The sequence below is a fragment of the Paenibacillus phocaeensis genome (assembly GCF_900021165.1).
Taxonomy (GTDB): Bacteria; Bacillota; Bacilli; order Paenibacillales; family Paenibacillaceae; genus Fontibacillus; species Fontibacillus phocaensis.
Map to the genome: position 1 here is coordinate 346,029 of NZ_FCOQ01000018.1, position 112,159 is coordinate 458,187.

Annotated in this window: 91 protein-coding genes, 1 tRNA gene and 1 other annotated feature (2 of these 93 only partly in view); of the genes, 70 read left to right on the top strand and 22 right to left on the bottom strand. The window is 54.5% G+C overall.

Annotated elements, in window-relative coordinates; translation table 11 throughout:
- From rsfS to BN3795_RS11660, 4 genes are all read left to right on the top strand, one after another.
- On the top strand, window positions 1-227 hold the 3' portion of the coding sequence (gene rsfS, locus BN3795_RS11645) for a ribosome silencing factor (protein ID WP_068784830.1). It extends 121 nt beyond the left edge of the window; the window shows 227 of its 348 coding nt (coding positions 122-348); the start codon falls outside the window, past its left edge; it ends in the stop codon at window positions 225-227.
- Complete coding sequence (locus BN3795_RS11650) at window positions 224-1,141, top strand: CvfB family protein (RefSeq protein WP_068784831.1); 918 nt, start codon at window positions 224-226, stop codon at window positions 1,139-1,141. The genes rsfS and BN3795_RS11650 overlap by 4 nt, the downstream gene beginning before the upstream one ends.
- A 50-nt stretch (window positions 1,142-1,191) precedes the next feature.
- Window positions 1,192-1,965, top strand: a complete 774-nt coding sequence (locus BN3795_RS11655) for a class I SAM-dependent DNA methyltransferase (RefSeq protein ID WP_068784832.1) — start codon at window positions 1,192-1,194, stop codon at window positions 1,963-1,965.
- A 307-nt stretch (window positions 1,966-2,272) separates the two neighbouring features.
- Window positions 2,273-2,923: an SGNH/GDSL hydrolase family protein gene (locus BN3795_RS11660; RefSeq protein ID WP_068784833.1), complete on the top strand. Its 651-nt coding sequence runs from the start codon at window positions 2,273-2,275 to the stop codon at window positions 2,921-2,923.
- 60 nt (window positions 2,924-2,983) lie between these two features.
- On the opposite strand, the gene BN3795_RS11665 is transcribed toward BN3795_RS11660, so the two are convergent.
- Complete coding sequence (locus BN3795_RS11665; RefSeq protein WP_068784834.1) at window positions 2,984-3,313, bottom strand: helix-turn-helix domain-containing protein; 330 nt, start codon at window positions 3,311-3,313, stop codon at window positions 2,984-2,986.
- Between the two features lie 238 nt (window positions 3,314-3,551).
- Here BN3795_RS11665 and BN3795_RS11670 point away from each other — a divergent pair, with 238 nt between their 5' ends.
- Entirely contained in the window at window positions 3,552-4,943 is a 1,392-nt protein-coding gene (locus BN3795_RS11670) for a DNA-binding protein (RefSeq protein ID WP_068784835.1), read from the top strand.
- A gap of 257 nt (window positions 4,944-5,200) precedes the next feature.
- Complete coding sequence (locus BN3795_RS11675; RefSeq protein ID WP_232729914.1) at window positions 5,201-6,565, top strand: helix-turn-helix domain-containing protein; 1,365 nt, start codon at window positions 5,201-5,203, stop codon at window positions 6,563-6,565.
- Window positions 6,566-6,583: 18 nt separating this feature from the next.
- Here the strand turns inward: BN3795_RS11675 and BN3795_RS11680 are convergent, their stop codons facing one another.
- Entirely contained in the window at window positions 6,584-7,594 is a 1,011-nt protein-coding gene (locus tag BN3795_RS11680) for an ATP-binding protein (RefSeq protein ID WP_198524700.1), read from the bottom strand.
- A gap of 271 nt (window positions 7,595-7,865) precedes the next feature.
- Window positions 7,866-8,603, bottom strand: a complete 738-nt coding sequence (locus BN3795_RS11685; protein WP_068784837.1) for a LytR/AlgR family response regulator transcription factor — start codon at window positions 8,601-8,603, stop codon at window positions 7,866-7,868.
- 156 nt (window positions 8,604-8,759) lie between these two features.
- Between BN3795_RS11685 and BN3795_RS11690 the strand changes: the two genes are divergently transcribed.
- From BN3795_RS11690 to BN3795_RS11710, 5 genes are all read left to right on the top strand, one after another.
- On the top strand, window positions 8,760-9,683 hold the full coding sequence (locus BN3795_RS11690) for an ABC transporter ATP-binding protein (RefSeq protein WP_068784838.1): 924 nt from the start codon (window positions 8,760-8,762) through the stop codon (window positions 9,681-9,683).
- A gap of 53 nt (window positions 9,684-9,736) precedes the next feature.
- Window positions 9,737-10,477, top strand: coding sequence for an ABC transporter permease subunit (locus BN3795_RS11695; RefSeq protein ID WP_198524701.1), 741 nt, complete (start codon window positions 9,737-9,739; stop codon window positions 10,475-10,477).
- Between the two features lie 539 nt (window positions 10,478-11,016).
- Entirely contained in the window at window positions 11,017-12,726 is a 1,710-nt protein-coding gene (gene rnjA / locus BN3795_RS11700; RefSeq protein ID WP_068784840.1) for a ribonuclease J1, read from the top strand.
- Between the two features lie 112 nt (window positions 12,727-12,838).
- A complete protein-coding gene (locus BN3795_RS11705) occupies window positions 12,839-14,236 on the top strand; it encodes a helix-turn-helix domain-containing protein (RefSeq protein ID WP_068784841.1) in 1,398 nt (465 codons plus the stop codon).
- A 477-nt stretch (window positions 14,237-14,713) separates the two neighbouring features.
- The gene (locus BN3795_RS11710) at window positions 14,714-15,688 is read left to right on the top strand and encodes a sugar kinase (protein WP_068785375.1); all 975 of its coding nucleotides are present in this window, start codon (window positions 14,714-14,716) and stop codon (window positions 15,686-15,688) included.
- Window positions 15,689-15,884: 196 nt separating this feature from the next.
- Here the strand turns inward: BN3795_RS11710 and BN3795_RS11715 are convergent, their stop codons facing one another.
- Entirely contained in the window at window positions 15,885-16,424 is a 540-nt protein-coding gene (locus BN3795_RS11715; RefSeq protein ID WP_068784842.1) for a methylated-DNA--[protein]-cysteine S-methyltransferase, read from the bottom strand.
- A 49-nt stretch (window positions 16,425-16,473) separates the two neighbouring features.
- Window positions 16,474-17,052, bottom strand: coding sequence for a bifunctional transcriptional activator/DNA repair enzyme AdaA (locus tag BN3795_RS11720; protein ID WP_068784843.1), 579 nt, complete (start codon window positions 17,050-17,052; stop codon window positions 16,474-16,476).
- A gap of 206 nt (window positions 17,053-17,258) precedes the next feature.
- Between BN3795_RS11720 and BN3795_RS11725 the strand changes: the two genes are divergently transcribed.
- The 8 genes from BN3795_RS11725 to BN3795_RS11760 all read left to right on the top strand — a co-directional run bounded on the left by BN3795_RS11725 (window position 17,259) and on the right by BN3795_RS11760 (window position 28,478).
- Window positions 17,259-18,380 carry a glycoside hydrolase family 88 protein gene (locus BN3795_RS11725; RefSeq protein ID WP_068784844.1) on the top strand — a complete coding sequence of 374 codons (1,122 nt, stop codon included), beginning with the start codon at window positions 17,259-17,261 and terminating at the stop codon, window positions 18,378-18,380.
- A gap of 101 nt (window positions 18,381-18,481) precedes the next feature.
- The gene (locus BN3795_RS11730; protein ID WP_068784845.1) at window positions 18,482-20,218 is read left to right on the top strand and encodes a sensor histidine kinase; all 1,737 of its coding nucleotides are present in this window, start codon (window positions 18,482-18,484) and stop codon (window positions 20,216-20,218) included.
- Window positions 20,206-21,792, top strand: coding sequence for a response regulator (locus tag BN3795_RS11735; protein WP_068784846.1), 1,587 nt, complete (start codon window positions 20,206-20,208; stop codon window positions 21,790-21,792). The genes BN3795_RS11730 and BN3795_RS11735 overlap by 13 nt, the downstream gene beginning before the upstream one ends.
- Window positions 21,793-21,959: 167 nt before the next feature.
- Window positions 21,960-22,889, top strand: coding sequence for a carbohydrate ABC transporter permease (locus BN3795_RS11740; RefSeq protein ID WP_068784847.1), 930 nt, complete (start codon window positions 21,960-21,962; stop codon window positions 22,887-22,889).
- Between the two features lie 7 nt (window positions 22,890-22,896).
- Complete coding sequence (locus tag BN3795_RS11745) at window positions 22,897-23,739, top strand: carbohydrate ABC transporter permease (protein WP_110945141.1); 843 nt, start codon at window positions 22,897-22,899, stop codon at window positions 23,737-23,739.
- A 136-nt stretch (window positions 23,740-23,875) separates the two neighbouring features.
- Window positions 23,876-25,273, top strand: coding sequence for an ABC transporter substrate-binding protein (locus BN3795_RS11750; protein ID WP_068784849.1), 1,398 nt, complete (start codon window positions 23,876-23,878; stop codon window positions 25,271-25,273).
- Window positions 25,274-25,455: 182 nt separating this feature from the next.
- The gene (locus tag BN3795_RS11755) at window positions 25,456-26,649 is read left to right on the top strand and encodes an alpha-L-fucosidase (protein ID WP_232729931.1); all 1,194 of its coding nucleotides are present in this window, start codon (window positions 25,456-25,458) and stop codon (window positions 26,647-26,649) included.
- Complete coding sequence (locus BN3795_RS11760; protein ID WP_068784851.1) at window positions 26,646-28,478, top strand: glycoside hydrolase family 35 protein; 1,833 nt, start codon at window positions 26,646-26,648, stop codon at window positions 28,476-28,478. The genes BN3795_RS11755 and BN3795_RS11760 overlap by 4 nt, the downstream gene beginning before the upstream one ends.
- A 91-nt stretch (window positions 28,479-28,569) precedes the next feature.
- Here the strand turns inward: BN3795_RS11760 and kduD are convergent, their stop codons facing one another.
- From kduD to kduI, 3 genes are read right to left on the bottom strand one after another with little or no spacing between them, the layout of a single operon-like run.
- The gene (kduD, locus tag BN3795_RS11765) at window positions 28,570-29,322 is read right to left on the bottom strand and encodes a 2-dehydro-3-deoxy-D-gluconate 5-dehydrogenase KduD (protein ID WP_068784852.1); all 753 of its coding nucleotides are present in this window, start codon (window positions 29,320-29,322) and stop codon (window positions 28,570-28,572) included.
- A 37-nt stretch (window positions 29,323-29,359) separates the two neighbouring features.
- Entirely contained in the window at window positions 29,360-30,121 is a 762-nt protein-coding gene (locus BN3795_RS11770) for a DeoR/GlpR family DNA-binding transcription regulator (protein ID WP_068784853.1), read from the bottom strand.
- 19 nt (window positions 30,122-30,140) lie between these two features.
- On the bottom strand, window positions 30,141-30,974 hold the full coding sequence (kduI, locus tag BN3795_RS11775) for a 5-dehydro-4-deoxy-D-glucuronate isomerase (RefSeq protein ID WP_068784854.1): 834 nt from the start codon (window positions 30,972-30,974) through the stop codon (window positions 30,141-30,143).
- Between the two features lie 204 nt (window positions 30,975-31,178).
- Here kduI and BN3795_RS11780 point away from each other — a divergent pair, with 204 nt between their 5' ends.
- From BN3795_RS11780 to BN3795_RS11790, 3 genes are read left to right on the top strand one after another with little or no spacing between them, the layout of a single operon-like run.
- Complete coding sequence (locus BN3795_RS11780; protein ID WP_068784855.1) at window positions 31,179-32,840, top strand: hypothetical protein; 1,662 nt, start codon at window positions 31,179-31,181, stop codon at window positions 32,838-32,840.
- Window positions 32,841-32,881: 41 nt separating this feature from the next.
- Window positions 32,882-33,544: a bifunctional 2-keto-4-hydroxyglutarate aldolase/2-keto-3-deoxy-6-phosphogluconate aldolase gene (locus BN3795_RS11785; RefSeq protein ID WP_068784856.1), complete on the top strand. Its 663-nt coding sequence runs from the start codon at window positions 32,882-32,884 to the stop codon at window positions 33,542-33,544.
- 45 nt (window positions 33,545-33,589) lie between these two features.
- Window positions 33,590-34,372, top strand: a complete 783-nt coding sequence (locus tag BN3795_RS11790) for an SDR family NAD(P)-dependent oxidoreductase (RefSeq protein WP_068784857.1) — start codon at window positions 33,590-33,592, stop codon at window positions 34,370-34,372.
- Between the two features lie 56 nt (window positions 34,373-34,428).
- Here the strand turns inward: BN3795_RS11790 and BN3795_RS11795 are convergent, their stop codons facing one another.
- Window positions 34,429-34,668 (bottom strand): hypothetical protein, encoded by a 240-nt coding sequence (locus tag BN3795_RS11795; RefSeq protein WP_068784858.1) that lies wholly within the window; start codon window positions 34,666-34,668, stop codon window positions 34,429-34,431.
- Window positions 34,669-35,043: 375 nt separating this feature from the next.
- Here BN3795_RS11795 and BN3795_RS11800 point away from each other — a divergent pair, with 375 nt between their 5' ends.
- The 8 genes from BN3795_RS11800 (at window position 35,044) to BN3795_RS11835 (ending at window position 43,308) form a co-directional block, all read left to right on the top strand.
- Complete coding sequence (locus BN3795_RS11800; protein WP_408635033.1) at window positions 35,044-36,447, top strand: spore germination protein; 1,404 nt, start codon at window positions 35,044-35,046, stop codon at window positions 36,445-36,447.
- Window positions 36,444-37,652 (top strand): Ger(x)C family spore germination protein, encoded by a 1,209-nt coding sequence (locus BN3795_RS11805; RefSeq protein ID WP_232729915.1) that lies wholly within the window; start codon window positions 36,444-36,446, stop codon window positions 37,650-37,652. The genes BN3795_RS11800 and BN3795_RS11805 overlap by 4 nt, the downstream gene beginning before the upstream one ends.
- A complete protein-coding gene (locus BN3795_RS11810) occupies window positions 37,649-37,870 on the top strand; it encodes a hypothetical protein (RefSeq protein WP_068784860.1) in 222 nt (73 codons plus the stop codon). The genes BN3795_RS11805 and BN3795_RS11810 overlap by 4 nt, the downstream gene beginning before the upstream one ends.
- 27 nt (window positions 37,871-37,897) lie before the next feature.
- Complete coding sequence (locus tag BN3795_RS11815) at window positions 37,898-38,989, top strand: GerAB/ArcD/ProY family transporter (RefSeq protein ID WP_068784861.1); 1,092 nt, start codon at window positions 37,898-37,900, stop codon at window positions 38,987-38,989.
- A gap of 144 nt (window positions 38,990-39,133) precedes the next feature.
- Entirely contained in the window at window positions 39,134-40,720 is a 1,587-nt protein-coding gene (locus tag BN3795_RS11820) for a spore germination protein (protein WP_068784862.1), read from the top strand.
- 35 nt (window positions 40,721-40,755) lie between these two features.
- A complete protein-coding gene (locus BN3795_RS11825; RefSeq protein ID WP_068784863.1) occupies window positions 40,756-41,961 on the top strand; it encodes a Ger(x)C family spore germination protein in 1,206 nt (401 codons plus the stop codon).
- Complete coding sequence (locus tag BN3795_RS11830) at window positions 41,958-42,179, top strand: hypothetical protein (RefSeq protein ID WP_068784864.1); 222 nt, start codon at window positions 41,958-41,960, stop codon at window positions 42,177-42,179. Before BN3795_RS11825 ends, BN3795_RS11830 begins: the two co-directional genes overlap by 4 nt.
- Before the next feature lie 43 nt (window positions 42,180-42,222).
- Window positions 42,223-43,308 (top strand): GerAB/ArcD/ProY family transporter, encoded by a 1,086-nt coding sequence (locus BN3795_RS11835; RefSeq protein ID WP_068784865.1) that lies wholly within the window; start codon window positions 42,223-42,225, stop codon window positions 43,306-43,308.
- 48 nt (window positions 43,309-43,356) lie between these two features.
- On the opposite strand, the gene BN3795_RS11840 is transcribed toward BN3795_RS11835, so the two are convergent.
- The 4 genes from BN3795_RS11840 to BN3795_RS11855 form a co-directional block, all read right to left on the bottom strand.
- The gene (locus BN3795_RS11840) at window positions 43,357-44,460 is read right to left on the bottom strand and encodes a Gfo/Idh/MocA family protein (RefSeq protein WP_068784866.1); all 1,104 of its coding nucleotides are present in this window, start codon (window positions 44,458-44,460) and stop codon (window positions 43,357-43,359) included.
- The gene (locus BN3795_RS11845) at window positions 44,460-45,191 is read right to left on the bottom strand and encodes a ThuA domain-containing protein (protein ID WP_068784867.1); all 732 of its coding nucleotides are present in this window, start codon (window positions 45,189-45,191) and stop codon (window positions 44,460-44,462) included. Before BN3795_RS11845 ends, BN3795_RS11840 begins: the two co-directional genes overlap by 1 nt.
- 294 nt (window positions 45,192-45,485) lie before the next feature.
- Window positions 45,486-46,646, bottom strand: coding sequence for a Gfo/Idh/MocA family protein (locus BN3795_RS11850; protein WP_068784868.1), 1,161 nt, complete (start codon window positions 46,644-46,646; stop codon window positions 45,486-45,488).
- A 137-nt stretch (window positions 46,647-46,783) separates the two neighbouring features.
- Entirely contained in the window at window positions 46,784-47,611 is an 828-nt protein-coding gene (locus BN3795_RS11855; protein ID WP_068784869.1) for an AraC family transcriptional regulator, read from the bottom strand.
- 151 nt (window positions 47,612-47,762) lie between these two features.
- Between BN3795_RS11855 and BN3795_RS11860 the strand changes: the two genes are divergently transcribed.
- Entirely contained in the window at window positions 47,763-48,806 is a 1,044-nt protein-coding gene (locus BN3795_RS11860) for a YkvI family membrane protein (RefSeq protein ID WP_068784870.1), read from the top strand.
- A gap of 73 nt (window positions 48,807-48,879) precedes the next feature.
- Here the strand turns inward: BN3795_RS11860 and BN3795_RS11865 are convergent, their stop codons facing one another.
- Window positions 48,880-49,365, bottom strand: a complete 486-nt coding sequence (locus BN3795_RS11865; RefSeq protein ID WP_068784871.1) for a CBO0543 family protein — start codon at window positions 49,363-49,365, stop codon at window positions 48,880-48,882.
- 120 nt (window positions 49,366-49,485) lie between these two features.
- Here BN3795_RS11865 and BN3795_RS11870 point away from each other — a divergent pair, with 120 nt between their 5' ends.
- The 3 genes from BN3795_RS11870 to BN3795_RS11880 all read left to right on the top strand — a co-directional run bounded on the left by BN3795_RS11870 (window position 49,486) and on the right by BN3795_RS11880 (window position 53,869).
- Window positions 49,486-50,118, top strand: coding sequence for a copper amine oxidase N-terminal domain-containing protein (locus BN3795_RS11870; RefSeq protein ID WP_068784872.1), 633 nt, complete (start codon window positions 49,486-49,488; stop codon window positions 50,116-50,118).
- 144 nt (window positions 50,119-50,262) lie between these two features.
- Window positions 50,263-51,225, top strand: a complete 963-nt coding sequence (locus BN3795_RS11875) for an FUSC family protein (RefSeq protein ID WP_068784873.1) — start codon at window positions 50,263-50,265, stop codon at window positions 51,223-51,225.
- 199 nt (window positions 51,226-51,424) lie between these two features.
- Window positions 51,425-53,869: a vWA domain-containing protein gene (locus tag BN3795_RS11880; RefSeq protein ID WP_068784874.1), complete on the top strand. Its 2,445-nt coding sequence runs from the start codon at window positions 51,425-51,427 to the stop codon at window positions 53,867-53,869.
- Window positions 53,870-53,965: 96 nt separating this feature from the next.
- Here the strand turns inward: BN3795_RS11880 and BN3795_RS11885 are convergent, their stop codons facing one another.
- Both BN3795_RS11885 and BN3795_RS11890 read right to left on the bottom strand, forming a co-directional pair.
- The gene (locus BN3795_RS11885) at window positions 53,966-54,793 is read right to left on the bottom strand and encodes a methyltransferase domain-containing protein (RefSeq protein ID WP_068784875.1); all 828 of its coding nucleotides are present in this window, start codon (window positions 54,791-54,793) and stop codon (window positions 53,966-53,968) included.
- A gap of 464 nt (window positions 54,794-55,257) precedes the next feature.
- Window positions 55,258-55,331: transfer RNA gene (locus tag BN3795_RS11890), tRNA-Pro, on the bottom strand.
- A 270-nt stretch (window positions 55,332-55,601) separates the two neighbouring features.
- Here BN3795_RS11890 and BN3795_RS11895 point away from each other — a divergent pair.
- Window positions 55,602-56,486, top strand: a complete 885-nt coding sequence (locus tag BN3795_RS11895; protein ID WP_068784876.1) for an ROK family protein — start codon at window positions 55,602-55,604, stop codon at window positions 56,484-56,486.
- A 96-nt stretch (window positions 56,487-56,582) separates the two neighbouring features.
- On the opposite strand, the gene BN3795_RS11900 is transcribed toward BN3795_RS11895, so the two are convergent.
- Window positions 56,583-57,575, bottom strand: a complete 993-nt coding sequence (locus BN3795_RS11900; RefSeq protein ID WP_068784877.1) for a LacI family DNA-binding transcriptional regulator — start codon at window positions 57,573-57,575, stop codon at window positions 56,583-56,585.
- 256 nt (window positions 57,576-57,831) lie between these two features.
- On the opposite strand from BN3795_RS11900, the gene BN3795_RS11905 reads away from it, so the two are divergent.
- The 7 genes from BN3795_RS11905 to leuS all read left to right on the top strand — a co-directional run bounded on the left by BN3795_RS11905 (window position 57,832) and on the right by leuS (window position 69,287).
- Entirely contained in the window at window positions 57,832-59,145 is a 1,314-nt protein-coding gene (locus BN3795_RS11905) for an ABC transporter substrate-binding protein (RefSeq protein ID WP_068784878.1), read from the top strand.
- A gap of 84 nt (window positions 59,146-59,229) precedes the next feature.
- Complete coding sequence (locus BN3795_RS11910) at window positions 59,230-60,111, top strand: carbohydrate ABC transporter permease (protein WP_068784879.1); 882 nt, start codon at window positions 59,230-59,232, stop codon at window positions 60,109-60,111.
- On the top strand, window positions 60,111-60,935 hold the full coding sequence (locus BN3795_RS11915; protein ID WP_068784880.1) for a carbohydrate ABC transporter permease: 825 nt from the start codon (window positions 60,111-60,113) through the stop codon (window positions 60,933-60,935). Before BN3795_RS11910 ends, BN3795_RS11915 begins: the two co-directional genes overlap by 1 nt.
- The gene (locus tag BN3795_RS11920) at window positions 60,935-62,431 is read left to right on the top strand and encodes a glycoside hydrolase family 32 protein (protein ID WP_068784881.1); all 1,497 of its coding nucleotides are present in this window, start codon (window positions 60,935-60,937) and stop codon (window positions 62,429-62,431) included. The genes BN3795_RS11915 and BN3795_RS11920 overlap by 1 nt, the downstream gene beginning before the upstream one ends.
- A 48-nt stretch (window positions 62,432-62,479) precedes the next feature.
- Window positions 62,480-64,174 (top strand): alpha-glucosidase, encoded by a 1,695-nt coding sequence (locus BN3795_RS11925; RefSeq protein WP_068784882.1) that lies wholly within the window; start codon window positions 62,480-62,482, stop codon window positions 64,172-64,174.
- Window positions 64,175-66,442 (top strand): glycoside hydrolase family 3 C-terminal domain-containing protein, encoded by a 2,268-nt coding sequence (locus BN3795_RS11930; protein WP_068784883.1) that lies wholly within the window; start codon window positions 64,175-64,177, stop codon window positions 66,440-66,442. It begins immediately after the preceding gene.
- Window positions 66,443-66,536: 94 nt separating this feature from the next.
- Window positions 66,537-66,754 (top strand) — a binding site (T-box leader).
- 91 nt (window positions 66,755-66,845) lie between these two features.
- Window positions 66,846-69,287 (top strand): leucine--tRNA ligase, encoded by a 2,442-nt coding sequence (gene leuS, locus BN3795_RS11935; protein WP_068784884.1) that lies wholly within the window; start codon window positions 66,846-66,848, stop codon window positions 69,285-69,287.
- Window positions 69,288-69,318: 31 nt separating this feature from the next.
- Here leuS and comER read toward each other — a convergent pair whose 3' ends face one another.
- Window positions 69,319-70,254: a late competence protein ComER gene (gene comER / locus BN3795_RS11940; RefSeq protein ID WP_068784885.1), complete on the bottom strand. Its 936-nt coding sequence runs from the start codon at window positions 70,252-70,254 to the stop codon at window positions 69,319-69,321.
- Between the two features lie 214 nt (window positions 70,255-70,468).
- On the opposite strand from comER, the gene BN3795_RS11945 reads away from it, so the two are divergent.
- The 6 genes from BN3795_RS11945 to holA all read left to right on the top strand — a co-directional run bounded on the left by BN3795_RS11945 (window position 70,469) and on the right by holA (window position 79,729).
- Entirely contained in the window at window positions 70,469-71,062 is a 594-nt protein-coding gene (locus tag BN3795_RS11945; protein WP_068784886.1) for a ComEA family DNA-binding protein, read from the top strand.
- A gap of 42 nt (window positions 71,063-71,104) precedes the next feature.
- Window positions 71,105-71,623: a deoxycytidylate deaminase gene (locus BN3795_RS11950; RefSeq protein WP_068784887.1), complete on the top strand. Its 519-nt coding sequence runs from the start codon at window positions 71,105-71,107 to the stop codon at window positions 71,621-71,623.
- Between the two features lie 110 nt (window positions 71,624-71,733).
- Complete coding sequence (locus BN3795_RS11955; RefSeq protein WP_068784888.1) at window positions 71,734-74,544, top strand: ComEC/Rec2 family competence protein; 2,811 nt, start codon at window positions 71,734-71,736, stop codon at window positions 74,542-74,544.
- A 183-nt stretch (window positions 74,545-74,727) separates the two neighbouring features.
- Entirely contained in the window at window positions 74,728-75,276 is a 549-nt protein-coding gene (locus BN3795_RS11960) for an RNA polymerase sigma factor (protein ID WP_068784889.1), read from the top strand.
- The gene (locus BN3795_RS11965; RefSeq protein WP_068784890.1) at window positions 75,273-76,490 is read left to right on the top strand and encodes an anti-sigma factor family protein; all 1,218 of its coding nucleotides are present in this window, start codon (window positions 75,273-75,275) and stop codon (window positions 76,488-76,490) included. The genes BN3795_RS11960 and BN3795_RS11965 overlap by 4 nt, the downstream gene beginning before the upstream one ends.
- Before the next feature lie 2,216 nt (window positions 76,491-78,706).
- The gene (holA, locus tag BN3795_RS11970; RefSeq protein WP_068785377.1) at window positions 78,707-79,729 is read left to right on the top strand and encodes a DNA polymerase III subunit delta; all 1,023 of its coding nucleotides are present in this window, start codon (window positions 78,707-78,709) and stop codon (window positions 79,727-79,729) included.
- Between the two features lie 155 nt (window positions 79,730-79,884).
- Here the strand turns inward: holA and rpsT are convergent, their stop codons facing one another.
- Window positions 79,885-80,157 carry a 30S ribosomal protein S20 gene (gene rpsT / locus BN3795_RS11975; protein ID WP_068784891.1) on the bottom strand — a complete coding sequence of 91 codons (273 nt, stop codon included), beginning with the start codon at window positions 80,155-80,157 and terminating at the stop codon, window positions 79,885-79,887.
- A gap of 206 nt (window positions 80,158-80,363) precedes the next feature.
- On the opposite strand from rpsT, the gene gpr reads away from it, so the two are divergent.
- From gpr to dnaJ, 10 genes are all read left to right on the top strand, one after another.
- The gene (gpr, locus tag BN3795_RS11980) at window positions 80,364-81,377 is read left to right on the top strand and encodes a GPR endopeptidase (RefSeq protein ID WP_068784892.1); all 1,014 of its coding nucleotides are present in this window, start codon (window positions 80,364-80,366) and stop codon (window positions 81,375-81,377) included.
- Between the two features lie 147 nt (window positions 81,378-81,524).
- A complete protein-coding gene (locus tag BN3795_RS11985) occupies window positions 81,525-82,895 on the top strand; it encodes a stage II sporulation protein P (protein ID WP_068784893.1) in 1,371 nt (456 codons plus the stop codon).
- Window positions 82,896-82,925: 30 nt separating this feature from the next.
- Complete coding sequence (locus BN3795_RS11990; protein WP_068784894.1) at window positions 82,926-83,435, top strand: hypothetical protein; 510 nt, start codon at window positions 82,926-82,928, stop codon at window positions 83,433-83,435.
- A 188-nt stretch (window positions 83,436-83,623) separates the two neighbouring features.
- Window positions 83,624-85,441: a translation elongation factor 4 gene (gene lepA / locus BN3795_RS11995; RefSeq protein WP_068784895.1), complete on the top strand. Its 1,818-nt coding sequence runs from the start codon at window positions 83,624-83,626 to the stop codon at window positions 85,439-85,441.
- Window positions 85,442-85,551: 110 nt separating this feature from the next.
- Entirely contained in the window at window positions 85,552-86,760 is a 1,209-nt protein-coding gene (gene hemW, locus BN3795_RS12000; protein WP_068785378.1) for a radical SAM family heme chaperone HemW, read from the top strand.
- 173 nt (window positions 86,761-86,933) lie between these two features.
- Window positions 86,934-87,401 (top strand): N-acetyltransferase, encoded by a 468-nt coding sequence (locus BN3795_RS12005; protein WP_068784896.1) that lies wholly within the window; start codon window positions 86,934-86,936, stop codon window positions 87,399-87,401.
- Between the two features lie 106 nt (window positions 87,402-87,507).
- Window positions 87,508-88,533: a heat-inducible transcriptional repressor HrcA gene (gene hrcA, locus BN3795_RS12010; protein ID WP_068784897.1), complete on the top strand. Its 1,026-nt coding sequence runs from the start codon at window positions 87,508-87,510 to the stop codon at window positions 88,531-88,533.
- 49 nt (window positions 88,534-88,582) lie between these two features.
- Complete coding sequence (grpE, locus tag BN3795_RS12015; protein WP_232729916.1) at window positions 88,583-89,218, top strand: nucleotide exchange factor GrpE; 636 nt, start codon at window positions 88,583-88,585, stop codon at window positions 89,216-89,218.
- 61 nt (window positions 89,219-89,279) lie between these two features.
- The gene (gene dnaK, locus BN3795_RS12020) at window positions 89,280-91,121 is read left to right on the top strand and encodes a molecular chaperone DnaK (RefSeq protein WP_068784898.1); all 1,842 of its coding nucleotides are present in this window, start codon (window positions 89,280-89,282) and stop codon (window positions 91,119-91,121) included.
- A 156-nt stretch (window positions 91,122-91,277) separates the two neighbouring features.
- Window positions 91,278-92,402, top strand: coding sequence for a molecular chaperone DnaJ (gene dnaJ / locus BN3795_RS12025; RefSeq protein WP_068784899.1), 1,125 nt, complete (start codon window positions 91,278-91,280; stop codon window positions 92,400-92,402).
- Between the two features lie 83 nt (window positions 92,403-92,485).
- On the opposite strand, the gene BN3795_RS12030 is transcribed toward dnaJ, so the two are convergent.
- The gene (locus tag BN3795_RS12030; protein ID WP_068784900.1) at window positions 92,486-92,770 is read right to left on the bottom strand and encodes a YxcD family protein; all 285 of its coding nucleotides are present in this window, start codon (window positions 92,768-92,770) and stop codon (window positions 92,486-92,488) included.
- Window positions 92,771-92,773: 3 nt separating this feature from the next.
- A complete protein-coding gene (locus tag BN3795_RS12035) occupies window positions 92,774-93,205 on the bottom strand; it encodes a hypothetical protein (protein WP_068784901.1) in 432 nt (143 codons plus the stop codon).
- Between the two features lie 216 nt (window positions 93,206-93,421).
- On the opposite strand from BN3795_RS12035, the gene BN3795_RS12040 reads away from it, so the two are divergent.
- The 7 genes from BN3795_RS12040 to BN3795_RS12070 all read left to right on the top strand — a co-directional run bounded on the left by BN3795_RS12040 (window position 93,422) and on the right by BN3795_RS12070 (window position 98,719).
- Window positions 93,422-93,790, top strand: a complete 369-nt coding sequence (locus BN3795_RS12040) for a hypothetical protein (protein ID WP_068784902.1) — start codon at window positions 93,422-93,424, stop codon at window positions 93,788-93,790.
- 26 nt (window positions 93,791-93,816) lie between these two features.
- Window positions 93,817-93,996: a YfhD family protein gene (locus BN3795_RS12045; protein WP_068784903.1), complete on the top strand. Its 180-nt coding sequence runs from the start codon at window positions 93,817-93,819 to the stop codon at window positions 93,994-93,996.
- 113 nt (window positions 93,997-94,109) lie between these two features.
- On the top strand, window positions 94,110-95,078 hold the full coding sequence (gene prmA, locus BN3795_RS12050) for a 50S ribosomal protein L11 methyltransferase (RefSeq protein WP_068784904.1): 969 nt from the start codon (window positions 94,110-94,112) through the stop codon (window positions 95,076-95,078).
- A gap of 6 nt (window positions 95,079-95,084) precedes the next feature.
- Window positions 95,085-95,768 (top strand): site-2 protease family protein, encoded by a 684-nt coding sequence (locus BN3795_RS12055; RefSeq protein WP_068784905.1) that lies wholly within the window; start codon window positions 95,085-95,087, stop codon window positions 95,766-95,768.
- Window positions 95,769-95,859: 91 nt separating this feature from the next.
- A complete protein-coding gene (locus BN3795_RS12060; RefSeq protein ID WP_068784906.1) occupies window positions 95,860-96,624 on the top strand; it encodes a 16S rRNA (uracil(1498)-N(3))-methyltransferase in 765 nt (254 codons plus the stop codon).
- A 3-nt stretch (window positions 96,625-96,627) separates the two neighbouring features.
- A complete protein-coding gene (mtaB, locus tag BN3795_RS12065) occupies window positions 96,628-97,971 on the top strand; it encodes a tRNA (N(6)-L-threonylcarbamoyladenosine(37)-C(2))-methylthiotransferase MtaB (RefSeq protein WP_068784907.1) in 1,344 nt (447 codons plus the stop codon).
- Window positions 97,972-98,281: 310 nt separating this feature from the next.
- Complete coding sequence (locus tag BN3795_RS12070) at window positions 98,282-98,719, top strand: NUDIX hydrolase (RefSeq protein ID WP_068784908.1); 438 nt, start codon at window positions 98,282-98,284, stop codon at window positions 98,717-98,719.
- 207 nt (window positions 98,720-98,926) lie between these two features.
- Here the strand turns inward: BN3795_RS12070 and BN3795_RS12075 are convergent, their stop codons facing one another.
- A complete protein-coding gene (locus BN3795_RS12075; RefSeq protein ID WP_068784909.1) occupies window positions 98,927-99,946 on the bottom strand; it encodes a Na/Pi cotransporter family protein in 1,020 nt (339 codons plus the stop codon).
- A 169-nt stretch (window positions 99,947-100,115) separates the two neighbouring features.
- On the opposite strand from BN3795_RS12075, the gene BN3795_RS12080 reads away from it, so the two are divergent.
- The 5 genes from BN3795_RS12080 to BN3795_RS12100 all read left to right on the top strand — a co-directional run.
- On the top strand, window positions 100,116-101,489 hold the full coding sequence (locus tag BN3795_RS12080; RefSeq protein ID WP_068784910.1) for a class I SAM-dependent rRNA methyltransferase: 1,374 nt from the start codon (window positions 100,116-100,118) through the stop codon (window positions 101,487-101,489).
- A gap of 288 nt (window positions 101,490-101,777) precedes the next feature.
- Entirely contained in the window at window positions 101,778-105,329 is a 3,552-nt protein-coding gene (addB, locus tag BN3795_RS12085; RefSeq protein ID WP_068784911.1) for a helicase-exonuclease AddAB subunit AddB, read from the top strand.
- Entirely contained in the window at window positions 105,326-109,423 is a 4,098-nt protein-coding gene (gene addA / locus BN3795_RS12090) for a helicase-exonuclease AddAB subunit AddA (RefSeq protein ID WP_068784912.1), read from the top strand. The genes addB and addA overlap by 4 nt, the downstream gene beginning before the upstream one ends.
- Before the next feature lie 808 nt (window positions 109,424-110,231).
- On the top strand, window positions 110,232-111,431 hold the full coding sequence (locus tag BN3795_RS12095) for an exonuclease SbcCD subunit D (protein WP_068784913.1): 1,200 nt from the start codon (window positions 110,232-110,234) through the stop codon (window positions 111,429-111,431).
- Window positions 111,428-112,159, top strand: partial view of an AAA family ATPase gene (locus BN3795_RS12100; RefSeq protein ID WP_068784914.1) — the 5' portion only. Its footprint extends 1,428 nt past the window's final position; the window shows 732 of its 2,160 coding nt (coding positions 1-732); the start codon lies at window positions 111,428-111,430; the stop codon falls past the right edge of the window. Before BN3795_RS12095 ends, BN3795_RS12100 begins: the two co-directional genes overlap by 4 nt.

Genomic DNA, 112,159 nt, shown 5'->3' on the forward strand with positions numbered 1-112,159 from the left:
TCTGCCACGGCAACTCGGATACGCAGGTGCAGGCGATCGCCACCGAGGTCCGGAAGAGAGCGCATGAAGCCGGCGCGCAAATCCGCGGCATCGAAGGGATGGATTCCGCTCGTTGGGTGCTGATGGATCTGGGCGATGTGGTTGTTCATGTGTTCCATCGCGATGAGCGCGAGTATTACAACATTGAACGGCTTTGGTCGGATGCCAAAGTCGTGGAGACGGTATGAGCCTGGTAGCAGGGACCCTCATCTCTTTGCCGATCGATCGCGAGGTGTCGCCGTACGGATATTTTCTTAGTGCAGGCGGGCAAGACGTTCTGCTGCATTACTCCGAGCTGACCCGCCAGGTCAAGCCGGGGGAAACGGTTGAGGTATTCCTGTTCTACGATACGGAGGACCGTCTGGCGGCCACGATGAAGAAGCCGTATTTGACGCTGGGCGAGCTGGCTTTGCTGGAGGTGGCGGACGTCCATCCGCGGCTGGGCTGCTTCCTGGAGATGGGGCTGGGCCGTCAGCTGTTGCTGCCGATCCGGGAGCTGCCCGAGCTAAGAGAGCTGCATCCCCAGGTTGGCGATCAGGTGTACGTCATCATGGAACACGACAAGCAAGGGCGGCTCAAAGCCAAGTTGGCCGGCGAGCAGGAGCTGGCTCCTCATGCCTTCCACGCCCCGGAATCCTGGAAAAATCAATGGCTGGACGCGATCGTCTACAAGCCGCTGCAAATGGGGACGTTTGTGGTTGTTCAGGGCGGCGTGCTGGGATTTGGCGCGATCGGCATGATCCATGCAACCGAGCGCAATCGACTGCTGCGTCTGGGCGAGCGGGTGCAGGTACGGGTGGCGCATATCCGCGAGGACGGGCGCGTGAACCTGGCGATGGCGCCGCGCAAGGAAATCGGCATGGGCCAGGACGCGGAACGGATCCTCGCGTATCTGGAGAGCCGTCCGGGCGGCGGGATGCCGTATTCGGACGCGACGCCGCCGGACTTGATCAAGCAGCGGTTCGCCATCAGCAAATCCGCATTCAAGCGGGCGATCGGCAAGCTGATGAAAGAAGGCAAAGTCGTCCAGAAGGAAAATTGGACGTATTTGGTCGAGAAGCCGGACGCCAGTGAGGACGTCCCCAACCAGCCGGAAGCCTAAAGAGCAGTGAAACAAGCAGCATCCAGACAGAAAGCGGGGACAAGCAAGCCATGGCATCATATCGGAAATTTGCTTATGTGTACGATGAATTGATGGAGGACATGCCTTACCCGGACTGGATCCGGTTTGCCCGCACCGCTTGGGAGCGGCACGGGATGCCTAGAACGGTGGTCGATCTCGGCTGCGGAACCGGCAGCATCACGATCCCGCTGGTCAATGCCGGGTTCGAGGTGACGGGCATCGACTTGTCCGCCGACATGCTGGCGGTCGCCCGCCGCAAAATGGAAGCAACCCCTCAAGGGGCGCGGCTGTTCCGCGAAGGCAGCGTGCGTTGGGTGCAGCAGGATATGACGGAATGGTCCGTGCCGGAGCCGGTGGATGCCGTCATTTCTTTTTGCGACTGCCTGAACTATTTGCTGGAAGAGGAGGATATCCTCCGAACCTTCCGTCGTACATACGAAGGGCTGAAGCCCGGAGGGACGTTCCTCTTCGACGTGCACCATCCGAACACCTTGATTCGGTACGAGGAGGAGCAGCCGTTTATTTGGGACGAGCCCAGCGTGTCCTATATCTGGACGTGTGAGCGGGATGCCTATCGCAACGAAATCGAGCATCATCTGTCGATCTTCGCCCGCGAAGAGGAGCAGGGCCCCGGGCTGTACCGCCGGTTCGAGGAGACTCATATCCAGCGGGCCTATGACCCGGCCTGGATGAGAAGCGAACTGCTGCGCTGCGGCTTCCGCGATGTAACCATCTACGCCGATTTCGAGTGGGTGGAAGCGGTGGATGAGGCGGCCCGGCTCTTTTTTGTGGCGGTAAAATAGACGGTGATTCCGATCTGAAGCCGCTGCGGCGGTGTCACGTCCGAGTCCGAGTCCGAATAGTTGCGTGAGTGCAGGTAATTTGGGGGATTTTAAGGTTAAAGGTGAAATAGTTGCGTGAGTGCAGGTATTTTTGGCGATGAGCGGGTTTGGGCCCTATTCTCTCAAAAATAACTGCAGCCTAGCAGCTAATCGGGAATTATAGCTCAAACTTGCAAATTTAACTGCATTTCTGCACGAATTTCTTCATGGAGGTTCGCGGTCTTCCATAGTTATAATGGGAAACAAACCAATGGAAAGAGGGGAACGCATGAAGAAGCCATGCACGGTGTTATTCCAAGGGGATTCTATCACGGACGGGAATCGGGACCGCGGTACGGATTTGAATCGTGTGTTGGGGTACAGCTATGCCAACATTATCGCGGCGAAGTTAGGCCACGAATTCGCACAATTGCAGCCAGTCTTTATGAACCGGGGGGTCAGCGGCGATCGGGTCTCGGATTTGTACGCCAGATGGAACGAGGATGCGATCAGCCTGAAGCCGGACGTAATCAGCCTGCTGGTTGGCGTGAACGATGCCTGGCGGCAAATGAGCGGTGAACCTAGCGGGGTGACGGACCGTTTCGAGCGGGCGTACCGTCATTTGTTGGAGGAGACGAAGGAAGTTTTGCCGAACACCAAGCTGGTGTTATGCGAACCGTTTATCTTGAACACCGGGGTTACGGCGGAAAAATGGACCGAATGGAAGCATCTGGTGGGTAGATACCAGGATATCGTACGCCAATTGGCTGAGGAGTTTGGTGCGGTGCATGTGCCTTTGCAGGACGCTTTTGATGCGGCGACCGAAAAGGCGGGGGCCGCCTATTGGCTCTGGGACGGCGTCCATCCGACGGCGGCGGGCCACGATTTGATCGCCACACGCTGGCTGGAGGTCGTGGAGCGCAGCGGATTGTGGGACTAAGGCGCTAGTACGCACATAAATAAAGGGTTTAAAAGCGGAGGTTTCCGTTTTAAACCCTTTTTATATGGAACGAAACATTTCTTTCAGCACACGGTAGGCACGCGCTTGTTCCTCCGCCGGCTGCTCCTGCAGCAGCTGTACGATTTGCCAAATCCAGGTCTGATCCTGAAGCTCATCGTATCCCGGATTCCGGAATAAGGCATACACGCTGACTTGCAATGCATCCGCGATTTTATGCAGCGTTTCGAGCTGCACGTTCTGCTCCCCGCGTTCCAACCGTCCGATGTAAGAACCATACGTTTCCGTCGATTCGGCCAGTTGTTCCTGAGTCAGCCCTTTAAGCTTACGATAGTATCTGACGTTCTTCCCGACTTGCTTAGCTACTTCCATGTAAGCCACCTCTCGTATTAAGTTTAGTCCAAGCCGAGGGGCGAACTGGAGAGTGTTATAAGTTTTATATTTGTTAGAAAAGAATTCACAAGTTCTATATTGCATATTATTGACAAGAATAGATTGGTATATTAGATTTGAAATAGAAATATTACCCATTAACTGGCGAAGATTCCTATACCATGAGGATGTTACGGGTAACGTGAGGAAATGAAGGGTTGTTAGGAGTGGTTGTCGGATGAATCAAACCACCACGATTTTAGCGGAAATAAGCGACTTCATGCACCGGGAATGCTTAAATATTAGCCAATTGAGCAGACTGGCGGGTTTGAATTCCGGTACGGTAAGTTCAATGATCAACGGAAGGAAGGTGATGAGTGTTGAGCAATTGGATCGGTTGACGGCGTTGATGGGATTGGCGGAAGGGTGCCTTTATGAAGAGTATTTTAAAGAGTATTTGTCCGAGGCATCACCCAACTGGCGGCGAATCAAACCTTTCCTTTACCGGTGCGCCGAAGTCGGCAAACTGAGTTGCATTCAACAAACCGTAGATTTCTTGATGGACAATTTAATGTATTCCAGCCCGTTGTTTGAGGTGGCGGAGGACTTTTTTAGGAGCAATAAGCGCGAGGCAGCCGCACTCCTATATGAAGTGATCGCTGAGAGCGAGCAGAAGCAACATTCGGAACGTTTGGCGGTTTGCCAGTACCGGTTGTTTATGATTCGACAAGGAACGGATCAAGAGCAGAATTATCAGGCGGCCATTCAGTTCGAGCCTTTTGTGGAGCGGTTGGATGAAGTGGAGCAGTTGGATGCGCTGAAGGATTTGGCGAGTACTTATCGTTCCTTACGCCGATGGGATAAGGTAGAAAAAACAATTAAAATTCTAGAACATAAGGCCAAGATTTACTATTTCTCTGAGCATCAACAGCGAGCAGAAACTCCCAAAAATACGAATAAGCCGTTATTTTATTATTTAGCCTATACTTATTTGCTACATGCAAATATATACGGATTACGAGGAGATTATGAACAAGCATTACGATATATTCACTTTTGTGCAGATTTGAGCTGGGTGAAGGAAGATGATCAGGAAACACAACATTGGAAGACCCTTTTTCTAGATTGGGCACAAGCGAATACTCTGATGTTCAGGCTTTTTTCGGGAGATATAGGTGTACTTCCGGAGTATGTAGACTATGTCGCACCAAGAAAAGATGAGATTATACTCTCGCTAATAAATATCATGGAAGTAGCAAACCGATATGATATAAATGTTGATGATATAATTCAGCGCTTTGAAGAGGACATTAAATCTATATCTATACAACCAACAGCTATCGGAGTGTACTCTCAACAGATGATATTAGATCGTACTTCCCGGCTTTTAAATGAATTCGCTAGTTATTATCTACATAAGAGAGAGTATGAGGAAGGATTTAAATATTTGATAGATAGTTTGGAAATATGTGCAAAAATAAACAATAAAACGTGTATAATTAAGTGCGTAGGTTTATATGAGCTTTATAGGGCTTATGCTTCCCCTGAAACGATCTTAACCTACAAAAATTTAATTAATGAGGTGTACGAAGATGAAAAGAAAATGGACAACATTCCTCTTGCTAAGTAGCTTTCTACTAATCTTGCTCAGCCCAATACAAATCTCCCAAAGTGAGACGTCAAATGGAGCAGTGTTCCATCTCTTTATGGACGTACATGGGGGTTAATTTAACTATCGGAACAGCGTTTTTCAAAGACTAGCTCCTACGAGCTGGTCTTTTTTTGTCATGTCAGATTTTTGCTTTTTAATTTTTGTTTTTCCAAATCTAGACATAATCCCCTAAAGTAATATGTATAGTCTCATTTGTATGGTTGAGGGGGATTCACTTGAATCACTTGAAATATCGGACCACGATTATTGAAGCAGTCCATAATTATATGGAGCAAAACGGGCTAAGTCTTACGCAATTGGCCAAGCAGTGGAAATTGAACCCCGGGACAGTCAGTTCGATCCTGAACGGCAACCGTCCGCTTGCGGTAGAACAGTTGGAGAGGATCACAGCGGTAATGGAACTTCCCCGGGGTTATTTCTACAGGACTTATATTGGCGAGTACTTGCATGAAGCCAACCCCGATTGGCGCAGGGTGAAACCGATGCTGCAAAATTGCGCCGAAATGGATATGCCGGACCTTATTCGGGAGATCGTTGGCTTATTGCTGGATAATCCGCTATATGCGCATCTCTTGTTTGATTTGGCCGAGGAATTTTATGAAGCAGGTCAATTGGAGGCGGCGGGGATTTTGTACGAGAATGTGGCCCTGACCGAGCGCAGGCAGCATTCCGAACGGTTGGCCTTATGCCAGTACCGGTTGTTTCTGATCGGACAGGGTCATGACCAGGATCAGAATTTTCAGGCCGCGATACAGTTCGAGCCTTTTGTCGAGCGGCTGGATGAAGCCAGTCAACTTGATGCGTTAAAGGATTTAGCCAACGCATACCGTGCCCTAAACCGCTGGGATAAAGTAGAGAAAATCGTTCTAAGGATGGAGCAGAAGGCCAAAATCTATTACTTCTCGGAAAGGAAGAGAACCCAACTTCTTAAAAAGACGAACAGACCTTTGTTTTTTTACCTGGCTTATTCTTATCTTTTTCTAGGAAATATTTATGATATCCAGGGAGAGTATGAAGAGGCGCTGCGATATATTGGGCTTTACGCTGATTTAAGCTGGGTGAAGGAAAACGATCCGGAAACTCTGCATTGGAAGGAGCTGTTTCAAGAGTGGGCCCAGGCAAATGCTCTTCTGACCAGACTATCTTCTGGAGATGTGAGTGTCTTTCCCGATTATGTGGCTAGTATCGTCTCTAAAAAAGATGACGCTGTTCTTGCCCTATTAAATATAATGGAAGCTGCCAATCGGTTTGATATAGATGTCGATGACATCATCCAGTGCTTTGAAGTGGAGATTGTTTCTTTAACAAAACAACCCACTGCAAGGGGCTTATACACCGAGCAAACGATTACGAATTGCATTTCCCAACTTCTCAACGAACTGGCAATTTACTATTTGCGCAAAGGCAAATACTCGGAGGGCTTTAACTATTTTATAGAGAGCCTGGAACAATACTGTTATCTGAACATTCATAATCGATCCTTGATCATCAAATATGTGGAGTTATTCGAACGTTATAAAAACTATGCTTCACCGCAAGTTATAGATGCCTATCAGCAATTGATCGGCAATTTAAAATAGCGTTGGATTTGATAGGCTTCATCCCTGCGGCTCCTGGCGGCGGATCTTAAACAGCGCAATTTCGATTTGAAAAAGCTGGCCGTTGTAAGAAATCTCGATGATGCCGCCGCAGTCGGTAACGATTTTTTTGATGTTCTTTAAGCCGAGACCATGGGGGCCACGGTTTCCGGATTTGGCGGAAACGATATCTCCTTTCCGGTTTGTATGAATTTCATGGACGTACGGATTTTGGATGCTTATAAACAAACTTTGGTTAAGGTAATGCATATGAATGTTGATTTGCCGACCTACATTGGCTTCCGCCTTGCAGGCTTCGATGGCATTATCCAATGCGTTTCCCAGAATTACGCTCATTGCCACGGTATCAAGCTCCAGATGTGGAGGGATATTCAAATCCAAATGGAAGGGAATTTGATTGACCCGGGCGACCTGCTGCTTGTAATTGATGATCGAGTCAATGATCAGGTTGCCGGTATAGCAGCCTCCCGAGCCATCTTCGAGACCTCCCAGGAGCTTGTTTATTTCCTGCAGGCCGGCTTTTTCCTCACCGGATTGCAGCTTTGCTCTTAACCCCAGCAGAATATTTTGAAAATCATGCCGGAACTTCGAGATTTCCTCCTGTCTTTCTTTGGTTTGCAGATATTGATTTAAATAATACTTATTTTGCTGCTCCAACAGTCGATTTCTCGTCTGAGCTGTTTGAAAGCTTAATACGCGGTCATATAGAATAAAAATCAAAAAATTGATGATCAGCAGCCCGCTGGAGATGACCGGAAATAAAATAGGGGAAGCCCGATAAGCCAAGTTGCTTGAAAGCGAGAGGATACCGGTTACACTTAAAAACGGACATAAAAATAAAAGCATTCCATATCGTCCGGATAGATTCCCTGCTCCATAGGATCGGATGAGTCGAACCAATAGGAAGACCAACAAAACCATTAGCAGTTTGGAAAGAAAAAGTGTTAGAATGTATCCGTTGCTCGAATACACGGGTTGCATCGCCGCATCGCTTAGAATGATAAGGGCCACGATAAACAGAGCTGCGCTGATTCTCCACTTCAAATTTCCCCTATACAGAAAAGACATCCCTACTATTAACCCCATGTTCAGGGCGAGTTGAACGGCGCCGGGGAATGGGCTGAAACGCAAAGCGACGGTCCCGATGAAGTACAGAACGTAAAATAAACCAAGCTTCAATTTGCTTTCCACTCGGCAAACGAAGCAATGGCTGAAAAAATAGTGAACGATAAACGATAAAATCGGAAGGGTCACCAAATAAAACAGTTCTTCCGTAAAGGCGTTATCCAATAAAATCCCCTCTGAATTTCAAGTAGTTTTTTCGGACGGAGGAGCTTCTCTTTTCACTGATCGGCAATGTTTTGCCTGTAACAAGCACCAGTTTGCTGTAAGCTATTTCCCTTACGAAGTAGAAATTCACGATGTATGACTGGTGGATTCGTATAAAATCCCCGCCCGTCAGTTTCTTTTCTTCTTCATTTAACGTGCCGTAATATTCGATAGGACCGGTTCCGGTGTAGAGCGAAATTTTTCTCAAGTTGCTTTCCAGGTACATAATTTCCCGGAAGGGTACCAGTTGCTCGCTTCCCTTTTGACGTACCGGCAGGAAGCTACGATAGGCTTGCCGCCGCTTGCGAATCGCTTTTTGAATGGCTGACGTCAGTTTGGCTTTGAAAGCTTCGGGGTCGAGGGGTTTCTTGATAAATCCGGACGGATAAACATCGAACAGCTGAATATGGTATTGGTCATGACTGGAAATATAAATCAACTGGACGTTGTCATTCTCCTCGCTCGCTCGAAGCGCATGCCCCGCTTCAATGCCGTTAACGCCTTCCATCTCAATGTCCATGATAATAATATCGTACGGGCAACCTTGCTGAATGGTTTTTGAGAAACTTTCTCCGGAATAGAAAAGAGACACCTCTATTTTCTCAGGAATCATGCATTGAAGATCCGATAAAAGTTCTTCGACCCGTTCGGTTGTTGGCAGGTCGTCATCACACACGGAGATTCGAATCACGTGAACCTTCCTTTCTACCGTCCTCTCTTTGATTATACAATTTTTGAACCCCTGAATAGTTACACGAAAGCTCTTAATTCTGACAATCCATGGTTTGAAGGACTGACAAGCATGTTATCATGACCTCGATCACAGCAGGTAGAGGAGTGTTGGGACATGGAGACACCGATTTTTGAGGCAAAAGGATTAACGAAGAGATTCGGCTCCTCCTTCGCGCTTCAGGATATTCATATGACGATCCACGCCGGGGATATTTATGGGTTTGTCGGGGAGAACGGCGCCGGCAAAACCACACTGATGCGAATCATTGGAGGTTTGGTATATCCGACGCAGGGCAGCTTTTCTCTATTTGGAAAAACGGCAAAAAGCGAATGGGATGCGGCTAGGCGGCAGATCGGGTTTCTCATCGAATGGCCGGCGCTGTATCCGCATTTGAACGCAGAGGAGAACCTGACCTTTTATTGCCGGATTTACGGAATTAGGGATCCTGGCCGAATTGCCGAGGTGTTGGATACGGTATCTTTGACGGACAGCGGCAGAAATAAGAAGGTTTCGGAATACTCGTTAGGCATGCGGCAACGGCTTGGACTGGCCATCGCCTTGCTCAACCGGCCGAAGTTTCTAGTGCTGGACGAACCAATCAACGGACTTGATCCCTCTGGGATCGTTGAGATGCGCAGAATCCTGGAGCATCTGGCCAAAGATCATGAAGTCACCATTTTGATCTCCAGCCATATTTTAAGCGAGTTGCAGTTATTGGCCACTAAATTTGGATTCATTCATCGAGGAAGGTTAATCAAGGAGATCTCCGCCCAAGCGTTATTAAAATCTGCGGAAACCAGCCTATGCATTCGAACGCCGGATCTGTCGGCGGCTGTCGAGGTTTTAAGAGGGCAGCTTAACCTCGAGCGAATGACGATCACGGATAATGGAGAGATCCATATTCCCAAGGAGGACACGAATCTGGAACAACTTATGGCAGTTCTGTTGAAGCATGGAGTTCCGGTCGAGGGAATTCATCTGTCTTCTCCCAATCTGGAGAACTACTATATGGACCTGATCGGAGGCAACGCTTCATGAAAAATTTCCTTACAAGTGAAATCTATTATTTGCGGAAAGAATTCGCTTTTCGAATGACGACTATTATTTTTACGCTCGTCGGTATTGCGTTACCCGTATGGATCGGTTTGAAGACCGGATTTGCGTTAAGCCATCCGGCAGAACCCTTGCGAGTCTCCACCCAGCTTTCTTTGTTTATGTACTTTATTATTCCGGTGCATGCTTGTTATTTTACGACGGAGGGTTATGAATACGGCTCTATTAAAAATATCATTTCCTCAGGTCAGAGCAGACAGTCTTACTTTATCGGGAAATATGTAACGGAGCTTCTGGCGATTTTGGGGTGGGTCGTTCAATTTTTTGGAGTGTTTTATATTTTATATCTGGCATTGGCGCTGCTTGTGGGTTCTCCTATTGGAAACAACGATTCGGCGGGGAATCTGATGTCCGCAATGTTAGCGGTTGTGTTCAACTTTCTCTACCTGGCCGCTTACGCTTCTATTGTGATGATGGCGGGGATCCTGATCAAAAGAACGGCTTCGGCGATCATTTTCACTTTTCTCACCGTGTTCGGCGATTTTCTGCTTAGCGGATATCTCAAAGACTCCGCCTATGCTTTGTTACGCGCGGTCTCAGAACATACTCTCATGACTCAGATTTTCAAATTTTCCGGACAATACGTAGTAAATTCAAAACTCGTCGTCCCGTCGGGACCCGAAGAGTATCTCCGCATGACGCTGATTCCTTTGATCATCATCGCTGTTTGTTTAACGCTGGCCCTCCTCGCTTTTAGAAAAAGCGACATTGTGACTTAGCACGAAACGCTAATGATCTCATTTGCGACTTTAATCGTTCTGATACTTTCTTTTCGTAATAAAAAATAGACTGCCCTCTGACAAAGGTTTGCAGTCTATTTTTTATGGATAGCACCTTGTAAATGCCTTCCGCCCTTAAAAGCGGCTACTGCTTGTTTCAATTCCTCGCTTCAAAACTCGTCGTCCCGTCGGGGCCCCGCGTGACGACGATTCCTTTGGTCCTCACGCTGATCAGCGAGCTTATGGGGGCGAAAACGCCGTTTTTTGGAGGAGAAACCGGGAAATAAGCTCTCCTGCAAGCGTTACAACCTGCGCATCCTCATTTTGGGCCTAATAGCGTTGCTCCTAAGCGTTAGAATTAAGCCTTGTTCCTGTTGTCGTGCCTCAAGCCTCGATTTGAATGCGGAGCTAAAATCTTTGGGCAAATTCCCCCGGCTTTACCGAACATCCGTAAAAATTAAATAGTTATTGTGCCGATAATTCAGTATAATTCTCTTATAGCCTAGTGAACGAACCCTTCAGAGAGGATTATCGACCTAATGAATGTAGCAGCAACTAAACCAGTAAAGACGAATCGACGTTCCAAGTCGTCTCCGCCGCCTGTACGAATTTTCTCGCTTGGCGGGATCGGGGAGATCGGCAAAAATATGTACGGCATCGAATTCAGAGATGAGATTATTCTGATTGACGCAGGACTTAAATTCCCGGATTCCCGCTTGACGGGGATTGATTGCATTATCCCGGATATCCGATATTTGATTGAAAACAAGCATAAAATGAAAGGCCTGTTCCTTACCCATGGTCACGAGGATCATATTGGCGCGATTCCTTACGTGCTGCGCCAGCTTCAGCTGCCGATCTACGGCGGTCCGCTGACCATTGGGCTGGTCAAAGCCAAATTGGAGGAGCATCGCCTGCTTGGACAAGCGGAGCTCCATGTGTTCCATGAGAACGACCGGTATGCGTTCAAACATTTGGCCGTGCATTTCTTCCGCACGACCCACAGTATTCCCGATGCCTTCGGCATCGTGGTTGATACTCCTTACGGATCAATCGTTCATACGGGCGATTTCAAATTCGATTTCACGCCGGAGGATCGTCCGGCCGACCTGTTCAAAATGGCCAGCGTCGGCGGTGAAGGCGTGTTGGCGCTGCTCGCGGACAGTACGAACAGTGAGAAGGAGGGCTTTACGCCTTCCGAGCGCCGGGTTGGCGATGCGATCCTGGAGTCGTTCCGCGGCTGTCAGGGGCGGATCTTGTTCGCCACCTTCGCTTCCAATGTGCATCGGCTGCAGCAGGTGGTTGAAGCGGCGACCCTGGTTAATCGCAAAATCGCCGTCATCGGCCGCAGTATGGAGAAAGTATTCGCCATTGGTCAAGATCTGGGATATATCCGCGTACCGGAAGGGATGCTGATTGATGTGAAGCACATCGATCGTTACCCCGAAGAGCAGGTACTCATCGTTTGTACCGGCAGCCAGGGGGAACCCAATGCTGCGCTCAGCCGCATTGCATCGGGGGCGCATCGGAGTGTGCAGGTGTATCCGGGCGATACGGTCATTTACTCCTCATCGCCGATTCCGGGCAATGCACAGAACATTAACCGCAGTATTGACTTGTTGCTGCGGGCTGGCGCGAACGTCATCTATGGCTCGATTTTTGATATTCATACCTCCGGGCATGGCTGCCGCGAAGACTTGAAGCTGATGCTCAGCTTCATTCGTCCCAAGTACTTCATCCCGATCCACGGCGAGTACCGGATGCTGCTCAGCCACCGCAATCTGGCGCTGCAAACGGGCATTCCCGAAAATCATGTATTCGTCATGAACATCGGGGATACGTTGTCGGTATATCGGAACCGGGCGAAGCGGGGACGTACGATTCCTTCCGGGCAAGTGCTCATCAGTAACGGGGAGATGCGCCCAACTCACGAAGACGCATTGCTGGTAGAACGGATGGAACTGGCCCAGGAAGGCATTGTCATCGTCGTGATGACGGTGGATCGTAAAACGCGGCAAATCCTGGCTGGACCGGATATCGTCTCGCGCGGCTTCGTCTACATGCAGGATGCCCGGCCGCTGCTACGCAGGGCGGAAGCGATGTTGAAACGGAGCTTGAACCGGCTTGGCGAGAAGGAGTCTTACGATCAAAACGCTTGGCTGCGGGCGACACAACAGCAGCTGCGGCGGTATTTTGCCAAAGAAGTGGGCCGAACTCCGCATATCATGCCGTCCATTCTCGAAGTCTAGCATTCCTAAGGGAACCTTCCGTGCAAGGGGGTTCCCTTTTTTTATTTGACCGCCTGTTCACATTTCTATATAATGTGTAAAAATATAGGAGATTCCGAAGGAGGGAGATCGAATGAGGAAGGAACCCGCGATTCGTTCCGTGATCAGCCGCCAGTTGGAAAAGAAAGGATATTCCTTGCACCGCTTTTCCCACCTCTCGGGAATCAATCGGGGGACGCTCAGCGCTATTTTAAATGGAAATCCCCCCAAACCGATCTCCATCGGGCAGCTGGATCTGATGACCAAAGCGCTCGAACAGCCGATCGGGCTATATTATCGCTTATATATCGATGAATGTCTCGATGCTGAACATCCCAACCGGCGGAGGTTGAAGTCGTTTCTGCTCCGTTGTGCGGAAATTGGCGAATGGGACTGTATCGAGGAGGTGTTGTCCCGACTGGCAGAGGACCTGTCCTATCTTCCGATGGTTTTTGCCATTGGTGAGGAACTTTACGAGGAAGGAAAAGGCGAAGCGGCGAGGTTATTCTACCAGTCCGTATGCGAATACGAGAAATACCAGCATTCGGAACGGTTGGCGATGAGTCAATACCGTCTGTTCCGGATGCGGCTGGGGGACCATGCGGAGACGAACTTGCGTGCGGCAACCTGGTTCGAGCCCTACCGCAACCGGCTCCCCGAGGATCTTCAGCTCGATGGGCTGCTGCATCTGGCTAACGCTTACTACTCCCTGCAAAAGTGGACGTATGTGGAGCGATTTGCCGAGGAGCTGCAGGTACTAGCCCGACTTATGTATGAAAGGTGTCGTAAATCGGCAAGCCCTCATCCGTATCAGGAGCTGCGCTGCGAACGCCATTTGGTGGTCTATTACGGACAGGGCTATTTGTTAAAAAGCTCGGCATTGGAGCATCAAGGCAAGTATGAGGAAGCGTTGGCCTGTGTGGCGGGCTACGAGGATTTGAGCTGGTTTGAAGGCCTGGATGAGACCGGCTTCAAAGAAGTAGAGAAGTTTAAAGTTTGGGCGAGAGCGAATCGCTACAACCTGGAGATTTTAAATGGAAATGCGGCGATTCTTCCGGAGTATATCAAGCTGCTTAAAGAGCATCCCTATGAAGTACTTCCCAGCTTGAGAATTATTGTTGAAGCGGCCAATCTTAACGGTTTTCCAATCGACGACGTATTAAAAGAGTTTCCTGTGAATACGGATTTATATAGCCAATTTCCGAATCATTATGTATCTGTAGTGAATAAGGACCGGTATCTGGATCTCAACTATCAACTGGCCATTTATCTGCTGCGCAAACAGAATATCGAGGAAGGCTTGGGGAGATTGGTCTACGCGCTCAAATACGCCGTTTCGCTCCGGAACAAAGAGTTCTTCATGAGAATGGTCCCGCTATTTGAGCAGCATCGAATGGAGGCTACGCCGCAGCAACTGCAGGAGTATGTAACCTTGATGGGGGAGGTGTTGGAAAGTGCGGAAGTGGATAGTGGCGGTCGCCCTGGTCATTAGTTTAGGCACGGGGGTATTGGGCAGCATCGGTCATGGGAGCCAGTTGACAGCTTATGAGAACGGGGTAGGGGGTTAAGAAGGCGCCGGCTATGCCGGACCGGATAACCTCCTGTCCGAAACTCGCAGCCGATCGTACGGGGAAAGCCCCTGTGCACATCGGCTTTTTGTATGTAATAAAAAGTTAATTGTTCAAAAGGACGCTTTGCACGATTATCCCCTTCGATCAGGGAGCCGAGTCAAGAGCCGCCTTACTCCATGCCCCTTACTCCATACTCCATGCCCCTCACTCCGTGCCCCTGCCCCCCCTGAATGAAAGGGATAATCGTGTAAAGGTAGCAATGAGGGACACCCAGGCGCGACAGCCTCCCATTTATACATAGTCTTCTTCGCCGGAACATGAGATAATAAAAGCTGGCATGTGCAGGAATACCGATCCTGATGACTTATACCGATTATGTGAAAAAGGTGGAAAGACAGATGAATATTCCCGATTCAACCCGGCAAGGAAGTCCCGAAGTCGTAACCTTCGGCGAAAGTATGGCCCTGCTGATTGCAGAAGGAGGCAAAGGGCTGGAGTATGCAAACGCTCTCTCCCCTTCGTTCGGAGGGGCGGAATCCAACGTAGCGATCGGATTGGCCCGGCTGGGGCAAACCTCCGGATGGTGCGGCCGACTGGGCGATGATCCGTTTGGACGCCGGATCTTGAAGGCCATCCGCGGCGAAGGCGTGGACGTGTCTCGCGCGAAGCTGACGGACGAAGCGCCTACGGGCATGATGGTGCGGGAGAACGTGGCGGGCAAAAGCTCGGTCTACTATTACCGCAAGCTGTCCGCGGCCAGCATGATGCGTCCGGAGCATCTGGACGAAGCCTACATCGCCGGAGCCCGGGTGCTGCATCTCACGGGCATTACGCCGGCGCTCAGCGCTTCTTGCGTGGAAACGGCCCATGCGGCGGTGGACATCGCCAAGCGGCACGGGGTGAAGGTCAGCTTCGATCCCAACTTGCGCTTGAAATTATGGAGTGTCGAGGACGCGCGCAAGGTATTGCTGCCGCTGGCGATGAAGGCGGATTATTTCCTGCCGGGACTCGATGAGTTGAAGTTGTTATACGAGACCGAATCGGTGGATGCGATCCTCGGCAAGCTGCAGGAGTTATCCGCCGTCAGCATTATCAAAGGCGGGGAGGACTGCACCTACGTGCTGGAGCAAGGCCAACTGACATCAGTCCCGTATTATAAAGTGGAGCATGTGATCGATACGGTGGGAGCGGGCGACGGATTTTGCGCCGGATTTCTGGCGGGGGTTGTGCGTGGATACAGCATGGTTGAGGCGGTGCGCCTTGGCAATCTGGTTGGCGCACAAGTGATCCAGGCCGTAGGCGATTGGGAAGGCCTGCCTAGCGCAGCGGAGATCGAACGGTTGTTGTCCGGCAAAGGGCATGTCGAGCGGTAGAGAGGCGGCTGCGTTTCTGCGGAGGCTTGATGTGCAGAAATGTTAACGTGATCAAACTGGTGAGATTCAAACCCCAAACAACCGCGGGAGCGCAGGCTCCGGCGGTTGTTTGGGGTTTAGGGAATAGAAACACTTGCAGCAGTGCAGTGACTTGGGCGAGTGAAGCGGGCCGTCACGCGCGGCTGATCCTGCGGATTCAACGTCTGCCTTCGCTGCCTATCGCCGCCTGTTCCAGCTCAAGCAGCCGGGTTTTCATCTCCAGCCCGCCGCGGTAGCCGGTGAGCGTCCCATTCTTGCCGATCACCCGGTGGCATGGAACGGTAATGAGCAATGGATTAGCCCCGATCGCCGTACCCACGGCACGGACGGCAGCCGGCTTGCCGATGGACTGGGCGATGTCCGTATAAGACCGGGTCTGCCCGAACGGAATCGAGCCGAGTGCCTTCCATACGTCTTGTTGAAACGGAGTTCCCTGCAGGTCAAAAGCGAGGGTAAAGTTCTGGCGCTCCCCGCGAAAATACTCCGACAATTCCGCCGCATAAGGAGCCATCCGGCGGTCATCCTGCGTAAGCGAACTGCCGGGATATCGGCGGTTCGCCCAGGCGGTCAGTTCATCCAACGGGCCGCCGGAGGAGCCGACAAACGCCAGCCCCCGCTCGGTAGCGGCGAGATACAGGCCCCAGGAAGCCTCTTGAAGCCGGGACCAATATATCGGCAGGTATTGAGGGGTTGTCATGGTGCATATACCTCCAGAGAAAGAATCGAGCAGCCTGAAGCGAGCAAGATCAGATCCGCCCGCCTGTCTGCATTTTGCGATATTCGTTCGGCGTGATGCCGGTCGTTTTCTTGAATAAGGTGATCATATAGGCGGAACTGCCGATCCCCACGTCCCGGGCGATCTCCGCAACGGTCCGCTGCGATTCGGCCAAAGCCCGCTGCGCCTCCTCGATTCGCCGCCGCCCCAGGTATTCCGTCGGCGTCATCCGCATGACCCGTTTAAACGTTCGCTGCAGATGGTACGGGCTGCCGTGGCACCACTCCGCCAGCGTCTCCAGCGTGAGCTTGTCCCGGTAGTGCCGGTCGATATATTCGACGATCTGATCGACCCATTCCCGATCCGGCAGCCGCTGTCCCTCCGGTTTGCAGCGTTTGCAGGGGCGGAAACGGGCGGCTTTGGCCTGCTCCGCGTTGGCGAAGACTAGAACATTCTCCCGCTTGGGCGGCCTCGATTTGCAGGAAGGCCGGCAGAAGATGCCTGTGCTGGCTACCGCATAGTAAAAATGTCCGTCCTGCGAAGGATCATTGGTGAGAATCGCTTGCCACTGTGCCTCGCTGGGGGGTTGATACTTCGCGCCGTGGGTCATGGGTTTCACCTCCAGCCTTAGTATACCTTGGTCGGGGGAACGGCGCCACGGGGAGCGAAAGGAAAAGCAAGATAACGAAATGTGGAGGAACCGCCCCGAAAGTCAAAATTTTGCACAGCAAAGCCCAAAATCTCCCCTTTTAGAACGGGTTCACTCTACTTATGATGGGCATAAGCAACGATCGGTTCGAAAGGGGCAGACAAACGATGTGGAGATATGCGATTGAGGACGCCGTTGAGAAAATTCGGGTGAATCTGGATCGATACGGGACGCGATTCCCCCACGTAAGCAAGAAGGGGACTTACCTTCTAAACGACAACGACGATTGGACGAACGGATTTTGGAGCGGCCTGCTATGGCTGTGTTACGAATATACGGGGGATGAGGTGTTCCGCCGGGGAGCCGTACGTACGGTAGAAGACTTTCACCGCCGTCTCGCGGAGAACAAGGTGCTGGATCACCATGATATCGGCTTTCTATACTCTTTATCATCCAAAGCGCAATGGATGGTCGAAAAAGACGAGCGTGCCCGCCAATTGACGCTTGAGGCGGCGGATATGCTGTTGAAGCGCTGGCGCCCGGCCGGAGGGTATATTCAGGCTTGGGGACCGGAAGGAGACGCCAAGGAAGGCGGCCGGATCATCATCGATTGCCTGATGAATTTGCCCCTCCTGTTCTGGGCGGGAGAGCAAACCGGCCGCTCCGTTTATGCGGAAGTGGCAAGGATGCAGGCGGATAAATCGAGACGTTACCTGGTGAGGGGGGACGACAGTTCCTATCACACCTTCTTCTTCGATCCGCAAACCGGCGAACCCATCGGCGGGGCGACGCATCAAGGGTATACGAACGGTTCAACGTGGACGCGCGGGCAGGCCTGGGGGGTATACGGTTTCGCGCTGGCGTATCGTTATACGAAAAATCCGGTCTATTTGGACACTTCGAAGAGGATGGCTCGGTATTTTTTGGAGCACTTGCCGGAGGACCACGTCGCTTATTGGGATTTTGACGTTCCTTTGGAGTCGGGGACGTTCCGCGACAGTTCCGCATCCGCCATCGTGGCCGCAGGCTTGCAGGAATTAATCGGTTTGCTGGGGGAACATGATCCGGATCGGGAAGATTTCCAGCAAGGGCTGATCCGTTCGATCACCTCGCTGGTGCGGAACTACGCCACGATCGGCGAGCAGGCGGAAGGTCTGTTGAAGCATGGCTCCTATCATGTCAGGGGAGGGCAGTCTCCGGACGATTTCATGATCTGGGGCGATTATTTCTACCTGGAAGCCCTGATCCGGCTGGAAAGCGGCAAAGTAGGATACTGGTATGAGCGCTGACGATTGCGGCAGCCGGGAAGCCCTGGCAATCATTGTATTTAGGTAAACTTGCCGGAGGGCTGATAGAATAAGGAGAAGAGCATGAGAAGGGAACGAATCACATGTTTAAACTGACTTACTATCGCCGCATTCAGTTGTCGTTCCTCTTGTTGATCTTTATTCCGCTCATTGCCGTCTCGGTCATTTCCTTTGTTCTGATCCGGAGCTCCATGGTCGAGAAGCTGCAGCTCAGCAACGAGAATCTGCTGAACGTCATGATCGACGAACTGAACAAGACGATCGACGATGTGACGTTCGCCTCGCATTTTATCGTGAATGATGAGAATTTTCGCGCGAACCTGAACGCATTTGCCGATACGGAACGGCTGAACGATTACGAGGATTATGTGCATTTTTCGCAGATTCAGGAGGTATTCTCGCTGATTAATTCCAAGCCGCTGAATAACAGCATCCGCATGTATCTCGTTAACCGGCGGCATTTCGTGATTTCCTCCGGCACCGAGGAGCTCACTTCGATCAATGCCAATGTGGACAAGCTGATGGATCGCGTCGATCTTCAAAAACCGGAGAAATTGCAATGGCTCGGCATGGCGGACAGCGGTTCCGGAAAAAACAGCAGATATTACATCGCCAGAGTGATTTACGACAACCACGAGAGCCGGGAGGTCTCCGTGCTGCTCGTTTCCATCTCCGAATCGTACTTCACCAAGCTGCTTGGACAGGTCGAATTCGGCAAGGTGGCCCTGTTTGACGCCGAGGGCGGGGTGATCGCGGGCAACCCGGAGTTAACCCCGTCTCATCATACGGATACCAAAGGCAACCTGCTTACGGTCAGAACCATCTCCAAATCGAGCTGGAAGCTCGTTTATGAAACCTCCGAAACGGAATGGGCCGGCCAAATTTCACGCGCTTTTTACGCCGGGATTGGCGGTGTGCTGCTACTGTTTATCGTATTTTCCGCCACCTCGGTCCTGATTGCCAAGAGATTGCACAGCCCGATTCTCAAGCTTCAACGCGTCGTACGGCAATTTGGCATGGGGAATCTGGACGCCCGGCTGGACGTGAAAGGCAAGGACGATATCGCCGAGTTGGGACAAACGCTGAATACGATGCTGGGCCAGCTTCAGAAGTTGATTTACGACATTGAGCAGGAGCAAGAACAAAAAAGGGTCATGGAGCTGGAGGCTTTGTTCATGCAAATTCGCCCCCACTTTTTGATCAACACGCTCAACTCGATCAAATGCAGTCTGATCTTGAACCGGGATACGCTGCATAGCGGAATCATCGATTCGCTGATGAGCCTGCTTCGGGCTTACTTGAAAGTCAACGAACCGGCAACCCTCCGGGAGGAATGCAAGCTGCTGGCCCATTATACGGACATTATGAAAATCCGGAATGAAATCCCTCTGCAGTTGATCGTCGAGCTGGACCCGGCGACGGAGCGGCTGATCGTTCCCAAATTGATTTTGCAGCCGCTGGTGGAGAACGCCGTCGTTCATGGACTGGTTGACCAGCAGGAACCTCGAATCACGGTTTGCTCGGAAGCGGTTCCTACGGGCGTCATCATCCAGATTTCGGACAATGGTTGCGGAGCGGACGAAGCCGTGTTGGCCCGGTTGAACCGAGTGCTGCAGAATGCAAATGGGGAACAAGACGAGTCTTATCGCAGAGTGGGCTTGATCAATGTGATGCAACGGCTGAGATTAACCTTCGGGCCGGAGGCGCGTTTGTCGCTGCAAAACCGCCCGCAAGGCGGGGTGTCCGCAACACTGTATTTGCCGCAGGCCAATCATCATGTTCTTCCGACGAGAGGAGAGGAATTAGGATGTACCGAGTGATGCTTATCGACGATGACGTACCGATGCTCAAAGTGCTCCGGCAGATGATCGATTGGGAAGCGCTGAATCTGCAAATCGTCGGCAGTACCTACTCCAGTGCCAAGGCGCTGCTTCTGTTTGACGAAGTGCAGCCGGATATCGTGATCACGGACATCGGCCTGCCGCAAACCAACGGCATTGAACTGGCCGAACGGTTTACCCGGGAGAAGCCGGACACCCGCATCATTTTTCTGACCTGTCACGAGGATTTCCATTATGCCCAGCAGGCGGTGAAGCTGAAAGCCGACGATTATTTGCTGAAGGATCAATTGACAGGGGAGCAATTGGAGCAAAGCTTGGGTAAATCGGTGCGCTTGTTGAAATCAAAGGAAGGGCTGATCTACCGCGATTCGGCAAGCTTCAACAACCAGTTGTTCCGCCAGGATTTGCTGCAAAGGGTGATCGCGGGTGCGGCGTCTGAAGCCACGCTGGATTATGCGGCTCAAATCGGAATATCCTGGAGGTACCCGTGGTTTAAATTCGGAATGGTGAGCCTTCACTTTTCCAGCTTTGACAAACGTTACAAGCAAAATGAATATCAGCTGATTTTATACGCCATCTACAATATCGCCTTGGAATTGTCCGAATCGAGCGAAGGGATCACGCCGTTCCTGGAGCAGGAGAATCTCGTGATTCTCTATAATTACCGGGCGAATCTGGCGCATAACGCCGCGTCGGATTTCCAACATTTTTTACGGCGGCTGCGCGATCGGTGCGCCCGTTTCCTGAAGATAGAGGTCAGCATCGTTGCTTTTACAGGAAAAATGGAGCTGGCGACCCTCGGTCCGATTTATCAGGAAATCCTTCATGACAAACATGAGTTTTACGCGGGGATCGATTATACGCTTTCGGATTCAACTCAGATCACCTCGCGAATGTTCCAGACCGCCCCTGCGGGTTTTCTGGACGGCTATGTCTCCAAGCTGGAGCAGGCGGTGATCCGGCAGGATCTGGACGGGATCCGCAGCACTTTGCGCGGTATCGGTGAAAGCGCGCGCGGGATGTCGATCGATCCGGACGACTTTGCCCGGGAGATGTCCTTTATGCTTCGCGGCATCGAGATGATGTTCTCCAACTTGAAATTCGGCGAAGACTTGTTCGTTTACCTCGTGTTGTCCCGGACGTTGGACGATTCGATGGAGTTGGTGGAGAGGAAGCTTGTGCAAATTGCCGAAAACCGGCATAAAGGACCGGCGAGCCGTCCGCAAGAGCCCAAATTGCAAGTGGTTCAGCAATATATCGAACAGCATCTGGCCGACAATATTACCTCGATCGATATGGCGCGTTATCTCTACTTGAATCCCAGCTATTTTTCGCGTTATTTTAAGCGCATGACCGGCGTGACTTTTACGGACTATGTGCATCAGTACAAAATGAAATTGGCGACCAAAATGCTGAAAATGTCCAATCAGAATCTGGAGTCGTTAGCGATCGGATTGGGATATTCGGATCGAACGTATTTTTCGAAAGTGTTTAAGAAGTATGTGGGAACGACGCCAAGCGAATACAAAACCAAACATACGGCGCGCAAGTAATTTGTCGCCGCTGCCGCCACCACCACCGCCCCTTCGGGCGGTTTTCTTTTGCGCTCGCCGGACACAAAGGTCAAAATCGTGCACAAGGCTGGTCAGAATCCGTCCTTCAAGCCGCCGCCCGATGCAGTACGATAAGGACAACTTATTTTTAGTTGAGGTGATGCAACGTGGAGGCTGCTAAACAACCGGTGTCCCAAAGGCTGGGGACGCCGCGGAAATTCTGGACTCCCCAGCGGAGAGAGGCGTTGATCGGATGGCTGTTCCTGGTGCCGGAGATCGTCGGGATGATTTTTCTGAACGTGTTTGCGCTTGGATTTTCCCTGTATTTGAGTTTATCCAAATGGGATTTACTGTCGGGGGTTAAGGGCATTGAGTTTACCGGATTCGATAATTATCTCAAGATGTTCCAGGATCCAACCATTCTACAGGCGTTAAAGAACAATCTCATCTATATGGTTCTGACGGTGCCGATCCCGATCGCCATCGCTTTGGTGCTCGCCGCACTGATTCAGAACAGCGTATTTTTCAAAGACTATTTCAAAGTCGCGTTCTTCATCCCGTATATTTCTTCGATCATCGCGATTGCCGCGGTGTGGAGCGCTTTGCTCCATCCTTCGCTTGGCCCCGTCAATCAGCTCTTGATGGAACTGGGGATTCATCACCCGCCCAAATGGCTGGTCGACCCGAAAACGTCGCTGCTGTCAATCGCCATTATCAGTTCCTGGGCAAGTCTTGGCTATACGATCATTATTTATATGGCGGGACTGACGAATATTTCGAACGAGATCTACGAAGCTGCGGAAATCGACGGGGCCGGCGCGCTCAAAAAGTTTTTTGCCATTACCGTACCGATGCTGCGTCCGACGACGTTCTTCCTGCTGATCACGATGCTGATCGGTTCGTTCAAAGTATTCGATATCATCGCCTTCTTGACCGAGGGCGGCCCGAACAATTCATCTACCGTGCTCGTATTCCGCATCTACGAAGAAGGCTTTAAATACTACAATATGGGCTACGCTTCGGCGATTTCCTGGCTGCTGTTCGCCATTATCGGCTTGCTGACGGCAGTCACCTGGAAAATGCGTAACGAAGAATAGGAGGAAGATGCCAATGCAATCGATTCGGAAAAATGGATCTAAAATCGTGATCACAGCCCTCATGGGCGCCTTGTCCGTCATGTTTCTGGTACCGCTGATCTGGATGATATCCGCAGCGTTCAAGTACGAGAAAGATGTCATGCGTTTTCCGATCCAATGGATTCCCGAAAAGATCAATGTAGCGTATAATTTCAAGGAAGTTTGGATGGGACGGGTTCCTTTCTATGATTTCTATTTTAACTCTTTTCAAATCGCGATCTTGACGACCTGCATCACGCTTGTGATCTCTTCCATGTCGGCGTATGCTTTGACGAAAATCCATTTCAAAGGCCGGAGTCTGGTGTTCGCGGCGCTGTTATCGTTCATGATCATTCCCGATCAGGCGACGTTAATTCCGCGCTTTCTGCTGATCCGTTGGTTTGGCCTTTACAATACCCATGCCGCGATTATTCTGATGAGCATGTTCTCGATTTATTTCACTTTCCTGTTGCGGCAATTCATGCACGGCGTCAGCGACGAGTACATCGAAGCGGCGCGAATCGACGGGGCGGGCCATCTGCGGATCTTCGCCTCCATCATGGTCCCGCTTTGCAAGCCGGTGCTCGCCACGGTAGCCATCATCAAATTTATCTGGACCTGGAACGATTACCAGAATCCGCTCATTTTCTTGCTGGACAAGGATTTGTATACGATACCGCTGGGGATGACGTTGTTCCGCGACGACTATACGAACAATTATGCGATCATGATGATGGCAGCGTTGTCCGCGATCGTTCCGCTGGTTATCGTGTTTATCGCCTTGCAGAAGCAGGTCATCAACGGGATCGCCTTGGGCGGTGTAAAAGGCTGATCGATCCCGCATGCCCCGAAAAGTCAAAAATGTAATCCCATCACCTCAAAATTGTGCACTTGGCTTCTTCCACAGCTAACTATAATTAGGGGTGAAAAAACGCAACACTCAATCATTCCATACGGGGGGAAGCAATATGAAGCACAAAGGGAAGCAAAAATTATCCGTAATACTCGGTGCATTTCTGGCCGTGACCTTGCTGTTAAGCGGGTGCGGGAACTCCGGGAATTCGGCAGCGAATGGGGGTTCTGCGGCGGACGCCAATAGCGGGAGCGCCCAAGCCGAGAAGCAAGTGACCATCACTTACTACAACTGGGATAACGAAGCGCAATCGGCAGGCACCGATGCCATGTTGCAGGAATTCATGGATCAAAACCCGAATATCAAGGTAGAGCATAAAGTGCTCGTTCCCGGCGATTCCGTGGAAATGCTGAAAAAACTCGATTTCCTCATTTCCTCCGGAGAGGCGATCGACGTGGTGCAATTGCCGAGCCTGGGGGCCGTGCTGGAACGGGCAACCCGGGGAGCGCTTGCCCCTCTGAACGAGTTCTATGAGCAGGAGAGCCTGGTTCCGGAAGATGAGTATTATGTGAATGCCAAGGTAGACGACAAGTATTATGGCATGCAGTACACCAAGAGCATCAACTATGTCATGCTTAACAAGGATGCCCTGGATGAAGCGGGTCTGGAAGTACCGAAATTCGGGTGGACCTGGGACGATTACCGGGAGTACGCCAAGAAGTTGACCCAAGGCGAAGGGGTAGATAAACGTTACGGCACCTATTTTCATACCTGGGAGCTCTACATGAACGCACCGGCGCAGACCATGATGAAAGATCCGTTCCTGTACGATGACGGCACAACGATCTTGGCCGATCCAACGTATAAATACTTCTTCCAGCTCCGCAAAGATATGGAGGAGAAGGATCAATCGGCCAAGCCATACAGCGACGTGCTTGCCGCGAAGCTGAACTACCGTACCGAATTTTTCAATGAAGAGGCTGCCATGATTCTGACCGGCAACTTTACAATTCCGGATCCGGGCAATACCGAACAGTATCCTCATGATTTCAAGACGGCTTTCGCTCCGGTGCCGGTGCCTCCTGCCGGTTCCGAACCTAAAGGTTACGAGGGCAAATACTTCACCAGCGGCAACATGCTGGCGATGGGAGAAACCTCGGAGAACAAGGAAGCTTCCTTCAAGTTGATGCGATTTATGACGACGGCGGATTCGGACAACCGTGCGGAATTCTCCGGTTACAAGAAAGCGAATAACGAAGAGCTGTTGACCAAGCTGGTCGCCGGCAAAGAGGACATGTACGATATGGATTCGCTGAAATATACGCTGTTCGACGACGATATCCAGTTCCTGGACGGCGCGCAAGTCATGACGACGGCAACCTCCGAATTGACTAAAGTGATTGATGACGGCTTCAGCAAATTTATGCTCAGCAACGAACCGATCGACGAAGTGCAGCAATGGATGGTGGATGAAGCAACGAAAATCATCAATGAAAAAGGCGTTGTTAAATAAGAGGGACCTGGAGCAGGTCTTGGCAACGTAAAGCAAGGCTTTGGGAAGTCCACCGGCTTTCCAAAGCCTTCTTTGCACGCCGGGAGCGCTGAGATTAAAGGGAGATGGGGATGTTGTCAATAGGGAAACCGACGGAGGGGGGAGGCGCTTTGCCTTCCCCGGAACAATTGACTTGGCAGGATATGGAGATGGGGATGTTCTGCCATTTCGGCCTCAATACGTTCTGCGATCAGGAGTGGGGAGACGGCACGGATTCTCCCGAACGGTTTAATCCGGCACAGCTGGACGCCAGGCAATGGGTAAGTACGGCCAAAGCTTGCGGATTTCGTTACTTTGTACTGACGGCCAAGCATCATGACGGGTTTTGCTTGTGGCCGACGTCGACCACCGATTATTCCGTTGCTTCCAGTCCATGGCGGGAGGGGCGCGGGGATGTCGTCAGAGAGTGCGCTGAAGCTTGCCGAGAGGAAGGGATGGGCTTCGGCATTTATTTGTCGCCCTGGGACAGGCATGAACCTAGTTATGCCGATCCGAAGGCGTACGACGATTTCTATGCTCGTCAATTGGAGGAACTGCTGACAGGCTACGGCCCGCTTGTGGAAATCTGGTTCGACGGGGCCGGCTCGGAGGGACGGGAGTACGATTGGCCGAGAATCATGGAACTGGTCAAGCGGCACCAGCCCGGGGCGATGGTGTTTAATATGGGGGCGCCTACGATTCGTTGGGTCGGCAATGAGGATGGTCTTGCCCCCTATCCTTGCTGGAACACGGCGGAGTCTGCTAAAGGCAGCATGTTCAGCGAAGCTTCGTTGAAGTGGCTGCCCGAGACGCCCAAGTGGGTGCCGGCAGAATGCGATGTGCCCCTCCGAAAAGACCGTTGGTTTTGGCATGCCGGGGAAGAGCACTTGCTGTTGTCTGTGGAACAGCTGATGAATATCTACTACCAGTCCGTCGGGCATGGAGCCACATTGCTGCTCAATGCGGCTCCCGATGACAGAGGGCTGATTCCGGAAGCCGACGTGCTTCGGCTCCGGGAATTCGGCAGGGAAGTCCAACGCCGTTTCGACCAGGCCTTGGCGGAAACGTCAGGGGAGGGAGATCGAATGGAGGTGGAACTTGACGGGGGGCGCGTGATCGACCATTTCGTCATGATGGAAGACCTCGCTTATGGAGAGCGGGTGCTTGAATACGTGCTGGAAGCCCAAGTAGACGGCGAGTGGCTGGCATTGAAACGCGGCAGCGCGATCGGTCACAAGAAAATCGACGCTGTTGCTCCCGTTCGTACTGATAAAATTCGGCTTCGGATCGCGAAGGCGTCTGCCGAACCGAAGATCAGGAAGCTCGCCGTCTATTACTGCGGAGGTGAATTGACATGAGCCTGCTCACATGGAAGAACGGACAATATTGGCTGGACGGCCGCCCTTACCGGATCGTTTCGGGGGCGATCCATTACTTCCGGGTTGTTCCGGAATATTGGAAAGATCGGCTTCTGAAATTGAAAGCAAGCGGATTTAATACGGTCGAAACCTACATTGCCTGGAATGTGCATGAGCCGAAGGAGGGAGAGTTCCATTTTACCGGGATGGCCGATGTCGTCTCTTATATCGAACTGGCCGGCGAGCTTGGACTTCATGTGATCGTTCGGCCAAGCCCGTTTATTTGCGCGGAATGGGAGTTCGGAGGACTTCCCGGCTGGCTGCTGCGTTACGGTGATATTCAGCTTCGTTGCTCCGACCCGTTCTATTTAAGCAAGGTAGACCGGTATTACAATGAATTGATCCCCCGGCTTGTGCCGTTGCTCTCCACGCATGGGGGGCCGATCCTGGCCGTTCAAGTGGAGAACGAGTACGGCAGTTACGGCAATGACCGGGAGTATCTTGACTATCTGCGCAACGGGCTGCTTCGGCGGGGAATCGATGTTCTGCTGTTTACTTCGGACGGGCCGACGGATGAGATGCTGCTTGGGGGGACGCTGCCGGATGTTCATGCTACGGTGAATTTCGGTTCCCGCGTACAGGAATCGTTCCGGAAATATCGGGAATACCGCACGGAAGAACCGCTCATGGTGATGGAATACTGGAACGGCTGGTTCGATCACTGGATGGAGGATCACCACGTGCGGGATGCATCTGACGTTGCCGAAGTGCTGGACGAGATGCTGGAGCAGGGTTCGTCGATCAATATGTACATGTTTCACGGGGGAACCAATTTCGGCTTCTATAACGGAGCGAATCATATCGCGGCCTACGAGCCGACGATCACAAGCTATGATTACGACGCTCCGCTTACGGAATGGGGAGATCCGACGGAGAAACTGGCGGCCGTCCGGGCGGTGCTTGGCAAGCATGGCATCGAACCTGCGTGCCCATTCCCCGAGCCGGTTCCGAAGATAGCTTACGGAAAAGTCGCCTTGACGGATCGGGCGGAGTTGCTTGCCGAAGGCAACCTGGAACAGTTGTCCGAACCGGTGAACAGCGTATCCATTCAGCCGATGGAGAAATTCGGGCAATCCTACGGGTTCATCCTGTATTCCACGTTTCTCGACGGGCCGCGGACCGGACAACAATTGTTCCTTCAGGAAGTTCGCGACCGGGCCCAGGTGTTCCTGGACGGGCGGCCGATCGGGGTCATCGAACGCTGGAATCCTCAGTCCCTGGATATTTCCGTACCGGCCGGCGGGGCAAAGTTGGACATTCTCGTCGAAAATATGGGACGGATCAACTACGGGCCGCTTCTTCGTGATGCGAAGGGAATAACCGAGGGGGTACGGATCGACAACCAGTTCCAGTACGGATGGACGGTCCGTACGCTGCCGCTGGATCCGGACGCGCTCGTTGCGCTCGAATACAAGGACTCTGACGGACAGGCGGAGGGCGCTGCGGGCGAACCGGGAATGCCTGGTTTTTATCGCGGCTGCTTCGAGGCGAAGGAAATCGGGGATACGTTTTTGCGCTTGGACGGCTGGAATAAAGGCGTCGCGTGGATCAACGGCTTTAACCTTGGCCGTTATTGGAAGGCCGGACCGCAGCGAGCCTTGTATATTCCCGGACCTTTGCTCCGGAAAGGGAAAAACGAGTTGGTTCTGTTTGAATTGCACGGGTGTCCTGAAAATCGCGAGATTTCGCTGACGGACCGGCCCGATCTTGGGAGGATCGCCGCCGTTGACGATGCGGTGCTGAATTTTGTGCAGGACGAGGAATTGTAAATCCGTCAGGGATGATCAAAAAGCTCCATCCGATCCGGGTTGTCCGGATTCGGATGGAGCTTCTTCTCGTGACAGGATGACGGGAATTCCGCTATCTCGCCATCCATCCCCCGTCAACGCAGAGGATATGGCCGTTCAGGTAATCCGAGGCGGCGGAGGCGAGGAAGACGGCCGGGCCCTTCACGTCCTCCGGCGTCCCCCAACGCTCGGCGGGAATGCGATCCGTGATCGAGGCTTTCCGGTTCTCGTCGGCCCGGATCGGCGCCGTGTTGTCGGTAGCCATATATCCCGGGGCGATCGCGTTGACTTGCAGGCCATGGGAAGCCCATTCGTTGGCGAAAGCCTTGGTTAAGCCGGCGACCCCGTGTTTGCTGGCCGTATAGCCGGGCACGTTGATCCCGCCCTGGTAGGAGAGCATGGAGCAGATATTAATCATCTTGCCGCTGCCGCGCTCGATCATATGGCGTCCGGCGATTTGCGACAGCAGAAAAACCGTGCTCAGGTTGAGATTGATGACGTCAAACCAGTCCTTCTCGCTGTGGTCTTTCGCCGGCGTCCGGCGGATGATGCCTGCATTGTTAACCAGGATATCGATATGTCCCGTCAATGTGAGCGCCTCGTCGAAGGTATCCTGCAGTTTGGAATGATCGCTGAGATCGACGATGATTTCCGAAGCTTTCCGGCCCAAAGCCGTGATTTTGCCCACGGTTTCAGCACTGCTGCTGAGGGACGCGCAAACGACGTCAGCACCGGCTTCAGCCAGTCCAATCGCGATCCCTTGGCCCAGTCCGCCGGCGGCTCCGGTGACAAGGGCGGTTTTGCCCGTTAAATCAAACAGTTTCATAAATACATGCTCCTCCTTAAGATCACGTTCGCTTCGTTTATTTGTCCGTGAATTCGATCGTTACGCCGGCGCGTTCATAGGGCTCTGCAGCCTCGGGGGAGAGGCCGCGATCGGTGATGATCCGCGAGATTTCGCTGAGTGCAGCGAAGGTGCGAAGGGCTGTCTGTCCGAACTTCTGATGGTTCATGACGGCAATCGCCTCGCGGGAGGTTTCGATCAGAGCCCGCTTGAAGTCGATTAAATCGCCGGTATAGATCGACAGTCCATGTTCCGGATGAATGCCGGTCGCCGAAATAAAGGACTTCCGGATGTTGAGCTGACGCACGTACGCCGCCGACTCCGGCCCGGCCAGCATGTTGCGGACGCGATAGCCCCCCGGCACGACAAGCCGGATCTGGTCCTTGGCCGCCAGCTCGCTGATGATGTATACATCGTTAGTCACGACGGTCAGCGGCCGGTTCTCCAGCCGCCGGGCAAGCTCCAGCGTGGTGCTGCCGCCATCAAGCGCGATAATATCGCCCTCCTGGATGTGGTTTAAGGCGAGGCGGGCGATTTCGCTTTTCTCCTCGGCGTGTTTAGCCAGCGGCTCCTTGGACGGCAGGATGCCGTATTGGTCGCTTTGGGCGAGCATAGCCCCGCCGTGCACACGCACCAGGAGCCCCTGCTCCTCCAGCTTGGCGAGATCCTCCCGGATCGTCTTGCCGGTGACGCCCAGGCTCTCGCTTAACTCCGCCACCGTCACTTCCTTCTGCGTCAGCAGAACCTCCATGATTTTCTCATAACGTCGAATTGGATTCATGCCAGATGCTCACTCTTCCTTATTTCAAGTCTTTCATGGGAACCGCGTCCATGTCCGCATAAGCTTTGTTGTCGCCGGCCATTCCCCAAATAAACGTATAATTGCTGGTTCCCACCCCGCTGTGGATCGACCAGCTTGGCGAGATGACGGCTTGCTCGTTGCGCATCACGATATGCCGGGTTTCGCTGGGTTCGCCCATCAAATGGAAAACAACTGCGTCTTCCGCCAAATCGAAATACATATAAGCTTCCATGCGGCGCGGATGGACGTGGGCGGGCATCGTGTTCCACATGTTGCCGGTCTTGAGCTGGGTCATTCCCATGACGAGCTGGGAGCTTTGAATGCCGTTCTCGTGAATGAACCGGTGGATGGTGCGGTCGTTCGAATTTTCGATCGAACCCAGCGCTCCGGATTCCGCTTCCGCCAGCGTTGTTTTGGCCGTAGGGAACTCCTGATGCGCCGGAGCGGAATTCAAATAAAATTTGGCCGGCTTGGCCGCCTCCTTGCTGCGGAAAATCACTTCGCGCGCGCCCTTGCCAACGTACAAGCAATCCTTGGTGTTCAGTTCATATTCCGTCCCGTCGACGACGATCGTTCCCGGCCCGCCGACATTGATGGCACCGAGCTCGCGCCGTTCGAGGAAATAAGAGACGCCCAGCTCCTTGAGATCGGTCTCAAGCTTGACCTCCTGCCGCACCGGGGTTGCGCCGCCGATGATCAGCCGATCCTCGTGCGTGAGCACCAGCTCCAGCCGATCCGGCGTAAACAAGGTGGGAATGTGGAATTCTTTGCGCAGCCGGTCCGTATCGAATTGCTTGACCTCGTTGGGATGCGAAGCGTAACGACGTTCCATGTGAAATCTCTCCTTTTCACGTTCATTTTGGTGTATAATGTTCATATAGGTTCACATTAATCCATTTTGGTTCATTTGGCAAGAGGGCGAGCCCTAAAGGATGGAGATTACGGAAATGAGAGGTTTACCGTATCCATTCGTAGATTTACCGGCTTTAGCGACCGAATGAACCATGATAGGATGTGGGGGAAGGGGCGTCATTGGATGGAGCAGTATCGCTCAAGAATGGGAGAAATTGTACGCCTCGCAGCCGAGCGGGCGTGGCGGCAGCCGCTCTTGGACAGCGGATTGTGGTTTCACGGCGATCTCCGGGACAACTACTATTACGCCTCGTACTTATTTGCCGCAGCGGTCCGTTCGGAAGGACCGCTGTCGTTTGACCGCGCGGCAGGCCGGCGGCGAGCCGAACAGGTGCTGCTGCGCGTGCTGCAGCTGCAGAACCGGGAGGAGGCCAGTCCGACATACGGCCATTGGCCGTTGGGACTTGACCCGTCCCCGGAGCTGGCGGCGGCGCATGTACTGCCGGTGGAGCTGATGGGCAGCTTGATGGCGTATTTCGTGAAATGCTATGGGGAGGACCTGAGTCCCGAGCTGGCAATGCGCTTTGAGGAGGCATTGTCCCATGTGTACCGCAGCGGCTTTTATCGCCAGCCTTTGCGGGATTACAACCATCATGAGGCGAAATACACGGCTGCGAAGCTGATCTTCGGGCGGCGTTACGGAGATGCGGCGTTGTTCGCTGACGGAAGGGAGAGCCTGCGGCAAACGCTGGCCCATATTCGCCGTGAGGGCATGGCCGAATACGGCGCTTTGCCCTGGTTCTGGCATTGGATTCAGGCATTCACCTGCGCCTGGGCGCTGGTGGACGATGCGGAGGTCAAGGCTGAGCTTCGAGATATGCTGGACCATCTCTGGTCCGTCCGGGCGACCTATTATTTCAAAGGCGCCTGGGTCGGCGCCCATGCCCGAGGTTGGCCGCACGATGCACCGAGGGACGCCAACGTGCTGCACGACTATGTGCAATTCGGCGATTTCAAGCTGCCGGAAGCGATGCCGCGAACGGAGTATGCCGGGCTTCTCTTCCGCGAAGCGCCGGAGCATGCCCGGCTCCGGGCGCTGGGGCGGAAGGAGGGCGCCGAGTCGCGAATGGCTCTTCTTAAGGAGATCGGCGGCGTGAAGCAACGTCTCCATTCTTATGCTTACATCACGGACCAGTACGCAGTGGGGGGGCTGTGGGAGAGAGTCGAGGAATTCGACAACGAACAGCTCCGCTGGCTGTACAGCTTGCCGATTCGCGGGGAGAAGGGGAATCAGCTGTATTTCTTCCATCCCGGCAAAGGTTACGATCCTGCAGGGACGGACCCGCGTCATCAAAGCGAGTGGACCGAGGTGTTGTATCATAAGAATGTCGTGATGGCGGTGTACTCGCTGCCGGAGGATGTTCCCGGGCAGATCTTCGGTGTGCTTCCGGAAGGAGAATGGCGTTTTGCAGCGAATGGTATATTCGGAAAGGTTGAAGAGACGTATTTTGCCGTGTACGTATCGCGCGCTTATCAGGTGCGGGAGCGCGACGGTTATCTGCAGATCGAGGCGCACGGCCGCAAGCTTGCCGTCGTCGTGGAAGCCATGGGTGTCCCGGAAGCAGGCAAACGGGGAATACCCGGTTTGGATGGCTTTGCCTCGGAGTGGATGTCCCGTGCCCCCCGATTTGAAATCGATGGAAATGCGGAGCGAATCGGCGTGTCGTATACGACATATCCCGAGGAAGCCAAGCTCTCTCTAAGCGTCGAAGGCCCCGGGCTCCCGGGGGATCGCAGGGTAAACGGCGAGCGTGTTGAGTTGGAGTCTTATTCTTATTCCTTGTAAGTGGTAAAAAACAACGTAATTGCGGGAAAGAGGGTTATCAGATGAAAAAACTGCAGTTGGTGCAAAAAATCATGCAGGAAGGCGTCGTCGCGGTGCTGCGCGGCGAAACCCCGGAGGAAGTTGTGCAAATGGCCGAGCAGGCGATTGCCGGCGGGATTAAAGTTATCGAAGTCACGATGACGATTCCGTTTGCCCTGCGGGCGATTGAGGAATTGGCTCGCAAATATGCCTGGGACGCTTCGGACGATTCCCGTTATGCCATCATCGGCGTGGGCACGGTGCTTGATCCCGAAACGGCACGGGCTGCGATCCTTAGCGGCGCCCAGTTCGTGGTGGGTCCGTCTCTGAATCCGGATACGGTGAAATTGTGTAATCGATACCGCGTCCCGGTGATGCCCGGGTGCATGACGATCAAGGAAATCCAGGAGGCGTTGGAGCTTGGGGCGGATATCGTGAAGTTGTTCCCGGGCAATCTGTATGATCCGTCGATGATCAAAGCCGTTAAAGGACCGCTGCCGCAGGCAAATCTGATGCCAACCGGCGGGGTCTCGCTGGCGAATCTCGGCGAATGGATCCAGGCCGGCGCGGTGGCTGTCGGGATCGGCTCCGACCTGACGAACGAAGCGGTGAAGCGGAAGGATCTGTCGCTGATCGCCGAGAAGGCGGCGGCCTACAAAGCGGAGTATTTGAAGGCTAGAGGGTAATCTTAATCGATAGCTAGTGATCTGAAAAAACGAGGAGGCGTTCACGTGGATCTTGGATTGCAGGGGAAACGGGCGATCATCACCGGCGGCAGCAAAGGCATCGGATTGGCCACCGCCCTTACGCTTGCCGCGGAAGGGGCAAAAGTGGCGATTGTGGCGCGGAATGAAGGGCCTTTGCAAGCGGCGGCTGCGGCCATTCGTGCGAAGGCCGGCGTTGAGCCGCTGGTCCTCAGCGCCGATGTCGCTTCAGGTGAAGACGCGCGCCGGGCGGTGGAGCAAGCTGCCCAGCATTTTGGCGGCCTGGATATTGTGGTGAACAATGCAGGCACGTCGGCGGCAGGACCTTTCGAGCAAGTTGGAGCCGAGGCTTGGGGAGCGGATTTGGATCTCAAGCTGTTCGGAGCGGTCAACTTCTCTCGAGCCGCGCTCCCTTTCTTGCGTGAAGCGGGGGGCGGAGCCATCCTGAACGTCACCGCAGTCAGCGGCAAAACACCCGGGGCGTCTTCGCTGCCGACATCGGTCAGCCGGGCCGCCGGGCTTGCCCTGACGAAGGCGATGAGCAAGGATCTGGCTGCTGACCGTATCCGCGTCAACGCGGTATGCATCGGGCTGATCCGCAGCGACCAGATTGAGCGGAAATGGCGCCAAGCAGCGCCCGAGCTGACTTGGGAGCAATTCGCGGCCGACCCGCGCCACGGCATCCCGCTGGGGCGGATCGGCCAGGCGGAAGAGGCAGCGAAGGTCATCGCTTTCTTGGTCTCCGAGGCCGCATCCTATGTGACGGGCACGGCGGTCAACATCGACGGCGGCACGTCGTCGGTGCTGTAAGGCGAGGGCGGGCAACCCCCGCCGGTGGATAGGCTGATCGCCCGGTTATCCGGCGATCAGCCTTTTTTTACGGGGGATATGCTCCGATTCATTTGGATCAACCGCGTTAAGGGAAGGCGCTTCATCGCTTCCGTCCCCAAGGCGCTGCCCATCGTGCCCAACAGTACGCTGGCGGTTGCCAGCTTGATCAGGTAGTACAGCCCGGTCCCTGTGATAAGATCCCAGATGAGGATATTTCGGATTGTAGACGCCTTGATCGTAACAAAGATATAGGGACGTTGTTTCGTTTTGGCCATAGGTTTCCATTCCTCTCCATCTATCGCTGTTCATCTATATGGCGCGCATAGTTTGGACTATACGGAGTTTTTATCGTTGGTTGAGCAGAAATGGGGGTCGAACATGCGGGAGAGTTGGGGGCGAAGGTATCTCCGGTGTCCATCCGTGAGACGGAATCGTCCGGGGGGACACGGGGCAACTTGGTGGCCTCCCCCCGCTAATACGAAAGTGAGGATCCGCGAAGGCGGGTCCTTTTCTTTTGGATGCATACGATTGGGACGCCCGGAGATAATAGAAAAAAAAGGAAAGCAGGGAATAGTATGCCGATCGATCTGGAACTGCCGGAATCGGAACGAGCGGCGATCGCCCGGGACCCGGCGGTATTTATCGAAGATATGCACCGGTATTTGGGGGACAGTCCCGATATCGTGTATCGACAATTGCGAGTGGGTCATTTCCGTTCTGTCGTCGTATTCGTCGAAGGGATGGCGGAACCGCGCCATGTGATCGAAGCGATGATGGAGAGCGAGGGTCCGTTGTCAGACCGGGAGGAGGAAGGGGCGCCCGCCGATCAACTGAAATTTCTGGAGGAGCGGATCATCCCGTTCGGTCAGGTGGCGGAGGTCAGCTCTTATCCCGATGCGGCCGCCCGTCTCTTAGCTGGCGACACGATCATTTATGTCGAAGGAGCTCCGCTGACGTTGAGCGTCGGAACGCGCCATCTGAAGCAGCGCGTTGTGGAAGAGGCCACCTCGCAATCGGTAGTTCGCGGTCCGCGGGAGGGATTTAACGAATCGCTGCGGGACAATACGGCGCTGGTGCGGAGAAGGATCCAGAACCCGAGGCTGCGTATGGAGCAGCGAAAGATAGGCGAGCAGACGCAAACCGATGTGGCCGTGATGTATATGGAAGGAATCGCCGATCCTGAAGTGCTGGAGGAGCTGCGAAAAAAGCTGGACGAGATCAAACTCGACAGCGTGCTGGAAGGCAATTATATCGAAGAGATGATTCAAGATCCGCAATATTCACCGTTTCCTACGGTATACAATTCGGAGCGTCCCGACGTTATCGCTTCGGCGCTTCTGGAGGGACGAATCGCAATTTTTGTGGAAGGCACGCCTTTTGTCCTGGTGGTTCCGGCGCTGTTTGCGCAATTTTTTCAATCCAGCGAGGATTATTACCAGCGCGGCGATTTTGCCAGCCTGGTTCGTCTTTTGCGGTATCTCTGCTTCGGGATCGCGATATTGACGCCCTCGGTGTATATCGCGATTACCACCTTCCATCAAGAGATGATCCCCACCAATTTGCTGATGAGCCTTATCGGACAACGCGAGGGCGTTCCATTTCCGTCATTCATTGAAGCTGTGATCATGGAAATTACTTTTGAAGTTTTGCGGGAAGCGGGCATTCGTCTTCCGAAATCGATCGGCCAATCGGTATCCATCGTGGGGACGCTGGTCATCGGTCAAGCCGCCGTGGAAGCGGGGCTCGTCTCTGCCGCCATGGTCATCGTCGTATCCGTCACCGCCATCGCCAACTTCGCGCTGCCGGCCTTTAATGTAGGCATTTCCGTACGGATGCTGCGTTTCTTCCTGATGGGAACTGCCGCGTCATTTGGTCTGTATGGGATCATTATCTTCATGATTGTGTTGGGATTGCATTTGTGCAGCCTGGAATCGCTGGGGGTCCCTTACATGACTTCGATGGCTCCGTTTCGATGGAGCGCTCAGAAGGATACGTTGATGCGACTGCCCCGACGGGCGGCGAAAAAATTTTTTGAACGGGATGGACAATCGTGAGAGAACGAATGGTGATAGCGGCACTCCTGCTCGTTGGGTTAGCGGTATTACCCGGGTGCTGGAGCAAAAAGGAACTGAACGAGCTGGCGGTGGTGATGGCGCTCGGGATCGATCTCGATCGGGAAGGATACGCGGTATCCGCGCAGGTGATGAATTCGAGCGAGGTGGGTTCCCAGCAGCGGAGCTCCATGGGAAGTTCGCCGGCGATTACCTATAAGACGGTAGGCAAGACGGTTCCCGATGCGCTCCAACGAATGCTGGAAGTGACCCCCCGCATGCTGTATTTATCCCATGTGCGCGTTCTCGTATTCGGTGAGGAGATGGCGCGGCAGGGCGTCAGCGACGCGTTGGATTTCATCTCGCGCAACCGTCAGCTGCGTACGGATTTTTATCTTCTGGTAGCGAAAGGCCTGAAGGCTGAGGACATCCTCCAGGTGGTGACCCCCTTCGAGCATATTCCTGCCAACTCGCTGTATTCCTCCATTCTGGTCTCCAATAAAAAGTCGGCGGCCATGGGAAAGGTCACGCTTCGGCAATTTATCACCGAGATGGACCGCAGCGGTTCCAATCCGATCTTGTCGGGCGTTGAGATTCAAGGCCCGCGGCAAACCGGGAGCGAGTTGGACAACATGAAACGAATCAAGCCGAATACCATTCTGAAGCATGCGGGGTTGGCCGTCTTCATGAAAGATCGCCTCGTTGGCTGGTTGGAAGAGTCCGGCAGCAAATCGGTCAACTATATATTGAATAAAGTGGAGATGACGGTGGGGAGTGTCCCTTGCCCGGGTGGGGGTGTCGTCGGCGTGGAAATTGCGGACTCGAGAAGCGTGATTGACGTCAAGCTGGCGCCGGACGGACGTCCCGAATTTGGGATACGCCTGAAGCTGGAAGCGAATATCAATGCGATGCAATGCAATCTCGATTTAAGCAAGCCCTCCAACCTTGAAGAGATTGAAGACAAACTGGCCAGCACACTGACCACGAATGTGGAGCATAACATTCAGGAGGTCCAGCGGAAATACGGGGCCGATATTTTTGGACTGGGTGAGGCGCTGCACCGCGAATATCCGAAGGTGTGGAACAAATACCGAGGCCATTGGGAGGACAGTTTTCGTACGATGAAGGTGCGAGTTCATTCCGAGGTGAAAATCCGGCGCATCGGTTCGATCATCCAACCCGAGCGAAGGGAGATGGAGCTTCGTTGATCTGGAAGCTCGGCATATTGCTGGTACTGGCTGTAGCGGGAATCGTCTGTACGCTGAAACTGTTCAAAATGCGGTCCAAACGAGACTTGTTTGTGTTTTACATGGTATGGGGTATAGCCGTGGCTGGCGTATTCAACGACCTGATCGGTGGACCCGAGTTCAGGCCGCTCGATTGGATTCGAGCCGTTATGGCGCCGCTCGGCTTCTTGAACCCTTGATTCTTGTTCAAAGTTGGGAGCGATCTAATGAGACCGAAGTCCGTCTCTCCGAGGCAATTGTTCATACTCACGTTTGGATTGACCGTCGGCACATCCATCCTCGTCACGCCGGCGGGGCTGACCCATATGGCCAGGGAGGACGCGTGGCTTGCGTCCCTGATCAGCTTATTTGTCAATCTGGTCATGATTGTTTTGTATATCGTCCTGGCCCGGCTATATCCCGGGAAAACCTTGTTCGAAATTAACGAGGCGTGCCTGGGGAAATGGCTGGGCAAACTGATTTCCCTGCTGTATCTCTTTTATTTCTTGATCCTGACGGGGACGCTGCTGGGGAACCTGAGTTTTTTTCTGTCCAGCGAATTGATCCCGGAAACGCCGACCGAAGCGACTCAAATTTTGTTCTTAGCGGCGGCGGTGATGTGCGCCCGATTGGGTGCAATCATTTTGGCAAGGTTTGGCGAATTGGTGTTCCCTTGGGTTATGATCTTATTTCTGATTCTTATCTTGGCGCTGGTGCCGCAGGTCGATTGGAACCATATCCAACCGATAATGGAAGACGGATTTTTGCCCGTTGCTCGTGCGGGAGTTCACTCTGCGATGTTTCAGGAACTGGTCGTCCTACTCGCTTTCCTGCCTCTGGTGAAGGAGAAGAAAGGCAGGGAGGCCGCCCTCTTGGGCGGCACTTTGCTCGGAGGATTGGTGCTTGCCGTTATCGTGTTGTTCGGCGTGCTGGTACTGGGTATCGAGCAGGCTGAGAACGCCACGTTTCCAACGTTTGCCTTGGCCAAAACGATCAATGTCGGGAACTTCTTTCAGCGTGTGGAAGTCATTCTGATTACCATTTGGATCCTGACGTTTTTTATAAAAATCGCCTTGTTGTTCCATGCGATCCTGGTCGGATTGAGAAGCGTGTTCGGTTTGCGCGACCCGCGTATGTTGATTCTCCCCTTGGCGGTGTTGTTTATGCTGGTTGCCTGGCATACCTATATCAATACGGTCTATGTGGCCGACATCATCCAGCGGGTTTGGGCCGGGTACGCGATGATGTATCTCCTATTGGTTCCGCTTGTCCTTTGGCTGATTGGTTATGTCCGAAGCAGGATCGGCAAAGAGGGATAGAAGCACAGGAGGGCGCCCCCGTATAAACCAGGGGACCCCAATCGCTGAGACGGCAGTTTGCGGGCCTTTTTGTTTAGCATAAAATGATGCCAAATGGTGACAATATGAAAAATAAACCAGCTCTTTCGAAAGGATTTCATCCCTATGAATGAATTCCTCATACTCAAAAAGCTGATCCATCGCTCGAAAACCAAACAGAACGGGAAGATACCTCAACCGCAAATCGAGGAGCAGCCGCAGCCGCATCGGCTTTATTCGGATTTGCGGGAAAACGAACTCCGTTTCCGCTTGCTTTACGACAATTGTTCGGACGTCGTTTACCGTTCTGTTCTGATCGGTGGAAAAAAGCAAGCGATATTCATGTATATTGATGGTTTGGCCGATGACGTAGGGGTCGAGCAGCACGTTATTACTCCGCTCATGCAGCAGGATGACGGTGAAATCCATGATATAGGCCGGCTGATCGAGCGGAAAGTACCGGCTACGCAAGCGAAGGAATTTACATCGTTCGCCAAGGGCATCGAATTTCTTTCGAACGGATATACGATCTTGCTGGTTGAGGGCTGGACTGCCGGGTACGGCTTCGGATTGGTGAAATGGGAGAAACGCGCGATCGAAGAGCCTTCGGCGGAAGTGGGGATTCGGGGGCCACGCGAAGGATTTACCGAAACCTTGCGCACCAACACTTCGCAAATCCGACGTATCATTAAGAGTCCGCAGCTTAAAATGGAGTCGATGCGAATCGGCACGTATACCCAAACGAATCTTGTCCTAGCTTATATTGAGGGGCTTGTGGACAAGACGTTGGTGGAGGAGATTCGTAATCGGTTGAAGCGCATTCGGATCGACGGAATTCTGGAAAGCGGCTATATCGAGGAGATGATCGAGGATCGTCCGTATTCTCCTTTTCCGCAATTGCTCAGCACGGAACGGCCCGATGTCGTCTCGGGCAGTTTGCTGGAAGGGAGGGTGGCGATTTTAACGGAGGGCACCCCGTTTGTCTTGGTCGCTCCGGTCACCTTCTTTTCGTTGATTCAGTCGCAGGAGGACTATTATCAGCGGTCTATGATCTCTACGGTCATTCGTTGGCTGCGTTATTTATTTATTCTGATCTCTCTTTTGCTGCCTTCGCTTTATGTGGCGGTCCTTACTTTTCACCAAGAGATGGTTCCCGGCGCCTTACTGGTCAGTATGGCGAGTTCCCGGGAGCAGGTGCCTTTTCCGGCGTTGATCGAAGCATTGATAATGGAGGTTACCTTTGAAGCGTTGCGTGAGGCGGGCGTGCGGTTGCCCAAGCAGGTTGGGGCCGCCGTCAGCATTGTCGGGGCACTGGTTATCGGGCAAGCGGCGGTCCAAGCCGGACTGGTGTCCGCGCCCATGGTTATCGTCGTTGCGATTACGGGAATCTCTTCCTTTATGATTCCGCGTTACATCACCGGGATTGCCGTACGGTTGCTGCGATTTCCGTTGATTTTTCTTGGTGGGAGTCTGGGGCTTGTCGGTGTCATGATGGGGATCATCGCCATTGTGTTGCATATGCTCAGCTTACGTTCCTTTGGCGTTCCTTACCTGTCCGGAGCGGGCATTCCCAATCCGAGCGAATGGAAGGATATTCTGATCCGAGGGCACTGGTGGAAAATGAACACGCGGCCGCACTTTACGGGCAGATATGACAAATACCGGCAGACAGCAGATCAAAAGCCGGGCCCAGCCCGGGGAGATGACAAGTAGTCGGAGCAAGCACTCGGCAAAGGGGAATCGTACGGATGAAAAGATGGATCAAAGCAGGGATGAAGATGGCGTTTTCCCTTCCGTTGCTGCTATTGCTGGGCGGTTGCTGGGATCGCGTGGAGCTGAATGATCTGGCTCTGATTACGGCACTTGCTTTCGACGAGGCGGAGAATCATCAGGTTCGTGCGACCGTGCAATTCGTCCTTCCGCAAAATCTGGCTGGAGGGGGAACGTCGGGAGGCGGCGCTACGGGAGGTGGCCCGGCGAAACGGACGGCCACCCGATCACAGACAGGCATCGACATCACGGACGCGATATCCAAACTGCAACGGGAGATTTCCAGGGAGATGTTTTGGGGACAATGCAGAATCTTTATATTTAGCGAATCCGTCGCTAGGGCAGGAATTCAGAAGCATCTTGATTTTTTGATCCGTTTTCCGGAGTCGAGAGAGCGAGCCTATATTTTCGTGAGCCAGGGAGAAGCGGCCCCAATGCTCGAGTTATCTCCGCTGCTTGAAAATTCTTCGGCCCAAGTGCTGCGGAAGCTGGCTGATCTGCAAATCGGGATACGGGTGACCCTGCAGCAGTTGAGCCTTATGATAAACGGGGATTCCCGGGCGGCGGTTGTACCGATGATCCATATCCTGCCGCAGACGAAATCGCCCGAGCCATTTCAAACGATTCCGTTTCTGATGGGGAGCGCCGTGTTCCAAAAAGACAAAATGGTGGGGGTAATTTCCGAAAGGACAACAAGAGGGGTTATGTGGCTTAGAAATGAGATTCGGGAATATACAGTTGTGTTCGCATCGGAGGGATCGGAAGGACGGGTATCTTTAAAACCGGTCAAGGCAAGCGTCAAACTGATCCCCAAGATTGAAGGCAGTACCTGGAAGATGACGGTCCGCGTTAATACGGAAGGCGATATCATCCAAAACGAGACTTTGTTGGATCCCATGAATCCGCGATTGCTAGCCGTTATGAAGCGGGAATTCGAGGCTGATGTCAGGAAACGAATCGAATCGGCGGTTTACGAGGTTCAACGGAAGCATAAGACGGATATTTTTGAGTTCGCCAAAGTCTTCCACCGCAAGTATCCTGGGCAATGGGAAAAAATGAAGGACCGCTGGGAGGTACAGTTCCCTAAGGTTCAAGTCTATACGGAAGTTGAAGCAAGGATTCCCAGACCCGGGCTTATCAGCGCTCCGGAAGGGGTGCCCAAGGAAGAGGTAAAAAAGAAATGAGAGTGTTTTTTTTCTGGATCGTGACGTTCTCCGCATTGTTGATCGCCCGTCTCGAGTGGCCGAAAATGAAAGCAAAACCGATATGGGATAAAGCGGTATTCCTATCGCTGCTGCTCCTGGTTTGGATCCTGTCAACGCTGGATCTGCCCCATACGGCCGGACCGACTACGGTGCTGATGTTCATTTTCAAACCATTTCGGGGCTTGATGGAACCGTAATCATTCGGCAGGACGGGAATGGCCCAAGACGAGGTGAAGGCACATGTTGGACAAGGGAAAAATATCAGCTTTTCAAATGGGGCTAATGATGTATCCGGTTGTAATGGCTTCCGGCTTTCTCGTATTGCCGACTATCACGGCCCAATTTGCTCAGAACGATCTTTGGCTTACCAGTATTTTGGCCCTTTGGGTTGGTTGGATTACCGTATATATCGTGAATCGTCTGCATGAGCTTTATCCGGGGCAAACGGTCGTCCAGTACAGCGAACGAATTCTCGGCAGGATCCCCGGAAAAATCATCGGGCTCGTCTATATTACCTACAATTTGCATGCTGCCGGGGGAGTCACCCGGCAGTATGCGGAATTTGTGGCAGGCAATTTTTTATATAAAACGCCTTTGTTGGTTATTATGGCATCTCTGCTTTTGCTAAGTGCGATCGCCGTGCGCGGCGGGGTGGGAATGCTCGCCCGGAGCACCGCCATTTTTTTACCGATCTTTATTTTCCCCCTTTTCTTTCTGCTGTTGCTGATTCCCGATCTGGATGCCAAAGCCATTTTTCCGATCCTGAGTCGGGGGATAACCCCGGTCGTCAAAGGGTCTTTTGCGATGATGGGCTGGCTGAACGAGGTATTTCTGATGACTTTTCTTTTGCCTCACGTAACGGATCCGGAGAAAAGCAGGAAATGGGGATACACCTCGGTGGTTATGATCGTTTTGTTTCTGACTTATTCCAACCTGATGGCTCTGTTTCTGCTCGGGCCGAGCCTGGGGAATAAAGTATACCCGCTGCTTGTCGCCTTTCGTTATGTCAGCGTCGGCACTTTCCTGGAAAATTTGGAGTCATTGCTGCTGGCAATGTGGGTCATCGGCAATTTTCTGCAAACCGCCCTCTTTCTTTACGCCGCCACGCTCTCTTTTGCTCATTGTTTTCAGGTTACGGATTACCGTCCGCTGGTTTTCCCGATCGCCTTGCTCAGTTTGGCCGTGGGCATTTGGGACCTGCCTAATTTTTCGGTTTTCGGACAAATGGTAAGGTCGGCAGTTCCGTTCCATATCTTATCGACTCACCTACTTATCCCGCTGTTATTGCTGACCGTTGCCGCCATGCGTAAGGCTCGTCCGCGATGACTGCGTTGGGCCGCAATGGCGTTTGCGGCACGCAGTCTAGAGCTTTCCTTAATCCAGCACGTACGGTTTTAGGTTCGTTGGCAACGCAGCCGGCGGCGTGCATGTGCTTTGCATCTCGTAGAAGCGGCCCGCCTCGGAGGCATCGTGGAACCCCCACATGGCCTCCAGTACGTGGTAGGCCAGCTCGCCGCTGGCGCGGTGCGGCCGGCCGTGCAGCAGGGCGCTGGCCATGTCGGCCGGACCGATGCCGCGGCTGTTCTCGGCATAGCCGGGAACCAGCGGAACCTCGGTCCAATTCTCCTCGCCAATCCGGCGCAGCTTCACCGGGCCGCCAAAGGAATTCGGGTCAGGCACCAGCAGGGTGCCTTCCGTCCCGTGGATTTCGATCGGAGGCAGTGTGCTGCCGCCGAAAATATCAAAGCTGGTGGTCAGCGTTGCAATCGCCCCTTGAGCGAATTGCAAGGTGCCTGTAACATGCGTCGGCACCTCCACCTCGATCAATTGCCCGTATTTCTTCTCGCTGGTAATCGTACGCTGCTCCAGCGCTGTGCCCGTCATGCCGGCAATCCGCTTGATCGGGCCCAGCAATTGGATTAATGCCGTCAGGTAGTAAGGGCCCATATCAAACATCGGCCCGCCGCCCTTGGCGTAATAAAATTCCGGGTCCGGATGCCAGAACTCATGACCGCGGCTCATCATAAACGCGGCTGCAGAGACGGGACGTCCAATGGCCCCGTCCTGGATCAGCTTCAGCGCGGTCTGGATCCCGGCTCCGAAGAAGGTCTCCGGCGCGCTGCCGACCATCAGCCCGCGCTGACGGGCTGCTTCGAGGACGGACAAGCCTTCCTCGCGGGTGACTGCCAGCGGCTTCTCCACATAGACATGTTTGCCGGCGTCTAACGCCTTCAGGCAAACTTCGGCATGCGCCGCCGGAATCGTCAGGTTGATGACGATTTGAATGTCGGGATCCTGCAGCAGCTCGTCAACCGAGCAGGCGCGGGGGATATTATATTGTTGGGCCTGCTCCCGCGCCCGGTTCACATCGAGATCGGCGCAAGCCACGAGATCCAGCGCCGCGAATTTTGCGCAATTTTCCATGTAGATGCCGCTGATTTTGCCGCAGCCGATGATCCCTGCCTTGATTTTGTCCATTATTGGCTGTCCCCCATGCCCGTATAGGTGTTAGAGCGGAGCTCATTCCCCGTCTGCATTTCCAGAGCCAGCCGCTTGCCTTCCGCTGCCCACAGCATCCCGCGCGTCATCATTTCTTTCACCGGGGGCAGGTCTACGATATCCGCGTGATGTCCGAGCGAGTTATAGTACACGCGTCCGACTCCCCAGCGCTTGGTCCAGACGACCGGCATATCCACCGGTTTGTTCAGGCGGTGAGGGCCGTCTACGACCGGGAAGCGGGTAGTCGCGAGCACTTCGACGGCGGGGTCGACATGCAGGTAATATTGCTCCGTTTGGACGCGGAAATCTTCGATGCCCTCGACCAGCGGACTGGAGTTGGCGATGATCTCAACCTGATAGTCGACTCCGTCATTGCCCGGGTGGGCGACCCATTGCCCGCCGGTCATGAATTGCCAGTCGACGTTATTCCGGAACGAATCGCACATTCCGCCATGGCAGCCGGCCAGACCGGTCCCCGCCTGAACTGCCGCGGACACGTTATTTACCAGCTCTTGGGCGATGGTGCCCATCGTCCACACCGGGACGATCAAATCCAGCCCCAGCAGCTTTTCCGCATCGGCATAGGCCTCCAAAGTATCGGACACCTCCACTTCAAAGGCATGTTCCCGCAGAACGCCGGCGAAGATTCCGGCGACCTGCTCCGGTTCATGACCATCCCAGCCGCCCCAGACGATTAATGCTTTTTTCATTCAAATTTCCTTCTCTCTTATAGGGTTGTTCAACAAATCTACTTCGGTTCACGATGGGTGTTCCGGAGAAGCGAGCAGTTTAATGATGCCAGCTAACGGACACCAGAGACGTTATGGATCCTCGTTTGCGTCGCTGCGAATTCTAACGGACGGAGGAGACCTTATTTCAGGTAGAAACGGCCAAAAGTATGCCATGTGAGCCCAATAAGGCTCCTGGAGTCCGTTACACCGGGAAATCGTCGGGAAATGGACGAATAAGGACCCTACGGTCCGTTAGAATCGGGGGCCTTCGAGTCACATCTCCGAGATATCGACCCAGCGCCGCTCCGCAACCGAGCGCTCGACGGCCTCCAGCACCGCCTGGCATTGTACGCCTTCGCGGAAGCTTGGCACCGGCTGGCGGCCTTCCCGGATCGCCGATGTCAGCTCGAGCATCTCGTGCGTAAACGTATGCTCGAATCCGATCGTGTGCCCCGGCGGCCACCAAGCCTCGGCATAGGCGTGCGCCGGGTCGGTTGCAAGCACGCGCCGGAAGCCCTGGACATCGGCGTCGTCGGAGGTGAAGTACACCTCAAGCTCGTTCATCCGCTCGAAGTCGAATTTCACACTGCCCAGACTGCCGTTGATCTCGAACGCATTGGTCGAGCGATGGCCGGCGGCAAACCGCGTCGCTTCAAAGCTGCCCAATGCGCCGTTCGCGAACCGGGCCAGGAACAGCGTGGCGTCGTCGACCGTTACCGGCCCCTTGGGCGCATCCGCGCTGCTCTCGGCGCTGAGGCCCGTCATATTTTCGGCCAGCGGCCGTTCTTTAATAAACGTCTCGCTCATGCCGACCACTTCGCGAATATCCCCGACCAAGAAATGCGCCAGGTCGATCAAGTGGGCGCCGAGGTCGCCGTGCGAACCCGAGCCTGCGATCTCTTTCTGCAGCCGCCAGACCAGCGGGAAGGACGGATCCAGAATCCAGTCCTGCAGGAACCAGGCCCGAAAATGATAGATCCGGCCTAACCGCCCGCTTTGCACCAACTTCTTGGCCAGCTGCACGGCCGGGGAGAACCGGTAGTTGAATCCGACCATATGGGCGATGCCAGCCGATTCAGCCGCCGCAAGCATCTCACGGGCATCCTGTAATGTAAGCGCTAACGGTTTTTCGCAAAAAATATGCTTGCCCGCCCGGGCCGCCGCAAGCGCAATTTCTTTGTGAGCATCGCTGGGCGCATTGATGTCGATCAGGTCGATATCCTCCCTGGCGACAAGCTCCCGCCAATCTGTGACGGTTTCGCGCCATCCCAGGTGCTGGGCTGCCTCTCGCACCGCTTCCTCATTGCGGCCGCATAACACGGCCATCTCCGGCTTTAAGGCGCCGGGAAAAAACATCGGCAGCGCGCGGTAGGCGTTGCTGTGGGCTTTGCCCATAAACTTGTAACCGATCATTCCGACTCGCAGCGGGTTCATCGAATTCCTCCGTTTCGCGGGTAAGGTAGATACTCTTCTTTCAAGAATCATTATAAATAGATTCCTTAGATTTCTCTCGCCAGTTTATGCGGAATCCTGGACAAAATATGCGTTTTCCAGCTTCACCCGAAAATCTTTCAGCGATCCGGATGCCGCAGGCTGGACGGGATGCCGCCGCGCAGCTCCTTGAATACGCGATTAAACGTGCGAATACTGCTGAAGCCGCATTCCAGAGCGATATCCATAATGCTGAGATCGCTGGTCAGCAGCAGCTGTTCGGCGCTTAACACGCGCACCGTATTGAGGTAAGTCTTGAAGTTCATGCCGATGGCGGCTTTGAAGGAACGACTGAAATGGGAGGGCTCCATCGAAAAATGTTCCGCCATGACCGCCACGTTCAGTTCTTCCCGGTAATGGTCCTCGATATAGGACAAAATTTGCTGCATCCGCGCCCGGCGGGATTCGTATTTTTCCTTGATCGAGCTGTCCGTAGGCAAGGTGGCTCCGTATCTTTGCAAGCGGCCGCAGAGTTCTAACAACCGGGCTTTCAGCAGCAGCGTGTAGCCGGGTTGACGATCGTGCTTCTCCCGGATAAGCTCGTCCAGAATCGTTTTAACCGGATCCAATCCAGGGGTATCCGCCGGAAGATAGGGCGAAGCAAACCGAAAATCGACGGGCCAGCTCTTGGACATCGTGATCCATTCCGGCTTACAGATGAGAATAATGATTTCCGACTCCATCCCCCGGCTGTCGAAGTAATGGATGTCGTTGCTGCCGCAAATGACCATCTCCCCCTGCCGGAGCAGGCGGCTTTCTTCGTTGACGCCGATCCGAATCTCTCCGGAGGCGACATAGATAAACTCGATCTCGGCGTGGAAATGGGGATAGAAAGTGATGCTTGAGCTCTGATAGATGTCCATCGGAAGCTCCGGATCCAGTTTCCAATTTTGATAGAACGATTTCATGCAGCTCACTCCGCGTCATCAAGATAGCTTCTCACTCCTACATGGTACTGCATTTTAGCAGGGGAATCCTCCTTTAATTTTGAGAATACAACGCATGGCTTGGACATAGGATGAGAAGGGACAAGATAAAAATGGTAATTATGGAGGATATATGAATGGTCAATGGGTCAAAATATTTCAAATCGCTATGACCTATATCGGTACGGTTGTGGGCGCGGGGTTTGCATCGGGACAATCCATCATGCGGTTTTTTACGGTGTATGGCCCGGTCGGGGCCGCGGGCATCGTCGTGACGACGCTGCTGTTCATCTGGCTGGGGACGAAAATGATGATCTATGCTCATCGCATCCAGGCCTATTCGTACCAGGAATTTAATGATCATTTGTTTGGCTCCCTGTTCGGTAAGATCGCCAACCTCCTGACCTTGCTCATTTTGCTGGGGGTTACGGCCGTCATGTTGTCCGGCACCGGTTCGATCTTTGCCGAGCAGCTTCGGCTTCCCTATCAATGGGGCATCTTGATCAGCATCGTTCTCGGCTATCTGGTCATGACGAAGGAAATGAACGGCATCGTCATCGTGAATGCAGTCGTCGTGCCGATGATCCTTCTGTTTACGAGCTTGATTGCATTCCGGGCCATTCAACCGGACACCCTGCTCAGGATGAACGGCTGGCAGTTGCAGCAACTGGAAAGTTACCGTTGGGCGCTGAGTCCCTTCACTTATGCGGCCCTCAACTTCGCCTTTATCCAGGCGGTGATGGTTCCGCTCGGCAGCGAGATCAAAGACGAGCGAACCTTGAAATGGGGCGGCATCTGGGGCGGCATCGGGCTTGGGGCGATGCTGCTGATCTACCACTTCGCCTTGAATTCCCGGATGCCCGAGATGTTAGGCTACGATATTCCAATGGCGGAAATCGTCCGCGACCTGGGGCCGTTCCTTCATGTCTTGTTCTTGCTGGTGATTTACGGAGAGATATTTACGACGCTGGTTGGAAACGTGTTTGGGGTCACGAGACAGCTGCAAAGCCTTTACAAAGTCCCCAAAAACGCGACTCTGCTTGTCGTTTTGCTTGCTTGCTTCTTGATCAGCCAGGCCGGATTTGCCTCCTTGTTAACGTACCTGTATCCGTTGTTCGGTTATATTGGCATGCTGCTGCTGTTCCTGCTGGCGTTCCGGCGCTTGCCAAAGCGTTAATTTCATGTCTGGCGGAAACTGAACATTTCCCCTATAGATTTGATGAGGGTCAGATAAGCGGCAGAGGGTTCGGTTAATGCCCGGAGGGGCCTTGTTGCCCGCTCCGGGAGACGAATAATCGCGCGTGCAAGCGGGTATAGCCGTAGACGGCCCCCAGCGCCAGAAGGTAGGACAAAAAGGTCCAGCCGATATTCCATCCGTTCCCGTAATGGATCTTGTCCAGACAGACGTATACATACTCGGCGCCGGTCAATAAGGCGGTGAAAGCCACGATCATCAAGGCGGCATTGAACCGAAACCGGGTGCGGAAAATGAAATAAAGCATCCAGCCCGCCACGATCGGATAAATCCCGAGATTAAACGGGATCGTGGTTACGGACTCCATGTGATCCGGATGCAACTGCCACCATTTGTAATAAACGCCGAGGTCGTTGAACAGCAGCGACATGAATCCGCCCGAAGGAAAGGCGAGCAGCATCGCTTTTTTGTCCCGATAAATCAAGAAAGCGCCGGCAATCCACGGAACGAGGAATCCGACGATGATATTGTTCAGCAACATGATCACCCCAGTAGCAGTATGTCCGGATTTGGGGTCATTTAGAGGTTCCGACTTAACGTTACAATCAATGGAATGATGTTATAATGGATAGCGAAAAAATCACTTTGGGAGGCGCAAACAATGAGAAAAGCTTGTTCCGTTTTGATTTTGGCGATCATGCTAGCCATGGCGAGTGTCCCCGCGGCCGCGCATCCAGGTCGGACCGATGCTAACGGGGGACATACTTGCCGGACAAACTGTGAAAAATGGGGGTTGGACTACGGAGAGTATCACTACCATAACGGTGGGAAATCGAGTTCAGGAAAATCTTCCGGCAGCCAGTCCAGCAAAACCACGACTCGCAAATCCTCTTCAACCCCAAAGCAGAAGACCCACAAAACGGCAATCCCTGCTCACAAAAAATCGTCTTTGACCCTGAAAGTCAACGGTCAAAAGGTCATGTTAACCAATGATCCAATTCTCGTTCAAAATACGAATCTGGTCCCCCTTCGGGAGTTGGCCGAGAGCCTGGGCGCAACTACAACTTGGGATCGCGAAACCCAAACCATCGGTATAATCAAAGGCGATGATAAGATCACATTAACGATCGGAAGTACGAAGGTTTACTATAATGGCGTTGCTGAGACTTTAAGCGCGGCTCCCCAAGTGATCGATGGAGTCACCTATGTTCCTGCACAAGCCGTTGCCAGGGGACTCCATGCGAGCTTAAGTTACGATAAGACGTCGGATACTTTGGATATCGGCAGCGAGTAAATTGTTTGAATATTTCATGAAAGATCTCCAATCTTCCCCGAAAACGGCCGTCCGCTAGTACATAATGGGTTGAGGCTGTATGAACCTATCTTATATAATACGGTTCTGAGTTCAGGTTCTGAATTTAATTAGGGGTTGATTCGGTTGAAATGGACGATCGGTTTGCGCAACGCCAAGACGGGTTTGGCCATATGCATCTGTGTGATCATCGCGGCGCTGCTGCACCTGGAGTATCCTTTTTACGCGGCGATCGCTACGATCATTTCGATGGAAAATTCAGTCACCAACTCGTTCACGGCAGGAAAACACCGGACGATGGGAACGTTCGTCGGGGCGATCGTCGGCGCGGGATTTGCCATGATCGAACCGGGAAACGCGGTTTATTGCGCGATCGGCGTCATCGTAGTGATATATGTATGCAATTTGCTGAAATGGAATAAGTCGATTTCCATCGGATGCATCGTCTTTTTAGCCATTATGCTTAATCTTCAACCGGGCGAAAGCCCGGTCTTTTACGGTATTAACCGGATTACGGATACGCTGATCGGCATCGCCGTCGCCGTGGTCGTGAATCTGGTCGTTTTTCCGCCAAAGCATGAAGCCGGCCTGGAAAAAGCGCGGAAGGTCGTCGCCAAACAGATCGCCGATTTATTCGGGCAGATCGCGGCATGCCGGGAACCCGTCGATTTGAAGAGCTTTCGCACAGAGCTGGACAGTCTGGTGAAATATTATCAGCTGTGCAAAGAGGAGTTCCACCTGACCAAACATCTGAACGACTCGATGGATCAAATCGGCGAGGAGATCGATTCGTACCGCCAGATTTATGAGCATCTGATCATCTTGCGGCGGCTCATCGACGAACATCGCCCGTTGCTTCGGGAAAGCGAGGCGTCCCCGGATTTGACTCCGGATCCGGGCGGAGATCGGATGCCAGCGGGAACTTCGGCGGGGCCGGAATACACGAACGAAGAGATGCGGCAAAGAATCGAAATCGTATACGCGTATCACGTGGATTGGGTTTATGCCGAGTTGCAGAAGCTCGGACTGCCGCTGCCGTTAAAGGAACGGGTTCGTTGGCAGACGACGGCAAAATTTAAAGTATCTTAAGGAACTAAGCAGCCTCCGGGGAGGTTGCTTTTTTTGCATCCGGCTTGTACAGACGGTCGCACATTGCGGCGAAAAAACCGGGATATCTTCGACACACCAGATCGAATTTCGCTCATATATATGGAGGGAGAAAACCTCATTAGAAGCGGAAAACTTCGATTGAAGCTCTATCATGAAAAATCAGAAAGAAGGGTGAATTTTGGCAATCGAAATTCAGAAGCAGGCGGGGAGCAACCCGGAGACTCCTTGCACGTTTCGGGTAGAACTCTCTGCGGAAGGCAGCCTCACCACCTTCGAATTGCCTTTATATCTTGTGTTTGTCATTGATGCCACTTCGACGATGGGGACGCAGGATGTCAACAACAACACGGAAACACGCTTCCAGGTTGCGGTTCAAGCGATTCACGGCTTCTTGGACATTATTTTCTCGGAGGAGTATGCCGCCGTTGAGAAACATATCGCCGTCGTATCGTTTGGGAACGGGGCCAGGGTACATGTCACGCCAGCCGACGCGGAAGGCAGGTTCAGCGGGTTAATCAATCCCGCTCCTTCAACGGTACCAGCCGGCGGCGGTGCGCCGGTACAAGATCATTACATCGGCGCCAACAGTTATGATCCGGTGCAGGCGGCGACGGCGTTAGCCAACTTCCGGAGCGTGGCGGACAAAACCGCTTTTTTCTATCAGAATGAGGAAGAAATTGAAACGATGATCAACAATATCAGTCTGTACAGCAATACGAATATCGAATCGGGCTTCCTCCTGGCGGGGGAACTGTTGGAGGAGATTCCCGTTGGGGCGCATAAGTTGATCATTCTTATGACAGATGGCGAGAGCGCCGCCTCGTCTACTTTTTATGCCTATTATAATGAAGCGGATATTCCAAACCGAATCAGTGCGGCAACGCTTGTACAAGAGGGGGGCGCGCTTTTTGCCGACTACAACGGGATCCGGGCGCAAGTGACCCTCGAGGATTTGACCCGGGAGGGGATCGATCCGAGCAGCTTTGATCCGGCGACCTTCTCGCCGCTGCAAACCGTAAGTCTCAAGTTGCGTGCGCTGGCCAGAAGTGAAGCTTTCTTTACCGTAGCAACCCAGTCGCTCACCATTAATCCGTTTGCCGGTGAATGGCATAACTTCGATGGAAGAAACCTCGACAATGTAACACGTGTGCCAGCCACGCCTAATTTGCTCGATGGCATTACTCTGAACGGTTATTACTGGTCAAACGGAAGAATTGGATTTGCCGCAAATTATTATTACTACCAGCGCAGCCCGTTTTTCGCCAGGGTGGGCGGGATTTGGCAATATTCGCAATCAGATTCAGGCGTCCCGCTTCAACCGGTTTATGAGGATGTCTTCTTCCGCCAAAGTTTGGTTGGACACGAGCTGGGGACGGTTACCTTCGACAACTCCGAGACGGAGCTGATGATTTTCGCCACAGATGAGAAAATTCCGCAAACCCGGCTGATCGATTACTACGAGCGTACGAGCCGGAATATATTCGGCAGTAACGAGGCCAAGCGGTTTATGATTGCCGCCTCGGAGGACATTCGTGCCAACGGAATTCGGATCGATACGATCGGGATCGGACATTCGGTCCTGCTGCCTGAATATTTGAATGAAACGGCGTCTTCCGGCCAAGCGTTTTTTGTCCCTCTCGAAATTACCAATGCTCAGGATGCGCTGCGGGATCAGATGCTTGCCGTTACCAACGCAGAGCTCGGTTTTTTCAGCAATGTGATGATTGCGGATACGATTCCCCGGCGCTCAGGCACTGCATCCGCTCTGCAGAATGATGGCACCTTCACGCTGGATCTGAATTCGCTTCAAGTTGCCTTCGTGCATACGCCGGAGAGTCCGGTTGTATTTCAGCCTGTCGATTTGAATAGCGGACGGGTCAGCGTGACCCAGGAGGCAGATCGTTATATTGTTGTTTTACATGCCGGGGACCTGTGGGCTCCGGAGGAAGCGGTGCTTCAAGAAGGGCGGTTCTTCAGAGCGGTTATCGCTTATGACCTCACTCCCAATCCGGGTGTAATTTCACGAAGCGGCGAGAACGTGCCCGATATTCCTGTCAATATCGATGCATTTGTAAGATGGACGGAAACGGATGTGGAAAGAACATTTCCCTATCCCCCAGCCCTGGTGTTTGTTCCTGCATTCTGCTCACCAGCACCTCCACCACCTCCACCACCTCCAGCGCCTGAACCTCCAGGACCTCCAGCACCTGAACCTCCAGCACATGAACCTCCAGCACCCGTGCCCCCGGCGCACGAACCTCCCGTTGTAGATATCTTCGTGGACCCCGAAGATGTTTTTCCCGGAGAAGAAACCGCGGTTGCCATCAATATCACAAATATTGCCGATGTGGCAATTGTAGAACGGCTGCGCGTCCTGCTTCCTGCAGGATTTCAATTTATTCCTGAGTCATTGGTCAACCACAATCGGCCGATTTTGGCGAAAACACTGGATGAGATTAATCTGGGCGTTAACGGACCCGGAGAAGTGGATACGGTCCGCTTCCGGCTTGTCGCCCCGGTTGAGAACCAGTTCAGGCGGCATAAGCTGTTTGCCACCGTATTTACCGTTCTGGGCGATGTTACGGCATCTGCGGAAATTCGAATCGAAGAAGTGTCAGAGTAATTGGACGGATTCTAAGCATCTTGGGTAGATGCAGTGGGCCTGTCTGTGTCCAGGGTCCAGCTGTTCCGGGGTGTCATAGCATGAAAGCAGGTGTTTCTATCCTCTTCTTGGAGAAGGTACCTGCTTTTTATTCCGTTTCCGCTGTCTGATGTTTTTGGGGGTTCGGATCTTCGGCTGCGCATGTCTAATTGCGGGCGGTTGGGGCTGGGGACTTCCCGCATCCCGATACTGGATAACCGGCTCCATATGATCCAGATAGAGCGGGCGGTCCGTTGCCTCGTTTGTCGGGGAGACGAGCCTTTGTTCTTTCACGTAGTCCGGCTCCTCAAACTCCTCATTCCTGCTTAGAAAAAGCATTTCCCCCATGGATACGGGCTGTTTCACAACAAGCAGATGGTACATAATCTGGTAAGCGACGTTGAACTGGGTTTGCCGGAGCAAGGCCAACTCAAATGGATCATAGCCGGATTGATACGCGGGGAAATAGAAAAATTCCATGCGCAGCACCCTGAAGTCAAACGGCAGCGGGTCGTCCTCCAGCAAGGACCAGGAGTTATTTTGCGATAACAGGTACTCATCTTTGTCGATCACCGTTTCGGAAGAATTCGTCCAGTACCGGGGAGAATGTTCATTAAACCATTGTTTAAACTGCGGGTTGATCATATGAGAGCTTGCATGAGCATACGGCGCTACAATGCAAACCATAGCTTTATGGCGGCATATCCGGTAAAGCTCCTTTAAGACGGACGGAAGATCATCGGCAAATTGCAAGCTGTGCGAAGCCATTACGAATTCCACAGAGTTATCTTCAAATGGGAGCGGACGATTAAAGTCATGCACTAAATCCGTGTCCAGATAAGCGACCCGATCTATGCCTATGCAATTGGGAAACTTCTGTTTTCCGCTGCCCAGATCAATCCTCAAGCTGATTCCTTCCTTTCCCTGCGTGCTTAACTTATCATATTCCGTTTATCGCTGTCCGCATATGTATTTGTCCTCGTGTATTTGCCCCAACATTCCATATACTCGATTTTTCGCATATAAATTGCCGCTTATGGGCCAATTTGCGAATTCTATTCGGTTTTTCATATAGATTCAGGGCATTTGCACCCGATTGGGGCGAATAAGCATGAAATATTATATATATGGGATCCAAGTGACCCGACATGGGTGAAATGTATTCGAATTTTCGCATACATCGGCAGAAAGCGCCGGCAGCGGGCAATTTGTATTCGAATTTTCGCATACATGTTCATCATACCCGCAGGGAACGGTGGTTTTTATAAGCACGAAAAAAGACAACTCCCTTTGGATGATTCATCCGTTAGGTAGTTGTCTTTAAAATTAGAACCAACACTGCGTAGAAACCGTTGATGCATTAAGAAAAATCGAGACGACAGGATTTGAACCTGCGACCTCTTGCTCCCGAAGCAAGCGCTCTACCAAGCTGAGCCACGTCTCGGAAATGGAGTATTGACAGTTAGTTATTTTACTCGGATTTATTGTTTTTGTAAAGAGATGATTTCATGAGGGATTAAGGAAAAATGGAGCGGCAGTTTGGTTCCTGGAAGCTAAGTACCGAGAGCTAGATGGAAGCTAGATGGAAGCTAAGTGGAAGCTAGGTGATAGTGCAAAAGAAGACAGTGTGTTATAATCCCATTCGACATTAATCCTGGGGGCGAATAGGATTTGGAAAATTTGCCCTAACGAGCTAACGGAGGGAGAAAACAACGTGAGAAGGCTGGGAGCGATTGAAGCGGGAGGCACCAAATTTGTGTGCGGCATAGGGACGGATGAAGGGGAAGTGCAGGATCGGATCAGTTTTCCGACGACAACCCCGGAGGAGACGATGAGCCAAGTTCTTGCTTATTTCCAGGGGAAAGAAGTGGAAGCGATGGGAATTGGGTCGTTCGGACCGATCGACCCGGTCCTGGGCAGCAGCACATATGGCTACATTACGACCACGCCCAAACCACATTGGGGGAATTATAATCTAGTCGGGGCCGTCAAGGCGCATTTCGACATCCCGATCGTTTTCGATACGGACGTGAATGGTGCGGCTTTGGGAGAATCCCGTTGGGGAGCTGCCAAAGGGCTGGACAACTGTCTGTATATTACGGTCGGTACCGGTATCGGCGCGGGGGCCGTCGTAGGAGGCAAGTTGATCCATGGTTTATCCCATCCCGAGATGGGGCACATCGTAGTTCGTCGCCATCCTGACGACACGTATGAGGGAACTTGCCCCTATCACGGGGATTGCTTGGAAGGACTGGCTGCCGGGCCGGCCATCGTCAAACGTTGGGGTGTCGGCAATGGGGCGGACCTGCCGGCGGATCATCCGGCATGGGAGATCGAAGCCCATTATTTGGCGCAAGCCCTGATGAACTACATCCTGATCCTGTCGCCGGAGAAGATTGTGATGGGAGGCGGCGTGATGAAGCAGGTCCAACTGTTCCCGCTGATTCGCCGAAAAGTGCAAGAACTGCTGAGCGGTTATGTACAGCATCGCAGTCTGATCGAGGAGATCGACAGCTATATCGTACCGCCCGGGCTTGGAGACAATGCCGGTTTGAGCGGAGCGCTTGCTCTGGCCAATTTAGCTGAGCCTCACGCCTAACAAAGAAAGGCCGTCGGAGGATTCTCTCCAGACGGCCTTTCTGTATGCTTGGGATGGCGGCCTGCCGTACGGTAGGTAAGCTCCCGCCGTCTATCGTCAAGTCGTCTCCCCGACAATCAACTCTACATCCACGATAGTCGTATTGTTAATTTCTTCATGTTTGTTCTCGATCAGTTGGACCAGCGTCCCCAGCAGCATCCGCCCGATCCGGTCGATCGGCTGTTTGATGGTGGTGAGTTTCGGATTTTGCAGCATACGGGTGAAGCTGTGGTGGTCATAACCGACGATTTTTAGCTGTTCGGGGACTTTAATCCCTTTTTGCTGCGCATAAATATATAGGGCATATGCCACAATATCATTACTGCAAAAAACACCATCGTATCCTGACAATTCAATCGAGGACAATTCATGGGTGATAAAATCCCAGAAATAATCGAAGGTCAGTTTGTTACGAGCGCCTTCGACGAAGTCGTATTCGATTCCGTGCTTCTGACAGGTGAGGATAAAGGCGTCTCCCCGCCGATTGGACAGCATATCGAGATCAAGGGGGCCCGAAATATGCAGGATCTTCTTGCAGCCTCGTTTGATTAGATGTTCGGTTGCCAGCTCGCCCCCGCGATAGTTATCCGAACCGACGCAAGGAATGTTGGGCGAAATCATCCGGTCAAAAGAGACGATCGGCAGCGTTGCCTTCTTGTATTGATCGATATCCAGCGTATGGCTGCACATGATGATCCCGTCCACCTGATTTTGCCGGAGCATGCTGATATAATTGGCTTCCTTTTCGGGATCGTCGAGCGAATTGCAGATAAGCACTTTGTAGTTTCTTTCATTGGCCTGGATCTCGATATATTTGATTAACTCGGAAAAAAACGGATGATTCGAGTCCGGCACAATGACTCCGATGAAAAAGGTCTGGCTTCTTTGCAAGGCCCTGGCGATTTGATTGGGATGATAATCCACCGCCTCCATGGCGGCTTCCACTTTCTTGCGGGTCTCCTTGCCGATATAACCGCGGTTATTGATCACGCGCGACACGGTCGTGACGGAAACCCCAGCTTGTTTAGCCACATCTTTAATACTTGACATTTAGATCATCCTTTTTTGTTGGTCCCTTGTAATTTAAAGTTCTATGGCGGAGAGTTAAATCCTTTTTAAACTATATCACCAATATGACAACGTTGCCATGTTTTTGCGGTTTATGTGTCATAAAATTATAATATTTCCCTGTTAAAGGCAGGATATTCAATATGAAAACGTTTGACATAAAAATAAAAAGTAATATAATGAACCATGAGCTCATTTTCAAACCGATCTCAAAAAATTACAGACTGGGGGAACAAAAATGAAGAAGTGGATGTCTCTTTCCATCGCCATGGCGCTGCTTGTTACAGTGCTGTCGGCTTGCGGAGGGAACGGCAAGGAAAGCAATGCAGGTCAAGGAGCGGGCGAAGCGTCCGGCAAACCCGTTGATATTACGGTTCTGGTCGGCAAAGAAGAAATCGCCAAGCCGTTTGAAGCAATGGTCAAGGAGTACAATGAATCACAGGATAAAGCCAAATTAACGATTATCCCATTGTCGGGAGCGAACGGTTATGAAAGAATGACCACGCTTTATGCCTCGAACAATGCGCCAACCGTGATCAGCATCGGTCAGGAACTGCCGCTGATGAAGGACAAGCTGCTGGATTTGTCGGATCAGGAATGGGTCCAAAACGCCTCGGCCGGTACTCTGGACTATGCCACGTACGACGGAAAAGTGCTCGGCATGCCGATGTCCGTAGAAGCGTTTGGTTTTATCTACAACAAAGCAGTGTTGGATAAAGCGACGGGCGGCAGCTTCGATCCTGCAACGGTCAAAACCGTAGACGATTTGAAAGCGCTTTTTGAAAAAGTGAAAGCCAGCGGCGTCGCACCGATCACGGTCACTCCGATAGACTGGTCGCTTGGCGCTCATTTCGCCAATATTCTGTTTACCGACCAATCGTCGGACCGCGATGCGCGTCACAAATTCATGGAAGATATGAAGAGCGGTTCCGTTGATCTCGCTAATAACGCGGTGTTTAACGGCTGGATGGATACCTTCGAGTTAATGAAGGAATACAACACGGCGAAGGACGCTCCGCTTGCCGCGCAATACGACGAAGCGCCGCTGCTGTTGGCTGACGGAGGCGCAGCGATGTGGTTCATGGGCAACTGGGCTTACCCGCAAATTAAGGAAGCCGATCCGGACGGCGAATACGGCTTCTTGCCGGTACCGATCAGCAACAATGCCGACGATTACGGCAACAGCCAAATTTCGGCCAGCGTCTCCTTGTACTGGGCCATCGATAAAGAGCAATCCACTCCGGAACAACAGGCTGCGGCCAAGGATTTCCTGAACTGGATGATCGGCAGCGAGAAAGGCCAGGATTATTACGTCAACCAATTCAGCGCAATCCCAGCGTTCAGCAATTTCAAAATTCAACCCGAAGACAGCTTGTCGCAATCGGTATTGAATTACATGGACAAGCAGCAAACGCTGGAATGGATGAACCTTTACTTCCCGCCGGACGGTTATCCGACCATGGGGGCCGCCCTGCAGAAATATCTGACAGGCGCTCTTGACCGCGCCGGAGTAGCCAAAGAGATTGAAGATTACTGGAAGAAACAGAAATAACACCGCTTGATACCGGAGGGGGAGGCCGTTTGGCTTATCCCCCTGCCGTATATTGAGAGCCCTTCTTGGAGGTCATCCCAAAATATGTATAACGAAAAAACTTGGATTGGTAAGTGGAAAGTGTTTGGGTTGTTTGCCGCCTTGCCGTTGTTTGTGTTTACTACCGTCATCGTTCTGCCTTTTCTGGCCGGATTGTTCATGACGCTGACGAATTGGCAAGGAACCGGCAGCTTTGAATTTACAGGGTTAAGCAATTATGTATCTGCGTTGCAGGATTCCGTGTTTTGGAACTCCATGTGGCTGACAGTTCGGTATGTCTTTTTTACATTGGTTCTGACGAATGTAATCGGGTTTGCCCTTGCCTTGCTGGTCACCAGCGGACTTCGCAGCCAGAACTTTTTCCGCGCCGGATTTTTTACGCCGAACCTCATTGGCGGGATCATCCTAGGGTTTGTCTGGCAGTTTATTTTCACCAAGGTGCTTGTGTATGTGGGGAGCGAGCTTCATCTTGGCATCTTCTCCTCGTCCTGGCTCGCCGATCCCGGCACCGCCTTCTGGTCGCTGGTCGTGGTTGGCGTCTGGCAGAATGCGGGGTACATGATGCTGATCTATATTGCCGGATTGACCGGCATTTCCGAGTCGCTTACCGAAGCGGCCAATCTGGACGGTGCCAGCTACTGGAAACAACTGACGCGGATCCGCATCCCTTTGATGGTTCCATCCTTTACGATCAGTTTGTTCCTGACGCTGCAGCGCAGCTTTATGGTTTACGATACTAACCTGTCCCTTACCAAAGGCGGACCGTTCCGTTCCACGGAAATGATCGCTATGCACGTGTATAACGAGGCGTTTGTCTATCAAAAATACGGTCCCGGTCAAGCCAAGGCGTTCATATTGTTCTTGATTGTCGCCGCGATCGCCATCCTTCAGGTTAGAGCGATGAAAAAGGTGGAGGTGGAAGCTTGATGAGCGGCAAAGCCGGGAAAAAACTGCTGTTGTTTATCGTAAGCGCACTGACGCTCGTATTGTTTATTTTTCCGCTGTTGATGATTTTTGTGAACTCGTTGAAACCCCGCTTGGATATCGTCCGCGATCCGCTGAGTTTGCCGGGAAGTCTGAGTTTCGGCAACTACAAAGAGGCCTTTGAAACGATGAATTTCTCGCATGCGTTGCTCAATTCGGTGATCGTTACGGTTCTTTCCGTGGGGCTCATTCTTATCTTCTCGTCCATGCTCGCCTATTTTCTCGTGCGTTGGAAATGGAAGATCAACAATTACATTTTGATGATTCTGGTTTCGTCCATGATCATCCCGTTTCAAGCGGTCATGATCCCTTTCGTTTCGATTTACGGTGACCTGAACATGTTGAACAGCAAATGGTGGTTGGCTTATTTCTACCTTGGCTTCGGACTTGCGATGGCCACCTTCATGTACCACGGTTTCGTCAAAGGGGTTCCGAAGGAGCTGGAAGAAGCGGCATTGATCGACGGGGCGGGGAAATTGCGAGTGTTTGCCCAAGTCGTATTTCCGATCTTAAAGCCGATCTCGACGACGCTGGCGATTCTGGACGTATTGTGGATCTGGAACGACTTCCTGCTGCCGTCGCTGGTGCTGATCTCGGAAGACGACCGCACCTTGCCGTTGTCCACGTTTTATTTCTTCGGAAAATACACGTCGGATTACGGAGTCGCGATGGCGGCGCTGGTATTGTCGATGATTCCGGTCATTATCTTCTATCTCTTCATGCAAAAACAAATTATTCGAGGCGTCGTTGAAGGAGCAGTTAAATAATGTCATATGAATCAACGGATTTATCGAACGCGATCGCCGGGGCGGAAGCGTATCAGCAGCGGGTAAAGCCCATTGCTGAAGAGAGCCGGTGGAAACCGAAATACCACCTCTCCGCGCCGGCGAATTGGTTGAGCGATCCGAACGGATTTTGCCTTTACAAGGGAGAACATCATTTGTTTTATCAGCACCATCCTTACGCTCCCAAATGGGGGAATATGTTCTGGGGACACCTGAAAAGCCGGGACTTGGTGCATTGGCAGCATTTGCCCATCGCTTTAGCTCCGGATGAGGAATACGACAAGGATGGATGTTTCTCCGGCAGCGCGATTGAAAAAGACGGCAAGCTGTATTTGCTTTATACCGGAAATGTCTGGACCGGATCGGACTGGACCCGAGATCTGCTTCAAGTGCAATGCGGGGCGGTTAGCGAGGATGGGGTCAACTTCGTCAAGCTGTCGCAAAATCCGCTGATCCAAACGGCTCCCGCAGGGGATATACACCCTTATCATTTCAGGGATCCCAAAGTGTGGAGACAAGGCGATACTTATTATATGGTGCTGGGCTCGCGCAGCCTCGGCGACCGGGGGCAGGCCTTGTTGTATCAGTCCGCCGATTTGCTGAATTGGAAGTTTGTCCGTATTTTGGCGCAAGGCGATGAGCGTTTGGGATTTATGTGGGAGTGTCCGGATCTGTTCGCCTTGGGCGACAAGCATATCCTCATCGTTTCGCCGGAGGGCATGAAGCCCGAGGGCGATCTGTACCTTAACAAAAGCCAATCGGGTTATATGGTTGGACATTTTGATGAAGTACGGGGCTTATTCGAGCATGGCGATTTTCATCTGCTGGATTATGGATTTAATTTTTATGCGCCGCAAACTACGTTGGATGATCAGGGGAGACGTGTTATGGTCGGCTGGATGTCCTCTTGGGATGAGGATAAGCCTGAAGCGGCGCACCAATGGGCCGGAACGATGACGCTCCCGCGGCTGTTGACGCTTAAGGGAGAGAAGCTGTACAGCACCCCTTTGCCCGAGTTGGAGAAATTGCGGCGGGAGCATGTCGGCTATGCCGGCATTACGCTGGAGAATGAAATTGCGCTGTCCGGGGTTTATGGCAGCAGTGTGGAATTGGAAATCGCCGTTCGCGCAGACGCGGATTCGGTTTTTGGCCTGAAGTTCGGCTGCAGCCGGGACGGTGCGGAGGAAACGGTATTAACCTTTATCGGGCCGGAAGGAAACCTGGTTCTGGACCGGACCCGTTCCGGAGAAGGAGTGGGGGGAGTTCGCAAGGCCCCGGTGCACCTGCAAGACGGCAGGCTGATTCTGCGCGTATTTATCGACCGGTCCTGCGCTGAGATCTTCGTCAATAACGGAGAACAAGTCATGAGCGCCAGATTTTATCCGGGGGAAGCTTCCGACGGAATCGTCTTTTTCGGCGATGGCTCGGCCGTGTTGGAGAAGCTGGACAAATGGGAAATCGACAGCTGTTGGCTGTAGAAAATACATGGAATCATCTCTAATTTCATTGATTTGATGGAGGTTGCGATGAGAGAACAAAAACGGCAGTGGTGGAAGGAAAGCGTGGCGTACCAAATTTACCCGCGCAGCTTCCAGGACTCAAATGGAGACGGGATCGGGGATTTGCGCGGCATTATTCAGCGTCTTGATTATTTGCAATACCTGGGGATTGATTTGCTGTGGCTGAGCCCGGTTTACGATTCGCCGAATGACGACAACGGCTATGATATCCGCGATTATCACCGTATTTTGGCCGAGTACGGAACGATGGAGGATATGGACGAATTGCTGGAAGAAGCGCGCAAGCGGGGAATCCGGCTGGTGATGGATTTGGTCGCCAACCATACTTCGGACGAGCATGCCTGGTTTATCGAGTCTCGTTCCTCCAAGGACAATCCGAAGCGGGACTGGTATATTTGGCGGCCGGGCCGGGACGGAAAAGAACCGACCAACTGGGAATGCGGATTCGGCGGGTCGGCTTGGGAGTACGACGAGCAGAGCGGCGAATATTATCTTCACTGTTTCTCGGCCAAACAGCCCGATTTGAATTGGGAAAATGAGCAGGTACGGCGGGAAATCTACGCTATGATCGACTGGTGGATGGACAAGGGGATCGCAGGCTTCCGCGTGGACGCGATTACGTATATTAAGAAAAACCCTGCTTATCCGCAGCTTGAACCCGAAAACGGACGGGCTTACGCCGCGATCGAACAAGCTAGCCTGAACCAGGAGGGAATCCTCGATTTTCTCCGTGAGATGAAGCAGGAGGTCCTGGAACCGAGAGGGGCGATTACGGTCGCGGAAGCTCCGGGAGTCCCCCTCTCGCAAATCCCTGATTTCGTAGATGAGACCGACGGCGTATTTACGATGCTGTTCCAGTTTAACCATGTGGACTTAGACATCAAGCCCGGCGGCAAAGCGGAATTCATCGACTGGGATATGAAAAAATTCAAGGACGCTTTGTCCTTGTGGCAAAGGGAATCTAACAAGCACGGGTGGATGGGGTTGTTCCTGGAAAATCATGACCACGTCCGCTCGGTGTCCAAATTCGGCAACGACGGGGCGTACCGCGAGGTATCGGCCAAAATGCTGGCGGCGTATTATTTTTTGATGCGCGGTACGCCGTTTATTTATCAGGGGCAGGAGATCGGCATGACCAATTGCCGCTTCGACTCGATTCACGAATACCGCGACATCGGCAGTATCAATCTGTTTCGCGATGAGACGGCGAAGGGACGTTCGGCGGAAGAGATCATGGATTACCTCGGCAGACGCAGCCGCGATCAGGGGCGGACGCCGATGCAGTGGAACGCGGAAGCGGAGGGCGGCTTTACGTCCGGGAAGCCGTGGATCAAAGTGAATCCCAATCACACAACGATCAACGTCGAAGAGAATATGAAGAACGGAGATTCCGTCCTGCAGTTCTACCGTCGCCTCATCGCGCTCAGACGGGAGCATCCGGCTCTGGTTTACGGCTATTATGAAGATCTTTGCATGGAATCTGCGGAGATCGGGGCGTACCGGCGCATTTACGAGGATGAACTTTTTGTTGTCATCTGTAATTTTACCGATCACCCCGTAGCGCTGAAAGAACTGGAGGAAATTACCTTCGGCGGCGAACGGGTTTTATCCAATTATGAAGAACAGGAGCAAGGCGTATTGCAGCCGTACGAAGCTTCGGTTTTGAGATGGCCGGCCGGAACGGGAGGACATAGATCATAAATGGAACCCAAGATCGAGGAAATCATCGCGCAACTGTCATTGGAAGAAAAGGCAAGCCTCTGCTCGGGCCAGGATTTCTGGCGGCTGAAGGAGATTGAGCGTTTGGGTATTCCTTCAATTCGAGTGGCCGACGGGCCGCACGGTTTGCGCAAGGAAGTGGAGAACGCGGATTATTTGGTGGCTGGCCAGAGCGTACCGGCCACTTGTTTCCCCTCCGCCGCAGGGTTGGCCTGTTCTTGGGACCGCTCGCTGATCCGGGAAATGGGGGCGGCGCTAGGCAAGGAAAGCCAGGCGGCGGGCGTATCGGTGCTGCTGGGGCCTGGCGCTAACATAAAGCGCAGTCCGCTCTGCGGCAGAAACTTTGAATATTTCTCGGAGGACCCTTATTTGTCCGCGGAAATGGCGGCCAGCCATATTCAAGGGGTACAAAGCCAAGGAGTAGGAACCTCGCTGAAGCACTTTGCCCTCAATAACCAGGAGCATCGCAAAATGACGGTGGATGCGGTCGCGGACGAACGGACGCTGCGGGAGATTTACCTGGCCAGCTTTGAAGGCGCGGTAAAGGCAGGCCGCCCGTGGACCGTAATGACCGCTTACAATCGGGTAAATGGGGAATACTGCGCCGAGAACAAGACGTTGCTTACCGACATTCTGCGGGAAGAATGGGGATTTGATGGCGTCGTCGTCTCCGATTGGGGGGCGGTCAACGAGCGGGTCGCCGGGCTGCGGGCCGGACTCGATCTGGAGATGCCGTTCAGCCTTGGTGAAGGCGACGCGAAAATCGTGCAAGCCGTGCGCAACGGCGAACTGGACGAAGCGGTGCTGGATCGAGCGGTGAAGGCGCTGCTGGAGCTGGCGTTCAAGGGGCATGCGGCCAAGCGGGAGCAAGCTTCCTTCGATGTGGCGGAGCATCATGAATTAGCCCGGAGGATTGCCCGTGAGAGCATGGTACTGCTCAGGAACGAACAAGGAATACTTCCGCTCTCCAAGTCGGCAAACCTCGCCGTTATCGGCGGCTTTGCGCGGCAGCCGAGATATCAGGGTGGGGGCAGCTCGCATATTGTGCCGACCCGGCTGGATGATATTTATGAAGAGATCGGCCGTAAGGTAGAGAACCCGGCGCAACTCAACTATGCGCAAGGCTACCGGCTGGACGATGACGAGGTGGATGCCGCTTTGCTTGCGGAAGCGGTGGAAACGGCCAAGACGGCGGACGTCGCCGTGATTTTTGCCGGTTTGCCGGATCGCTATGAAACGGAAGGATATGACCGCAAGCATCTGCGCTTACCGGATAATCATATCCGTCTGATTGAGGAAGTAGCCCGCGTTCAGCGTAATTTGGTCGTTGTCCTCAGCAATGGCTCACCGGTGGAAATGCCTTGGATCGGCCATACCCAGGCCGTGCTGGAAGCCTATTTGGGCGGACAGGCGAGTGGCGGCGCGTTGGCCGATCTGCTGTTCGGCGACGCTAATCCATGCGGCAAGCTGGCCGAGACCTTCCCGGCGGCTTTGGAGCACAACCCGTCCCATCTCTTCTTTCCGGGGGAGAACGACCGGACCGAATATCGAGAAGGAATATTCGTTGGTTACCGGTACTATGACGCCAAAGCGCTTGAGCCGCTGTTCCCGTTTGGTCACGGGCTGAGCTATACCCGGTTCGAATACAGCGATTTGATCCTGGGCGATTCCCGAATCCGGGAGGATGAGACCTTAACGGTCAGCGTACGGGTGAAAAATACCGGCGGAGTCACCGGCAAGGAGATCGTACAGCTGTACGTAGGCGATCGGGAATCTAGCGTTGCCCGTCCGCCCCGGGAACTGAAGGCTTTTGAGAAGATCGAACTGGAGCCGGGGGAAGAGAAGACGGTAGCCTTCGAGCTGAAACGAAGAGCATTCGCCTACTATGATACCGAGCTGGGGGACTGGCACGTCGAGAGCGGTGTGTTCGATATTCTGATCGGTCGTTCGTCCCGGGACATCGCGGCCGAAGCATCGGTTTATGTCGAGAGCACGGCTAAGAGAGAGCGTCGGTTTACGCGGAATTCGACCTTAGGCGACCTGCTTGCCGGAGGAAAGCTTGACCGGTTGACGCTGGAGTTGATGGAGCAATTTAAAGCGAACAGCGGTATTTTTCCGGAGGACAAACCTGCGGATATCGCCGAGGCGGATCTGCATTTCTTGCCGCTGCGGGCGCTTGTCTCGCTTAGCAAGGGCGGTCTCCGGGAAAGAGACATGGAGACACTTCTAAACCGGGTTAATCGCAGTTGATTCGGCGGCGGATCTTTGCTCGACTGGAGCGAAGGTCCGCCGTTGACTTTAGGGCGGCGAATTGGATATAATGATTGATGATCCAATTCTATATTGTGGAACTTTGAAGAGGAATAGTAATTTGGATTCCGCCATCCAGAGAGCCGGCGTTGGGTGCAAGCCGGTTGGGGAATGCAGACGAACTCGCCTTGGAGTTATGATGCCTCAAATCATCATCGTTTTGCCCGCGTTAAGGGTGCAAAGGGAGCTAGGACAAAGCATGTCCGATGCTAACTAGGGTGGTACCACGGGAAATTTCCTCTCGTCCCTAGCGATTATACGCTATGGGTCGGGAGGTTTTTTAATTTACAAGGTTGTTTATTGTATTAGAAAATAATGCGTTGTTCAAGGAGGATTTTGAATTATGGCGGACCACAACGTGCCCCATGACGTTTACCGGGCCCAAGCCATCGAACCGAAATGGCAGGCTTACTGGGATGAGCACCACACTTTCAAAACGCGGGAGGAATCGGGCAAGCCCAAGTTTTATGCGCTCGACATGTTCCCTTATCCCTCGGGGGCGGGTCTTCACGTAGGCCATCCGGAAGGTTATACGGCCACGGATATCGTCTCCCGCTTTAAACGGATGCGCGGGTATAACGTGCTCCATCCGATGGGCTGGGATGCCTTCGGGTTGCCGGCGGAGCAGCATGCGCTTGATACGGGCGAGCATCCGCGCGACATCACGGTGAAGAATATCAACAATTTCCGGCGCCAGATCAAGTCGCTGGGCTTCTCCTATGATTGGGACCGCGAGATCAGCACGACCGATCCGGACTATTATAAATGGACGCAGTGGATTTTCATCCAGCTGTATAAGAAAGGTCTGGCGTATGTGGCCGAGGTTCCCGTGAACTGGTGTCCGGCGCTGGGGACGGTCCTGGCGAACGAGGAGGTCATCGACGGCAAGAGCGAGCGCGGCGGGCATCCGGTCATCCGTAAACCGATGCGCCAGTGGGTGCTGAAGATCACCGAATACGCCGAGCGGCTGCTTGAGGATCTGGAGGAGCTGGACTGGTCGGAAAGCATCAAGGACATGCAGCGCAACTGGATCGGGAAATCCGAAGGGGCCGAGGTGGTGTTCGACATCGAAGGCCATGACGCCTCGCTGACCGTCTTTACGACGCGCCCGGATACGCTGTTTGGGGCTACTTATGCGGTGCTTGCGCCGGAGCATGAGCTGGTCCAGACGATTACGTCGGCCGCACAGCGTGAAGCAGTTCAAGCTTATCAGGACCAAGCCGCACGCAAAAGCGATTTGGAACGCACCGATCTGGCGAAGGAGAAGACCGGGGTCTTTACCGGTGCTTATGCGATCAATCCGGTGAACGACGCGAAGCTGCCGATCTGGATTGCCGACTACGTGCTGGCGGGTTACGGTACCGGCGCGATTATGGCCGTACCGGGTCATGACGAGCGCGACTACGAGTTCGCGAAGCAGTTCGATCTGCCGATTATCGAGGTGGTCGAAGGAGGCGATCTCGCGAAGGAGGCGTACACTGGCGACGGAGCGCATGTGAACTCCGGTTTCCTGAACGGGCTGGGCAAGGAGGAAGGCATCAAGAAGATGATCTCCTGGTTGGAGGAGAACGGCAAAGGCCGCGGCAAAGTCACCTACCGTCTGCGCGACTGGCTGTTCAGCCGCCAGCGCTATTGGGGCGAGCCGATCCCTATCTTGCACCTGGAGGACGGTACCATGAAGCCGGTACCGGAAGATCAACTGCCGCTTGTCCTGCCGGAGGTTGACGCGATTAAGCCGTCGGGTACCGGAGAGTCGCCGCTCGCGAACGTTACCGAGTGGGTGAATACGGTCGATCCGGAAACGGGGAAGCCGGCTCGCCGCGAGACGAATACGATGCCGCAGTGGGCCGGCAGTTGCTGGTATTACCTGCGTTATATCGATCCGCATAACGACAAGGAACTGTGCTCGAAGGAGAAGCAGCAGGAATGGCTTCCGGTCGATCTGTACATCGGCGGGGCCGAGCATGCGGTGCTTCACCTGCTTTACGCCCGGTTCTGGCATAAGGTGCTGTATGATCTTGGGGTAGTCTCGACCAAGGAACCGTTCCACAAGCTGGTCAACCAAGGGATGATTCTCGGCACCAACAATGAGAAGATGAGTAAATCCCGCGGCAACGTCATCAATCCGGACGAAATCGTAAACGAATACGGCGCGGACACGCTGCGGGTCTATGAAATGTTCATGGGACCGCTGGAGGCGACCAAACCTTGGAACGCCAGCGGCGTAGAGGGCATTCATCGCTTCCTATCCCGTGTATGGCGTCTGTTTGTCGCCGAGGATGGCAGCTTGAATCCGAAAATCTCGGCGGATGGCGGCAGTGACGAATTTAAGCGTACCTGGCATAAGACGATTAAGAAAGTCACGGAGGATTTTGAGAACCTGCGATTTAACACGGCGATCAGCCAGTTGATGATCTTCGTCAACGAAGCCTACAAAACGGACATCGTGCCGAAAGCGGCCGCAGAAAACTTCGTACAGCTGCTCTCCCCGCTGGCCCCCCATTTGGCGGAAGAGCTGTGGGAACGCCTCGGCCACGCGGATACGATTACGTACGAAGCCTGGCCGGCCTATGAAGAGGCTTGGACGGTGGAAGCCGAAGTCGAAATCGTCGTGCAGGTTAACGGGAAAATTGTTGAACGCACGAAGATCTCCAAGGATTTGGACCAGGCCGCGATGCAGGAACACAGCTTAAGCCTGCCGAACGTACAGCAGGCTGTGGCTGGAAAGACGATCCGTAAAGTGGTTGCCGTTCCAGGTAAGCTGGTCAATATCGTCGTGGGATAAATTTTTTTGCGCAAGCTTGGGGAGTTCGGGATCAGGAACTGGGAGTTGCCCCCGAACCGTCCGGCGGTTTGATGCCGGCACGGGGGCGCTCACCTTCCAAACCCGCCGTCAACGGCCCTATGGATGACGAGGAAGCGGCCGGAATACCTGGATGAAACAGCGCGTGCAGCTTGCTGATATCTTCATCGTATTTGCGGTGCGTCGTTTCGATCAGGCGGTTAAATACGCCGCGCAGACCGGATTCGAGCACGGCGATGCCTTCGGCGGTGACTCCGCCGGGGACGGCCACCCGCTCGATGAGTTCATCCGGATTGAGGCCGCCGCCCGTCAGCAGTTTACCGGTGCCCAGCAGCATTTCCGAGCCAAGCTCAATCGCCTCGGCATAACCGATGCCCGTCAGCTCGGCGGCCGATTCCGCCCAGAGCTGAAGCATATATGCGATAAAAGCCGGCCCGCAGCTGGATAAATCGGAAGCGATCCGGGTTTCGCTCTCTTTGAGGTTCATCGGCAGGCTGATCGAAGACATTAGCTGTTCCAGCAGCAGACGGTCCTCGGGGCGGATTCGCTTCCCGTAGATACAGAGCGAAGCGCCGCTGTGAACGGAATGGGTGATGCTGGGAATGATCTTGGCGATTTTGGAAGGCAGGGCGTCTTCCAACGTTTCAATCTGGACGGGGCTGGTGATGGACACGACGATCTGCTTCTCGTCGAGCACGTCCCGGATTTCCGCAATCACTTCAGGGTAATCCAGGGGTTTAATGCACAAGAAGACAATTTTGCTTCCTTGCGCGGCTTCGGCATTGCTGCCGTACGCCTGCAGTCCGGGATGGCGCTGAACCAGCCACTTGATTTTGTAGGGAGAGCGGTTGCTGGCACAAATGTTCTGCGGGAGCAGCGCGCCGGAACGCAAAAAAGCATCGATGAGCAGGCTTCCCATGGATCCGGTTCCGATGAAGGCAACTTTCATCCGGCTTCCCCTTTCCGTGCTTAACGCACTGTCTTGTTCAAACGATAAGGTGGATCGTATTCGTTCACGATTCATAAACGGTTAGTTTTACGTAAGCGGGAACCTACTTCTGCCGTTTCTACTTCACCTGTATAAATATGTATGCAGCTTGATTGGATCTTCATGACTATAAGCGGATTCTTTTAAGAGGTTTGATAGGGGAGTGGGTTACAAAATGCGGAAGGAACTCGTATGGACGGCAATGGTATCGGCGACGATCGGCGCCGGGTTGATGCTGCTGGCAACAGGGGGGCGGCCCCCTGCCGGGATCGAAGGCTGGACGCCGGTGAACGCCCAAGTGGAAGCGGCGCTGGCCCAGGAAGGCCGGGGCGGTGCGGTAAGTGAAACTCCTGGCTCCGCAGAGCGCGGCGGCGGCGAAAGCCCTTCGCAGCCGGCAACTGCGGGTGCGGAGGAGGCGGGCACAACCGCCGCGGCCGCGGAGCGCTCGGCTGGGGGAACCGGCAGCGACTCGGCAGCAACAGCTGCCACCGCGGGGAACCCCGGGCTTGGCGCCGGGTCTGAGGGAGCGAGCGAGGCCGCGCCTTCTGCGGCTGGAGCAGGTAAATCCGCCGAGGCCGGACGGATCAGCATCAATCGCGCCGGACTGGCCGAGCTGCAGGAGATCCCTGGAATCGGCGAGAAGAAAGCGCAGGCAATCCTCGATTACCGCAATGCGCACGGCGCGTTCGCTTCAATCGAAGATTTGACCCTGGTGAAAGGCATCGGGGACAAATTGCTGGAGAAGATGAAGCCCTACGTCGGGTTGTAAACCTTGTGTGATCGAAAGAGGACGGGCGAGGGGGAGAATGGGATGAATCCGGATCAACGCAAAGACTGGGACACGTATTTCATGGATATCGCTTATATGGTATCGACGCGGTCGCGCTGTAACCGCCGCCATGTCGGCGCTGTGCTGGTGCAGGGGAAGAAGCTGCTTGGAACGGCTTATAACGGAGCCCCTTCCGGCGTGCCGGACTGCTCGGAAGCCGGCTGTATGATCGCGGAAGAATACGAACTTGTGATCGATGACGGCCAGGAGAAAATGGTGAAGAAGCAGCGCTGCGTCCGCACCATTCATGCGGAGCAGAACCTGCTTCTGTTCACGGACCGGATCGACCGGGAAGGCTCCAGCGTCTACGTGACGGACGAGCCGTGTTGGACTTGTGCGAACATGCTGGCCAACAGCGGAATCACGGAGATCGTGTTCCACCGACCGTATCCGAAGGATACCGGCAAGGTGACGGCCATGATGGCGCAGAAGGGGATCGCCTTCCGTCGATTGGAAGGCTACCAGCCGCCGCAGGAAACGATTGCTCACGTGGAGGAGTAACAAGATTAAGCGATAGCGCTATTGAATGTGGAAGCACCTCATTCGCCTATAGGCGGGTGGGGTGTTTTTGTTTTGGATATCTTTTGCGGACCCAAGGAGGGGATTGAAAGTTGAATCGCAGACCGTTAACCGCAATCGCCTGCGGCTGGATCGCCGGCAGCGGACTGGCGGCGGCAGGCCTTGCCGGCTGGCGTTATGGATTGTTTTGGCTGGGATTATCGCTGACTTGCGCGAGTGTTGCCCTGCTCCGGCGTCAATCATGGCGGAGTTTGGTTTTGGTATGGCTGGCCTTCTCGCTTGGCGGAGGATATTGGTTCTATCACGAGGCAAATAATGAAAGCCGGATTGCTCCGATAGTGGCGGCTGCGGAAGCAGGGGCGGATGATCGGGATCGGGCCGACGGTCCGCGAGCGTCGGGGACAAGCCGTGGGGAGGCAAAGACATCGCCTAAGGATGGGCCAACCGTTCGTCTGGAGGGAATGATCGTGTCGGCGGTGAAGGTCGATGGCGATCGGGCGGATTTTACGCTGAAGGCAAACCGGATCTCGCTGCTCACCGGAGCAGACCCGCAGGTCATGCAGGAGATTCCCGGCGGAGAAAAGGTCGCCGTCCAGCTGCGGCTAGCTGCACAAGGTGAACAACAAGTCGCGGCCTCGTGGCAGCGCGGCCTTAAGATTACGCTTCATGCAACATTGGAAGCGCCGCAGCCAGCCCGCAATTTCGGCGCGTTTGATTATCGCCGGTATCTCCACCTGCAGCGAATTCACTGGCTGGCAAAGGCGGCAGGCGCCTCCGCTCTGCAACCGGGAACGCCAACTCACGGGATCGCCGCAGCTATGGGATATGTGGATTCCTTGCGCGATCGCCTGGGACAGCGGATTGAACAGCTGTTTCCGGGCTGGCAGGCTGGTTATATGAAAGGGTTGCTGATCGGTTTACAAGATGAGCTGGACCCGGACAAATACGCAGAGTTTACCCAGCTTGGGCTTACGCATATTTTAGCTATCTCCGGCAGCCATGTGGCGATTAACATCGCGCTGGTATTGGGGCTGCTTCGCCTGTGCCGAGTGACCCGCGAGACCGCAACCACCGTTGCGTTCGCTTTCGTTCCGGCGTATATGCTGCTTACCGGGTTCTCCCCGTCGGTCATTCGTTCCGGGGTAATGACGATGCTGGGGTTGTATTTGCTGAGGCGCGGGCTGCTCAAGGACAGCCTTAATGTATTGGCGGCCACCGCGATGCTCATGTTGCTTTGGGATCCGTATTATTTGCTGAACGTCAGCTTCCAGCTCTCGTTTGCCGTAACGGCGGGGCTAATCGTGTTTGTGCCTCTCCTGGCGCCATACTTTCGGTGGCTGCCGGGGAAGGTCGGGAATGCAGTAGCGATCACATTGGCGGCACAGCTGGTATCTTTTCCGCTGTCCATCGTCTATTTCAACCAGTTCTCCCTTCTGTCTATCCCGGCCAATTTGCTGCTTGTCCCGATCATCGGCACGCTGGCGCTGCCCTCGGGGACAGGGGCTTTGCTGCTGAGCTTGCTGTCGGTTCGGTTAGGTTCATGGGCGGCCGTACCCGTACGGTGGTTGAATACAGCAACGTTCGAAGCAACAAGCTGGCTGAGCGCGCGCAGCGGCATGATGACGTATTGGAAATCGCCCTCATTGCTTTGGATCGCGGCTTTCTATGCGGGGTGCTTCCTAGTGCTCTTTTGGGGAAAAAGACGTGAGCGCATCGCCGCGGCTCTGCTGGCTGCGGCGCGGCAAGACGATGACACGGTTCCGTTAGCCCCGGTGAGAGAAGCGGCCTCCGTTTCCATTGGTGCGTACGGTTGGCGTCAGCCCAATCCTTCGATGCAGCAAACCGTCCTCGGGCAGTTGGGTTGGAAAGGGTTCGCCGGGTTTTGGAATGCGCTGGTCCCACACCTTAGCGCAGCCGGGCTTATCCGGCGAGTATGGGCAGGACGATTGGAGCTTCTGCGTTTTGCCGCAGCAGCGGGGCTGGTGTTATTGCTGATATCCGGCTATGCGCCCGCCTACGCCAAAGGTACGGGCTACATTGAGTTCCTCGATGTCGGCCAAGGGGACTGTGCTCTGATTACCACTCCTTCGGGCAAGCATGTGCTGGTGGACGGCGGCGGCACGGTGTCGTTCCGCAAAGCGAAGGATGCCTGGCGGGAGCGACGCGAGCCTTTTGAGGTGGGGGCTAAAACGGTTGTTCCGCTGCTTAAGAAGCGGGGGATCCACCGCTTGGATCTCGTGGTGTTGACGCATGGCGATCAGGACCATATCGGCGGACTGCAGGCGGTGCTGGATACATTCCCGGTTGAGGCGCTGCTGATCAACGGCAGCCTGGCGAAGTCGAAGACGATGGCTCGGTTGATGGAGACGGCGCTTGTTCGGCACATTCCGGTGTATTCTGCAAGCCGCGGCATGAAGCTGCAACCGGACAGGACTACCCTCCTTGAGGTGCTGTATCCGCTGACGGGAACGGAGCAGATTGGCGGGACTCCCTTTGTGAAAGAACAAAACCACCGTTCTATCGTATTTCGGTTGGATATGGAGAAAGCTTCTTTCTTGTTCACGGGTGATATGGATGAGTTGGCGGAGCGGGAGGTGCTCGAACTGGAAAAATCAGCCGTTAATAGGGCAGGAGCAGGATCGCTGCAGGAACCTTCGGTAGATGTGATGAAAGTTGCCCATCATGGCAGCAAAACCTCTACCTCCGCGGCTTGGTTGGCTTACTGGCATCCGGCGGCGGCACTGATATCCGTAGGTGCATCGAATACCTACGGCCACCCGCACCCCACAGTCATGGACCGTTTGAATAGACAAAAGGTTCGAGTCTATCGAACAGACACGCAAGGTGAAGTTCAGATGAGAGTCCGCAGCGGGAACATCGAGGTCAGATCCCTATGGCTGTAAAGCCTGATAAAATAGGCCCTTACCTGAATTCGGCAGGATGACGGGGCCTGTTTTTTTTGGTATTCTTAGGTGAGATTGAAACGACTCTGCACGAGAAAAACTTTTATTTAAAAAATAGTAACAACATTGCAACATCTTGTCGGACGCTAGCGTCTGTAAGGATGCAAGGAAGGGGGAGCCTTAGTGGTAGAGCAGGGACTCATCAGAGCCGCTCAAACGGGCGATCGCGACGCTCTAATCACCCTATTGCGAGAAATTGAAAATCACGTGTACCGGACGGCCTATTATATTTTGAACAACGAGCAGGATGCACATGACGCTGCTCAAGAAGCTCTCATTCGCATTTATACCAAGATTGGTTCTTATGAGGAAAAGGCGCAGTTCAAAACCTGGGTCCAACGGATCGTGACCAACATTTGTATCGACAAATTTCGTAGAAATAAGCCAACCGTTTCGATCGAAGAGCACGAAATGGTGTTTCAGGGCAATGATAGTGTGGAGCGCGAAGTGATGTCGAGCTATTTGGCCGAGGATATCCGCAGTGCGATCGATCAATTGCCGGAACACCACAGGTCGGTGGTTGTGCTGAGGTATTTGCAGGATTTTTCGTATAACGAAATTGCTGATAGTTTGAATTTGCCGCTGAATACGGTGAAATCCTATCTATTCAGGGCCAGGCAGCAGCTTCAGCATTTACTCCAAGATTATCAGAAGGGTGGTGTATCAGGATGAAGTGCCCGGAGGCGGTGGAATGGATGCATCGTTATCTCGACCATGATTTAAACGAAGAAGAAACTTCTCTTCTCTTTGAGCATATTCGCGGTTGCGAGGAATGCGCCGAGACGTTTGCGCTCTTGAACAAGCTGTCTGCGCAATTGGAGGAGCTGCCGAAGGTAGTTCCGAATTTTAGCCTCGTGGACGCGATTTTACCGCAGCTGGATGAGATCGACCGGGCCCGCCGCGAAGGAGGCAGTGCTGCTGAGGAAACGGTGCTGCCTATTACGGCGATGCCGGTTGATGCGGGCTCCGGTCTCAGCGGTACGATGCTGAGCCGACACAGCTCGCGTCGTCAGGATGCGGATACCGGGCTGCGCCGGAGCCGAATTTACCGATATGGGTCGCTTGGTGTAGCTGCGGCTTTGATTCTCGGTGTGTTCATATATCAATATGAACCGCGTACCGCATCGGATGCTGAAATCGCGATGAACTCCGCATTGTCGTCGGATTCGGTTAGCGAGGAGTCCTCAACTGCTGATTCGGCCGGGGATGCGGCGGGAAACGCACAGCTCTTCAAGGATGACAGTCATACGGGGGGGCCTGAAGCCGGAAAGGCAGATGTTCCGGTGCCGAAAGAAGAAGGTACTCCGGCCGAAGGTTTGAACTCAGGCGGTGCTGACAGCAAGATCGATACAGGGGGCTCCCCAGACAACGGTACTCCTGCAGAGACACGGTCGAAACCTGAAGCAGACACTAAAGCTCCAAGCGGGTCGAATTCTGGGAAGAACGATCCGGCCGGCAATCATTCGGTACCGACGGATGGGGACGGCGGCGCTCCCGTTCAGGACTCCGCATTGCCCGAAGCGAGAAATATGGAGCCTCCAGCCGATATGACTGCGCCGAACGATTCGGAAGACGATGCAATCAACCGGCAATTAACCCTGGATGAGCCAACGGGGAAGTTGGGGATCGCCAATATGAATACCTGGACCTCGTCGGACGGAAAATTTGAAGCCGAGTTGAAGGACGGACACTTGTATGTCTACCTTCTTGAAGTTCAGGAGCGGAAGCAGGTAGCCGATCAGGTCATCGACGGGAATTGGGTTGATGGCGCTTGGTCCGACGAAGGCCATGTATTTACGTACGAGACAGAAATCGACGGAACCTCTGCGGTTCATACCGTCGATGCCGAGAAGGCCGCAGCTGCATCCGAAGAAACGCAGCCCTGAACGATGCGAACGTGATTCTACGTGATCTAAATGATCTAAACGATCTAAACGTGATCTAGACGAGATCTAAACGAGATCTAGACGAAATCTAGACGAAATCTAGACGAGATCTAAACGAGATCTAAACGAGAATACGTGAGCTAAACGAGAATATCGGTCGGACAAAATTGGGCGTTTTTTTGAACTTGCCGCAGGCACCTTTTCTGGAGATATGGAATAGGTTATATGTATATTAGAGATAACGGTTTGAACACCCCTGATCGTCGTATGACCGCTGGCGGGAGAGTTTCTAGAGCTTTTCAGCCCGCGTTTATATAGATGCTCCGGGACAGAGGGATCTTTCGCCAAGAGGCAGAGGTCCCTCTGTTGCATTTTAAGCGGTTGTTTCAAAAATTCTCGGTGCACCCAACCCGACTTTTAAACCTCATTGGAAGCGGTCGTTTCAAAAGTCGGGTTGGGATCACGAATAGGACTCTAGGAGGTGGATCCGGCGGCGAATCTTGAATTCAGCCGGGCCTAAGTGGATGCTTCCGAAGCCTTCCGAAGCCTATTTCCTGCGGAAACATTTCAGATGCTCACGTAGCCGGAGGCTACGCTGCGCTTCTCAGTCCCTGTTGCTCCCCGCACGCTAACGGAACACAGAGCCGCTATTTATGGAGTTCGTCGATGAGCAGATGTCTAACGGAACGAGGAGACCTTATTTCGGTGATATTCTGCCCACTGGGCACCATAAGTGCCGAATAAGGTCTCTGGAATCCGTTACAGTGGGAAATAGCCGGGAAATACCCAAATAAGGGCTGTACGTTCCGTTACATTACTAAAGACGTATTTCGCAGCTGGCTTTCGTCAATCTAACGGAACACAGAGCCGCTATTTATGGAGTTCGTCGATGAGCAGATGTCTAACGGAACGAGGAGACCTTATTTCGGTGATATTCTGCCCACTGGGCACCATAAGTGCCGAATAAGGTCTCTGGAATCCGTTACAGTGGGAAATAGCCGGGAAATGCCTAAATAAGGGCTGTACGTTCCGTTACATTACTAAAGACGTATTTCGCAGCTGGCTTTCGTCAATCTAACGGAACACAGAGCCGCTATTTATGGAGTTCGTCGATGAGCAGATGTCTAACGGAACGAGGAGACCTTATTTCGGGGATATTCTGCTCATCGGGCACCATAAGAGCCCAATAAGGTCTCTGGAATCCGTTACAGTGGGAAATAGCCGGGAAATGCCCAAATAAAGGCTGTACGTTCCGTTACGTTGTAATGTTACATTTGGCCGATCGATGCAGTCCATCGTGATGTACCACACAACCGCCTCAACGTTCACGACCTACCGCAACACATCCGCCTAAATAACCACCGACTACCAACCGCCGCACACAATGACACACATTACCTACTCCACCGCCTACCGCCGCACATAACATTACACATTATCTACTCCACCGCCAACCGCCGCACATAACAACACACATTACCTACTCCACCGCCAACCGCCGCACACAATGACACACATTACCTGCTCCACCGCCAACCGCCGCACATAACATTACACATTACCTGCTCCACCGCCAACCGCAAGCACACAATGACACACATTACCTGCTCCACCGCCAACCGCCGCACATAACAACACACATTACCTGCCCCACCGCCAACCGCAAGCACACAATGACACACATTACCTGCTCCACCGCCAACCGCCGCACACAATGACACACATTACCTGCTCCACCGCCAACCGCAAGCACACAATGACACATTAGCTACTCCACCGCCTACCGCAAGCACACAATGACACACATTATCTACTCCACCGCCAACCGCCGCACATAATGACACACATTACCTGCTCTACCGCCAACCGCCGAACCACACACTCCGCCTTACAGTGTCCGCCCCTCCCCCCCACCGCTGTATACTTAGCAACGCCACATGCTGCCTATATAAGGCGTACACGCTGTTGACCGCCCACTTCCCACGACAGAACAATCGATGCACTATACCTACCAACCAACCACATACTTCTCACACCTTTTGATCAAACTGCCCATCATGCTGCTGGAAACTAACACCGGGAGTAGCAAGGCGCATCAACTCCCCGCGTTACCGATTTGCGGTATCCCGACAGGACTGCCTTCAACAGGGCTTGGACGAATAAGTGAAATCGAAGTATGATGGAAGGAGGCCATGATTACGGAAGGGAGAACCCGGATGGACGCAAAGCAAGTGATGAAAGAGATTAAACAGGGGCGGATCTCCCCGCTATACGTTTGTTACGGCACGGAGAAATATCAAATTCAGGAGTTCGTGGGTCTGCTCCAGGAACGGTTGGTTGATAAGGATCAAAAGGATTTTGCCCTCGCTACCTTCGACTTGGCGGAAACGCCGATCGAGGTGGTGGTCGAGGAGGCGGAGACGATGCCATTTCTCGTGGAGCGTAAGCTGATTGTGGTTCGCGACTCCGCATTGCTTGTAGCCGGCGGCAAGGAAGGCGGCAAAATCGAGCACAAAGTGGAGGCGCTGCTCACCTATATCGGGAATCCGGCGGAGCACAGCATCATCGTCTTTGTCGTGAACGGTGAGAAGTTGGACGAGCGGAAGAAGGTCGTCAAGGCGATCAAAGCGGCAGGTACGGTATTGTCCTTTATGCCGCTGGGCGGCGGGGAGTTGGTGCAGTGGGTCGTGCATGAGGTGGAGAAACGCGGCTGCCGGATCGGACGCGATGCCGCGGAAGCGCTGATCGCGGCGAGCGGCGTGCAGATGGCCGCATTGGCTGCGGAAGCGGACAAGCTCTGCTTGTATGCCGGAGCCGGCGGCATGATCGATACCGCCGCAGTCGAGCAGTTGGTAGCCCGCAGCACGGAGCAGAACGTGTTCGTGATGGTCGAGCACATCGCTGCGATCCGGCTGGAGCAGGCGCTCGGCATTTTCTACGAGCTGCTGAAGCAGCGCGAAGAGCCGATCAAAATCGCGGCGCTGATCGCCCGCCAGTTCCGTATTATGCTGCAGGTGAAGGAGCTCGGACGCCAGAGCTATTCCCAGCAGCAAATCGCCTCGCAGTTGAGCTTGCATCCGTACGTGGTCAAGCTGGCTGGCGACCAGGCGCGCAAATTCGAAGCCGGACGCCTAAAGGCGATCCTGTCCGAGCTGGCAGAACTGGACTACCGGATGAAAAGCGGGCAGATCGACAAGGTCCTGGGGTTGGAACTATTTCTGTTAAAACTGGGGGCCTAACCTCAGGCGGCAACGCCTTCAGCCCGACAACGTCCCCAAGCCAAGCCACGCTCGGCCAACACTCCGGCCGCCAATCACCAAAAAGACCTGAACGATTTATCGTTCAGGTCTTTTTGAGCTTAGTTGAAGACTAACTTCGTTATCATTAACGAGGCTTACGCTTGGGACGTAAGTTCGTTCAATTTTTTAGCCAAGCGGGATTTCTTACGGGCAGCTGCATTCTTGTGGATCAAACCTTTAGTAACGGCTTTGTCCAATTTTTTGGTTGCAGCCACGAAAGCAGCTTTAGCTGCTTCAACTTCGTTGTTCGCCAGAGCGGTGTCGGCAGATTTCACAGCCGTACGCAGGGCGGATTTTTGCGAAGCGTTCAGCGCGCGGCGTTTGTCGCTCGTCTTTACGCGTTTGATTGCGGATTTAATGTTAGGCATTGCATTCACCTCCTGTAAAGCATAGTTCAAGCCTGATGATTCACAACTTAAAATATTTTATCACGCAAGATAGCAAAAAGCAATAATTACATCCTACCGAATCTCTTGATTTCGCACAAGTTTCGCAGGCTGCCGATCAGGCATGCATAAACGCTTTCCCTCTCCCGCACAATAAAGGCAATCAGAGGAAATGGAGGTCATATGGCATGAATTTGGATTTGCGGGAGTATTCCGTTCGCACCGACTTGGCCGTTGAATCGAAGGAAATCGCGGAGACGGCTCACGGCGGTCCGGTTCCCGGGCTGAATGAGCGGGTTGAAGAGGAGGATGGCATCAAGATCACCCGGCTGGATGTGACCAACGAGGCGGCCTCGCGGCAAATCGGACGAATCCAGGGGCATTACGTGACGCTGGAGGTGCCCGGCCTCAGGAATCAGGATACCGAGCTGCAGGAGAAGGTTGCCGCCGCGTTCGCCAAAGAGTTTACCGCATTTTTAAATAAAATCGGAGTGGCACCGGGGGCCAAGACGCTGATCGTAGGCTTGGGCAACTGGAATGTGACGCCGGATGCGCTTGGACCCTTGGTAGTGGAGAATGTGATGGTGACCCGCCATTACTTCGAGTTGACGCCGGACCAAGTGGCGCCGGGTTACCGCGAGGTCAGCGCTATCGCGCCCGGAGTGCTGGGAATCACCGGCATCGAATCCAGTGAGGTGGTACAAGGGATCGTCGACCGGACCAAGCCGGACCTGATCATCGCCATCGATGCGCTGGCTTCTCGTTCGCTGGAGCGGGTCAATACGACGATCCAGATCGCGGATATCGGCATCCATCCGGGCTCCGGCATCGGCAACAAGCGCCGGGGGCTGACCCAGGAAATTCTGGGCGTGCCTTGTATCGCCATCGGCGTACCTACAGTGTGCTACGCATCCACGATCGTTAACAATGTATTTGATTTAATGAAAAGCCATTTCAATCAAGAAAGCGACGACGGGAACGCCCCGACCCAACAGATCATGGGCATGCTGAACGATCTGAGCGAAAGCGAGAGGTTAGGCCTTGTCAAAGAGGTACTCGAACCGCTGGGCCATGATCTGATCGTCACGCCAAAGGAAATCGACGAATTCATCGAGGATGTAGCCAACGTGATCGCCAGCGGTTTGAATATCTCACTGCACGAGGCGGTGACGCCGGATAACGTAGCTTCCTATACCCATTAACGCCGCACCGGCATGGTTCTCCTGAAACTCAAGGAATCCGCGAATCTAGCGGATTTCTTTTTTTTGTGAGAATTCGAGGTTCTAGCCCCCGAACTAGGTTCATAGATTTGGAATATAGTTCGAAAGCGGCTGGAGGAGGATACACATATGAAATTCAAGGCTTGGAATCTAGGAAAATGGAGACGGAATCTGATTCATGTTTTAGCGCTGGGACGAACGTTTTTACTGTTATCGGTGATGTCGGTGATCTTTTTCGTGATGCTGGGGGTGCTGGGCATCGCCGAGAAAAGCTTAAATACATCGCCGGTTTCTTCAATGAAGGGGCTGGCCGCCTCGCTGTCGAGCGGGTTCTTCATGGATATGGTTGGCATGGAGCTGCCGCACGCCGCAAGCGAGAAGCAGGTGCCGGCGATTTCCGGGCGCCAGATGACGAACTTCGTCTTTCAACTGTTGACCGACGTCAACCCGTCCGACCCGAAGAGCTTGGTAGCGCGCGAGGTCCCGGGGCTTGGCGCCGATAGTCCGATCCTGCTGCGCACGGGTTCCGGCAATGGGATGGCTCAGGCTCCCGAGGATTATCGACCGGGCACAGGGGCGGACGGCAGCGGGCCGAATCATCCGGAGCCGAATGGCGAAGAAGGCGGGGAAGATGCGGATCCGGGGGCGGGTGACGCCGATCCGGGCGGGGCTCAGCCGCCGACGGGGGAGTCCGGGAACCCGAACGGCTCGTCTGAGAACGGGGGAGAGCCCTCGATCAAGCCCGGCAACAAGAACATCGTCATGATCTATCATTCGCATCCGCAGGAATCGTATAATCCCGTCCTGGGCACCAATGTGGATAATCCAAGTTCGGCGGAGGACAAGAAGAACGTCGGCCTGGTGGGCGAAGCGCTGGCGAAAGAACTGGAGCTCAAAGGGGTCGCAGCCTTGCACTCGTTCGAAAATTATGCGGCCAAGGTGAGCAATTACAACTATAACTACTCATATAAATACTCTCGAGAGACCGTAAAGCAAGCGATGGCCGAAAACGGCAAGCTGCAATATTTTATCGATATTCACCGCGACTCGCAGCGCCATGACAAAACGACCACGACCATCGACGGCCTGAATTACGCCCAGGTGTATTTCATTATTGGGCATGGCAACGAGAACTGGCGCGAGAATGAGAGATTCGCCAGCTCCATCCATGATCGTCTGGAAAAAGCCTATCCGGGGATCTCCAGAGGGATCTGGGGGAAGACGTCTTCCCAAGGCAACGGGGAATACAATCAATCGCTGTCGCCGAACAGCGTCCTGATCGAAATCGGCGGCATCGACAACAGCGAGGAAGAGCTGGAGCGCACCGCCAAGGTGTTGGCCGGGATCTTGGCCGATCTGTATTGGGAAAGCCAGGATGCCGAGAAGGCAGGTAAGCTAACGAAGAGCGGCGGGACGGACGGCGGTGTGAGCAGCGCCAACAAAGAAGCGGGCAAGGGCAACGGCACACCGCAAGCCGGGGCATCGAGCAAGAAATCCTAAGACCAATCACGAAGTAACGGGGGGAAGGGCATGGCGAAAACGCTGCGCAAAACATTGGTATACGGCCTCATGCTGGCGGTGGGGGTGACGCTGGGGATGCAGCTCGCCGAGAGCGGAACGACATCGGTGTACGGCCCCGGCTTTCAAACCGGAGGGGCGATGGTTGGCACGAACGGCCAAGCAACGGGTTATCCGTATTCGCAGCCCCAGCAATACACCAACGGTTGGACAGCCGGTTCGACTCCCGTCTGGTCCGGGAGCCAAGGAAATACCGCCCCGCAAGGGACGGCGGGCGGGTATACCGCGGCTCCAGGCTACAGCTACGCCCCGCCCGGAACCGTCACGCCCGGCACGGGGGCTGAGGGCTCGGCCGCCCCGGCGACCGGCGGCCAGGCGATGCAGACGCCGGCCGACTTGCTGATGCCGCCGTCGTCGCCTCCGGCCGTGGATCGGTTTGCCGACAAAGCCGCCCATCTGTTGCAGCAAGCGTCCCAGAAGAGCATTCACTGGGTTGCCTCCCTGTTTGGTCCGGGGGAATAAGCTGCCTTCCGGAAGTCCGAGGACGGACAAGCGCGTTTTATAACGAATGGTGGGTTTGTTATGCTGTTGTTCTATGGTTATGAATCTGCGGAATGGAATGAAAATAGCTCGCCGTGATTGCTGCTTGCCCCTGCAACTGATATAATAAATTGATTGTATGACTTCGATGATTTGTGGTGGGGGTAAGGATGACAGATATCAGGGCTAGACAAGCGAAAATTCGCAATTTCTGTATTATTGCACATATAGACCATGGGAAATCGACTTTGGCCGACCGGATTCTGGAGTACACCGGCGCGCTAACCTCTCGGGAGATGCAGGAGCAGGTCCTCGACCAGATGGATCTGGAACGCGAACGCGGGATCACCATCAAGCTCCAGGCGGTTCGTCTGACCTACAAGGCCGATGACGGCGAGGAGTATTTGCTGAACCTGATCGATACGCCGGGACACGTCGACTTCACCTATGAGGTCTCCCGCAGTCTGGCCGCCTGCGAAGGGGCGCTGCTGGTGGTGGACGCTGCCCAGGGGATTGAGGCCCAGACGTTGGCCAACGTCTATCTGGCGCTCGATAACAACCTGGAGATTCTGCCGGTCATTAACAAAATCGACTTGCCCAGCGCGGATCCCGACCGGGTGAAGCAGGAGATCGAAGATGTGATCGGCCTCGATGCCAGCGAAGCGGTACACGCCTCCGCCAAAGCCGGGATCGGGATCAAGGAAATTCTGGAGCAAGTCGTGCAGAAGGTGCCCGCACCGACGGGAGATCCGGATCAGCCGCTGAAGGCGCTGATTTTTGACTCGCATTATGACCCTTACAAAGGCGTTATCGTGTATGTGCGCGTCATCGACGGACAGATCAAGGCCGGCTCGAAAATCAAAATGATGGCGACGGACAAAACGTTTGAGGTCATCGAGGTCGGTGCGTTCAAGCCGCGCATGACGATTGTGGACGAGCTTAACGTCGGCGATGTTGGCTTTATCGTGGCAGGCATCAAGACGGTTGGCGACACCCGCGTCGGGGATACGGTCACGGATGCGAAGAATCCTACGCCGGAGCCGCTGCCGGGTTACCGGAAGATCAACCCGATGGTTTACTGCGGCTTGTATCCGATCGAAACGTCGGATTACAACGACCTGCGCGAAGCGCTGGAGAAGCTGCAGTTGAACGATGCGTCGCTGAGCTTTGAACCGGAAACCTCCAGTGCGTTGGGCTTTGGCTTCCGCTGCGGATTCTTGGGGCTGCTGCATATGGACGTCATCCAGGAGCGAATCGAACGGGAGTTCAACATCCCGCTCATTACGACCGCGCCCAGTGTTATTTACAAAGTCACGCTGACGAACGGCGAGACGATCTCCATCGACAACCCGTCCAACTACCCGGAGGTCGGTAAAATCGACCATGTCGAGGAGCCTTACGTCAAAGCGTCGATCATCGTGCCTAACGATTATGTCGGAACTGTCATGGAGCTGTGCCAAAGCAAACGCGGCGAGTTCGTGAATATGGAATACCTTGACACGACGCGCGTAACGATCACCTATCAAGTGCCGCTGTCCGAGATCGTGTACGACTTCTTCGATCAATTGAAATCGAGCACGAAGGGGTACGCCTCGTTCGACTACGAGCTGTCCGGCTACCGTCAATCGAACCTGGTGAAGATGGACATTCTGCTCAACGGCGAGCAAGTCGACGCCTTGTCCTTCATCGTGCACCGCGACCGCGCTTATCACCGCGGCCGGATCATCTGCGAGAAGCTGCGCGAGCTGATCCCGCGTCAAATGTTCGAGGTGCCGATTCAGGCTTCGATCGGCACGAAGGTGATCGCCCGCGAAACCGTCAAGGCAATGCGCAAGAACGTTCTTGCCAAGTGTTACGGCGGCGACATCTCGCGGAAACGCAAGCTGCTGGAGAAGCAGAAGGAAGGCAAGAAGCGGATGAAGCAGGTCGGTAACGTTGAAGTGCCGCAGGAAGCTTTTATGGCCGTGCTGAAAATCGACGACAACTAAAAGGGCCCTGTTTGACGAAGGAAAGCCGGACGGCTTTCCTTTCTACTATATACATGAAATTAGAGGAGGGCATGACCATGGACCATCTATCAACCGCATCGGGGCAGGGAATGCCGATCCAGTACCCGGCGGCGGGCAGCGGGATAACGCAATCCGGATCATCCGGCGCACCGCATGCCGTATATATTCATATCCCATTTTGCACGAACAAGTGCTTCTATTGCGATTTCAACTCTTATGTTTTAAAAGACCAGCCAGTCATGGATTATCTGCGCGCCTTGGATCGGGAAATGGAGCTGACGGTTCAGCAAACCCCGCCCGGCGAAATTCGCAGCATCTTTGTCGGCGGCGGTACGCCTACCGTGCTGACTCCGCAGGAGATGGAGTTTTTCCTCGCCTCGGTTCGGCGTCATTTCCCGCAATGGGCAAGCGACATCGAGTTTACGATGGAGGCGAATCCGGGGACGACGGATCGGGACAAGTTGACCGTCATGAAGGACGGCGGCGTGAACCGGGTCAGCTTCGGCGTTCAGGCGTTCCAGAACGAACTGCTCAGCGGCATCGGCCGGATTCATAATACCGACGACGTCTATCGAAGTCTGGAGAATGCGCGGGCCGTCGGGCTTGATAATCTGTCCATCGACTTGATGTTCGGGCTGCCGAACCAGACGGTCGAGATGCTGGATTACAGCGTATCGCGGGCGCTGGAGCTCGGGTTGCCGCATTACTCGATTTACAGCCTTAAGGTTGAGGAGAACACGTTGTTCCATACGCTGTATCACAAGAATCAGCTTCCGCTTCCGAGCGAAGAGGAGGAGCTGAACATGTACCTGCTGCTGATGGAACGGATGGAGCGGGCCGGGTACAAACAGTACGAGATTAGTAATTTTGCCAAACCCGGTTATGCCAGCCGGCATAACATCACCTATTGGAAGAATGAAGATTATTACGGTCTTGGAGCCGGTGCGCACGGGTACGTCGGGCGGAATCGCCACGTGAACATCAAGGGGGTGAACCCTTATGTCGAAGCGGCAAAGGCGGGCCTCCCTCGTTTGGAGCAGTTCGAAGTATCGCGGGAAGAAGCGATGGAGGACTTCGTGATGGTGGGGCTTCGCATGCTGGACGGCATCCGCAAGTCGGACTTCCGGGCGCAATTCGGCGAAGAGCTGGATCAGGTGTTTGCCCGGCCGCTTGGCAAAATGGTAGACGCCGGTTTGCTGGAGTCCCATCGCGACGATGAGGGGTATCGGCTCAGCAAGCAAGGCGTGTTGTTCGGCAACGAAGTTTTTGCCGAGTTTATCGGCGTGTTAACAGGATAACAACGAATCGACTCATAAGCAGCTTGTGCCTCCTTGACGAGGTGGCAAAGCTGCTTTTTTGCATTCGGATGAATATACTTTGAAGGTGACATGGCGGTGAAACATTTTTCTTGAAGTTTTATACCGTATAATGTATATTTATTCATATTATTGTGATCGAGGGGGAAATCAGCATGCCAGCGGTTGCCGTGTGCAGAAAGGCCAACTTAGCAGACGTCGAGCCATTATATAACATGATTGAGGGGTATGCCCGGCGGGGGATTATGCTGCCGCGTTCGCGGGCGGTGCTGGAGCGTCAAATTCAGGATTTCGTCGTTGCGGAAGTGGACGGCGAGGTTGTTGGCTGCGGATCGCTGTGCAAGCTGGGGGAGGAACTCGTTGAAATCCGTTCGCTTGGGATCGCCGAAGGCCACAAGGGCAAAGGGCTGGGTTCCATGCTGGTCGAGCAACTGGTGGAAGAAGCGCGGAGACAAGCGATCCCCAAGGTGATGGCGCTCACCTATGAGGTTTCCTTCTTCATCAAAAACGGGTTTGCCGTCGTGAATAAAGAGATCTTTCCGGAGAAAGTATGGACCGACTGCGTCAATTGTGCGAAGCAGCATTGCTGCGACGAAATCGCGGTTCTCAAGATACTGGACTGACTTGACAATGGTCAGGTCGGTTTGGTATTTTTGTATTAGTGATTAGCACTCTATGACACTGAGTGCTAACGAAGCGGAAAATCAAGTAAACTCAGGAGGGATTGCCATGTTGACGGAACGCCAAAGAATGATTCTAACAGCAATTGTGGACGACTATATTCGCTCGGCGGAGCCGGTGGGATCCCGCAGCATTTCTAAACGGGGCGATGTCGGGTACAGCCCGGCGACCATCCGCAATGAAATGGCTGATTTAGAGGAGCTTGGTTTTTTGGAGCAGCCGCATACGTCGGCGGGACGTATCCCTTCCCATAAGGGGTATCGCTACTATGTGGATCACCTGACACCGCTGAATTTGCTGACCAACGAAGAACTTACGATGTTAAAGGCGTTTTTCGCTGAGAAGCTGAACGCAACCGAGCAAGTGATTCAACATGCCGGGACGATTCTCTCGCAAATGACCAACTACACTTCCATCCTGCTGGGGCCGGAAGTTTTTCATACGTCTTTACGCCATTTTCAGCTCTTGCCGCTGAATGAGACGACGGCGGTCGCCATCGTCGTGACGAATACGGGACAAGTGGAGAACAAGACCGTGTCCGTTCCGGCCGGTTTGTCCGTTTCGGAGATGGAGCGGGTGGTCAATCTATTGAACCGCAAGCTTGCCGGAGTGCCGATCTACAAGTTGAAGTCCGCCTTGTATAACGAGATCGGCCAGGAGATGCAGCGGCATATCGAGCATTACGAAGAGCTGATGAAAGTGTTGGATCAAGCGCTCGATCCCGGCTCGGAGGGACAACGCCTCTTCCTGAGCGGGGCAACGAACATGCTGACCCAACCCGAGTTCCGGGATGTCGACAAGGTGAAGGGGATTCTGGATTTATTGGAAGAGACGCCAACCCTGACGAAAATGATCTCTGCGGCGACAGGGTCCGGGATCCAGGTGCGCATCGGCACCGAGAACGGTCATGAAGCCTTTGCCAACTGCAGTCTCATCACAGCGACGTATCAGTTGGAAGGCGAAGCGGTCGGGACCATCGGCATTTTAGGGCCGACGCGGATGGAATATGCCCGAGTCATCCGGATTTTGGAGATTTTATCCAAGGATTTGAGCAAATTTCTGACCCGGATGTAATAACATGCATGAACGATTCGTCTAGCTGCATGTTAAGGAGGTGAGCATCTTGAAGGAATCACAGCCGATTCAAGACAACATCAATCATAATGTAGAGGAAGAAATGACCATGAACGATAACGTGCAAGAGGATTTGCAACCGAAGGAGCCGGAAGCGAGGCAGGAGGAAGTTGTCGAGGAACCGCAGGGTGCTGCAGAAGAGGTTGCTGCGGAAGCCGGGAACGACGCCGGAGCTTCCGACGAACTGGAGAAGCTGCGCGCGGAGAGCGAGGAATATCAACAGCGTCTGTTAAGAACGCAGGCCGATTTCGATAATTTCCGGCGCCGTACGGTTAAGGAGAAGGAAGAGCTGGGGAAATACGCCTCCGCCAAATTGATCACCGAGCTGCTGCCGGTGATTGACAACTTCGAGCGGGCGCTTGGTTCGGTAGGGGAAAGCACCGATGCGGCATCCTACTCGAAAGGCGTGGAGATGATCTTCCGCCAGCTGGAAGGCGTCCTGAAGGCCGAAGGGCTGACGCCGATGGAAGCGGAAGGCCAGCCGTTTAATCCCGAATTCCATCAAGCGATTATGCAAGTGGAATCCGAGGAGCATGAAGAAGGCATTGTCGTAGAGGTCGTGCAGAAGGGTTATCTTTTGAAAGATAAAGTACTGCGTCCGGCGATGGTTAAAGTCAGCGGCTGAGTATCCTGAGCCAGCTATTGTAAGATTAGACGATTCAACCTATTAAGGAGGACATAACGTAATGAGCAAAGTAATCGGTATTGACTTAGGAACAACCAACTCCTGCGTTGCAGTAATGGAGGGCGGCGAAGCGGTCGTCATTCCGAACCCGGAAGGCGCGCGTACGACTCCATCCGTCGTAGGCTTCAAGAAGGACGGCGAACGGATCGTTGGAGAAACGGCGAAACGTCAAGCGATCACCAATCCGGATCGTACGATCATTTCGATCAAACGGCATATGGGGACGAACCATAAAGAATCCATCGACGGCAAAGAATTTACGCCGCAAGAAATTTCCGCGATCATTTTGCAGAAGCTGAAAGCCGATGCAGAAGCGTATTTGGGCCAACCGGTTACCCAAGCGGTCATTACGGTTCCGGCTTATTTCAATGACAGCCAGCGTCAAGCAACCAAGGATGCCGGGAAAATCGCGGGCCTGGACGTGTTGCGGATCGTCAACGAACCTACGGCCGCGGCATTGGCTTACGGTCTGGAAAAAGCTGAAGACCAAACGATCCTTGTCTATGACCTCGGCGGCGGGACATTTGACGTTTCGATTCTCGAGCTGGGCGACGGCTTCTTCGAAGTAAAAGCGACCAGCGGGGACAACCATCTCGGCGGCGACGACTTCGACCAGAAGATCATCGATTACCTGGTAGCTGAGTTTAAGAAAGATCAAGGCATTGATTTGAGCAAAGATAAAGCGGCAGTGCAACGGTTGAAAGATGCGGCCGAAAAAGCGAAAAAAGAATTGTCCGGCGTGTTGACCACGACGATCTCCTTGCCGTTCATCACCGTAGTAGACGGCGTGCCGCAGCACCTTGAGGTGAACCTCACCCGTGCAAAATTCGAAGAATTGACGGCAGATCTCGTAGAGCGTACGCTCGGCCCGACTCGCCGTGCATTGAGCGACGCGGGATTGACTCCGGCGGACATCGATCGCATCGTGCTGGTCGGCGGCTCCACGCGGATTCCGGCCGTACAGGAAGCGATCAAGAAGCTGACAGGCAAAGAACCGCACAAAGGCGTTAACCCGGACGAAGTGGTTGCCCTGGGTGCCGCGGTACAAGCGGGCGTGTTGACCGGCGATGTCAAAGACGTTGTATTGCTCGACGTGACTCCGCTGTCGCTGGGGATTGAAACGGCAGGCGGCGTATTCACGAAGATGATTGAACGGAATACGACGATTCCGACCAGCAAATCGCAAATCTTCTCCACCTATGCGGACAATCAGCCAAGCGTAGAGATCCACGTGCTGCAAGGGGAACGGGAGATGGCGGCCGGCAACAAGACACTGGGACGCTTCATGCTGGGCGACATTCCTTTGGCACCGCGCGGCGTACCGCAAATCGAAGTGACCTTCGACATCGACGCCAACGGGATCGTGAATGTATCTGCAACGGACAAGGGGACCGGCAAGAGCCAGAAGATCACGATTACATCTTCCAGCGGCTTGAGCGACGAGGAAGTCGAACGGATGATGAAGGACGCCGAATTGCATGCGGAAGAAGATAAGAAACGCAAAGAGCTGGTCGAAGTGAAAAACAACGGCGACCAACTGATCTACAGCGTCGACAAAACGTTGAAAGAGCTGGGCGACAAAGTCGATGCAGCTGAAACCGACAAAGCGAATGCGGCCAAAGAAGAGCTGAAGAAAGCGCTGGAAAGCGACGATCTGGAGCAAATCAAAGCGGCTTCGGAGAAACTGACCGAGATCGTTCAGCAATTGTCCGTGAAGCTGTATGAACAGGCTTCGCAGGCAGCCGGAGCGGAAGGTGCAGCCGAGTCTGCCGGAGGCCAAACCCGCGATAATGTTGTGGACGCCGACTATGAAGTGGTTGACGAAGACAAGAAACAAAGCTAAGATGGCTCACAGAGCTGCCTAAGTCTAGTGAATAAACTTTGGTAACCGGGAAGGTCAAAGTGCGGGCTGCTTCCGCGCTTTGACTTTCCTTTTGCCGTGATCATAAGATGAGTTGATCTGCTTCGTGATCAAAAGATGACAGACGGGGGTGGAAGAATGGCAGAAAAACGCGATTATTACGAGGTGCTGGGTCTCAGTAAAAACGCATCCGACGAGGAAATCAAAAAAGCTTACCGCAAGCTGGCCCGGCAATATCACCCGGACGTCAATAAAGCGGAGGATGCGGAAGCAAAATTTAAAGAAGTAAAAGAAGCCTATGACGTCCTAAGCGATGAGGGGAAACGCGCGCGTTACGACCAGTATGGCCATGTCGATCCGAATCAGGGAATGGGTGGCGGATTCTCCGGCGGGGATTTTGGCGGCTTTGGGGATATCTTCGATATGTTCTTCGGGGGCGGCGGCGGCGGCCGGCGGGATCCGAACGCTCCGCAGCGCGGCAACGATTTGCAATATACGATGACGATCGAATTCAAGGAAGCGGTGTTCGGCAAGGAAACGGATATCACGATTCCGCGCACGGAGAACTGCGACACTTGCTTTGGCACCGGGGCGAAACCCGGAACGAAGCCGGTCACTTGCTCCGTGTGCCATGGCACCGGGCAGCAGGAGGTTGTACAGAACACGCCGTTTGGCCGTATGGTCAATCGACGGGCTTGCAGCAACTGCGGCGGCAAAGGGCAAATTATCAAGGAAAAATGTACCACCTGCGCCGGCAGCGGCAAGGTGAAGAAGCAGCGTAAAATTCATGTCCGTATCCCGGCAGGGGTTGACGACGGGGCTCAACTGCGGATGTCCGGCGAAGGCGAAGGCGGACTGCGCGGCGGTCCAGCCGGTGATCTCTACATCGTAATCCGCGTGAAATCGCATGATTTCTTCGACCGGGAAGGCGACGATATCTATTGCGAAGTTCCGTTAACCTTCGCTCAGGCGGCACTTGGCGATGAGATCGAAATCCCAACGCTGACGGAGAAAGTGAAGCTGAAGATTCCGGCCGGAACGCAAACCGGAACCTATTTCCGCCTTAAAGGCAAAGGGGTGCCTCGCTTGCGCGGGATCGGTCAGGGCGATCAACACGTGAAGGTGGTCGTCGTGACGCCGAGCAAGTTGAACGACGAGCAGAAAGAACTGCTGCGTCAATTTGCTTCCCTGGACGGAGAGCAAACCCATGAGCATGAGCAATCGTTTTTTGACCGGATGAAACGGGCGTTTCGCGGGGACTGATCGAACCCATATAAAAGCGCGAGCCGAGGATGGATTTCCTCGGCTCGCGCTTTTTTTGATTTTTTGGGAACGGTAGCAAGCGATTAGGGGCTCGTTTGAATCTCCGCCAGGATCTCTTCCTCCAGGATCAGCCGAATATCCTCACGAAACACCCGCATTCCATACTCTCGATGCATGTACACCATGATCGCTTCCATGATGTTCGATTCGACGATATACCGGCTGCGGCCGTTGACCCATACCTCGCCGGTATAGCCGGTATCCTCGTCCCAGCTGAGCTCTACCGTCACATCGGTGGGGCGGACGCCCGTCCGCTCGGCGTTGTGCAGGCAAATCGCATTAATGATTTCGTCCATGCCGAGGATCATGGCTTAATATCGTCCTCCGCCGCGGTAGTCGTCGTGGCGCGGCTGTTTTTTGAACCGGCGGTACAAGGCCATCACCGCGATAATAATGACATAAATAACCAACAAGTTAACGGCTAACCCCAGCAGGTTGCCAAAGAAGCCCATGTTGCCGAATAAGCCGCCGAACAGCAGGCCGGCAAATCCGCCGATCATCATCCCGCGCATAAAGCTGCCGCCGCTGAAGAACCCCCGGTTTGTCGTCGGAGTACCTGTCGTGGCTCCCGAACGATTGCCCGTCGTGTTCTGATATTCGCTTTGTGCCGGCTTCTTCGGAGCAGGCTGATACGAACGGGGACCGGATTTGAATCCGCCGCGTCTCGCATCGGCAAAATCAGGGGCGGTAAAGGTGAAAAATACGGTGAAAACCATCATGAGCAGCATCATTTTTTTTAACATGGTGCTTAAACCCCTCCTATGCAAATCAGTATGTTCTGTTCCCTAGCAAGTAATACGGATAAGACGGGCCGTGCGTTTCAAATTTTAATTAACTAAAATTGGCGAGGTAAAGGAGCAGACAGGGTATAAAGCCAGGGCTAAGATTACATCCTACGGAATAATGGGCTGTGAAGGGTACAGTTCATGGAAGCGTAAAACGAAAGGCAGGGAGGAAGAATGGCTGAGAAGAACATTTTGGCCTATTTCAAAAGCCCGGAAGAAGCCGAAGGGGTAGCCCGTAAGTTAAGTGCGCTGCGGGTGGAGGATCTGTCGATCGATCGGTTCAGCCGTTATGCCGGGGAGGGCTACGATCCGGTGAATCCGGCGACAGGCAGCATATCCAGCTTGGCCGCAATCACGCAAGATGCGGCGATCACGAACCGTTCGGCGGGGATTCTCGCAGCGGCGGATCCGGCGGCCAGCGGACTTAGCCACGGGGGACAAGGCGGGCCGACCGGCCACGATATTTTACTGACCGCCGTCGTTGACGAATCGATCCATCATCAAGCGCTGCGTATCATCGAGGAAGCCGGCGGCTTGATTTAGCGTTTAGAAGGGAGCTGAGAACCAACATGAGTCAAAGCCAGGAGGATCGGCGTACGAAGCGAATCTCGACGAACCCTAAAAATCTGCCGCTCGGGCATAACAACGATGTGGAGTTTTCCGAGGATTTGGCCGATCAAGAAGATTGGGAGGCGTTGGAACGCAGCGAGCGGGCGGATGCACGCCAGCAGGGACAATTCAAGCTGTAACCAGCTGCGACAGAGCGGGGGAACCTTTGGAGGTCCCCTGTTTTGTTTTGTCACGTTCTTTATTCTATAGTACAATAAAACTTATGCATGGATGTCAAGGAGGAAATCATACGATGATTTGGAAGGAAATAACTATACATACGACGGAAGAAGCGGTGGAGATGGTGTCCAACTTCCTGCATGAAGCGGGTGCGGGCGGGGTCACCATCGAAGAGCACGTCGATAACGATAAGCCTCGCGATACTTCGCTCGGGCAATGGTTTGAAATTCCGCCTAACGATATTCCCGAAGGGGAAGCGAAAATCAGCGGATATTTCCCGGAAGGACTGGACATCGATGAAGTGATTGCCGAAGTCCGGATGCGGATCGAGGAGCTCAAGAACTATGAGATCGACCCGGGGGATGCGGAAATTACCGTACGGGACGTAAGCGAAGACGATTGGGCCAACAACTGGAAGCAATACTTCAAGCCGCTGCGGGTGTCGGAGAGGCTGACGATCAAGCCGACCTGGGAGGATTATACGCCACAGTCGCCGAGGGAGCGAATTATCGAACTGGATCCCGGTATGGCATTTGGCACAGGTACGCATCCGACGACGTCGCTATGCTTGCGCACGCTCGAGACCATTATCCGCGAAGGGGATGAAGTGATCGATGTCGGCACAGGATCCGGGATCTTGGCGATCGGAGCCTGCCGTCTTGGGGCGTCTAAGGTACTGGCCCTCGATCTGGATCCCGTATCGGTGTCCAGCGCTACCGAGAACACGCGGCTGAACGGTTTAGAGGACCGGATTCAGGTGGTGGAGAGCGATCTGTTATCTGTTCTCCAAGGCGAAGGCAGCTCCGATGTAGAGGTTAAGCTGCCGGTACGGGTAGTTGTTGCCAACATTTTAGCAGAGATCATTTTGCTGTTTATCGAAGATGTTTATCAAGCGTTAGAGTCCGGCGGTTATTATATCGCTTCGGGCATTTATAAGAACAAAGAACAAGCCGTACAAGAAGCGCTGATTGCCGCGGGTTTCGAACTGGAACGAACGGCCCGGGAAGAGGATTGGGTCGCTTTTGTGGCAAGAAAGAGGTAACCGTTTATGGATTGGTTAAACCAAATATTGCGGGTCCCGCTGGACCAGCTTCCTTTTTATTTGATCACGCTGGTGATCGCTTTTACGCTGCATGAATTTTCACACGCTTATTTCGCCAATAAATTCGGGGACCCGACGGCCAAGCTGCTGGGCCGCGTCACCTTAAATCCGGCAGTTCACTTTGATCTGCTGGGGATTATTCTGCTCTTGCTCGCCGGCTTCGGTTGGGCCCGGCCGGTACCGGTGAACCGTGACAATTTCAGCAAGCCGCGCATGATGGGCGTGATCGTATCCGTTGCCGGGCCGCTCAGCAACTTGCTGTTGGGCGTCCTCGGGACTTTGATTTACGTGCTGCTGGCCCGGTTCGGGGTACTGGATTCAATTACGAACGAGAAGTTGTTTCAAGCCGTTCTTATTTTCTTTAATCTATTTACCGTCATGAACTTCTTCTTATTCTTGTTCAACCTGATTCCTTTGCCGCCGCTCGACGGCTACCGGATCCTGGAAGATGTCGTTCCGCGCCGGATGCTGGGGAAATTGCAGCAATATGAGCAGTGGTCGGTGCTGATCTTTCTGGTGATCCTCATCGTTCCGGGAATGCAGAGGTATACAATCATGCCGCTGTATAATGCAGCCGAGTCGATTTATTACCAGTTCGCCCATCTTTTCCTTACGTTGTTTGGCGTATAGGGCGGGAAGAAGGACTGGAAACGGGGTTTCAAAAGTTGTATGATGTAGTTTGGTGATTTTGACCTTGATGGAACGATAAGGATGATAAAGCATGCAGCGTTATTTTGTGGAGCCCGCGCAATTCCGCGGTCAAGACGTGACGATCGCCGGCGAGGATGCCCGCCATATCGGCAGGGTGATGCGCGCCAAGCCCGGTGACAAGCTGATCGTGAGCGACGGGGTTTCCCGGGAGGTCCTCGCGGAGATCACTTCGATCGAGCCGCAACAGGTAACTGCGGCGATTCTAGAGGAGCTGGCAGGTTCCGGGGAACCGTGGCTGCAGGTGACCGTGGCCCAAAGTTTGCCGAAAGGCGACAAAATGGAGACCGTCATCCAGAAGTGCACGGAGATCGGAGCGGCTTCCTTCCTTCCTTTCCTATCCGAACGGACGGTTGTGCAGTACGACAGCAAGAAGGAAGAGAAACGGCTGGCCCGCTGGCAAAAAATCGCGAAAGAAGCCGCCGAGCAGGCGCATCGCAGCAGGGTTCCGGCTGTTGAGTCGCCGGTGAAATGGGAGAAGCTGCTTGCCGCATTGCCGGACTACGATTTGATATGCTTATGTTATGAAAAAGAGGAAGGCCAGCAGCTGCGGGACGTGCTGAAGCCTTTCGCCGCCGCGCTGGCGCCTGATGCGGCAGTCAAAGTGGCCGTCATTGTCGGGCCGGAAGGCGGCTTCACCGAGGCGGAAGTACAGGAAGCCGAAGCGGCGGGTGCGGTATCTGTTGGCTTAGGCCGCCGCATCCTTCGCACTGAAACGGCCGCTATGGCCGCCCTGACCTGCATCATGTATGAATCCGGAGAAATGGGGGGGGATTGAGCGATGCCAACCGTCGCCTTTTACACCTTGGGCTGTAAAGTTAATTTCTATGATACCGAAGCGATTTGGCAGCTATTTAAGAACGAGGGCTACGAGCAGGTTGATTTCGAGCAATCGGCTGCCGATGTTTACTTGATCAATACCTGCACCGTGACGAACACCGGTGACAAGAAGAGCCGTCAGATCATTCGACGTGCTGTGCGCCGCAATCCGGACGCCATCGTTGCCGTAACCGGCTGCTACGCGCAGACCTCGCCTGCGGAGATTTTGGACATCCCCGGCGTGGATCTGGTGATCGGGACGCAGGACCGGGATAAGATCATCCCTTACGTGAAGCAGCTTCAAGAGCAGCGCAAGCCGATTAACGCAGTGCGCAACATTATGAAGACACGGGAGTTCGAAGAGCTGGACGTGCCGAACTTCGCCGATCATACCCGTGCTTTCCTGAAAATTCAGGAGGGCTGCAACAATTTCTGCACCTTCTGCATTATTCCTTGGTCGCGCGGATTGTCGCGCAGCCGTGACCCGCAAAGCGTGATTCAGCAAGCGCGTCAACTGGTTGCAGCAGGCTACAAGGAAATCGTTCTGACCGGTATTCATACCGGCGGGTACGGAGACGATCTGGAGAACTACCGTTTGTCCGATCTGCTCTGGGACCTGGATCAAGTGGAAGGACTGGGCCGCATCCGCATCAGCTCGATCGAAGCGAGCCAAATCGATGAGCGTATGCTTGAGGTGCTGAAGAACTCCTCGAAGATGTGCCGCCATTTCCATATCCCGCTGCAAGCGGGCAGCAACGAAGTGCTGAAGCGCATGAGAAGAAAGTATACGATCGAAGAGTTTGAGCATAAAATTAAAATGATCCGCGATTTCATGCCGGATGTGGCTATTACAACCGACGTTATCGTGGGCTTCCCCGGGGAAACCGACGAGCTGTTCCGTGAAGGGTTCGAAGCGATCCGACGTATCGGCTTCTCGGAAATGCATGTATTCCCGTATTCCAAGCGGAGCGGTACGCCGGCCGCGCGGATGGAGGACCAGGTGGATGAGGATGTGAAGCATGCCCGCGTGCATGAGCTGATCGATTTGTCCGAGCAAATGCAGCTCGCTTATGCCGAGAAGTTCGTTGGCCAGGTGCTGGACGTCATTCCGGAGAAGGATGAGAAAGGCACCGCCGGAGACGGGTTCGTGACCGGCTTCAGCGACAACTACCTGCAAATCCGCTTCCCAGGTACCCCGGACCTGACCGGCAAGATGTGCCGCGTCAAACTGACCCGCGCCGACGTCAACACCAGCGAAGGTCAACTGGTCCGTGTGCTGGACGAAGCCTCGCAAGCTCTAGCTTAATACTTCCGCCCGACACCGGGCATGAACCAAGGATTTCACCCTGATGGGGCTGAAATCCTTGTTGTTACATATGGGTAAATTGGAAGTATGAGTGCGTTGCGCCTATAATTAACAAGTGCCATGGAGGGAAGAAACGCATTCCCGAAGGGAACAGCGGCAGGAGCGTCTCAGTCGATCCCACGTTCTTCCAGTTTGCGGGATTCCCAAGGGCAGCGGGCCCTTGGGGGCTCTCCCTTACGGTAAGGGAGGGTTTGGGAGGGTTGAGTCCCGGTTTGGAAGGGTTGAGTAATTTTAAGGAGGTACAGCCAGAATGCCATTCAAAGAAATCTCTGCTGGAGGCGTTGTCTACCGCATCCAAGACGGGCAGCTGCAAGTGCAGCTGATCACCGACCGTTACGGCAAAATATCGTTCCCCAAAGGAAAGAGAGAACCGGGAGAAACCGTGGAGCAAACGGCCTTGCGCGAAATTTTGGAGGAAACCGGCATTGTGGGCCGGATCGATAGATTGATCGATATTATCGCCTATACTTACCATCATCCCAAACTGGGGAACGTCGATAAGGAAGTTCACTACTATCTGGTGGAATGGCAAAGCGGGGCGCTTAAGCCGCAGCTTGAGGAGATCCGCAGCGTGTCCTGGTACGAGCCGCAGGAGGCTTGGCGTCAACAAAGGAAAGCCGGGTACGACAACAACGATTTTATCCTGGAAAAGGCTCTAAAAATGCTCGGCATCGAGCCGAAAAATTAGGATGGATGAACGGCACGCAGAAATAGATGCCCACATGCAGTTATTTTTGCTGAAATCGTTCAATACGCCGAATTAGATGCTAGGGTGCAGTTATTTTTGACGGTATTGGTGAATTGGGAGGATATCGGCGAAAATAACTGCATTTTTGCAACTATTTACGGGAAAATCCGCTTTTCCCTAGAAATAACTGCATTCCTGCAACTATTCCTATGCCTTCGTATTCGGAAGGAGACGGCTCGGGAGATCGCCATCGTCCCCGGACCGATCCAGCCTGGACCAGACCGGCAAATAGCAGAACGGCAGCGCCAGCAAGGAGCATACGACGTTAAAAATCGTTTGCGTATGGGCGATCTGCGCCGACAGATCGTCGGTCAGCCACGCCGCCGCCGCTTGCAGCAGCGGGACCATCGGCAAGAACAACACCGCCCCCAGCACGTTCAGCGTGACGTGCGACCAGGCGACGAACCGGCCCGGCCGGGTGCCGCCGATCGCGGCGATCACCGCCGTCACGCAAGTGCCGACGTTGGAGCCGATCACCATAGCGATCCCGAACTCCACCGGCAGAGCACCGCTGGCGGCGAGTCCCATCGTCATGGCCACGACCGCGGCGCTGCTGTGAATGATCGCCGTCAGGATGGCGCCGGCGAAGGCGCCCCACAGCAGGCTGCCGGTGGCATGCGCGAGCAGCCAGGAAATCACGCCGCGCTCCTCCAGCGCAGGGCCGATGGATTGCATGAAGCGAATCGCGATCATCACCAAGCTGAAGCCGGCAAGGGCCAGAGCGCCAAACTGCAAGGGCAGCAGCCAAGTCAGGCGGCGCTTGAGATGTTCAGGCAGAAATTCGCCGCCAAGAACGGCCGCAGCCCATGTGCCTAACGAAGCGACAAGCATGGGAACGCCCAGCTTGGCAATATTAAGGGCAAGCAGCTCGGTGGTGAGGCATGTACCGATATTGCCGCCCAGGATAATGCCCAGCGTTCGCGCATAAGACAACAGGCCGGCGTTGACAAGACCGATCGTCATCACCGTGACGGCCGTGCTGCTCTGCAGGACAGCCGTGATCAGCGTGCTCGACAGCAAGCCGGTCCATGGCGTGCGCGTCGTCCGATGAAGAAAGCCGATCAGCCTGGGGCCGGCCCAGGCATGCAAGGCAGCCTCCATGACTTTCATGCCGAACAGGAACAGGGCGAACCCAAACGTCACCGGAAACAAGAGGTCTTGAAACATATCGAGGTCCCCCTTTCCCGTGAAATCAATTTGAACAAGCTACCATCGTACAAGTTACATATATGTCGGACGGACAACTTCCATGCTTGCAAAAGCGGGGGGCGCCCGAGCCGAGAAGGCCGAGGAGCCTTGGTATGAATACATTTTGTGATGAGGAGTGAAGAAGCGAGTGGCAAGGGTTATACTGCAGCGCAGCCGGAAGAAACGGTTGGAAAAGGGACATCCCTGGATCTTCAAAAATGAAATTGAGAGCATAGAAGGGGAGGTAGAGCCGGGCGCTTTGGTCGAAGTCGCCGATCACCGGCACCGCTACCTGGCTACGGGGTATTACAATCCGGTTTCGCAAATTACCGTCCGCGTAGTGTCCTTTACGCCGCTTGCGGCGATGGACACCGCTTTTTTTGTCCGGCGATTTACGGAATGCTTGAAGCACCGGGAACGCTTCGTGAAGGAGAATGCCTACCGCCTGGTTTACGGGGAAGCCGATTTCCTGCCGGGGCTGATCGTGGACAAGTTCGGGGACGTGCTGGTCGTTCAACTGCTGACGCTGGGCATGGATCGCTGCCGGGAGCAGATCATCGAGGCGCTGTCGGAGGTGCTGCATCCTGTTGGCATCTATGAACGCAGCGACGTATCCGTGCGTGAAATGGAAGGCTTGGAGCAGGTTAAGGGGCCGATGCTCGGCCAGCCGCCACGCCATGTCATCGTAACCGAGAACGGACTCCAGATTGAAGTGGACATCGAGCAGGGGCAAAAGACGGGGTATTTCTTCGACCAGCGGGAAAATCGGGCCTCCATCAAGCCGCTGATGACTGGCTGGGGCGAACGCAGCGGGATTGCGCTGCAGGAGTTGCCGGCGGAAGACGGCGGCGTGCGGCTGGTGCCGGTTAACCGGAACGGCAAAGAGGTCACCTTTCCCTATTGGGACGGGGCGACCGTGCTGGAATGTTTTTCGCACACGGGAAGCTTTACTCTGCATGCCTGCCAATATGGGGCAAAAAAGGTCACCTGCCTCGACATCTCCGAGCATGCGATCGAAAGCGCGAAGCGGAACGTTGAGTTGAACGGGTTCACGGATCGTGTTGAATTTGTTGTGGCCGATGCGTTCGATTATTTGCGCAGCCAAGCCAAAGGCCTGGAGGAGCGGGTACGCCGGGCCGCGCCAGAGGCCAAGGTCGATACCTCCGTACCGTTGCCGGCCGGCGGAGGACGGACCTGGGATGTCGTGATCCTGGATCCGCCGGCGTTCGCCAAGACCAAGTCGGCGGTTAAAGGCGCCTGCCGCGGCTACAAGGACATTAATCTGCACGGGATGAAGCTGGTTAACGAAGGCGGATATTTGGTCACGGCCAGCTGCTCCTACCATATGCGCCCGGATCTGTTCCTGGAGACGATCCTGGAGGCGGCGGAGGATGCCGGGAAGGTCTTGCGCCTGGTGGAATGGCGGGCGGCCGGGAAAGACCATCCCCAAATCCTTGGGGTGGACGAAGGACATTACCTGAAATTTGCGATTTTTGAGGTGCGCAGTAAAGGCGTGATTTAATTCGGGATTGCGCGGGCCAGGCACGGATGTAACTTCTTTCCTGTTCCTTTCCGATAAAGCTGCTGCTCGATTTAGCACATAACCTCCCTGTTCCGCGGAAGGGGCGGAGACCTATAAGAAGGCGAAGAAACCGGTGATCATGAAGTGCCGGAACCGGGCTTTTCCCGGAATCACAGTCTCGTTTTTGCGTGCATGCGCGAAGCGGGGCTGTTTTTTTAGATGCGAATGTTTGATCGTATTTATGCTATACTGGAAACTAACGAATTGTCCGTTGTAGGAGGTTTATCCATGTCTTTAAGGTTCATCATCGGCCGCTCCGGCAGCGGCAAAACGAGTCTGATTCTCGACCGGGTAACCGCCGCGCTGCGCGAGGACCCCACCGGTCCGCCGCTCATTATCTTAACCCCGGAACAGGGCACGTTCCAAATTGAACAGCGAATCGCCACGGCCCCGGGCCTGCGCGGCACCGTCCGCACCCAGGTGCTGGGGTTTCGCCGCCTGGCGCTGCGCGTTATGCAGGAGACCGGCGGAGCGGCGTTGGTTCCGATTGATGACGAAGGTAAAAAGATGCTGCTGTACAAGCTCATGCGCCGCCGCAAAGACAAGCTGAAGCTGTTCGGGCACGGCGGGGACCAGCTTGGTTTAATCGACCGGATCGCCGGGTTGTATACGGAGATGAAGAAATACAACGTGGATTTCCAGGCTTTGCCGGAGCACTATCGTCTCCTGGAGCAAACCGATGGGGAGTCCCCTTTGTTGAAGGATAAAATGCACGACCTCAGCCTGCTGTTCGCCGAATTTGACGAGGAACTGTCCCGTTTGTACATCGACAACGAGGATCATGTCGTGAAGCTGGCGCAAGGGGCGGCAGAATCGGCTTATTTGCGCGGGGCGGAAATTTGGATCGACGGATTTCACACGTTTACGCCGCAGGAATATACGGCGATCCTTGCGCTGCTCAAGGCGGCCGCGAACGTCACCGTATCGCTGACGATGGACCGAATCTATGGCGACGGGACGCTGCCGCATGAATTGAATTTGTTCCATACCCCGGCGTCCGCCTTTCTTAAATTGAATCAACTGGCCCTGGAAGCGGGAGTGGAAGTTCAACCGGCGGAGGTGTTGGATGCGCGCCCCTTTCCCCGTTTTCAGGAGAGCGAGACGCTGTCGTATCTGGAATCGGCATACGAACGGCGTATTCCGTGGCCGCAAGCCCAACCGCCGCGAGATCTGGAGCAAGCTTTGTCTTTGCACCGGGCTGCCAGCCGGCGGGCTGAGGTTGAAGGCGCGGCACGAGAAATGGTGCGCCTGGCCCGGGAAGAGGGGGTACGCTGGCGGGATATGGCGCTGCTGGTGCGCAATCTGGGGGATTACGAAGAATTGCTGGCTCCGACGATGGAAGCCTATGGGATCCCCTATTTTCTTGACCAGAAGACCAGCATGCTGTATCACCCGATGATCGAATTTATCCGTGCGGCGCTAGACGTCGTATTGGGTTTCTGGAAATATGAGGATGTCTTCCGCTGTGTGAAGAGCGAATTTCTGCTGCCGCTGGACGGAAGTTTGACGCGCGAGCACATGGATCTGCTGGAGAACTACGCCCTGGCGAGCGGGATCACAGGCTACCGCTGGTTTGACGGCCGCCCTTGGAAATCGGCGCCAAGCCTCTCGCTCGAACAGGATGGCGGTCAAACGGCAGCTTCGGCGAAAGCCCAGGAGCAACTGCAGCTTCTGGAGCGGTGCCGCGCTGCGGTTGCAGGTCCATTGTCGGCGTTCGAGAAAGAGATCCGGAAGGCGAAGAACGCTGCGGATAGGTGTGCCGCAGTGTACCAGCTGCTGGAGAATGTCGAAGCCGCTCAGCACCTTGATGTGCTGGCCCACCGGATGGTGTGTGAAGGCAAGCCGCGTCAGGCGATGGAACATCGGCAATTATGGGGCGCGGTACTGGACGTGCTCGACCAGATCGTGGAGATGATGGGGGACGAGCCCCTGGAGCTGGAGTTGTTTGCCGGCATCCTGGAGACCGGCCTCAAGGAGCTGAAGGTGGCACTGGTACCGCCTTCGCTTGACCAGGTCCTGATCGGGAGCACCGAGCGGACGCGTTCAGGGCAGGTCAAGCACCTGTTTCTGCTGGGCATCAATGAAGGCATCATGCCGGCGAACCTCCAGGAAGAAGGTGTGCTCAGCGAGCTGGAGCGGCAGCGCCTGGCGGAACTCGGCCTTGAGCTGGCGCCGGGGTTGGCCCGCAAGCTGTTGGATGAGCGCTTCCTCGTGTACGAGGCGTTGTCGGGAGCGAGCCGCTCGCTGTGGCTCAGCTACCCTGCGGCCGACGGAGAGGGAGGGGCGCTGCTGCCGTCAGAGGTGATCCGTCATGTGAAGCGGATCTTCCCGGGACTCCGTGAGCATACGCTGGCGTTATCGCCGGGGCCAGCCAGCGATGATGTTGACGACGATCAAGCGGCGGCGCAGCTGGAGTTCGTCTCGCGTCCGGGGCCTGCGCTCCATGTGCTGATCGGCCAACTGCGGCGATGGAAGTCAGGGGAACCGATTTCTCCGCTGTGGTGGCGCGTGCTGGAGTGGTATAAGTCCCAGCCGGAATGGGAAGGCAAGGCATCGCACCTGCTCACTTCGCTGGACTATCGCAACCGGGTGCGCGGCTTGACGCCGGCGACCAGTCGACGCTTATACGGCAAGCGGCTGCGGACAAGCGTGTCGCGGATGGAGCAGTTCTCGGCTTGCCCGTTTGCGCACTTCGCTTCCCACGGGCTGAAGCTGAAGGAACGCCAGCTTTACCGACTGCAGGCGCCGGATATCGGGCAGCTGTTCCACGCAGCGCTCAGTCAGATGGCGCTTTCCTTCCAAGCGCAAAACCGCAGCTGGGGCAGCCTTTCGCCGGAGGAGGCGATCCAAGCGGCAAATTCCGCCGTAGACGAGTTGGCGCCAAAGCTTCAGGGGGAAATCCTGCTTAGCTCCAAGCGATACGGTTACATCTCCCGCAAGCTCAAAGCCATCGTTGGCCGCGCTTCGCTGATCCTCGGCGAGCAGGCGCGGCGGGGCAGCTTCGAGCCCGTCGGACTGGAGCTGGATTTTGGTCCGGGGCGGGCGCTGCCTCCGTTGACGTTCGAACTGCCGAACGGATGCGTCATGGAAATCGTCGGCCGGATCGACCGGGTCGACATGGCGGAAGGGGAACAAGGCTTGCTGCTGCGGGTCATCGACTACAAGTCGAGCCAGACCGACCTGAAGCTCCATGAGGTGTATTATGGCTTGTCGCTGCAAATGCTCACCTACCTGGACGTGCTGCTGTCTTCGGCGGAAGCCTGGTTAGGGCAACCCGCCATCCCTGCGGGCACGCTGTACTTCCACGTGCATAATCCGCTGCTGCAGAGCAGTAATGGCATGAGTGCGGAGCAAGCGCAGCAGGAACTGCTGAAGCGGTTCAAAATGAAAGGCCTGCTGCTGGCGGACCGGGATGTAATTGCGAAAATGGACGCCCGGCTGGAAAAAGGCTACTCGGAAATCATCCCCGTGGCGATCAAGGCGGACGGCGGCTTTTACAGCAGCGCGTCCGTAGCGACGCCGGAGCAATGGGATACGCTGCTGGGTTCCGTGCGGCGGACGATCACCGAGATCGGAACGCGGATCACCGACGGGGATGTGCAGATCGCTCCCTACCGGCTTGGCATGGAGACGGCTTGTACGTTCTGTCCGTACAAGCCGGTGTGCCGGTTCGAGGAGTCGCTGGAAGGCAACTCCTATCATCATCTCGGCAAGCCGGGCAAGAACGAAATTTGGCAGCTCCTCGGGCAGGAGAGCGGAAAGGAAGCGAACCCATCATGACCACGATGAAACCTAAACCCGCCGGCAGTTACTGGAGCGACGATCAGTGGCGAGCGATCGCCCTGTCCGGAGGGGACATGCTGGTGGCAGCGGCGGCGGGCTCCGGCAAGACGGCGGTGCTCGTCGAGCGCATTATCCGCAAGCTGACGGATGCCGAGCAACCGATGAGCGTGGACCGGCTCCTGGTGGCTACGTTCACGAAAGCCGCGGCTGCGGAGATGCGGGGGCGGATCACGGAAGCGCTGGAGAAAGAGCTCGTCAAGGATCCGAACAACGAATACTTAAACCGGCAACTCGCCATGCTGGGGCGCGCTTCGATTACGACGCTTCACTCGTTCTGCATGGAGGTCATTCAGCGTTATTACACGCTGATTCCGCTGGATCCGGGCTTCCGGATCGCCTCGGAAAGTGAAACGGCACTGCTGCGCCAGGAGGTGCTGGAGGAACTGCTCGAGGAGAAATACGGCAGCGAGCCGGCCGACAGTCCCTTTGTGAAGCTGGTCGATCTGTTTGGCGGAGAGCGCAGCGATGCAGCGGTGTTTACGCTGGTGCAGCGGCTTTACGACTTCTCTCGCAGCCATCCTTGGCCGGATCATTGGCTGCAGGAAGCCTCTTCGGCTTTCCGGGCCCCTGATCTGGCTGCGCTGGAGAAGAGCGCATGGGTCCAAAGCCTGCTAACCGATACCGCGTTGGCGCTCGGGGGAGCGGCCAGCTTGCTGACTCAAGCGAAGGCGCTGGCGTTGTCTCCGGGAGGACCCGAGCCGTACGCCGTGACGCTGGAGGAAGATCTGAACGCGGTTCGGTCGCTGCAGGAAGCGGTGGCCGGCGGAGCCTGGGCTTCGCTTTACGACATCTTTCAGGGGGCGAGCTTCGGCAAGCTGAAGCCGGTGAAGAAGGACCAGACGGATCCCGAAGTCCAGGATCGGGTCAAGGCGCTGCGCGAGGAAGCGAAGAAGACCGTTACCGATTTGCGCTCGCAGCTGTACGGCCGACCGGCGGAGGCGTTCTTGCGGGAGATGCATGACATGGCTCCGCTGCTGGGCGCGTTGTCCGATCTCGTGAGCGAATTCGGTGAACGTTACCGACTGCAGAAAGTATCCAAGGGCTGGCTCGATTTCTCCGACTTGGAGCATTACTGCCTGCAGATCCTGCGGCATCCGGATTCGGAACCAGGTGAGCTTCGGCCATCCGATGCCGCTCTGGAATACCGTCAGCAGTTCGATGAGGTGCTGTTAGACGAATACCAGGACACCAACACGGTGCAGGAGACGATCGTCCGGCTGATCGCCCGGGAGAACCCGGGCAACCGGTTTATGGTCGGCGATGTGAAGCAGAGCATCTACCGCTTTCGGTTAGCGGAACCGGGGCTGTTCCTGGAGAAATACCGGACCTATGGCGACGATTTTGACGGGGCCGGGCTGCGCATCGATTTGGCGCGGAACTTCCGCAGCCGGCGCGAGGTGGTTGATGCGGTCAATTTGTTGTTCCGGAAAATGATGAACGAAAGCGTGGCGGAAATCTCGTACGATCGACGCGCCGAGCTGGTGTACGGGGAGGGCTTTCCGCCGGAGTCTGCCGAGGATTACCGACCTGAGTTATTGCTGGTCGATCGCGACACGGGTTCCGGCGGCAGCTCGGAACCCGCCGACCGGGGGGATCGCGAGACGCCGGAAGGGGATGCAGGAGACGAGGAAGATGAGGCCGCATTGATCGAAGCGGTGCGGCTGGAAGCCCGCGCGATCGCGGCGCGCATCCGCGGCATGCTGGGCGAGGGCGGCCAGCCGCTGCGGATTTACGACAAGCAGCTGCAGGCGATGCGCCCCGTTGCTTTTCGGGACATGGTGATTTTGCTGCGTTCGACGCTCACCTGGGCGCCAGCGATGATCGAGGAGCTTCGGGCGGAAGGGATCCCGGCGTACGGGGAACTGAGCCAGGGGTATTTTCAGGCGTCCGAGGTTGAGACGATGTTGTCGCTCTTGCAGGTCATCGACAATCCGCTGCAGGACATTCCGCTGGCGGCGGTATTGCGCTCCCCGCTGTATGATTTCTCCGAGGAGGAGCTGGCCGACATTCGCCTTGCTTCTCCAGGCGGCCGCTATTACGAGGCGGTGCTCGCGCGGGTTGCTGCCGGAAGTACCGAGGCGTCGCCGGAAGATGGGAACCCCCTGGTGAATGAGTCAGGCGCGGACTCGTCATTAAATCCGGCGGCAGAGCCAGGCCGTGATGCCCTGTCGCTCAAGCTGCAGGCCTTCTTGCGGCAACTGAACGAATGGCGCGGCATGGCCCGCATTGGGCAGTTGGGCGACTTGATCCGGGAAATCTACCGGGAAACCGGCTATATGGAATGGGTCGGCGGTCTGCCGGGAGGATCCCAGCGTCAAGGCAATCTGCAGGCGCTGCTGGACCGGGCTAGACAGTTTGAGGTGTCCTCCTCTGCCCCCGGGCTGTTCCGGTTCCTGCGCTACGTGAGTCGGCTGCGCGAGAACGGCAGCGATCTTGGCGCCCCGGGGGATGCCGGGGAGCAGGGCGACGGCGTCCGCATCATGACGATCCATAAGAGTAAAGGCTTGGAATTCCCGGTTGTGTTCGTCGCCGGATTGTCCAAACCCTTTAACCGTCAGGACTTGAACGCTCCGTTCCTGATGCATAAAGAGATGGGCTTCGGTCCGAAATATGTTGACGCGGATACCCGCCTGAGCTATCCGACCCTGCCGAATTTGGCGATTCGACGGCGGGCGCAGATGGAGCTTCTGGCCGAAGAAATGCGCGTCTTGTACGTGGCGTTAACCCGTCCGAAGGACAAGCTCGTGCTCGTCTCTTCGGTGAAGAACCTGGCCAAGTCCGTCGAAGCCTGGGGCAGCGCCCTGGAGGCTGACGGCGAACTGCTGCCGGATTATTTGCTGGCGCGCGGGCGTTGTTATTTGGATTGGGTTGGTCCGGCGCTAATCCGCCACCCGAGCGCCCGGGAGCTGCGGTTATTCGCCGGCTTGCCGGAGACGGGGGCTGCCGCGCTGGCGGACAGCCCGTCCGAATGGAATGTCGCGTTCGTTAGCGCGCGGGGAGCGGGACAGACCGGCTCCGCGGAGGCGGCGGCCACCGCGGAGCCCTTAGCCGAGGCGGAGCCGGCGCAGATCAAGGCGCTCCTGGCGGGGCGGCCGGTAGCGGCGGTCCTGGCCGGAGAGGCCAAGGACCCGAAGGTTGCCGGGCTGAAGGGAGCGATAGAGTCTCGATTAAACTGGACGTATCCTTACCCTGCGGCAAGCCGGATTGCGGCCAAAACCTCTGTGACGGAAATGAAGGCCCTGTTCGCGCTGCAGGAAGAGCCGTCACGCGATGTCTTCGCCGAAGCGGAGTTGGCGCGCGAGCGGGAGCAGGCCGAGGCGGAGCAACCGCCGGAATTCAAGCTGCATCTGCGGCGGCCGCGGTTTATGGAGCAGCGCAAGCTGACGCCAACCGAACGCGGGGTGGCGTACCATACGTTGATGCAGCATCTGCCGTTTGATGCGGGGTCAGGGCTCGACGTGGTTCAGACGACCCTTACCGGATTGGTTGAACGGCGGATTATGACTGCAGAGCAGGCGGCTGCGATTGATGCGGAGAACATCGCGAGATTGCTGCAAAGCCCGCTCGGCGAGCTGCTGCGGCAGGCGGACTGGGTGAAGCGGGAAATGCCGTTCAGCTATGGGCTGCCTGCCGCGGAGGCTTCGCCGCAGCTCAGCGGCTGGGATGCGGCCGGGGCCGAGGGTGCCGCTCAGAAGGAGGCTCATACGGGGACACCGGCAGGGGGGCAGATTGAAGCTCAGTCAGGTGCTCCTTCCGGCGCTCCGGCCGGCGCGGCGTTCCGGGAATTGGACGGGGAAACCGTGCTGATCCAAGGGATTGTGGACTGCTTGTTCTCTGCGGGCGGCAAGGTATACCTGCTCGATTACAAAAGCGACCGGGTCCTGGAGCATCGCGGCGGCACGGCGGCGCTGGCGGAGTCGTACCGATTCCAGCTGGAGCTGTACGCGAAGGCGGTCGAAGAGATCACCGGTACGGCGGTAGATGAGAAGTGGCTGTATTTCCTCGATAGCGGCCAAGCGGTGAAGCTGTGAGACTCCCTCGGCGACGATGAGTTCATGGAAGCAAAGAGACTAAAAAAGAGACCAAGATACTAAGATACTAAGATACTAAGATACCAAGAGACTAAGAGACTAAGAGACTAAGAGACTAAGAGACTAAGAGATTCCTAGTGGCTATTCGAGACGAAGCGGCCAGGGCTCTGCTTGGCATGTAAAAGCGGCCCGAAGGCAAATAGAGTGAATGGATATTCTTATTCTGGTCATGTCCGACGGACGGGCAAATATAGTGATATAAAATCATCTTATTTCTTTCAAACGAAGCCAGATTGAGGCTGTTTCAGGTGAATAGCGTGATTTTATCCACTAGCGTTGCATTAAACCTGACATGGTGCTGCCCACCCCGCTATCTCACTTACCGCACATTATGATAGCGACATTTTGGGCTGCTATTTCGCCCAGATATGCTTTTTCGGGAAAAATAGCGGCTAAAAAGGGCCTTATTTCTCTGGTGCGAGTACAGAAATCAGGTTTTGGCCCGATTTTTTTCAAAATAAGGCCCTAAATGACCTCTATTTCACACCAAAGGACCGGATTCGACAAAATAGCGCCGTAAAAGGCCGTTATCCACCTGCACGGTTTCAAAGGGGAGGCGGTTACGGCCATTAGACCCCTCGGGTTAATGCAACGCCAGTGGATTTATCATCCTAAATTTGTGCTTAAGCTCGGATTTGCCGGAATAGCAATACATTTTCACTCTATTTCTTTGCGGGAGCACATGTGTCTATGAAAATAGGAATGTTGGACGCCGGCGAACTTTGCCGGGATGGAGGGGGAGAATCGGATGCGCATTATACATACGGGCGATTGGCATTTGGGGCGCACGCTGGAGGGACGCAGCCGGCTTGCGGAGCAGGAGGCGTTCTTGGACGAACTGGTGCGGATGGTGAAGGAGCAGCAGGTCGATCTCGTCCTGATGGCCGGCGACGTCTATGACAGCGTGAACCCGCCGGCTGCGGCCGAGGGCATGTTCTACGAAACGGCGGCACGGCTGACGGAAACCGGCTGCCATCTGGCGGTCATCGCCGGCAACCATGACCAGCCGGAGCGCGTGGCCGCGGTATCGCCGCTGGTTGCGCGCCGGGGCATCTCGCTGGTCGGGCTGCCGGTGCCGGAGGCGATAACCGTCCCCGTTGCCCGCACCGGGGAAACGGCGATCATCGCCGCGCTGCCTTATCCGTCGGAAGCCCGGCTGTCCGAGCTGCTGGCCGGCGATGCGGACGAGTCCGAGCTGCGGCTCGCCTACAGCGCCAAGGTGGGGCTACTCATGCGTCAACTGGCCGGTGCGTTTCGCCCGGATACGGTTAATCTCGCCATGAGCCATATCTATGTGCTAGGCGGATTGGAGTCCGACTCCGAACGGCCGATCCAGGTAGGCGGCGCTTATACCGTGGACCCGTCGGCGCTCGACGTCGGCGCGCAATATACGGCGCTCGGCCATCTGCACAGGCCGCAGGCGGTGAAGGGCGGCGGGCTGACCCGTTATAGCGGGTCGCCGCTGGGGTATTCTTTTTCCGAGGCGGGACAAGCCAAGTCGGTGATGCTGCTGGACGTGGCCCCCGGCAAGGAGCCGGTTCTGGAAGAGCTGTTTCTTAGCAGCGGCCGGCCTTTGGTGCGCTGGAGCTGCCGGGGCGGACTCGCAGAAGCCTACCGTTGGCTCGAGGAGGGGCGGGACGCCAACGCGTTCATCGACCTTGAAATCAGCCTGAGTGAAGCGATGTCGCTGGCCGACATCCAGGCGCTGCGCAAAGCCCATGAAGGGATCGTGCATATCCGGCCGGTATATCCCGGGCGGGAGCTGGAGGAGGAACCCGTGTCCCGCGAAGGCGTTCCGGTGCATGAGTTGTTCCGCAAGTTCTACCAGCGGCAGACGGGCGGAGCCGAACCCGAGGAGGCATTGGTCGAGCTGTTTATGTCGCTCGTTTCCGAGGAAGAGGACGAGGCGGCGGGCGATGAGGCAAGGGTAGAGGGGGAAAGCCGATGAAGCCGATTACGCTGAAAATAGCCGGGCTGCAAAGTTACCGCGAGCCGCAGACGATCGATTTCACCGAGCTGTGCGAGACGGGATTGTTTGGTATCTTCGGGCCGACGGGCAGCGGGAAATCGACGATTCTGGACGCGATTACGCTGGCTCTGTACGGTAAGGTTGGCCGCGCATCCGGAGGCACTCAGGGGATTATGAACCATTCGGAGGATACGTTGTTCGTGGCTTTTACCTTCGAGCTGAATTCCGCTGCAGGGACGGAGCGCTACCGGGTGGAGCGGCGCTTCAAACGCCAGGGCGAGCTGTCGGTCAGCAATACGATCAGTCGATTCATCGAAATCGAGCCGGAAGGGGAAAAGGTTGTCGCCGACAAACTCGCGGACGTAACGCGCTGCGTAGAGCAAAAGCTTGGCCTGAAGATGGACGATTTCACCCGCGCGGTTGTCCTGCCCCAGGGCAAATTCGCCGAATTTCTGTCCCTGAAAGGGGCGGACCGCCGGGCCATGCTGCAGCGGCTGTTTCATCTGGAGAAATACGGCGATCTGCTGGGGCAGAAGCTGACGCGCAAGGTGCGGGCTAACGAGCAGCGCCGCGCCGAGGTGGCCGCCGAGCAGCAAGGGCTGGGCCATGCCTCGGCCGAGGCGCTGGAGCAAGCGGCGGCGGCAGCGCGCGAAGCGGCGGAGCACGCGGCCGAGCGGCGCCGCGAGCTGCGGGGCGCGCAGCAGCGC

Coding starts and splice junctions, on each gene's coding strand:
- BN3795_RS11650 (WP_068784831.1), top strand. CDS start 224: ATGAGCCTGGTAGCAGGGACCCTCATCTCTTTGCCGATCGATCGCGAG.
- BN3795_RS11655 (WP_068784832.1), top strand. CDS start 1,192: ATGGCATCATATCGGAAATTTGCTTATGTGTACGATGAATTGATGGAG.
- BN3795_RS11660 (WP_068784833.1), top strand. CDS start 2,273: ATGAAGAAGCCATGCACGGTGTTATTCCAAGGGGATTCTATCACGGAC.
- BN3795_RS11665 (WP_068784834.1), bottom strand. CDS start 3,313: ATGGAAGTAGCTAAGCAAGTCGGGAAGAACGTCAGATACTATCGTAAG.
- BN3795_RS11670 (WP_068784835.1), top strand. CDS start 3,552: ATGAATCAAACCACCACGATTTTAGCGGAAATAAGCGACTTCATGCAC.
- BN3795_RS11690 (WP_068784838.1), top strand. CDS start 8,760: ATGGAGACACCGATTTTTGAGGCAAAAGGATTAACGAAGAGATTCGGC.
- BN3795_RS11695 (WP_198524701.1), top strand. CDS start 9,737: ATGACGACTATTATTTTTACGCTCGTCGGTATTGCGTTACCCGTATGG.
- rnjA (WP_068784840.1), top strand. CDS start 11,017: ATGAATGTAGCAGCAACTAAACCAGTAAAGACGAATCGACGTTCCAAG.
- BN3795_RS11705 (WP_068784841.1), top strand. CDS start 12,839: ATGAGGAAGGAACCCGCGATTCGTTCCGTGATCAGCCGCCAGTTGGAA.
- BN3795_RS11710 (WP_068785375.1), top strand. CDS start 14,714: ATGAATATTCCCGATTCAACCCGGCAAGGAAGTCCCGAAGTCGTAACC.
- BN3795_RS11715 (WP_068784842.1), bottom strand. CDS start 16,424: ATGACAACCCCTCAATACCTGCCGATATATTGGTCCCGGCTTCAAGAG.
- BN3795_RS11720 (WP_068784843.1), bottom strand. CDS start 17,052: ATGACCCACGGCGCGAAGTATCAACCCCCCAGCGAGGCACAGTGGCAA.
- BN3795_RS11725 (WP_068784844.1), top strand. CDS start 17,259: ATGTGGAGATATGCGATTGAGGACGCCGTTGAGAAAATTCGGGTGAAT.
- BN3795_RS11730 (WP_068784845.1), top strand. CDS start 18,482: ATGTTTAAACTGACTTACTATCGCCGCATTCAGTTGTCGTTCCTCTTG.
- BN3795_RS11735 (WP_068784846.1), top strand. CDS start 20,206: ATGTACCGAGTGATGCTTATCGACGATGACGTACCGATGCTCAAAGTG.
- BN3795_RS11745 (WP_110945141.1), top strand. CDS start 22,897: ATGCCAATGCAATCGATTCGGAAAAATGGATCTAAAATCGTGATCACA.
- BN3795_RS11750 (WP_068784849.1), top strand. CDS start 23,876: ATGAAGCACAAAGGGAAGCAAAAATTATCCGTAATACTCGGTGCATTT.
- BN3795_RS11755 (WP_232729931.1), top strand. CDS start 25,456: ATGGAGATGGGGATGTTCTGCCATTTCGGCCTCAATACGTTCTGCGAT.
- BN3795_RS11760 (WP_068784851.1), top strand. CDS start 26,646: ATGAGCCTGCTCACATGGAAGAACGGACAATATTGGCTGGACGGCCGC.
- kduD (WP_068784852.1), bottom strand. CDS start 29,322: ATGAAACTGTTTGATTTAACGGGCAAAACCGCCCTTGTCACCGGAGCC.
- BN3795_RS11770 (WP_068784853.1), bottom strand. CDS start 30,121: ATGAATCCAATTCGACGTTATGAGAAAATCATGGAGGTTCTGCTGACG.
- kduI (WP_068784854.1), bottom strand. CDS start 30,974: ATGGAACGTCGTTACGCTTCGCATCCCAACGAGGTCAAGCAATTCGAT.
- BN3795_RS11780 (WP_068784855.1), top strand. CDS start 31,179: ATGGAGCAGTATCGCTCAAGAATGGGAGAAATTGTACGCCTCGCAGCC.
- BN3795_RS11785 (WP_068784856.1), top strand. CDS start 32,882: ATGAAAAAACTGCAGTTGGTGCAAAAAATCATGCAGGAAGGCGTCGTC.
- BN3795_RS11795 (WP_068784858.1), bottom strand. CDS start 34,668: ATGGCCAAAACGAAACAACGTCCCTATATCTTTGTTACGATCAAGGCG.
- BN3795_RS11800 (WP_408635033.1), top strand. CDS start 35,044: ATGCACCGGTATTTGGGGGACAGTCCCGATATCGTGTATCGACAATTG.
- BN3795_RS11815 (WP_068784861.1), top strand. CDS start 37,898: ATGAGACCGAAGTCCGTCTCTCCGAGGCAATTGTTCATACTCACGTTT.
- BN3795_RS11820 (WP_068784862.1), top strand. CDS start 39,134: ATGAATGAATTCCTCATACTCAAAAAGCTGATCCATCGCTCGAAAACC.
- BN3795_RS11825 (WP_068784863.1), top strand. CDS start 40,756: ATGAAAAGATGGATCAAAGCAGGGATGAAGATGGCGTTTTCCCTTCCG.
- BN3795_RS11830 (WP_068784864.1), top strand. CDS start 41,958: ATGAGAGTGTTTTTTTTCTGGATCGTGACGTTCTCCGCATTGTTGATC.
- BN3795_RS11835 (WP_068784865.1), top strand. CDS start 42,223: ATGTTGGACAAGGGAAAAATATCAGCTTTTCAAATGGGGCTAATGATG.
- BN3795_RS11840 (WP_068784866.1), bottom strand. CDS start 44,460: ATGGACAAAATCAAGGCAGGGATCATCGGCTGCGGCAAAATCAGCGGC.
- BN3795_RS11845 (WP_068784867.1), bottom strand. CDS start 45,191: ATGAAAAAAGCATTAATCGTCTGGGGCGGCTGGGATGGTCATGAACCG.
- BN3795_RS11850 (WP_068784868.1), bottom strand. CDS start 46,646: ATGAACCCGCTGCGAGTCGGAATGATCGGTTACAAGTTTATGGGCAAA.
- BN3795_RS11855 (WP_068784869.1), bottom strand. CDS start 47,611: ATGAAATCGTTCTATCAAAATTGGAAACTGGATCCGGAGCTTCCGATG.
- BN3795_RS11860 (WP_068784870.1), top strand. CDS start 47,763: ATGAATGGTCAATGGGTCAAAATATTTCAAATCGCTATGACCTATATC.
- BN3795_RS11865 (WP_068784871.1), bottom strand. CDS start 49,365: ATGTTGCTGAACAATATCATCGTCGGATTCCTCGTTCCGTGGATTGCC.
- BN3795_RS11870 (WP_068784872.1), top strand. CDS start 49,486: ATGAGAAAAGCTTGTTCCGTTTTGATTTTGGCGATCATGCTAGCCATG.
- BN3795_RS11900 (WP_068784877.1), bottom strand. CDS start 57,575: ATGTCAAGTATTAAAGATGTGGCTAAACAAGCTGGGGTTTCCGTCACG.
- BN3795_RS11905 (WP_068784878.1), top strand. CDS start 57,832: ATGAAGAAGTGGATGTCTCTTTCCATCGCCATGGCGCTGCTTGTTACA.
- BN3795_RS11910 (WP_068784879.1), top strand. CDS start 59,230: ATGTATAACGAAAAAACTTGGATTGGTAAGTGGAAAGTGTTTGGGTTG.
- BN3795_RS11915 (WP_068784880.1), top strand. CDS start 60,111: ATGAGCGGCAAAGCCGGGAAAAAACTGCTGTTGTTTATCGTAAGCGCA.
- BN3795_RS11920 (WP_068784881.1), top strand. CDS start 60,935: ATGTCATATGAATCAACGGATTTATCGAACGCGATCGCCGGGGCGGAA.
- BN3795_RS11925 (WP_068784882.1), top strand. CDS start 62,480: ATGAGAGAACAAAAACGGCAGTGGTGGAAGGAAAGCGTGGCGTACCAA.
- BN3795_RS11930 (WP_068784883.1), top strand. CDS start 64,175: ATGGAACCCAAGATCGAGGAAATCATCGCGCAACTGTCATTGGAAGAA.
- leuS (WP_068784884.1), top strand. CDS start 66,846: ATGGCGGACCACAACGTGCCCCATGACGTTTACCGGGCCCAAGCCATC.
- comER (WP_068784885.1), bottom strand. CDS start 70,254: ATGAAAGTTGCCTTCATCGGAACCGGATCCATGGGAAGCCTGCTCATC.
- BN3795_RS11945 (WP_068784886.1), top strand. CDS start 70,469: ATGCGGAAGGAACTCGTATGGACGGCAATGGTATCGGCGACGATCGGC.
- BN3795_RS11950 (WP_068784887.1), top strand. CDS start 71,105: ATGAATCCGGATCAACGCAAAGACTGGGACACGTATTTCATGGATATC.
- BN3795_RS11965 (WP_068784890.1), top strand. CDS start 75,273: ATGAAGTGCCCGGAGGCGGTGGAATGGATGCATCGTTATCTCGACCAT.
- holA (WP_068785377.1), top strand. CDS start 78,707: ATGGACGCAAAGCAAGTGATGAAAGAGATTAAACAGGGGCGGATCTCC.
- rpsT (WP_068784891.1), bottom strand. CDS start 80,157: ATGCCTAACATTAAATCCGCAATCAAACGCGTAAAGACGAGCGACAAA.
- gpr (WP_068784892.1), top strand. CDS start 80,364: ATGAATTTGGATTTGCGGGAGTATTCCGTTCGCACCGACTTGGCCGTT.
- BN3795_RS11985 (WP_068784893.1), top strand. CDS start 81,525: ATGAAATTCAAGGCTTGGAATCTAGGAAAATGGAGACGGAATCTGATT.
- BN3795_RS11990 (WP_068784894.1), top strand. CDS start 82,926: ATGGCGAAAACGCTGCGCAAAACATTGGTATACGGCCTCATGCTGGCG.
- lepA (WP_068784895.1), top strand. CDS start 83,624: ATGACAGATATCAGGGCTAGACAAGCGAAAATTCGCAATTTCTGTATT.
- hemW (WP_068785378.1), top strand. CDS start 85,552: ATGCCGATCCAGTACCCGGCGGCGGGCAGCGGGATAACGCAATCCGGA.
- BN3795_RS12005 (WP_068784896.1), top strand. CDS start 86,934: ATGCCAGCGGTTGCCGTGTGCAGAAAGGCCAACTTAGCAGACGTCGAG.
- hrcA (WP_068784897.1), top strand. CDS start 87,508: ATGTTGACGGAACGCCAAAGAATGATTCTAACAGCAATTGTGGACGAC.
- dnaK (WP_068784898.1), top strand. CDS start 89,280: ATGAGCAAAGTAATCGGTATTGACTTAGGAACAACCAACTCCTGCGTT.
- dnaJ (WP_068784899.1), top strand. CDS start 91,278: ATGGCAGAAAAACGCGATTATTACGAGGTGCTGGGTCTCAGTAAAAAC.
- BN3795_RS12030 (WP_068784900.1), bottom strand. CDS start 92,770: ATGATCCTCGGCATGGACGAAATCATTAATGCGATTTGCCTGCACAAC.
- BN3795_RS12035 (WP_068784901.1), bottom strand. CDS start 93,205: ATGTTAAAAAAAATGATGCTGCTCATGATGGTTTTCACCGTATTTTTC.
- BN3795_RS12040 (WP_068784902.1), top strand. CDS start 93,422: ATGGCTGAGAAGAACATTTTGGCCTATTTCAAAAGCCCGGAAGAAGCC.
- BN3795_RS12045 (WP_068784903.1), top strand. CDS start 93,817: ATGAGTCAAAGCCAGGAGGATCGGCGTACGAAGCGAATCTCGACGAAC.
- prmA (WP_068784904.1), top strand. CDS start 94,110: ATGATTTGGAAGGAAATAACTATACATACGACGGAAGAAGCGGTGGAG.
- BN3795_RS12055 (WP_068784905.1), top strand. CDS start 95,085: ATGGATTGGTTAAACCAAATATTGCGGGTCCCGCTGGACCAGCTTCCT.
- BN3795_RS12060 (WP_068784906.1), top strand. CDS start 95,860: ATGCAGCGTTATTTTGTGGAGCCCGCGCAATTCCGCGGTCAAGACGTG.
- mtaB (WP_068784907.1), top strand. CDS start 96,628: ATGCCAACCGTCGCCTTTTACACCTTGGGCTGTAAAGTTAATTTCTAT.
- BN3795_RS12070 (WP_068784908.1), top strand. CDS start 98,282: ATGCCATTCAAAGAAATCTCTGCTGGAGGCGTTGTCTACCGCATCCAA.
- BN3795_RS12075 (WP_068784909.1), bottom strand. CDS start 99,946: ATGTTTCAAGACCTCTTGTTTCCGGTGACGTTTGGGTTCGCCCTGTTC.
- addB (WP_068784911.1), top strand. CDS start 101,778: ATGTCTTTAAGGTTCATCATCGGCCGCTCCGGCAGCGGCAAAACGAGT.
- addA (WP_068784912.1), top strand. CDS start 105,326: ATGACCACGATGAAACCTAAACCCGCCGGCAGTTACTGGAGCGACGAT.
- BN3795_RS12095 (WP_068784913.1), top strand. CDS start 110,232: ATGCGCATTATACATACGGGCGATTGGCATTTGGGGCGCACGCTGGAG.